Origin of the sequence: Leptospira alstonii serovar Sichuan str. 79601 (genome assembly GCF_000347175.1) — a bacterium.
In the GTDB taxonomy this organism is placed as follows: Bacteria; Spirochaetota; Leptospiria; order Leptospirales; family Leptospiraceae; genus Leptospira; species Leptospira alstonii.
In genome coordinates this window covers 1-95597 of sequence record NZ_ANIK01000045.1, presented here as the reverse complement: position 1 = coordinate 95597, position 95597 = coordinate 1, and the positions used below count along the sequence as shown (strand labels likewise).

101 protein-coding genes and 1 pseudogene are annotated in these 95597 nt (G+C 41.7%); 41 read left to right on the top strand and 61 right to left on the bottom strand.

What is annotated here, in order from left to right; all coding sequences use genetic code 11:
• Positions 1 to 385 (top strand): transposase (locus LEP1GSC194_RS10490; RefSeq protein ID WP_036040695.1); only part of this gene is annotated, 385 nt, incomplete at its 5' end.
• Between the two features lie 685 nt (positions 386 to 1070).
• Here the strand turns inward: LEP1GSC194_RS10490 and LEP1GSC194_RS10480 are convergent.
• Complete coding sequence (locus LEP1GSC194_RS10480; protein WP_036042216.1) at positions 1071 to 2744, bottom strand: P83/100 family protein; 1674 nt, start codon at positions 2742 to 2744, stop codon at positions 1071 to 1073.
• A 160-nt stretch (positions 2745 to 2904) separates the two neighbouring features.
• Here LEP1GSC194_RS10480 and serC point away from each other — a divergent pair, with 160 nt between their 5' ends.
• The 4 genes and pseudogenes from serC (at position 2905) to LEP1GSC194_RS10460 (ending at position 6969) form a co-directional block, all read left to right on the top strand.
• A complete protein-coding gene (gene serC / locus LEP1GSC194_RS10475; protein WP_020773516.1) occupies positions 2905 to 3996 on the top strand; it encodes a 3-phosphoserine/phosphohydroxythreonine transaminase in 1092 nt (363 codons plus the stop codon).
• Positions 3996 to 4595, top strand: a complete 600-nt coding sequence (locus LEP1GSC194_RS10470; protein WP_020773554.1) for a hypothetical protein — start codon at positions 3996 to 3998, stop codon at positions 4593 to 4595. Before serC ends, LEP1GSC194_RS10470 begins: the two co-directional genes overlap by 1 nt.
• Positions 4596 to 4733: 138 nt before the next feature.
• Positions 4734 to 5171, top strand: a complete 438-nt coding sequence (gene rpiB / locus LEP1GSC194_RS10465) for a ribose 5-phosphate isomerase B (RefSeq protein WP_003006736.1) — start codon at positions 4734 to 4736, stop codon at positions 5169 to 5171.
• A gap of 11 nt (positions 5172 to 5182) precedes the next feature.
• Positions 5183 to 6969: pseudogene (locus tag LEP1GSC194_RS10460) on the top strand (glucanase).
• On the opposite strand, the gene LEP1GSC194_RS10455 reads toward LEP1GSC194_RS10460, so the two are convergent.
• From LEP1GSC194_RS10455 to LEP1GSC194_RS10435, 5 genes are read right to left on the bottom strand one after another with little or no spacing between them, the layout of a single operon-like run.
• Positions 6931 to 7347, bottom strand: coding sequence for a hypothetical protein (locus tag LEP1GSC194_RS10455; protein WP_017807767.1), 417 nt, complete (start codon positions 7345 to 7347; stop codon positions 6931 to 6933). The pseudogene LEP1GSC194_RS10460 and the gene LEP1GSC194_RS10455 sit on opposite strands and share 39 nt — an antisense overlap.
• Positions 7344 to 7538 carry a CopG family transcriptional regulator gene (locus tag LEP1GSC194_RS10450; RefSeq protein WP_036042207.1) on the bottom strand — a complete coding sequence of 65 codons (195 nt, stop codon included), beginning with the start codon at positions 7536 to 7538 and terminating at the stop codon, positions 7344 to 7346. The genes LEP1GSC194_RS10455 and LEP1GSC194_RS10450 overlap by 4 nt, the downstream gene beginning before the upstream one ends.
• Entirely contained in the window at positions 7538 to 8140 is a 603-nt protein-coding gene (locus LEP1GSC194_RS10445) for a hypothetical protein (protein ID WP_020773489.1), read from the bottom strand. Before LEP1GSC194_RS10445 ends, LEP1GSC194_RS10450 begins: the two co-directional genes overlap by 1 nt.
• A gap of 19 nt (positions 8141 to 8159) precedes the next feature.
• Positions 8160 to 10265: a hypothetical protein gene (locus LEP1GSC194_RS10440; RefSeq protein WP_020773517.1), complete on the bottom strand. Its 2106-nt coding sequence runs from the start codon at positions 10263 to 10265 to the stop codon at positions 8160 to 8162.
• Positions 10262 to 11194, bottom strand: coding sequence for a hypothetical protein (locus LEP1GSC194_RS10435; protein ID WP_020773504.1), 933 nt, complete (start codon positions 11192 to 11194; stop codon positions 10262 to 10264). The genes LEP1GSC194_RS10440 and LEP1GSC194_RS10435 overlap by 4 nt, the downstream gene beginning before the upstream one ends.
• Positions 11195 to 11243: 49 nt before the next feature.
• On the opposite strand from LEP1GSC194_RS10435, the gene LEP1GSC194_RS10430 reads away from it, so the two are divergent.
• Positions 11244 to 12212 (top strand): metalloenzyme domain protein, encoded by a 969-nt coding sequence (locus tag LEP1GSC194_RS10430; protein WP_020773566.1) that lies wholly within the window; start codon positions 11244 to 11246, stop codon positions 12210 to 12212.
• A gap of 15 nt (positions 12213 to 12227) precedes the next feature.
• Here the strand turns inward: LEP1GSC194_RS10430 and LEP1GSC194_RS10425 are convergent, their stop codons facing one another.
• Together LEP1GSC194_RS10425 and LEP1GSC194_RS10420 are read right to left on the bottom strand one after the other, a co-directional pair.
• Positions 12228 to 13364: a tetratricopeptide repeat protein gene (locus LEP1GSC194_RS10425; RefSeq protein ID WP_020773571.1), complete on the bottom strand. Its 1137-nt coding sequence runs from the start codon at positions 13362 to 13364 to the stop codon at positions 12228 to 12230.
• A complete protein-coding gene (locus LEP1GSC194_RS10420; RefSeq protein ID WP_036042205.1) occupies positions 13361 to 14908 on the bottom strand; it encodes a tol-pal system YbgF family protein in 1548 nt (515 codons plus the stop codon). Before LEP1GSC194_RS10420 ends, LEP1GSC194_RS10425 begins: the two co-directional genes overlap by 4 nt.
• Before the next feature lie 161 nt (positions 14909 to 15069).
• Here LEP1GSC194_RS10420 and LEP1GSC194_RS10415 point away from each other — a divergent pair, with 161 nt between their 5' ends.
• Positions 15070 to 15732 (top strand): class I SAM-dependent methyltransferase, encoded by a 663-nt coding sequence (locus LEP1GSC194_RS10415; protein ID WP_017810041.1) that lies wholly within the window; start codon positions 15070 to 15072, stop codon positions 15730 to 15732.
• 7 nt (positions 15733 to 15739) lie between these two features.
• Here the strand turns inward: LEP1GSC194_RS10415 and LEP1GSC194_RS10410 are convergent, their stop codons facing one another.
• Both LEP1GSC194_RS10410 and LEP1GSC194_RS10400 read right to left on the bottom strand, forming a co-directional pair.
• Complete coding sequence (locus LEP1GSC194_RS10410) at positions 15740 to 16522, bottom strand: prohibitin family protein (RefSeq protein WP_036042214.1); 783 nt, start codon at positions 16520 to 16522, stop codon at positions 15740 to 15742.
• A gap of 621 nt (positions 16523 to 17143) precedes the next feature.
• Positions 17144 to 18496 (bottom strand): sugar transferase, encoded by a 1353-nt coding sequence (locus LEP1GSC194_RS10400; RefSeq protein ID WP_036042201.1) that lies wholly within the window; start codon positions 18494 to 18496, stop codon positions 17144 to 17146.
• Between the two features lie 135 nt (positions 18497 to 18631).
• Between LEP1GSC194_RS10400 and LEP1GSC194_RS10395 the strand changes: the two genes are divergently transcribed.
• The 3 genes from LEP1GSC194_RS10395 (at position 18632) to LEP1GSC194_RS22255 (ending at position 22110) form a co-directional block, all read left to right on the top strand.
• Positions 18632 to 19393, top strand: coding sequence for a response regulator transcription factor (locus LEP1GSC194_RS10395; RefSeq protein WP_020773513.1), 762 nt, complete (start codon positions 18632 to 18634; stop codon positions 19391 to 19393).
• On the top strand, positions 19383 to 21473 hold the full coding sequence (locus LEP1GSC194_RS10390) for a sensor histidine kinase (protein ID WP_020773544.1): 2091 nt from the start codon (positions 19383 to 19385) through the stop codon (positions 21471 to 21473). The genes LEP1GSC194_RS10395 and LEP1GSC194_RS10390 overlap by 11 nt, the downstream gene beginning before the upstream one ends.
• A gap of 388 nt (positions 21474 to 21861) precedes the next feature.
• On the top strand, positions 21862 to 22110 hold the full coding sequence (locus tag LEP1GSC194_RS22255) for a hypothetical protein (protein ID WP_155826333.1): 249 nt from the start codon (positions 21862 to 21864) through the stop codon (positions 22108 to 22110).
• A 943-nt stretch (positions 22111 to 23053) separates the two neighbouring features.
• Here LEP1GSC194_RS22255 and mtaB read toward each other — a convergent pair.
• From mtaB to LEP1GSC194_RS10345, 7 genes are all read right to left on the bottom strand, one after another.
• Positions 23054 to 24367 (bottom strand): tRNA (N(6)-L-threonylcarbamoyladenosine(37)-C(2))-methylthiotransferase MtaB, encoded by a 1314-nt coding sequence (mtaB, locus tag LEP1GSC194_RS10375; RefSeq protein ID WP_020773538.1) that lies wholly within the window; start codon positions 24365 to 24367, stop codon positions 23054 to 23056.
• On the bottom strand, positions 24348 to 25226 hold the full coding sequence (locus LEP1GSC194_RS10370) for a tetratricopeptide repeat protein (protein ID WP_081605081.1): 879 nt from the start codon (positions 25224 to 25226) through the stop codon (positions 24348 to 24350). Before LEP1GSC194_RS10370 ends, mtaB begins: the two co-directional genes overlap by 20 nt.
• A gap of 20 nt (positions 25227 to 25246) precedes the next feature.
• Positions 25247 to 25672, bottom strand: coding sequence for a hypothetical protein (locus LEP1GSC194_RS10365; protein WP_036042197.1), 426 nt, complete (start codon positions 25670 to 25672; stop codon positions 25247 to 25249).
• 2 nt (positions 25673 to 25674) lie between these two features.
• Entirely contained in the window at positions 25675 to 28224 is a 2550-nt protein-coding gene (locus tag LEP1GSC194_RS10360) for an ATP-dependent Clp protease ATP-binding subunit (RefSeq protein WP_020773539.1), read from the bottom strand.
• Positions 28225 to 28363: 139 nt separating this feature from the next.
• Positions 28364 to 29155, bottom strand: coding sequence for an ATP--guanido phosphotransferase (locus LEP1GSC194_RS10355; RefSeq protein WP_020773549.1), 792 nt, complete (start codon positions 29153 to 29155; stop codon positions 28364 to 28366).
• Between the two features lie 205 nt (positions 29156 to 29360).
• Entirely contained in the window at positions 29361 to 30038 is a 678-nt protein-coding gene (locus tag LEP1GSC194_RS10350) for an ABC transporter ATP-binding protein (protein ID WP_020773562.1), read from the bottom strand.
• A 1-nt stretch (position 30039) separates the two neighbouring features.
• Positions 30040 to 31413 (bottom strand): ABC transporter permease, encoded by a 1374-nt coding sequence (locus LEP1GSC194_RS10345; RefSeq protein WP_036042195.1) that lies wholly within the window; start codon positions 31411 to 31413, stop codon positions 30040 to 30042.
• A gap of 123 nt (positions 31414 to 31536) precedes the next feature.
• Between LEP1GSC194_RS10345 and LEP1GSC194_RS10340 the strand changes: the two genes are divergently transcribed.
• From LEP1GSC194_RS10340 to LEP1GSC194_RS10325, 3 genes are all read left to right on the top strand, one after another.
• Positions 31537 to 32553, top strand: coding sequence for a hypothetical protein (locus LEP1GSC194_RS10340; protein WP_017808913.1), 1017 nt, complete (start codon positions 31537 to 31539; stop codon positions 32551 to 32553).
• A gap of 14 nt (positions 32554 to 32567) precedes the next feature.
• A complete protein-coding gene (locus LEP1GSC194_RS10335; RefSeq protein ID WP_020773522.1) occupies positions 32568 to 33572 on the top strand; it encodes an LIC_10230 family protein in 1005 nt (334 codons plus the stop codon).
• Between the two features lie 488 nt (positions 33573 to 34060).
• Positions 34061 to 34381: a phasin-related domain-containing protein gene (locus LEP1GSC194_RS10325; RefSeq protein WP_017807990.1), complete on the top strand. Its 321-nt coding sequence runs from the start codon at positions 34061 to 34063 to the stop codon at positions 34379 to 34381.
• 275 nt (positions 34382 to 34656) lie between these two features.
• Here the strand turns inward: LEP1GSC194_RS10325 and LEP1GSC194_RS10320 are convergent, their stop codons facing one another.
• From LEP1GSC194_RS10320 to LEP1GSC194_RS10305, 4 genes are all read right to left on the bottom strand, one after another.
• Positions 34657 to 35343: a YkgJ family cysteine cluster protein gene (locus LEP1GSC194_RS10320; protein WP_021064297.1), complete on the bottom strand. Its 687-nt coding sequence runs from the start codon at positions 35341 to 35343 to the stop codon at positions 34657 to 34659.
• Between the two features lie 4 nt (positions 35344 to 35347).
• Positions 35348 to 37177 carry a CHAT domain-containing protein gene (locus LEP1GSC194_RS10315; RefSeq protein ID WP_020773521.1) on the bottom strand — a complete coding sequence of 610 codons (1830 nt, stop codon included), beginning with the start codon at positions 37175 to 37177 and terminating at the stop codon, positions 35348 to 35350.
• Between the two features lie 146 nt (positions 37178 to 37323).
• Positions 37324 to 38052 (bottom strand): hypothetical protein, encoded by a 729-nt coding sequence (locus tag LEP1GSC194_RS10310; protein ID WP_020773507.1) that lies wholly within the window; start codon positions 38050 to 38052, stop codon positions 37324 to 37326.
• A gap of 35 nt (positions 38053 to 38087) precedes the next feature.
• A complete protein-coding gene (locus LEP1GSC194_RS10305; RefSeq protein WP_036042191.1) occupies positions 38088 to 38993 on the bottom strand; it encodes an RNA polymerase sigma factor in 906 nt (301 codons plus the stop codon).
• A 37-nt stretch (positions 38994 to 39030) separates the two neighbouring features.
• On the opposite strand from LEP1GSC194_RS10305, the gene LEP1GSC194_RS10300 reads away from it, so the two are divergent.
• The gene (locus LEP1GSC194_RS10300) at positions 39031 to 39930 is read left to right on the top strand and encodes a M23 family metallopeptidase (protein ID WP_017808189.1); all 900 of its coding nucleotides are present in this window, start codon (positions 39031 to 39033) and stop codon (positions 39928 to 39930) included.
• On the opposite strand, the gene dnaE is transcribed toward LEP1GSC194_RS10300, so the two are convergent.
• Complete coding sequence (dnaE, locus tag LEP1GSC194_RS10295; RefSeq protein ID WP_081605080.1) at positions 39931 to 43449, bottom strand: DNA polymerase III subunit alpha; 3519 nt, start codon at positions 43447 to 43449, stop codon at positions 39931 to 39933.
• A gap of 415 nt (positions 43450 to 43864) precedes the next feature.
• Positions 43865 to 45325, bottom strand: a complete 1461-nt coding sequence (gatB, locus tag LEP1GSC194_RS10290; protein ID WP_020773560.1) for an Asp-tRNA(Asn)/Glu-tRNA(Gln) amidotransferase subunit GatB — start codon at positions 45323 to 45325, stop codon at positions 43865 to 43867.
• A gap of 120 nt (positions 45326 to 45445) precedes the next feature.
• On the opposite strand from gatB, the gene LEP1GSC194_RS10285 reads away from it, so the two are divergent.
• Genes LEP1GSC194_RS10285 through LEP1GSC194_RS10270 form a run of 4 tightly spaced genes read left to right on the top strand, consistent with a single transcriptional unit; the run spans position 45446 to position 48107 of the window.
• The gene (locus LEP1GSC194_RS10285; RefSeq protein ID WP_020773480.1) at positions 45446 to 46222 is read left to right on the top strand and encodes a ParA family protein; all 777 of its coding nucleotides are present in this window, start codon (positions 45446 to 45448) and stop codon (positions 46220 to 46222) included.
• Positions 46215 to 47093 carry a hypothetical protein gene (locus LEP1GSC194_RS10280; RefSeq protein WP_020773485.1) on the top strand — a complete coding sequence of 293 codons (879 nt, stop codon included), beginning with the start codon at positions 46215 to 46217 and terminating at the stop codon, positions 47091 to 47093. The genes LEP1GSC194_RS10285 and LEP1GSC194_RS10280 overlap by 8 nt, the downstream gene beginning before the upstream one ends.
• Positions 47094 to 47128: 35 nt before the next feature.
• Positions 47129 to 47875, top strand: a complete 747-nt coding sequence (locus tag LEP1GSC194_RS10275) for a toxin-antitoxin system YwqK family antitoxin (protein ID WP_021064288.1) — start codon at positions 47129 to 47131, stop codon at positions 47873 to 47875.
• A gap of 4 nt (positions 47876 to 47879) precedes the next feature.
• Positions 47880 to 48107 carry a hypothetical protein gene (locus LEP1GSC194_RS10270; RefSeq protein WP_020773546.1) on the top strand — a complete coding sequence of 76 codons (228 nt, stop codon included), beginning with the start codon at positions 47880 to 47882 and terminating at the stop codon, positions 48105 to 48107.
• Positions 48108 to 48170: 63 nt separating this feature from the next.
• Here LEP1GSC194_RS10270 and pckA read toward each other — a convergent pair whose 3' ends face one another.
• The 10 genes from pckA to LEP1GSC194_RS21980 form a co-directional block, all read right to left on the bottom strand.
• Positions 48171 to 49763 (bottom strand): phosphoenolpyruvate carboxykinase (ATP), encoded by a 1593-nt coding sequence (pckA, locus tag LEP1GSC194_RS10265; RefSeq protein WP_020773568.1) that lies wholly within the window; start codon positions 49761 to 49763, stop codon positions 48171 to 48173.
• Positions 49764 to 49824: 61 nt separating this feature from the next.
• On the bottom strand, positions 49825 to 50859 hold the full coding sequence (locus LEP1GSC194_RS10260) for a PIN/TRAM domain-containing protein (RefSeq protein ID WP_020773535.1): 1035 nt from the start codon (positions 50857 to 50859) through the stop codon (positions 49825 to 49827).
• A 39-nt stretch (positions 50860 to 50898) separates the two neighbouring features.
• Entirely contained in the window at positions 50899 to 51444 is a 546-nt protein-coding gene (locus tag LEP1GSC194_RS10255; protein ID WP_000729197.1) for a CarD family transcriptional regulator, read from the bottom strand.
• A gap of 85 nt (positions 51445 to 51529) precedes the next feature.
• Positions 51530 to 52201, bottom strand: coding sequence for a hypothetical protein (locus tag LEP1GSC194_RS10250; RefSeq protein ID WP_020773502.1), 672 nt, complete (start codon positions 52199 to 52201; stop codon positions 51530 to 51532).
• Positions 52202 to 52546: 345 nt separating this feature from the next.
• The gene (locus LEP1GSC194_RS10245) at positions 52547 to 52846 is read right to left on the bottom strand and encodes a hypothetical protein (protein ID WP_017808872.1); all 300 of its coding nucleotides are present in this window, start codon (positions 52844 to 52846) and stop codon (positions 52547 to 52549) included.
• Between the two features lie 853 nt (positions 52847 to 53699).
• Positions 53700 to 54350: a cytochrome c oxidase subunit 3 family protein gene (locus LEP1GSC194_RS10240; protein WP_081605079.1), complete on the bottom strand. Its 651-nt coding sequence runs from the start codon at positions 54348 to 54350 to the stop codon at positions 53700 to 53702.
• Positions 54337 to 55941: a cytochrome c oxidase subunit I gene (gene ctaD / locus LEP1GSC194_RS10235; RefSeq protein ID WP_036042188.1), complete on the bottom strand. Its 1605-nt coding sequence runs from the start codon at positions 55939 to 55941 to the stop codon at positions 54337 to 54339. The genes LEP1GSC194_RS10240 and ctaD overlap by 14 nt, the downstream gene beginning before the upstream one ends.
• A gap of 9 nt (positions 55942 to 55950) precedes the next feature.
• Positions 55951 to 56952 (bottom strand): cytochrome c oxidase subunit II, encoded by a 1002-nt coding sequence (coxB, locus tag LEP1GSC194_RS10230; RefSeq protein ID WP_196809720.1) that lies wholly within the window; start codon positions 56950 to 56952, stop codon positions 55951 to 55953.
• Between the two features lie 10 nt (positions 56953 to 56962).
• A complete protein-coding gene (locus LEP1GSC194_RS10225; protein ID WP_020773542.1) occupies positions 56963 to 57802 on the bottom strand; it encodes an SCO family protein in 840 nt (279 codons plus the stop codon).
• Between the two features lie 27 nt (positions 57803 to 57829).
• Positions 57830 to 57982 (bottom strand): hypothetical protein, encoded by a 153-nt coding sequence (locus tag LEP1GSC194_RS21980; RefSeq protein WP_020773488.1) that lies wholly within the window; start codon positions 57980 to 57982, stop codon positions 57830 to 57832.
• Positions 57983 to 58235: 253 nt separating this feature from the next.
• On the opposite strand from LEP1GSC194_RS21980, the gene LEP1GSC194_RS10220 reads away from it, so the two are divergent.
• Positions 58236 to 59183: a COX15/CtaA family protein gene (locus LEP1GSC194_RS10220; protein WP_036042187.1), complete on the top strand. Its 948-nt coding sequence runs from the start codon at positions 58236 to 58238 to the stop codon at positions 59181 to 59183.
• Positions 59184 to 59197: 14 nt separating this feature from the next.
• On the top strand, positions 59198 to 60067 hold the full coding sequence (gene cyoE, locus LEP1GSC194_RS10215; RefSeq protein ID WP_020773514.1) for a heme o synthase: 870 nt from the start codon (positions 59198 to 59200) through the stop codon (positions 60065 to 60067).
• 337 nt (positions 60068 to 60404) lie between these two features.
• Here the strand turns inward: cyoE and LEP1GSC194_RS10205 are convergent, their stop codons facing one another.
• The 26 genes from LEP1GSC194_RS10205 to LEP1GSC194_RS23430 all read right to left on the bottom strand — a co-directional run bounded on the left by LEP1GSC194_RS10205 (position 60405) and on the right by LEP1GSC194_RS23430 (position 79652).
• Complete coding sequence (locus tag LEP1GSC194_RS10205) at positions 60405 to 61328, bottom strand: hypothetical protein (RefSeq protein ID WP_020773492.1); 924 nt, start codon at positions 61326 to 61328, stop codon at positions 60405 to 60407.
• Positions 61318 to 61821, bottom strand: a complete 504-nt coding sequence (locus tag LEP1GSC194_RS10200; protein ID WP_020773523.1) for a hypothetical protein — start codon at positions 61819 to 61821, stop codon at positions 61318 to 61320. The genes LEP1GSC194_RS10205 and LEP1GSC194_RS10200 overlap by 11 nt, the downstream gene beginning before the upstream one ends.
• Before the next feature lie 247 nt (positions 61822 to 62068).
• Positions 62069 to 62791, bottom strand: coding sequence for a DUF4376 domain-containing protein (locus LEP1GSC194_RS10195; RefSeq protein ID WP_020773540.1), 723 nt, complete (start codon positions 62789 to 62791; stop codon positions 62069 to 62071).
• A complete protein-coding gene (locus LEP1GSC194_RS10190) occupies positions 62791 to 64179 on the bottom strand; it encodes a hypothetical protein (RefSeq protein ID WP_020773486.1) in 1389 nt (462 codons plus the stop codon). Before LEP1GSC194_RS10190 ends, LEP1GSC194_RS10195 begins: the two co-directional genes overlap by 1 nt.
• Before the next feature lie 9 nt (positions 64180 to 64188).
• Positions 64189 to 64887, bottom strand: coding sequence for a hypothetical protein (locus LEP1GSC194_RS10185; protein ID WP_020773558.1), 699 nt, complete (start codon positions 64885 to 64887; stop codon positions 64189 to 64191).
• Positions 64884 to 66008: a baseplate J/gp47 family protein gene (locus LEP1GSC194_RS10180; RefSeq protein WP_020773543.1), complete on the bottom strand. Its 1125-nt coding sequence runs from the start codon at positions 66006 to 66008 to the stop codon at positions 64884 to 64886. The genes LEP1GSC194_RS10185 and LEP1GSC194_RS10180 overlap by 4 nt, the downstream gene beginning before the upstream one ends.
• Entirely contained in the window at positions 66005 to 66364 is a 360-nt protein-coding gene (locus LEP1GSC194_RS10175; RefSeq protein WP_020773528.1) for an LIC10183 family protein, read from the bottom strand. The genes LEP1GSC194_RS10180 and LEP1GSC194_RS10175 overlap by 4 nt, the downstream gene beginning before the upstream one ends.
• 311 nt (positions 66365 to 66675) lie before the next feature.
• On the bottom strand, positions 66676 to 67362 hold the full coding sequence (locus tag LEP1GSC194_RS10165) for a hypothetical protein (RefSeq protein ID WP_020773512.1): 687 nt from the start codon (positions 67360 to 67362) through the stop codon (positions 66676 to 66678).
• Positions 67359 to 68318 carry a hypothetical protein gene (locus tag LEP1GSC194_RS10160; RefSeq protein ID WP_020773530.1) on the bottom strand — a complete coding sequence of 320 codons (960 nt, stop codon included), beginning with the start codon at positions 68316 to 68318 and terminating at the stop codon, positions 67359 to 67361. The genes LEP1GSC194_RS10165 and LEP1GSC194_RS10160 overlap by 4 nt, the downstream gene beginning before the upstream one ends.
• Positions 68309 to 68710, bottom strand: coding sequence for a hypothetical protein (locus tag LEP1GSC194_RS10155; RefSeq protein ID WP_036042185.1), 402 nt, complete (start codon positions 68708 to 68710; stop codon positions 68309 to 68311). The genes LEP1GSC194_RS10160 and LEP1GSC194_RS10155 overlap by 10 nt, the downstream gene beginning before the upstream one ends.
• Entirely contained in the window at positions 68707 to 69159 is a 453-nt protein-coding gene (locus LEP1GSC194_RS10150) for a DUF6046 domain-containing protein (protein WP_020773573.1), read from the bottom strand. The genes LEP1GSC194_RS10155 and LEP1GSC194_RS10150 overlap by 4 nt, the downstream gene beginning before the upstream one ends.
• A complete protein-coding gene (locus LEP1GSC194_RS10145) occupies positions 69159 to 71462 on the bottom strand; it encodes a phage tail tape measure protein (protein ID WP_020773498.1) in 2304 nt (767 codons plus the stop codon). Before LEP1GSC194_RS10145 ends, LEP1GSC194_RS10150 begins: the two co-directional genes overlap by 1 nt.
• A gap of 7 nt (positions 71463 to 71469) precedes the next feature.
• The gene (locus LEP1GSC194_RS10140; RefSeq protein WP_020773499.1) at positions 71470 to 71694 is read right to left on the bottom strand and encodes a hypothetical protein; all 225 of its coding nucleotides are present in this window, start codon (positions 71692 to 71694) and stop codon (positions 71470 to 71472) included.
• Positions 71695 to 71739: 45 nt separating this feature from the next.
• Positions 71740 to 71901: a hypothetical protein gene (locus tag LEP1GSC194_RS22630; protein ID WP_155826355.1), complete on the bottom strand. Its 162-nt coding sequence runs from the start codon at positions 71899 to 71901 to the stop codon at positions 71740 to 71742.
• Between the two features lie 47 nt (positions 71902 to 71948).
• Positions 71949 to 72362, bottom strand: a complete 414-nt coding sequence (locus tag LEP1GSC194_RS10135) for an LIC_10177 family protein (protein ID WP_020773494.1) — start codon at positions 72360 to 72362, stop codon at positions 71949 to 71951.
• A 24-nt stretch (positions 72363 to 72386) separates the two neighbouring features.
• Positions 72387 to 72821: a hypothetical protein gene (locus LEP1GSC194_RS10130; RefSeq protein ID WP_036042184.1), complete on the bottom strand. Its 435-nt coding sequence runs from the start codon at positions 72819 to 72821 to the stop codon at positions 72387 to 72389.
• A 16-nt stretch (positions 72822 to 72837) separates the two neighbouring features.
• A complete protein-coding gene (locus LEP1GSC194_RS10125) occupies positions 72838 to 74331 on the bottom strand; it encodes a DUF2586 family protein (RefSeq protein ID WP_020773550.1) in 1494 nt (497 codons plus the stop codon).
• 2 nt (positions 74332 to 74333) lie between these two features.
• Positions 74334 to 74750, bottom strand: a complete 417-nt coding sequence (locus LEP1GSC194_RS10120) for a hypothetical protein (protein ID WP_020773561.1) — start codon at positions 74748 to 74750, stop codon at positions 74334 to 74336.
• 1 nt (position 74751) lies between these two features.
• Complete coding sequence (locus tag LEP1GSC194_RS10115; protein WP_020773553.1) at positions 74752 to 75321, bottom strand: LIC10173 family protein; 570 nt, start codon at positions 75319 to 75321, stop codon at positions 74752 to 74754.
• Positions 75318 to 75764: a phage virion morphogenesis protein gene (locus tag LEP1GSC194_RS10110; RefSeq protein ID WP_020773564.1), complete on the bottom strand. Its 447-nt coding sequence runs from the start codon at positions 75762 to 75764 to the stop codon at positions 75318 to 75320. The genes LEP1GSC194_RS10115 and LEP1GSC194_RS10110 overlap by 4 nt, the downstream gene beginning before the upstream one ends.
• Complete coding sequence (locus LEP1GSC194_RS10105; protein ID WP_020773572.1) at positions 75761 to 76153, bottom strand: hypothetical protein; 393 nt, start codon at positions 76151 to 76153, stop codon at positions 75761 to 75763. Before LEP1GSC194_RS10105 ends, LEP1GSC194_RS10110 begins: the two co-directional genes overlap by 4 nt.
• Positions 76150 to 76569 carry a hypothetical protein gene (locus LEP1GSC194_RS10100; protein WP_020773505.1) on the bottom strand — a complete coding sequence of 140 codons (420 nt, stop codon included), beginning with the start codon at positions 76567 to 76569 and terminating at the stop codon, positions 76150 to 76152. The genes LEP1GSC194_RS10105 and LEP1GSC194_RS10100 overlap by 4 nt, the downstream gene beginning before the upstream one ends.
• A gap of 16 nt (positions 76570 to 76585) precedes the next feature.
• Entirely contained in the window at positions 76586 to 77674 is a 1089-nt protein-coding gene (locus LEP1GSC194_RS10095; RefSeq protein ID WP_020773501.1) for a hypothetical protein, read from the bottom strand.
• A gap of 12 nt (positions 77675 to 77686) precedes the next feature.
• Positions 77687 to 78061 carry a hypothetical protein gene (locus LEP1GSC194_RS10090; RefSeq protein WP_020773524.1) on the bottom strand — a complete coding sequence of 125 codons (375 nt, stop codon included), beginning with the start codon at positions 78059 to 78061 and terminating at the stop codon, positions 77687 to 77689.
• Positions 78062 to 78074: 13 nt separating this feature from the next.
• Positions 78075 to 79343: a hypothetical protein gene (locus LEP1GSC194_RS10085; protein WP_020773482.1), complete on the bottom strand. Its 1269-nt coding sequence runs from the start codon at positions 79341 to 79343 to the stop codon at positions 78075 to 78077.
• Between the two features lie 75 nt (positions 79344 to 79418).
• Positions 79419 to 79652: a helix-turn-helix transcriptional regulator gene (locus LEP1GSC194_RS23430; RefSeq protein ID WP_020773491.1), complete on the bottom strand. Its 234-nt coding sequence runs from the start codon at positions 79650 to 79652 to the stop codon at positions 79419 to 79421.
• Positions 79653 to 79732: 80 nt separating this feature from the next.
• Here LEP1GSC194_RS23430 and LEP1GSC194_RS10075 point away from each other — a divergent pair, with 80 nt between their 5' ends.
• Complete coding sequence (locus LEP1GSC194_RS10075) at positions 79733 to 80158, top strand: hypothetical protein (RefSeq protein WP_036042183.1); 426 nt, start codon at positions 79733 to 79735, stop codon at positions 80156 to 80158.
• A 1-nt stretch (position 80159) separates the two neighbouring features.
• Here LEP1GSC194_RS10075 and LEP1GSC194_RS10070 read toward each other — a convergent pair whose 3' ends face one another.
• Both LEP1GSC194_RS10070 and LEP1GSC194_RS10065 read right to left on the bottom strand, forming a co-directional pair.
• Positions 80160 to 81050: a hypothetical protein gene (locus LEP1GSC194_RS10070; RefSeq protein WP_020773508.1), complete on the bottom strand. Its 891-nt coding sequence runs from the start codon at positions 81048 to 81050 to the stop codon at positions 80160 to 80162.
• 577 nt (positions 81051 to 81627) lie between these two features.
• On the bottom strand, positions 81628 to 82026 hold the full coding sequence (locus LEP1GSC194_RS10065; protein ID WP_020773483.1) for a helix-turn-helix domain-containing protein: 399 nt from the start codon (positions 82024 to 82026) through the stop codon (positions 81628 to 81630).
• Between the two features lie 133 nt (positions 82027 to 82159).
• On the opposite strand from LEP1GSC194_RS10065, the gene LEP1GSC194_RS10060 reads away from it, so the two are divergent.
• The 20 genes from LEP1GSC194_RS10060 to LEP1GSC194_RS09965 form a co-directional block, all read left to right on the top strand.
• Positions 82160 to 82465 carry a helix-turn-helix domain-containing protein gene (locus tag LEP1GSC194_RS10060; RefSeq protein ID WP_020773536.1) on the top strand — a complete coding sequence of 102 codons (306 nt, stop codon included), beginning with the start codon at positions 82160 to 82162 and terminating at the stop codon, positions 82463 to 82465.
• Positions 82455 to 82862, top strand: a complete 408-nt coding sequence (locus LEP1GSC194_RS10055; RefSeq protein ID WP_036042182.1) for a hypothetical protein — start codon at positions 82455 to 82457, stop codon at positions 82860 to 82862. Before LEP1GSC194_RS10060 ends, LEP1GSC194_RS10055 begins: the two co-directional genes overlap by 11 nt.
• Positions 82859 to 83068 carry a hypothetical protein gene (locus tag LEP1GSC194_RS10050; RefSeq protein WP_020773495.1) on the top strand — a complete coding sequence of 70 codons (210 nt, stop codon included), beginning with the start codon at positions 82859 to 82861 and terminating at the stop codon, positions 83066 to 83068. The genes LEP1GSC194_RS10055 and LEP1GSC194_RS10050 overlap by 4 nt, the downstream gene beginning before the upstream one ends.
• Positions 83069 to 83070: 2 nt before the next feature.
• Positions 83071 to 83274, top strand: a complete 204-nt coding sequence (locus LEP1GSC194_RS10045) for a hypothetical protein (protein WP_020773503.1) — start codon at positions 83071 to 83073, stop codon at positions 83272 to 83274.
• Between the two features lie 112 nt (positions 83275 to 83386).
• On the top strand, positions 83387 to 83641 hold the full coding sequence (locus LEP1GSC194_RS10040) for a hypothetical protein (protein WP_036042211.1): 255 nt from the start codon (positions 83387 to 83389) through the stop codon (positions 83639 to 83641).
• Positions 83638 to 83883 (top strand): hypothetical protein, encoded by a 246-nt coding sequence (locus tag LEP1GSC194_RS10035; protein ID WP_020773534.1) that lies wholly within the window; start codon positions 83638 to 83640, stop codon positions 83881 to 83883. The genes LEP1GSC194_RS10040 and LEP1GSC194_RS10035 overlap by 4 nt, the downstream gene beginning before the upstream one ends.
• 1 nt (position 83884) lies before the next feature.
• Positions 83885 to 84136, top strand: a complete 252-nt coding sequence (locus LEP1GSC194_RS10030) for a hypothetical protein (RefSeq protein WP_020773552.1) — start codon at positions 83885 to 83887, stop codon at positions 84134 to 84136.
• Between the two features lie 93 nt (positions 84137 to 84229).
• Entirely contained in the window at positions 84230 to 84472 is a 243-nt protein-coding gene (locus LEP1GSC194_RS10025; protein ID WP_021064492.1) for a hypothetical protein, read from the top strand.
• Positions 84456 to 85454, top strand: coding sequence for a hypothetical protein (locus LEP1GSC194_RS10020; protein WP_020773506.1), 999 nt, complete (start codon positions 84456 to 84458; stop codon positions 85452 to 85454). Before LEP1GSC194_RS10025 ends, LEP1GSC194_RS10020 begins: the two co-directional genes overlap by 17 nt.
• Complete coding sequence (locus LEP1GSC194_RS10015) at positions 85451 to 87253, top strand: hypothetical protein (protein WP_020773510.1); 1803 nt, start codon at positions 85451 to 85453, stop codon at positions 87251 to 87253. The genes LEP1GSC194_RS10020 and LEP1GSC194_RS10015 overlap by 4 nt, the downstream gene beginning before the upstream one ends.
• Entirely contained in the window at positions 87250 to 88269 is a 1020-nt protein-coding gene (locus LEP1GSC194_RS10010; protein ID WP_020773484.1) for an ATP-binding protein, read from the top strand. Before LEP1GSC194_RS10015 ends, LEP1GSC194_RS10010 begins: the two co-directional genes overlap by 4 nt.
• Positions 88270 to 88288: 19 nt before the next feature.
• On the top strand, positions 88289 to 88471 hold the full coding sequence (locus LEP1GSC194_RS10005; RefSeq protein WP_020773525.1) for a hypothetical protein: 183 nt from the start codon (positions 88289 to 88291) through the stop codon (positions 88469 to 88471).
• Positions 88458 to 89060 carry a host-nuclease inhibitor Gam family protein gene (locus tag LEP1GSC194_RS10000; RefSeq protein WP_020773545.1) on the top strand — a complete coding sequence of 201 codons (603 nt, stop codon included), beginning with the start codon at positions 88458 to 88460 and terminating at the stop codon, positions 89058 to 89060. The genes LEP1GSC194_RS10005 and LEP1GSC194_RS10000 overlap by 14 nt, the downstream gene beginning before the upstream one ends.
• A 75-nt stretch (positions 89061 to 89135) precedes the next feature.
• Entirely contained in the window at positions 89136 to 89726 is a 591-nt protein-coding gene (locus LEP1GSC194_RS09995) for a hypothetical protein (RefSeq protein WP_020773531.1), read from the top strand.
• Positions 89713 to 91386 carry a phage terminase large subunit family protein gene (locus tag LEP1GSC194_RS09990; RefSeq protein ID WP_020773500.1) on the top strand — a complete coding sequence of 558 codons (1674 nt, stop codon included), beginning with the start codon at positions 89713 to 89715 and terminating at the stop codon, positions 91384 to 91386. The genes LEP1GSC194_RS09995 and LEP1GSC194_RS09990 overlap by 14 nt, the downstream gene beginning before the upstream one ends.
• Positions 91386 to 93722: a hypothetical protein gene (locus LEP1GSC194_RS09985; RefSeq protein WP_036042181.1), complete on the top strand. Its 2337-nt coding sequence runs from the start codon at positions 91386 to 91388 to the stop codon at positions 93720 to 93722. The genes LEP1GSC194_RS09990 and LEP1GSC194_RS09985 overlap by 1 nt, the downstream gene beginning before the upstream one ends.
• Positions 93719 to 94315, top strand: a complete 597-nt coding sequence (locus LEP1GSC194_RS09980; RefSeq protein WP_020773487.1) for a hypothetical protein — start codon at positions 93719 to 93721, stop codon at positions 94313 to 94315. Before LEP1GSC194_RS09985 ends, LEP1GSC194_RS09980 begins: the two co-directional genes overlap by 4 nt.
• Position 94316: 1 nt before the next feature.
• A complete protein-coding gene (locus LEP1GSC194_RS09975; protein ID WP_036042180.1) occupies positions 94317 to 94685 on the top strand; it encodes a hypothetical protein in 369 nt (122 codons plus the stop codon).
• A 10-nt stretch (positions 94686 to 94695) separates the two neighbouring features.
• A complete protein-coding gene (locus LEP1GSC194_RS09970) occupies positions 94696 to 94953 on the top strand; it encodes a MazG-like family protein (RefSeq protein ID WP_020773527.1) in 258 nt (85 codons plus the stop codon).
• Positions 94954 to 95203: 250 nt separating this feature from the next.
• On the top strand, positions 95204 to 95597 hold a 394-nt coding region (locus tag LEP1GSC194_RS09965), incomplete at its 3' end, for a transposase family protein (RefSeq protein ID WP_036041868.1).

Below are 95597 nucleotides of genomic sequence, written 5' to 3'. Positions count from 1 at the left end.
TTTACTTTGTGAGGTATGTGACTTTAAGAGATTTAAAACAGCCGGTTCTTTCATGAGCTTTCTTGGGCTGGTTCCTGGAGAATATTCCAGCGGTTCCAAAAGAAAACAAACGGGGATTACAAAAACGGGAAGTCCCAGACTTAGAAGGATTTTGACGGAAGCTGCTTGGCAGCATCGCTTTCCCGGAACAGGTAGTAAGATCGTAACTGCAAGGAGGGTCGGACAACCTGCGTTAGTCGTTGCTTTAGCAGAAAAAGCTTCCTTAAGATTACACAAGAAGTTTCGTAATATGCAGCAAAGAGGAAAAACACCTCAAGTAATGATAACGGCAGTCTCACGAGAGCTATCCGGTTTTCTTTGGGCAGCGATGAATCTAGTAGCTTAGAGTTAGAATAATGTTTCATCAAATGGTTTTATTCGTTAGAGAAGATGTACGATAAAGGAGGAATACTTGTTGACTCAGTGTTGAAGCAAATTTGAATTTCAAATTTGACCTTCGTTTTTAGACTAAGAACAGCTCCCGATGTATAGATTATCCTGCGGTATCCAACCCGCGAATATCAGTCTGATCAATCGTCGCGAATGCTTTTCTCTAACGAGTTAAACTATTTGATGATAAAAATGCGAAAAAATATTTACGGCTCGGTTGGGTGCGCCATATCAGAGTTTATCCCAAAACTTAAGAAACGTAAATTCGTGGAGAAAGTTTGCAGGAGTTCCCACAGAAACCGTCGCCTTGTGTCGTGAGGACTGTTCTTTCGAATCGATCCATTTGAATGTTTCTAGAGAGATGGAACGGCTCGGAAAGTTATTCTCTATCAGAAAATCATACTTTTTGCAAGTAAAAAGCTCCATTCTTGTCGGAACACTTACGTTTTATTGTATATATGTAAAGTCCTTGTAAAGTCCTAAAACCTAACCGCTCGCTACTTGAAACGTGCGTTTTTGATCCTTCTTCTTCCAAAATCCTTCTCAACTTTTGGGGTTGGTTATGGTGGAAAGCCCACCGCCGAGATTTCAATTCGGCGGCAAATCTCATTTTAAAACCGACGGTTTGGCCGGAACGATAACTACGGTTTGATTTTCTTGATCAGTTTCAGATCCGCCTTGTTAAAGACCGTAATCTGAACGCTACCCGAACTTTCTTCCTTACCGGTAACATAGATTTTTTCACCGTAAAAAGTGACGTTCGAATTCGGGCTGATTTCCTCGGAAGACTTGGCTTGTTTTTTAAGATCTTTACCGAAACGGGAAAGATAATATTTTTCCTCAACTTCCTCAAAGGCATAAATCTCGTCGCCTTTAACGATCATAGGAGATCTCCAGAAAATATTATCTTCGGCGGAAATCGTCGGCTTCAAAGTTTCCTGATCGATCAAAATCAACTTATGATTGGAAGAGTGACCGTCTTCAAAACCGATCACGAGAGCTTTTCCGTCCACGATCTCGAAAGTTCTACCGCAGATCTTGTTGAAGTCTCCTCTAACAATCGTGTCGTCTTTGGTAGGATCCAAAACCTGAAGTTCGTTGTTATAATGTCCCTTATCCAGGTATTTCAGGGTTTTTAAGAAAAGAATTTTTCCACCGACCACGTTCTTATCGAATTCTTCTTTTTTCTTTTCTTCCTCTTTTTTGGTTTCCAATTCTTTCTTCGTGTCTGCGAGTTCTTTTTTCAACTCCGCTTCCGATTTTTTGTCGTCCGAAGAGGATTTGCTATCGCTCCCGGACTTATTACCGTCGCTCTTAGAATCGGATTTAGAGGAATTTGAGGAGCCGGAAGAACCCGAAGAACCGGTTTTATTATTTTTTCTTTCTTCGTCTTTTTTAACGACTTCCTTTTCTTTTTCCTTTAACTTCTGCTCTTCTTTCTTGGCGGTTTCCTTTTCTTTTTGGATCTGCTCTTTTTCTTTTTTCTTTTCCGCTATCTGAGTTTTATTTTTTACGGGGTCTTTGTTCAGATCTTGAAGTTCTTTATCGGTTTTCGTTTCCTTATCGGAAATTTCTTTTTGTTTGTTTTGATTCTCTTCTTTTCTGCGTTTAACTTCTTCCAATTCTTTCTTGTTCTTTTCGTTCTGAAGGTCGCTGAACTTATCCTTTTCACCTTCCCCTTCTTTTTTCTTATCCAGCTCCTTATTCACCTCGTCTTCCAATTCGTCCGTATGAACGTCCTTACCGAGAACGTCTTCTACGAGAGGAATCAGAATCTGGGTTTTTCCGGGCCATTCGGAATAACGTTTGGAAATTCCGATGGAATTGTGGCTTACGAACTTAATTACGGAATTGGAATATTTCTTTCCGACATAACCCTTATCCTTTCTATGAATGGCATTGTAATACAAGATATAAGTGGCGAGAATGTCCGAATTCTTATCGTCATAACCGAAGTTGGATTTTACAAAACCCGACAGAATTCTCTGAATCGAATTGATATGTCCGTAATCGGAATCTTCCAAAATCGAAAAGACGTCCGCTCCGAATTTTTTTTCTTCGGGAGCGATTCTAGTTACGCTGATTGCGCCTTGAGTATGAGTTTTATCGGGTTCCTTTTTCAGAATGTCCGCAAGACTCAAACCGACTTTCTCGTTGGTTCCTCGAACTTCCTCCCCGGCTCTCTCGGAAGATCGATTGATAAAGCGAACTTTCTGAGAAGACCTAACTTCTTTTTCTCCGAGTTTGGAATTATCCTGAGAAAATAACGATAAAGAAAAACCGAAACATACGAACGCGATCCAGATTCTGAACATTCTAAAATTCTCCTTTTTATTCTCCCGAAGAGAAAGAGTCGTTTGACCCGGGAATAGGTTATCCTTAAGCATTCTATTGAGACAAGGATTTTTCCCGATCCCGAGTTTTCTTTGTCGGAAGAAAGTTGATCCCCAGCCTCCCTTCTGCAACCCTATCCTTATGTATTTGTTCCAGGAAAGAATTTATAATTTCGGCGCCGGGCCTGCTATGCTCCCTAACGAAGTGATGGAAATCGCAGCGGCTGAATTTTTGAACTATAAGGGTTCCGGAATGTCCATTATGGAGGTCAGTCATAGAGAACCCCTTTTTGAAGACGTAATCAAGGAAGCGGAAATCCTTTTACGCAAACTTCTCAATCTCGGAGACGATTACTCGATCGCATTCTTTTCGGGAGGAGCCACGTTACACTTCTCCGCACTTCCTCTCAATCTTCTCAAAGAAGGGGAAAGTTTCGACATCGCACACACTGGAATCTGGACGAAAAAAGCTTGGGAAGAAGGTCTTAAGTTCAACGAAGTCAACGTTATCCACGATGCGACGGACAATCATTTCACGGATACTCCCGTTCTAACCGACTCGAATCTTTCCGGAAGAGGAAAGTATCTTCATATCACTTCCAACAACACGATTTACGGAACTCAGTATCCCGAGATTCCCAAAATCAAACGCGTCCCTCTCGTAGCCGATATGACGAGCGAACTTTTGTCCCGTAAGATCGACGTGAAGGATTTCGGAGTCATCTTTGCGGGCGCGCAGAAAAACATCGGACCTTCCGGGCTCAGCCTTGCGATCATCCGAAACGATCTGCTCGGAATTTCAGGAAGAAAAATTCCGGTTCTATTGGACTATTCCGTGATGGTAAAAAACCAATCCCTTTACAACACTCCTTCCACGTATTCCATTTATATCGCCAAACTCGTGTTCGAGTGGCTTTTAAAGTTAGGCGGAATCGAAACGATCGAAAAGATCAACGAACAAAAAGCGAAGTTGATCTACGACTTTATCGATTCTTCTTCCTTATATACCTGCCCGGTTCAAAAAAGAGCCCGTTCCAAGATGAACGCGGTATTTTTACTCAAGGATAAAAATTTGGATTCTAAGTTTTTGGACGAGGCGGAAAAGAACGGCTTACACGGTTTAGGCGGACATAGGCTGGTGGGAGGGTTCAGAGCTTCGATCTACAATTCCATGCCTCTGGCGGGAGTTCAAAAGCTCGTTTCCTTTATGAAGGATTTTGAATCCAAAGTTTGATGAAACCTTCGTCCTTTAAAAAGATTTTTCAAATTTTGATCCCGGCGGTTACGTTAGTCGTCCTTGCATCGGGAGGTCCTTTTGCCTCCGGATTGAATTTTAATACACAAACTCCGGTTCGGGATTGTTTTACAAACGAGGTCGCTTCTTCCGAACTCTCGAACTTATTCAAGTCCGCTCTTCCTTTGGAGGAGAAAAAAAGAATCGCGGAAACGATCGCATACAAGGAAGGAAAATCCAGATCTCAATCGATCGTTTGTATCCAAAGTAAGAATTTATCGGAAGAAGATTATACAAAACTTCTTCTGGATTGGAACCGCTACCTTTTCATATACGCGGAACTGAATTCTTATTATGAAAATTACATTCTTTCGGATGAAAAGACAAGATCCTTAAACTCGATCGAATGGGAACTCCTTACGACACACCTCAAACAAAAGAAGGAGCTTTTGACCCGACTCAACGACGCAACCGGCTTTGCACTCAAAGGAGAAAAGATCTCCGAAGAAAATTTTTCAATGGTCTATCTTTCGTTATTCCTGCTTCAAGTCGAATTTTGGGACGCAATGCCTAAAACGTTTCGAGATTCCATTCTTTAAATCGACTTGGATCTTTGTTAGTGTGAAGAGCCGTCGCTTGCGCTATATCCATCTCGCTTCTAGATTAGGTAGAATTAAACATGGAAAGAATTATTTGCTTGAAACCTAAATCGGTCGAAACATAACCAATATTAGGTCATGAAAAAAATCGGAATCGCCTCGGATCACGGAGGCTTTGAACTCAAGGAATTTCTTCGCAATTCTCTCTCCGGAGAATTGGAAATCGTGGATTACGGAACCAAGGACGAAACCTCCGTGGATTATCCGATCATCATCTCGCAAGCTTGTAAAAAAGTTCTTTCCAAAGAAGTGGAAGGATTGATCGCCCTTTGTGGAACCGGAATCGGAGCTTCCATCGCCGCAAATCGTATGAGCGGAATCCGCGCCGCGCTTTGCCACGATCAATTTACCGCGGAAATGTCCAAACGCCATAATAACGCAAACGTTCTCGTTTTGGGCGGAAGAATCATCGGTAAGGAATTGGCTCTCAACATCGTTCGCACTTGGGTAAATACCTCTTTCGAAGGCGGACGTCACGAAAGAAGAGTCAACCAACTCGAAACCTTAAATTCTTAACAAAAAATCGGATGGGATCGATTTCAAATTCTAAAATCAAAATCGCCTTCCTTCCGATCGTTTTATTTTTTTTCATTTTACCCATTCCTTTTTTTCGGAAACCAAAGTTCTTCCGTTAGGCGACTTACAAAAAAACGGACTCGAACTCTCTGGTAAGAACGGAGATAACAAAACCCTTAAACTGCAAACTCGAAATCGAAGTCTCGGCGCCGATCTTTATTTGAATTTCGAATCTGGGAATCCCTCCGACCTAAAGGATTCATCAGGAAATTATAAAGTTCTTATGTCTTCGTATTTACCCGATTCCGAAAACGTGTTTCATTCTAGCAGGAGCGCGCGTTTTTCCGGAAAACGCACCGGAATCAAAATCGCACATTCCAACTCGGGTCTTTTGACTTCCAAAGATCTAACGAAAGAATTTTACATCGGCTTCAGTTTTCTTCCGGGAACGGTCGAAAAAGACGCGACTCTCATTTCCAAACGCTATGAAACTTACGGAAACAGTTACGGCTGGGATTTAAAAATCGCCAACGATCGACTCAAGGCGGGATTTTATTCCTTTTTTGAAACGGAGGAAAAACGTTTTCTTTCTTTGTTTCTGACTTCGAACACGACCCTGAAAAAAAATCAGTGGAACCGAGTTCTTCTTCATTTCAATCCATCCGAAAGAGAAATCGTACTTTATCTCAACGGAAAGGAATCCGCAAGGGGCGCAATTCCGGCCAATCAAAATTTGACTCGTATCGGATTTCATCCCGACGATACGACTTCGTTTCGTATCGCAAGTTCGTATTACGGCTGGATGGAAAATTTTTCGGTCTTTCAAGGAAAACCGAACCCGAGTTCGGAAGATACGTCCTTTCCCGGCCAAAACTTTGATCCGAAAACGCACACTTCGGAATCCAAGTTCGGAACAGGATTTTCGCCCGTTTATAAGAGCAAGTATTCGAGTTCTTTTCTGGATGAAGTTCAACTCAAAGCCGTACTTCCGACCTCTTCGGCGATGGAGCTGTACTTCAGAGCGTCCCCGACCCCGTTTACACCCGGCTCCGAAACGCCGACATGGATCGGCGTAGACTTAAGAAAATTAGAAAATTATAAAGTAGATTCTCTCGAACCGGATACGTATAGAATTCCCTTGAAAAGTTCCTTAAAGAAATTTTTGGGGATTTCGGAAAACAAAGAAGACCTTCTCCCGTTTCGATACTATCAATGGAGAATCAAACTTAAATCCGATCCGAGCGGAAATCGAACCCCCGAATTAAAAAATATATCCCTGACGTTCCGAGAAACCGATCCTCCCGTACGTCCTCTCGGTTTAAAAGTAACGGAAAATTCAGTGGACGATAACGGACCGAGCGTCTGTTTGAACTGGAAGTCCAATCCGGAAAGGGATGTCATCAACGGGGGAGGTTATTTCATTCATTACGGAATTCATCCCGATAGAATGGTGGGAATCGTTCGTGGAACTTTCGCCGAGTCGGAAGGAATGCCGAATAAAAAGAATCGTCCGAAACATCCGGCTTCGGATTATCTCGATCCGATCACGGGACTTCCTCCGGGAAAGAACACAAGCCATATTCAAGAATATTATAATAAACTTTCGACTTGCATCGATAATAGGATCATTTCCCTGAATTCGGAAAATCTTTTGGAAAAGAATCAGTTGTTCTTAAAAAAAGGAACGACTTACTTTTTCAGAATCAGCGCTTACAATAAATTCTATCATTTTCAAACCGGAAAAGATCAAGTATCCGCCTTAAGCGATCCCGTCGAAGTTTATTTCCTGAGCGAGTAAGATTTTGATCATCTTTTGATCCGGAAGATTTTTATCCACGGTGATAAAACCGTCCAAATCCTTTTCGATCGCGATCGAAATTTCGTTCCAAACCCATTCAACGGCTCCGAATTCTTTGGAAAACTTTTGCGCCAAGGAAAGGTTTTCGGATTTAAAATCAAGGACATCCAAACAAAGCCGTTTTGTCTGATTCCAAAGGATCTCTCGTTTGATAGGATCCTTTTCTTTTTCCAACAAAGGAAGAACGGAGATCGTGCCGGTATAAAACAGATGTTGTTCTTTGATCAATCTTTCGATCGAACCCGAAACGATCGTTTTTAAATCGGAAGGGCCTTGAACAAGAGTTTCCAATAAGGATTGGGAGAGATAGTATTTCATTCTTCTTTTAAGTTTACGAGAACTCGGAGCGCTTCCAATCTTTCGTAAGAATCGGATCGATACACTTCGTTTCTGAAAGACAATCGTAACATTTCACCCGCCGATAGATTTCTTTTTTCGGCTTCGTTTTTGAGAAGTTCGAGTTCTTCCTCCGTCATAAGGAGCTGGAATCGTTTATCGACTCTTGCCATCAGTTTTCTTCTCTCATTTCCTTATCGTTCTTAAGATATATTCTAAAATAAATATCCGCGTCCTTCAATTGACCCAGGGTTTGATAGATACAGGCGATATTGTAGTTCGCTTCGTTCAGTCTAAAATCGTATTTAAAGGATTTCTTAAAAATCTGAATCGCCCTGTCTTCTCTTCCGGCGTACCATTCGGACATCGCCCATATAAAATGCCATTTACCGAGATCGGGATCTCTCGGAGTCGCTTGAGAAAGATATTCTAAAACTTCCTCGAACGTTTTTGCCGCAAGAAGATAATTCTCCTTGATTTTTTTGAGTTTTTCCATTCTGGAAAAAACGTCTTCCGAGTATCCGGGAATTTCCAAATCCTTACGATAGAACAAGGCTCGGGCATACCAGAGTTTAACCGTAAGGTCCGCGGGATTTTTTTCCACGAACTTTTGAAGGTAAGGAATCGACTCGGTCTCCTCCTTGGCTTCGTTCATCTTGAGAATTTTTTCTTTAACCGCGCGGTTCCATTCCTTTCGGTTTTCTTCGTTTGCAAAAATCGAAAAACAGAAAAACGTTAAGAACAAAAACAGAATTGATAAACGAATTGGAACCATGACCGGATCGGAAAGAAACTTACAGATATGTGAAAAGATTCTTTCCGTTTTCCGGAAAAACGTCCACTATAAAATCGTACGCGTTTCCGGTTTGATCCGTCAAAGAACGGACTTGCTCTTCCAAATCCTTTTTCGTGTACAAACCGAACGCTCCGACGCCGATTACGAAACATATATCCTCGGGACCGATGATTTCGGAAATTTGCGACATTACTTTTTTACGAAGCGACTCAAGTTTATTGAATTCCTTTCCGTGAAATTCGATTCGAAAAGACTTCGTAAGTCCTCTTTCGCCGTCGGTCGCGATTCTCATCAAGTGAATTCGGGAAGAAACGACGTCCCGTTTATCTCGGAACAATTCGCCTAAAATCTTTCGATCGTATTCCTCGAAAGCGGGAACCACGGGTTCCAAAGAATGAAAGATTATGTTTTCGATTTCCTGAGCGTGTTCTTCCGTAGGCGGATCTTTGAAAAACAAGAAGAATCGAAACGGAATTCCGAAGTTGGACAAAGGAATGGTAAGAATGGAAATGCAGGATTCCAAATCAATCGGATCGAACTTCTTTCGAAAAAAACGATCCGACTTTCTTTCGTCCGTGATTTCAATGAGAGAATATTTTCCCGACTCTTTTCCGATGTATTGATCGTCGTAGAGAAAAATCATATTTGCCGTAGTGCGGTCTTTGAGTCCGTACGTCACAAAAGGATTATAACTACCGTTTCTTCTGTCGTAGTAGTGAATCGAAAAACCGAAAAGTTTGAGACCGGAAAATACGGATATGTAGTATTTTAGAATAAACGAATATTCGGATTCCAACCCGTAACCGAGTTCGTCCAAAACTTCCAGAATTTTTCTTCTGTCCCGAATTTGAAGGGTGTTCAGCCATTTCATATAACCCGGACCCAACTCCGAACGATGGGAAGAACGAATCGGTTCCGGTTCGGAATGCGGTTTGTCCGCAGGCGTATCGGGTTTTTCGCGAGTAGGTTCGTTCACCTTGGAAATCAAACTCTCCAATTCGGAAGTAAAAATTTCGGAACGTTTTTTTTCGATCTCGGGCGGAATCGGCGTTTGGGCTTTGAACTTTTGCGGATCCCTTAAAAACGCGGGGGAAACATAACCTTCTTTTTTCAGTTCGAAAGGAAGGACGAAGATGGAAGGACCGTCTTCCCGTTTTACTTCCTTCATACTGATCGGAGAGCTTTTTAAATCGAAGTCCACTTCTTCGGAGGTTAAGGTTTGTATTTCTTCTACTTTGACCTTTTGCGCCGACTCCATTGCATTTTGTTTGGCGGTTTGGAGCGCGGCGATTCCCTTCGAGATCCTTCCTACGATCTCCTGAATTTCTTTTCCTTCCCGATTCGTAAAAAAATTCCGTTTGATTCTTAAGATTCGAATCATCAGATCGATCAAGAATAATATAGCGAGAAACCCCGAAAGGAATAAGAAAAAAAGTCCGTCGTTTCCGGGTTTTAAAACGAGAATTCCCTTTAAGAAACCGTAAGAATTTTCGGGTGTCGCATAATAATATCCGATAAACGAAACGGAACCGATTTGAACCCGATTGACCGGGCTTCTGGATCGGTTCACTTCGTCGACTAACAGAGAAGAAATCCGACCCCTGTTCAAACCGTAAGATTGTTTTCCCGGTTCCACATAACCTCCGAATTTCAAATCGGGGATCAATATGGATTCGGTTCCGGAAAAAGAGACACGAAACAAATCCTCTCTGAGTTCCGCGAGAATCAATTTCTTTTCCTTAGGATCGGGAAGGCAAAATACCAAAGAAGGTTTTAAGGAAAATAAACGACTTGTTCCTTCTTTCAACGTTTCCTCAAGAAGTTTTCCTTCCGCGTCTTTGCGAGAAACGAGATCCGATTCCGTAACGAACTTCAAACCGGAGACGATCGGAAATTCCAACTGTAAATTTTCCAATTCCGACGGCGAGTGTATCCGGCCTAATCCGATTTCAAGACGACGAAATTCCTCGTTCAAATTCGTAAACACGGAATTCATTCGATATTTATAATATACTCCGTCCGGAAAATACGGCGCTAAAATATAATAAAAAAAGGAAAGAGCCGATAAAATTAAAATCGCGATTCTTAATTTGAGTCCGGTCATGACAAATCCCTTTTTAAAAGAAGTATTAACCTCAGGAAAACGTCCCTCAATCTGAGAACCTTCTCCTTATGATCGAATTCCTTCTCTACGACGATCGAATGAACCAAAGTGGAGGAGATGATTCCCAACCCGCAGGCTCCGAGCAAAAAGGACAGAAACACGAAAATCCGAAACGACTGTTCCAATCTGGATCCCTTATCGTAGGAAAGAAAAATGGTATGATTCCCGATTTTATTTTTTTCCCAAAGAGGACGATCCTTCCAACCGATCGTAGGTTTATTAAATTCCGCTAATATTTCTTCCAAATTGTCCGGATAGTCGAGCGATCTAAGATCGTTCGAACCGATTAAGGAATCGTTCCCGATTTTTCCGGATTCAAAAATCCAATAAACCTGTTTGTCCCTGATATTAAACGGAAGCGACATGTGTTTTCCCAATTCAAAACCGTTCATCCATAGGAACCATTCGCCGTCCTTACTTCGGTAGATAGGAATTCCGGAGTTGTCAAAGTTGATTCCGGAAGGTAAAACTTTCAAGTCGCCTAAGCGGAGATCTCCGTTAAAAATCTCCTTCGTCTCTTCGCTGGAATACACGAGACGGTACGACGAATCGTATATCTTGATCGATCTCAGTTCCAAATTCTTCAGCAAACTTTCGCCGAGTTCCTTCGCTTGTTTGGGAAGAAAAAAATTTCGAATCGTATATTCTATCTTGGAACCCGTTTCGAAAAGAGGAGCCTTTCTGGCTTCGGACCAAACCTTTAAAAAAACATCCCGCCTTAAAAATCCTTCGTTACCGGCGGGGTTTAACGGAAACTTCATACAAGACTCTTTCCATTCCTCCTTAAAAAAAGGGATGGAAACGGGAATCAGCCCTAATAGAATCAGCGTTAGGACAAAGGTGATTTTACTGTAAAAGTTGGACGTCACTGTTTTTAGTATCGGTCCTTTTGGTCTAACCTGAGAGAAGAAAACCGCTATGATTTTTTATATGTTTATCGACGGAATCGGATTCGGACCCGATGATCCGGAAACGAATCCGTTTTCCAGATACGCGAAGTCGTTCTTTCTTCCTCTCGCAGGAAAACCGATTCCGGAAAACGCTCCGCCTTCTCTCAAGGACGCCGTCTTTCTAAAAACGGACGCGAGTATGGGAATCAAAGGTCTTCCTCAAAGCGCTACCGGTCAGACTTCTCTTTGGACGGGAATCAACGCTTGTAAGGTACTGCAAAGACATCTAAGCGGATTTCCCACCTTTACTCTCAAAAAAATCATCAGTAAATATTCCATCCTTCGAGTTTTGGAAGAACACGGTTTTAAAGCGGATCTTTTAAATTGTTATACTCCGGCCTTTGCGGAACACGTAAAAAAAAATCCGCGCCACGTTTCGGCGTCCACTTTAATTCAAATGGCGAGCGATAAACCCCTCAAAGGAATGGACGATCTTCGTCAGGGTAAAGGTCTTTATATGGACATCACCCATGAATATCTGAAAGAATTTTCCAGGGGTTATTTGGACGAATCCGACGAATTGTTTCAAATCCGAGATCCGTACGAAACCGGAAAGTCCATCATCCGCAATTGCAAAAAAGACGATTACGCTCTTTGTATTTATGAGTTTTTTCTAACGGACAAGATCGGTCATAAGATGAACTGGGAAGCGGCCGAAAAATATATCGGAGAACTGGAGGCATTTCTGACGGGAATATTAGAAGAATTGAATCCGGAAGAGGATCAATTGATCGTAACTTCCGATCACGGAAACCTGGAAAACTTGAGTGTGGACGTTCATACACTCAATCAGGTTCCCACGGTTCTTTACGGAAAATATACGCAGACGATGAAAAAAAAGATCCGCTCGATCGTGGACATTCCGATCGCGATCTACGAAGTCCTCGGAATTCAAATCGAACTCAAAGACGAAGAGTTTATAAAAACGGAATCTTAGAATTTCAGAATATTCTCAATCGACTTTTTCGGATTCCAGATCTTCCTTACTTTTTTCCTTATCGGAATTTTTATAGTGAAGATTATCCTCCACTTGATCCAAGGATTCTTTTTTCCAAGCGCTCGCTTTTCTTCCTACGGAAGAATCCGGATATTTATCCGTAGCTTCTTGGAATAAGGCGGCCGCCTTTTCGTATTTTCCGCTTTTGAAATAGATCGTTCCTTTTCGGAAAAGGGCCGTTTGATCCAAAGAACCGTCTTGGTTTTCCAAAACTCGATTTAAATATTGAAGGGAAGAATCTGATTTGCCGATCGCTTCGTAACTTTCGGCAATATAAAACAAAGCCTGTTCTTCCGCTTTAGGACCGATTCCCATATCAAGAGCTTTTTTGAAAGTATCGATCGCTCCGTGATATTGTTTACGAACGTAGAGTTGTCTCGCCTTCTCTAGGATTCCGTTTCTAAATTCGGAACCCACCTTTTCTTTTTCAGGATCAAAGTAAAATCCGGCCTGAGCGTAGTCGTCGTAGACGTCGTAGGAGGACCAGTCTTTACCCATTCTTCGTAAGGATTTTCCCCAGCGTACTCGTGCCTTCACGTTTTCGGGATCTTCCTGAAGCGCAAGAACGTAGTTTTTGCGGGAAAGATCGTAATTCCCTTTCTTCATATAATAGTCCGCGATTGCGGATAACGCGTTCGATCGAAGTTTTGGGTCCGCTGAAATTCTAAGGACTTCTTCCAGATGACCTTTTCCTTCCTCGTCCCGATTGAGTTGTAAAAGAAGATTCCCCATCGAGTACGCGACCTTTGCACGTTCGTCTCTGGAAAGACCTTCTTTCTGATTCAACTCGCGATAAATTCCAAGCGCCAACAAGCTGTCTTGGTTTCTTTCCAAGGCTCTGCCCATATCGTATTTCACTCGGAAAGAATATTCTTCGGGAATTTCTTTCGCGGAAAGTTCGGAGAAGATGTCGACCGCTTTTTCGGAGGCGCTGGCGTTCGTCTGTTTTAAGTATTCCTCGCCTTCCTTGATTCTTTCCAAAGCCGTCGTCCGTTTGGAATCCTCGTCTTTAATCGTAGTCTGGTAAACTCCGATTAAAAGACCGGCACAGATAAATAAAAAACCAGTGATTAAGATGATGGAGCGATTCATGGATTTCCTCCGGAGATCCGAGACAGACAACGCCTCGACCAAAACTCCGAGCGTTCTGCATTGTAAAATTTACTATCTCTATTGATGAAATACTTAAGGGCTTCTTTATAATTCCTTTTCTTGTAGTAGGAGAGTCCAGTGAAAAATTTCGCCTTACCCCTTATGTAAACGGAATTTCCGTTTTTAACGTACGGTTTCAAATCATGGATCGCGTCCGAAAATTCCTTTTTCCAATAAGTTTGCATCAAGATTTTATCAAGTTCGTCGCCGGTACCGGAAAACTCTTCCTGTTGTTTGTCTTTGGAATGTTCTTCCTCATTGATCGAATGTTCTTCCTGCTCATCCTTTTCCTTCGGTGCAGTTTCTTCCGAACCTTCAACTTTGGAATCCTTATCCGCATTGACGGCGACAAAGGATTCGTTTTCAACAAGATTAAATCCTTCCTTATCCCGATGTTTTACCGTAACTCCGAAATAAATTTTCGAATCCAAGGATTTCATGCGAATCTGCGCCGCCGTATCCGGATGATTGACCTCGCCCAATTTGCGGACATTACCTCCGAGAAAGGTGGCGGTCCCGCCGCTCAAGGGTTTGAGAGCTTGGTAGATCGTGTAAACCGTATTTTCATCCGCTCTTTCGGGAGCCTTCCATTCGAGTTTTACGTTAAGATCCTCGACGGCCGCCGTAAGATCCTTTACGCGCATTTCATCTTCCGAATATTCCGGAGTTGTAATGTTTCCGGAACCGCCTTTACCCGGCCCGCCTATGTAAAAAAATCGGGTGAAGGATTGACCGTTTATCAAGGGTAAGATTTCTTTCACACCGGATCGAACGCTGATTCCGTAATAGACCGTCTGAGACTTGTTCAGATCCTGATCCAAGAATGTGGATTCGGGATGACTCAATTCGGTCAGTTTTTCCGCTTTTCTCATCAAAGATAAGGAAGACATGGGTTCCGGAGAACGATAAACGGTGTAAACGGTCGCGTTCTGAATCGCCTTTTCATACGGCGTCCAATTCAATCGAAGATGTTTACCTTCTTTTTTAACGGTGAGATCGGTCACTCTTGCATCGTCCGGAATTTCCGGAACTTTGTTTTCGGAGTTAGACGCCGGAGTAAGCGCGTGTTCGATAACAACCGGAATCATCGTAAAGTTTTTTCCCGGAATCAGTTTGATCGTCTGCTTTTTAACGTGATGCGCCAAAATGACCGCGTAATAATAAGTTCCCGGTTTGAGATTATAATCGAAGATCTGAGTCACTCCACCCGCGATTCCGCTCGGGTATTTCCCCAACGAATCGGCGATCATACATTTTTCAGGAGTATCGATCATAGAGGAAGAACGAGCGATAATGATTTCACCGGTTTCTTTCGGAGCATCCCAGAAGATCCGAATCGAATTCTCATCCTTCTTTAAAATCTCCGCATGAATGGAATTAGCCACACTGTAGTTTTCCACCTGATTTTGATTGAACGTGTTATCCTGAGCCCCCGGAAAGGAAACTAACGTTATGAACAAGACTAATAGCGTGCGAATTTTCATAAAAGGAATGTCTTTGGTACTTATTATCGACAGTCCAAACCTTGTTATTTAATTAACGCGAGTTCGTGGAGAACTCAACATCCGTAAGACAAACGATAAGACCGCGATTTCGGGTTTGACATTTCCGAAACGATGGATTAGACATAATTCAGGTAAGAATTATGAGCGACCTGGATTATTACGAAAACCCGGAATATCAGAGCTTTCTGATTTCCAGCAGACGTCGCGAACTTACTCCGCCGGAAGTCGTATTCAAACATTTCAGCCTTAAAGAAGTAATGAATTTGGTCGATTTCGGAATGGGACTCGGTTATTTTACCTTAGAATTAAAAAAACAACTTCCGAAAGACGCTTGGATCTGGGGAGCGGAATACCAACAGGATTTAATCGACGAAGTACTTCATTGGAAAAATCGAGACGAGATTTCGAATTTCACACCGTTCTTCATCGAAAAGTCGGACCATCCCCTTTTACCGGAATGGATTCCGGCTCCGGACGCGGTTTTTGCATCCTTAGTTCTATCGACATTTCCGGATCCGGGACTTGCCATGGACGGTCTCATACGCTCCGTAAAAAAAGGGGGCAAGTTGATCGTTCTAGATTGGATGAAAAATGAATATTCGATCGGGCCTAAGATCAGCGACAAAATCTCTTTGGATAAAATGAAATTCTTAGCGGAGATGTATCATCTCGACGTGGTAAAGAATGTTAGAATATCCGAATATGTTTACGGCTTGGAAGTTGTCGCAGGAAAAAATTTCGAGTACAGTTTTTACGATCTTAAAGAAGAAGAGGACACGACGGAAGAATTCATAAGATCTTAGAATATACTTACTTGATTTGAAAAAGAGTATTCGCTCCTCCGCCTAGATAAGTGTCCGGATATTTTCCGTCCCATTTTTTGATTCTTTCCATTTCCACCATCATCGGAGTGATTTGTTGCGATTTCAGTCTTAAAGTTTCCGCTTCTGCGCGGGCATTTACGATCTGTTGTTCCGCTTCGATTTTAACTTTTTCGAGTTCGTTTTTAGCTCTCAGGGCGTCTTGCTCCGCTTTCTGCTTAAGTTCGATGGATTCGGAAAACGTTTTGGAAAATTCAAAATCCTTCATGGAAACTTCGTCGACAAGGATATAAAACTTTCCAAGTTTATTTTTAAGAAGATCATGAATTTCTAATGAAACCGTTTCTCTTTTGACTACGAGATCCGACGCGGTAAATTGAGCGGTTACGTGTTTCATTGTTTCCAGAATCGCGGGAATGATAATCGTTTCTTCATAGTCCATTCCGATTTCTTGATAGAGTTTATTGACTTGATTTGGTGAAAGGTGATAGGTCAAAGTGATATTGGTATGAATTTCCTGTAAATCGCTGGAAGGCGCGGCGGAATTCGCTTCTACTTTTTGAATCTTGACATTGATACTTTTTACCGATTGAACGATCGGAGTCACGAAATTAATTCCTTCTCCGAGAATTCGATCCGATACGGATCCTAAATTTGTCACAACTCCCCGATGCCCCGGACCGATACAAACAATCGGATTAAAAATCAGAACGCCGATCAATACAACGCCTTTTAACCAATGTTTTTTAGCAAACTCTAATAATTTTTCCATATTTCCGCTCCTGTTGGATCCATCCTGAATTTTCAAAGAGGCGAAAACATCCTTCTTCCCTCGCATTGTAGCCGCTCCCTTGTTTTGAAAATTTTAACCATCCTGTTATTTTTCGCATTATTTTCAATTAGCTTTTAGATTTATACATGAGATGAAATTTATAATTCTTATCTTATGTACAAATGATGATCCAATCAGTCGGAAAATAATTAGGGAATATACCAATAACTGTTTTCCACAGGATCGTAACCGTAGAGAGATCCATATTGATCAGATACTTTGATAACTTGAACGTGACCGCGCGCATTTTTGGTCCAGCTTACTCTTTAGATTTTTCCCAGAGCGTTTTTGCGACGCGAAAGGCAAGGTAGACAATAAGGATAAAGTTAATTACGATCAGAAAAAAATTGATCCATTGGACATTTTTTTTCCAAGATGGAACGAAGTCCAAAAAACCAACCATTATGAGAAAGTGAAAGAATATTACAAAAGCGACGACTATCTTAATTTTAAAATCTTTCATAATCACTTCAGTGCAAAAAATTCACCACTCTCCATTTTTTAGAGTCAAGTTTTCTCGAACAACCAATGAGGCCGATGGAAAAGACCGTCTTGGAACTTTCAAATTTCATAATGAAACGTCGTAGTCTGCAAAGAAATCCGGCGATCCAACTTATAACTCAAACCTTCTATGATAAAATCCTCCGTAGACCTCGCAATTTCCCGAAATTTCCGAAATGTTTTCCAATTAGAGATTCCTAATATTCGAAACGTTTTTCTGTGATCTAAAATCACCGTAATGCAGGCTGCAAAGGCGATCAATCTCCATAACATTCTAAAAAAGATTTTGGTAAAAAAGTTCCGGATCCGAATCCTAAAAAAATCACTGTGAAATTTCAGATGTTTCTCCTCGTCCTTGACGATATCAAACAAAGCGGATTTCACAGATCCGTTCGGAATTTTTTCTGCGATCTTTCTATAAAAACAAATACCGATCACTTCCGCAGCCAGAAGAACCATCAACTTCAAACGAACGCCGATCAATCTTCTTCCAAAATAAAACAATCTTTCGGTCCAGTTGGATTCAATGAGTTCTCCTTTTAAGGCACGGACGCATTCTCCTAAAATTCTAGCGTGTCTTCCTTCCTCCCTAACGAAAAGTTTCAAAGCTTCTCTATAAAAGTCGTCGATCCCGAAAAGAATGGTCTTATCGATCTCCTTCGCGATTCTACCTTCCCCTGACTCGCCTAACTGAAATACGGCGAGAGAATACGCGATTGATTGCATCTCATTCGGACGAAGTTCCAAAGTTTCAAAATCGATTTTAGGTAATGGGCGGTTTTCATTCCCGCGAAAGTGTTCTTTCCAATGCTTCCAACGGATTCCTATCTTTCTATCTTTCAAATCCGACTTCAGTTTTTCTCGAATTCTTTTTTTGCCGAACATATTCATTGCAAACGTAAGGAGAACAATACGAACATCGAGGCTAAAACTTTTCGACTTAAAGTAAGAACGATCGAAACAAAAGGAAACGCGGGCGCCCATTCCGGAATACAATTGAGAAAGGCCGGTGATTCCGGGAAAAATCGACCAACGAACGTCGTAAAATTTTTCATTCCATCCTAAACGATTCACGTCGTACTGCGTTAGAGGTCTAGGGCCGACGATACTCATATCTCCGATCAGAATATTCCAAATCTGCGGAAGTTCGTCGATACCGGTTTTTCTAAGCCAATAACCGAGACTGGTAATTTCCCCGTCTTTCATCGTCCTGAATTTCAGAATTTGAAACGGCTTTTTAAAAAGACCGAGTCGTTCCTGACAAAAGAAAATCGGACGACCGTCTACGAAGAAAACTAACAATCCTACTCCGATCAAGACGGGAGAAAATAACGCCAAAGCGATTGCAGACAAAGTTGATTCTATAACTCGTTTCATGTCTGTGAATATACGGAAATTTCCGAGCGAATTCATCCTCTTGAGTGTGAATTCATAAGCACGCAAGTGCTTGACAGTGACGCTTCCAAAAACTTAAAATCGGGTCATTCGTTTACAGAGCGTTCCAAAACGAATTCTACTTTATCAGAAAAATCAAGCTGCAAGGTTCTTATGAAAGATAAAGTCCTAAATCTAATGATCGTCGAAGACAACGAAAAGTTGAGAAGGTCACTCATAGCGGGTCTGAAAGAATTCGGTAAATTTGCGATCTGCTACGATTGCGGAAGCGGAGAAGAAGCGATCGAATTTTCCTTAAAGAACGAGTTCGACGTTTTGTTAATCGACGTAAGATTAGCGGGAACGTTAAACGGAATTGAAACGATCATCGCAATTCGAAAAGAATTCCCGAGGAAGCCAGCCGTCATCTATTCCATACAAGACAGCGACGAATACTTTCGCACGTTTCGAAAAGCCGGAATCTTAAGTCATTATGCGTACGTTCGAAAATCGAATTATCTTTTACCAAGGATGATCGTTCCGTTAATCGAACTCGCGTACGAAGGTAAAAGTTTTATCGACCCTGAAATAGAATCCAGGATCGTCGAGGTAAAAGACCGGGATGAAAATTCCCCCATGGCGATCTTGGAACCGAATGAAAAAATCGTAGCGAAGATGTTGGCCGAAGGACAGAGCAACGAACAAATCGCCGCACGTTTGGGTTTTAAAGATAAAAGAACGATCAGCAGAATCAACGGACAAATCTACGCCGCCTGGGATTTGAACGAATCCGCCTCCGATGAAAAAGTAGCGAGAACCAGAGCGGCATTGATCGTAAGAGAAAATCGTTTTCTCCAATGGGAAGAAGACGGAAGCGCGTATTACAGAAACGGCTCCGGAGAATGGATTCGATGGGAATCGAACATTGAATCTTAAACCGGAAATTTTCATCTGTTCCGTTTTCCTTTTTTTATCCTCCGTTCTTTTTTGGCTCGCGTCCATTACGATCGTAAACCTGGAAAGAAGAGACAGATCGGCTACCTTTACGATCTTAATTCTTATAATCGCGTCTTTCTTATTCGGCTTTTTTTCTCTCGTAGGAGAATCCGGATTACTCGAGATTTCCAATTATCCGGTTTACTATTTTCTTCCGGGAATTTTCTGTTTGATCCTAGTCCCGTTCGGTTGGTTTTTTATCGTAGTCTGGTTCGTAGGTTTTTTAAGAGAAAAAATAATTTATAGAACCATTTTTGGAATTTTACTTTTTTCGCAAGTATTTTCATTTCTATTCCTTATAAACTGGAGCCGTAAATTTTTCATAAACGTATCATTATTCCATTTTTGGAATATAGTTCCGTTCTCTTTTCGTTTGTCTTATTTGATTTACATTCTAATTTGCATCGTAGTTCCGATTATATCGTTATCCTCTTTTAAAATCTCGAAAAGTATTTTGCCGGAAATCGCAAGAAAAAAAGCCGTCCCGTATTTAAAAACCGTTTCTTTCTTGCTCCTCGGAGTTTTCATTTTAGTATTTTTACTATTCTTGGGAGGAGGTTTGGGATTTTTTGAGGATCCGATCTTACAATCGGTGAGAGACGGACAACCCTCTTTTTTTTACGGAATTTTGATCGGAATTCAGACGTTAATAGTCTTGTCCGTCTTAGTAATAGGAAAAGCCCTCGTATCCTACGAGGTTTTTACGGGAAGAATTTTACCTAAAATCAGTTTACGTAAAGAATGGAGGAACGCAATCCTCGGATTTTCTATTATAAGCGCGATCTATATTTTATTGGCGGCTATCGGATTTTTTAAAATAGAATTATTTTTGACAGCATCGTATGTTTCTATTCTTTCGAGAACTTTTATACTGAAAAAAAACAAGGATCTAAGAATAAAGGAAAATTCCATTCTTAGATCGATCGTAACTTCCGAGGAAATATCCGAAAATCCGTCTTCCGATATTCAAGAGATTAGGGATAAATTTCAGAAATCCTTTGAAACTCTTTGTTCATCCATATTAGAAACTTCAAAATCGTTGTTTATCAATGAAAGTAGAATCCCGTTCATAGCCGATTTATATTTGGAGTATCCAAAAAAAGAGAATTATTCCAAACAAAACACATTCAAAAATAAGAATCTATTTTTTGAAAAGGACAATATCGCTTATTTGGACGATGAAAATTTTTCCGGCTTCGTCCTTTGTCTAAAAGTGGAAAGTGACCATTCGGGAGAAGGGTTTTTATTTCTGGGTCAGAAGGTGGACGGAGGATTGTACGCCGAAGAAGAGATCGAAACCGCCAAATCCGTTATCGTTTGGATTCTCAATTCTTTGTCTATCGAAAGCAACTCTCAAACTTTGAGTTTTTTACAAAGAAAACATATGGAAGAACAAAGAATTTCAGATTATAAAACCAGGAGAATCCTTCACGACGAAATTCTTCCGGAAATCCATTCTTCCATACTCTCTCTTTCTGGGAACAAAAGCGAAGAAACAATACCGGAACAAATCAAATTGTTAACCGACTTGCATAAAAAGGTTTCCGGATTTTTACGAGAATTACCGGATACGAGTCTGGAAATCGCCAGACTCGGATTGATCGACGCTTTAATTCGGCTCACGACTTCCGAATTTGACGCTTCTTGGTTTCTATGGAATTACGATCCGGAATTAAAGGATAAATTCCCGATCACAAAGCTCGAAATTTTAGAAATCCTATTTTATGCTTGTAGGGAATCCATTCGAAACGCTGTGAAATATTCGGGAGAAACAAATCCAAAAAAGATTTTTGTTTCGTTTTTAGAAAAAAGCGAAACAAGAAAAGGAATTCTGATTCAGATCAGGAATTCGATCGAAAAAAAGGAAAATAGCTCCGTCGAATCCGCGGGTCAAGGGCTCAGAATCCATAGCGCCTTATTGAAAATTTTCGGCGGATATGTCACTTTAGATTTTTTGAATACACAAGAGGCGTTGGTCGAGATTTATTTGCCTGAAGATAAAATCGATTTAAAAGGATAAGAAAATAATGAACCCGTTTACGGAAAAATTTTTAAAACAATTGGGTACGCTTCGAAATCATAAAGAATTTCCCGAAATCGAGCCGATCGTGACCAGACTGTTAGCGATGAATTCTATGGAAATAACCCGATCCATGACGGAAGATATATCGGTGGATTTCAAAAAGATTGAGGACAAGTATTTATCCCAAGGAAAAACAATTCGTGCGATCCGTTTTTATTGGGCCGGAAAAGAGATTTTTCCTTATATACCAACGACTTCTTGGATCGATTGTTATACAAATTACGAGCGGCTGGCAGGCGATTCTCCCCGGTATAACGGCTATGTAGAGGACAAATACAGACTCAAGGGCAAATATACAAACGAAAACGATAGAAAAGAAATCAGACTGCATGCATTCCAAGAAGTTCTTCAAGAAGTATTGGAAACCGAAGAGGATGCGGATGAAACGATTGCAGATCTAGATATTTATGACGATCTGGAAATACTTTTCATTCTAAGAACGTTGGAATGGATTTACGATTCGACAAGAGCGGCCTTAGAAAATACCGCAATTTTGAAAACTCAAGCGATCGCTTTTTTTGTCACACCGGGACACGACGAACATTCGATTTTGGTGATGGATTTCAACGAATGATAAACGAATCTGTTAAATTATACCGTCTTTTTATTCGCATGAAACAAAAGCGGGTTTTATCGCCGCTTATTACAAACGCAATAACGTACTGCGATTAGTTTTTAATAATCCCATAGTCGTTTTCTTTCAGCAATAAAAACATACAATTTAATTTCCATTGAGTCGATTCTATTGTATTTTATCGTAGACTTTATCACGTTCTATCTTATGCACCGTTTCTAAAATATTGGTATAATGATCTAAAGATATTTTTTTCGTAATATACTTTTCATTTTTGGAATTCAAATACTTACGGATAGAATCATACAATGCGATATCGCTCTCCAAATTCAACAATTCTTCGTTTAATACAATGTTCGGAAATGCGACCCATCCTTTTCGCTTTCCTTTTTGAATCGAATCCGGATGAGTCGGATCAAATTTCAGAAACGGCTCCGACTTGTGGTCTTCGTTGATAGTAGGCGATCCATCTTTATCGATAGATAGATATTTTTTCCTATAATAATGTCCTTCGGCAGTTCTTGTGGAATTACATTGTTTATATTCTGAATATCGACTTCCACTCTAAGGATTTGAATTTTCGTCAATTTTTTCAAAGCGTTAAGAGATTCTGCATTTTCAGTTATTTCGAAATAACCGTCTTGAGATTTATAGGTAACGTTATGACCATCTAAATAATTTTTCAAGAAATCATTCTGATACGAATCGGTAATTATGACTATATTAGATTTATTGCAGTTTGCGAAAAAAACACAGAAAACTATTGACAAAAGACAAATATGTTTCATTAAAAATGCCTCGAATCATCTTATTTTTCAAAACAATACTTCTATGCTTTCTTGTAAGAATCTCGGGCATAGGGATAACTTTCTGGAATATTTTTAGAATTCAAAATTCGATTGGATTCTTTCATAAATCTATACAGAGTGAGGCTAAAGTCCCGCTACCTAAAAACCTTTCCCAAAAACATTCCTTCCTTATTCAATTCGATCTCGTATTGCAAAAGTTCCACGTTCAAAAACTGACCCGTTTTGAGATTTTTCAACTCCGCGTCCGGAACTCTTACCTTGAGATAATTATCCGTAACGGCAATTCCGCCTTGTTCCAGAATCGCTTCTCGAACGTTTCCCGTTTCCGTCAGCGCGTATTTTTGATGTAATTCCCTAGACAACGCATTCAGAACATGAACTCTTTCCTTCTTGGTTTCCTTACTGATGGAATCCGGAAAGGTTTCGGCTAACGTGTTTCTTCTTACGGAAAAAGGAAAAGCGTGAATTTTTGCGAAACCCAGTTCGCGAACCATCTCTATGCTGTTTTGAAACATTTCTTCGGTTTCTCCGGGAAAACCTACGATCACGTCGGTTCCCAAAAATAGGCCGGGGATCTTTTTTTTGGCGATTTCCACGCGTCTGCGGAAAGTTTCCGGAGTATAAGTGCGTTTCATTCTTTTTAAAATATCGGCGCTTCCGCTCTGAAGGGGAATATGAAGAAACGGAGTAAATCGAGGATGAGCCATAAGTTCCGCGAGCTCGTTTCCTACATCGGGAGGTTCGATGGAAGAAATTCGAATTCTTGAATATTCTAAAATATTTAATATATCTTGGAGAATTTTATTGAACGCCTTTTTATTTTCGGAATCTCGATACCAACCAAGATTGACTCCGGTTAGGACGATCTCGCCGACTCCATTGTCCTGCAAAAATCGAACCTGATCGACAACGTCCTGATAATTTCTGCTGACGCCAAACCCGCGAGCTTGTGGAATTTTGCAATAAGAACACTTACGATTGCATCCGTCCTGAATTTTTAGATAAGCGCGTGTATGACCGTTCGGCAAAACATCCGAATACGAAAAACGATCAAAGGTTTGGCCGTTGATCGTCGTTTCGTCAATCAGTCCTTTCTTTTTCAAAATCAAGGAAGGGAGTTTTGACTTTTCCGTATTCCCGACCACACCGGCCACGCCCGGAATCGCTTCGATCGACTCACGATCCGTTTCGGCGTAACAGCCCGTAACCCAAATTTGAGAACCCGGAAATTTTTTGATCGCATTTCGAATCGTATTTCGATTTTTAGAATCCGCCTTGTTCGTCACCGTACAAGTATTGATGATAACCACTTCGGGATGTTCCTCCGCTTCTGCGGAACGATATCCGTGTTTTGTGAGGGAGGCAAACAAACCGTCGGACTCGAAAAAATTAAGTCTGCATCCGAGTGTGTTAAAAAGAACCGTTTGTTCAGCTATTGGAGAGGGCATTGAGTTTGAATTCGATTCTTCTAAGATTATCTTTAAAGTGAGAATTTTCAGGCTCGAGTTTCAAAGCCGATTCGATCTGTTCTTTTGCGGAATTTAAAAAAGTTTTCGCATTCCCATACTTGCCTTTTTTGTTTTCCTGATTGGAAGCCTTCTCGTAAACTAGCGCGAGATTATTTAACACGCTCGCGTTGTTCGGAACGATGGAATTTGCCCATTTCAAACTGACTTCCGCCTTTTCAATATTACCCAGATAATAATAAATCTGCCCTTCCAACACCAAAGGACGGTAGTCGTTGGAATCCTCGGACTTTAACTTTTCGGTGATGTTAAGCGCGTCTCTTACTTTTCCGTTATAAAGAAGCGCAGTTCCGAAAAGAAGGCGAACGTCTTTATTGCGCGGATTGAGTTCATACGCGCGAGCGATCACTTGTAATCCGTCGTCTTCTCTTCCGTTGTTTAAAAGATATTTTGTATAGTCCAAACTGACCGCCGCGTCTCCGGGTTTGATCGAAAGAGCCTCCGACCAATGAGAACCGGCGGACTTGGTCCTTCCTAAGGCAAAATGAGAATGTCCCGCAAGATAATGAGTTTCATACGAACGTCCGCCTTTTTCATGTAAGGCGCGAATGATTTCTAAAGATTTCTCGTAATTCTTCGCTTCAAATTCTTTGAGAGCAAGGGAATATTCCTCGTTTGTTTGCGCCAAAAGAAAGAAAGAAGGAGTTGAAATCGCTAAACACAATACGAAGAATAAGAACCTGCCTTGGAACCGAGGCAGAACCTCGCGGCTTGATATTTTTGATAAAATGAAATTAAATTTTGCGAAGCGCTGTAAAGATTGGAACTTACGAATTGGCATTTCTGATACTCTCTATATTTTTAGGCGGTCATACTCATGGACTTCGCATTAATGCAGTCGATGAGAGAATGAAAGGGCTCTACCGGATCGATATACACGATGATACTCGGATATCTCTGCATGAGAAAATGTTCAATTTGTTCTTCCGAAAGGACGATCTGATCTTCCATTTCAAGAACGGGAAGTCCGTCCGCATTTCGATAGATTGAATATTCTTCCTGATTGAGAAAATCGGTCAAAAGCATATATCCGGAGCCGTAATAAACTCCGCCTTGAAAGTAATACTTGTAAAAGACCCGTACTTCGGGAAGAAATAAATCGGGGTGAAAAACGCAGAGAGAAATTTTCTCAATCCCTGCAATGGTTCTGATTTTTCTTAAATGAAACCAAATCTTCCGAATCAGAAGATAGGAAATCAGAATCAATACAGGGATGAGTATCGGCATCCTCAGACTAAGGCAATCTCTTCCGACCTTTCGGGATTACCGGAAGAATTGTCGCCCCCTCCAGCCTTTGCATCGGCCGGTTTATAGTCCGTCCACGGAGTTTCTACAAAGTCGAGTTTACCTTCTTTGAAATCGATTTCGATCTTAGTAGGTTCTTTGTAAGCTCCTTTGAGCGTTTGAACCGCCATGTGATCTTCGAGTTCTCTTTGGAAAACTCTCCGAAGCGGCCTTGCGCCGAATTTCTCGTCGTAACCGATATCCATGATATGATCCTTTGCCGCTTGAGTGATGGAAACTTGAATCGTTTTTTCACGAAGTCTTTTGTTCGTATCGATCACCATAATATCGATGATGGACATGATATTTTCTTTGGTAAGAGATCCGAAATAGATAACCTCGTCCACGCGGTTCAAGAACTCGGGATTGAAATATTTCTTCAACTGATCGCGGGTTTGATCGGATTTGTATTTCAACGCTTCGTCCTTACGATCTTCGAATCCGAGTCTTCCGCCGGATTGAATTTCTTTCGCTCCGATATTGGAAGTCATGATGATGATCGTATCTCTGAAGTTTACTTTCCGTCCTTTCGTATCGGTCAAGTTCCCTTCTTCCATGATCTGAAGGAGAATGTTGAAAATGTCGTGGTGCGCTTTTTCGATCTCGTCCAAAAGAATGATGGAGTAAGGTTTTTTTCTGACGAATTCGGTCAATTGACCTCCGTCGTCATAACCCACGTAACCCGGAGGGGCTCCGATCAAACGGCTGACCGCGTGCGGTTCCATGTATTCCGACATGTCCACACGAAGCATAGCGTCGTCGTTTCCGAAAAGGAAGTTCGCGAGCGCTTTTGCAAGTTCGGTCTTACCGACTCCCGTAGGCCCCAAGAATATGAAAGACCCGGTAGGACGTCTTTCGCTCTTAAATCCGGTTCTGGCGCGACGTACCGCTTTTGCGATTTTTTCGATCGCTTCTCCCTGACCGACGATTCGTTTTTTGAGTTCGTCTTCGAGTCTGAGAAGTTTATCGGATTCGGACTCTTCCATTTTTTCCAATGGAATTCCGGTCCACAGCGAGATCACGGAAAGGATATCGTCTTCTTCGATGTTGACCGCAAAGTCTTCCATCTTCTCCTGCCAAGAACGGATCTTTTCTTCCATCGCCTGTTTTTTCCGATTCACTTCGTCGCGAACACCGGCGGCTTTTTCGTATTCTTGGGCGCGGACCAATTCTTCTTTTTTAGAAGCGAGAGATTTGATCTCTTCTTCCAGATCCTTGATCGTTTGAGGGCGAGCGCAGTTCGCCAAACGAGCTTTGGCTCCCGCCTCGTCTATGATATCGATGGCTTTGTCAGGTAGATATCGATCGTTGATATATCTGTGCGAAAGTTTTACGGACTGTTCCAACGCTTTATCCGAGTATCTCACTTTGTGGTGGGCTTCGTACGCTTTTTTGAGTCCTTGGAGAATCTGAATCGCATCGTCAACGGAAGGTTCCGCCACTTTCACAACTTGGAATCTTCTTTCCAATGCGGAATCCTTTTCGATATACTTGCGATATTCCGCACTCGTGGTCGCACCGATACACTGAAGCTCCCCTCTCGCTAAAGCGGGTTTGAGAATGTTGGCCGCGTCAACCGCGCCTTCCGCAGCGCCGGCTCCGATCAGAGTGTGAAGCTCGTCGATAAAGATGATGATGTTCGTGGAAGTGGTGATCTCCTTCATGATCTTTTTTAAACGTTCTTCAAATTCTCCTCTGTATTTGGTTCCTGCGATTAAAGACGCAAGATCCAAAGAAAGAACTCTCTTTTCGAATAAGAGATCGGGAACGCTCTTCTCAACGATCGCAAGCGCAAGGCCTTCTACGATGGCGGTTTTACCGACTCCGGATTCTCCCACGAGAACCGGATTGTTTTTCGTTTTTCTGGAAAGGATCTGGATCACTCTTTGAATTTCGGTCGCTCTTCCTACGACCGGATCCAATTTCTTATCTCTCGCAAGCTGAGTCAGGTCGCGTGCAAACTCGTCCAAAATCGGAGTTTTGGTTTTTTCCTGACGAGGTTGAGTTCCCTGCGGACCGGATTGAGCCGCGGAACTTACGCCTACCGAACTCGTAGGAGGAGCTCCGAGTAAGCGCAAAATTTCGCTCTTTATAACATTATAATTTACGCTAAATGAATAAAGCGCGCCTCCCGCTATGTTGTTGTTATCTCTTAACAACGCGAGCAGGATATGTTCCGTTCCGACATAGTTATGTTTGAGACGTTTGGCCTCTTCTTTGGAGAGTTCGATAATTTTTTGATAACGATCCTGACCTCCGGCTACGTCCATAAGCAAAGCTCCCGACGCTTCGCGTGTTCTTCTTTCCACCTCTTTACGCAATTCGTTGAGGTTAATATTAAGATTGTTCAGGATTTTGATAGCGACCGAGTCTTCTTCTTTCAGAAGACCTAGCAGGATGTGCTCCGGCCCGATATAATCGCTACCAAGACGCTTCGCCTCATCCTGAGCAATCTCGTTGATGACTCTTTTAGCTCTTTTAGTAAATTCCAGCATAACAGCGCCTTGTATTTTATTTGTAATGATTAGACTGAATTCGCTTCGAAATTCCCACCCAGGGGAAAGATCAATTGGCTTTAATTTAAGTATCGGAACGTTTTCAAAAATGAAGCGGAAGTTAGCGTAAATTCCGGACTTACAATGCCGGTTCCACCTGTAAGGCTAAATAATAAACTAAATTTAAAAAGGAATTTTTTTGAGAAAAAGCAAAATTTTTCAGATAAAACACGGCATATTCGGATGAATTCTCAAGGTAGAATTCCAAAAAGCCGGGTATTTTAAAAGAGGCATTCAGCCGATTTTTCCAAGATTTCATGGAAAGTTTTAAACTTACTTTGGCTCCCGAACCGGCGTTCGTAGGGCATGAAGTGACATAACCGAATTCAGGATCGTAGTCAAAAAGATTTTGATCTTCTAACTTTTCCAAAGGAGAATTTTCAATTTGTCGGAACAATTCGGAGATCGTAGGCGCTAATACCTCCCAACGAAGATGGTCTTCGTCTCCGGAAAATAAATTTCCTTCCCCCCAAGGAATCCGAGTCGGTAGTTCTTTGGTTCCAAGGAAAGTCCGATCGACGTTTAAAGTATATATTAGGAATTCTCTGAGGATTTGGGTCGGAACTTCGGCGGCTGTCGGATAAATTCGGCCGGAAAGATTACGTCCGATCCTCAGGCGATATGTGAACGGAGACGCCATACGCTCCAATTCGAGGATTTTTCGGGACTCCGAAAGAGATTCGAATCTCAAAAAATTCTCGAATTCCTTACCTTGCAAAAACCGGGAAGAAAGTTCGAAGTCCTTTTGTCTCAGGTGTGCCTGATATTCTTTTCGAAACAATTTGAGACAATGAATACAACCGATCTTTCCTTTTTCATTCCAAACGACTCGATCCGTCCCGCAGTATAAACACTTCTCGGAATTTATCATTTTTTCGGTTCCGATTCTTAACGGTATTTTACCATAACCAACCCCGCAAGTTTAGAAGGATTTTAGAAGAAGAAGGATCAAAAACGCACATTTTTCAAGTGTTCCGACAAGAGTAAGGCTTTTTACTTGCAAAAAGTATGATTTTCTGATAAAGAAAATTTTTTCCGCAGCGAGCGATTTTTAAAGAGCAACGTTAACCGTCACGTCAAGAAATCGGCTGCAGCTTACCACCCGCCATCTGATTTCTTTTATGAGCCAAAGAAGCGAGTTCCATATCATGTGTGACGATAACCATCGAAAAACGAAATTCCCTTTGCAGCTCTAAAATCAAAGCCATCAGATTGCGGGAGTTTTCACGATCTAAGTTACCGGTCGGTTCATCCGCAAGAACGAGTTTCTTTCCGGCAACGAGCGCTCTTGCAACTCCGACTCTCGCACTTTCTCCACCCGAAAGCTGAGAAGGAAAATTATCGTGACGATCCTTGAGTCCGACTCGATCCAACATTTCAATCGAAAGTTGCCTCGCCTTTCCCGGTTGAACTCCGTTGATCAAAAGAGGAATACTTACGTTTTCAAGCGCGGTAAAATCCGGAAGCAGAAGATGGTGCTGAAAGATAAAGGAAACTTTTTCGGCTCTGAATTTTTCTTTTCCGGTTTCGGAAATTTGATCCAGTAAAACTCCGCAAACGTTGACCTCGCCCGTATCGGAGGAATCCATGGAGCCCAAAATGTTCAGAAGAGTAGACTTTCCGATCCCGGATTTTCCCTCCACGGAAACGATCTCACCCTCTTCGACATCCAGATCCAAATGATCCAGAATCTTAAATTCCTTATCGAGAATATGATAATTCTTTACCAAATTTCTTACTTTGATCAGACTCACGTTAGTCGTTCCTTATAGTGTCGACGGGATTGAGACCGGCGGCCCATCTCGCGGGGAAATAACCGGCGATTCCCGATAAAATCGTGGCGGCCGTCGTAACCATAAATATAAATGAAATGTCTATATCCACGGGAATATGATCGAAGTAATAAACGTCTTTCGGAACCAGCTCCACGTTCGTCCACTCGGAATGATAAAAATAAAACCCGACCATATTGATGAGTTCGGAAAGTCCGTTTACGATCGTCTCCAAATTGCTCGCTATAAAAATCCCGGAAACTCCTCCGACAAGAGAAGCGAGAACTCCGACAACCATCGCGTTTAAAGTAAAGATCAATAAAATGCCGGAAGAAGGTAGTCCGAGGGCCTTTAATACTCCGATCGATTTTCTTTTCGCTCTCACTAAACTGTAAACGCTCGCGACCATTCCCAATGCGGCTAAAATGATAAATAAGAAAACTATAATAGAGATGATCGTCTTTTCCAGCTTCAAAGCCGTGAAAAAATTCTCCTGTTCTTCCGCGATCGTTCTTACGCTGAAAGAGGCGGAATAACCGATCTCGTTTTCAAATTCGGGATCTCTGAATTCTTTTAAAATTTCCCTTTTGCAATTTTGCAAATCGTCCAGGGACTTGACTTTGATCGCGATCTGATTTACTGAATCCTTTAAATTAAAAAATCTTTGTGCAACCGGAAGCGAAAGAAAAACGTAATGTGTATCGTAGTTATAATAACCGGTTTTAAAAAAACCGACCGTATGAAAATTTTTAATGGAAACGTCCACACCCTTTCCAAGCGAGAATCTTCCACCCGGAACGGCCATGGTCAAATTGGCTCCGAGATCAAAATCGTAAATACCGGCCATTTCTTTTCCGATCAAAACCTGATTGTCGATGTTGTATCTAGCGATCTCTTCCCGATTATGATGTACGATTCTAGGAAAGTTGGTCAGACGGTTTGCGATGAGATCGTGGATGTTTTCAACGGGAAGCGCGCGCACCATAATGGGGATAAACGAATTTGTGTTTTGAATCAAACCGTGGCTTGTGATACTTCCGCCAATGGAAACGATTCTATCCTTGAGATAAGGATTCTTACGAATCCAGGCGATTATTTTTTCGTAATGTTGAATATCACCGGAATCGAATTTATTTTCAACCGTGATGTGAGGCCCGCCTTGCCAAAGAGATTCTTTTACCTGTCTTTGAAAACCGTTGAAGATGGATAAGACGACGATCAGAAGAGAAACTCCGACGGTCATAACTATAAACGATAATCTAGATTTTAACGAGAGCAAACCTGCTACACGCGATCCCCGAATATAACGGGAAGTGACCAGAAATATCAAAGAACCTCGGAACAAATTTACCTTCATCAAAAAACTCTTAAAATTAGAAGGTTAAATCCTTCCTTAGTTTGACAATTCTCTGAATCCGAACCAGAATGTCAAAAATAAAGAAGAAAGTTTCCAATCATAGCTTCCTTTAATTAAAAATACATGAGTTCCGATCAGGTTTATACGTTTCAATTCATCTCGAAAGATACGTCCTCATCCATCCATATTTTATTTACGAGTATCATCGATATCCAACAAGCTAAGATGGAAAAACTCGAAGTTGTCGCGGTCGGGCAAGCGGGAAACATCGAATCCGTTCAACTTTCCGTTTCGACTCATAAAGACATCGTGAAAGTTTGCCAAAAGTTGAAATACGAAGGTAAACAACTTAAAAATCTTACGAATAAGTTAACCGAACTGTTTCAGACGAACGGTAAATCGGATGATTTCATGGAACAATTGATCCATTACTTTAACGGTAAGGAAGACGATAAGATCAAAAATATTCTCCATCAAGTAATCAATCAAGCCGCCGGAAACTCGAAACCCGACATTCAATTTTTTTATATCACCGTGGATCGGGCGAAACTCAACGAAGAAAGTCAAAAAAGTGTTTTCGAAGATTCTTCGGAAGAAACAAACGAGGATCTTCCTTCTTTAGAACCGGCCTCTTTTGAAATGAAAAAGACCCCGGAAATAACCTTGGAACAATTCATCCCTTCCGGTTCCAGGATAATTCCGATGAAGTATGTTCTTTCTCCGGTTTCCGGAATTCAGATCAGCACCCTGAAACCCGGAGACAAAATCATGATTCAGTTATTAAAATCGGATTCTTCCTCTCAAAGTATTATCGAAGCGATGAAGTTGCAGACTCCCGAAGGACAAATTCGTCCGTTACCCGGAACCGTAGTCGCTTCCAAAAACAGCGGAGTAGAAAACGAAACTGTCGTTCAAATCGGTTCGGACGTATTCGGAAAAATTTATGAAGAAGAGAATTCGATTAAGGTTCGCCCTTACTCCGGAGAGAAACCGATCCTGACCGGAGAGAAACCTCCCGCTTCCAAAAGTTCTACAAAAAGTTCCGGAACTTCGGAAGATTCCGGATTATTGATCACAATCCTAATCGCACTTGGAGTTTTGGGAATCGCAATGACCGCAATTTTCCAATTTCTTTTTTAAATAAAAACCAAACTATGAAAACAAAATTCGCTCAGATTATTCCATTTATCATTTTGTCCTTTTGTCTGATTAACATTTCTTTCGAACCGATCTTTTACGATCCTAAAGACATGGATTCGATGGAAGCTTTGCTGGAAGGATCCGGAAGGGAGCTCGCTCCTCAATGGGGAATCGAAAGGGGATTGATTTCAAAAATCCGCCTTACTTCCAAAGTTATGGAAGAATTAAACGAAAAAACGATTCCGGCCGACGCACAACTCGAAGCAACCGTAGATAGGATGAATCGAATTCTTCTCGGACAGAAAATCATGTTGTTTATTTACGGATTTCTAATATTACTTTCGATTACTTCCTTTTTGGCAATTTACTACAAAGCGTGGTTTTATACGTATTTAAACAGAAGTTTGTATTTGATTTCCATTCTTCCGGTTTTAATGTCTCTTCAACACCCTCTGAGAAGTATTCAACAAACTCCCGTAATCGGTGCGATCTCTTCCCTATTCTTTTTCGTATTAACGATTTTATTAATCTACATGCTTTTTACGATTTCGAAAGTTTACGAAAATAAAGCCGATCGTTTCGGCGTTTTTCAAACCGCACAAAACGGAGAAGAGGGAGAATTTCAGTCCGCGTCTTCTTCTAAAATTTCATGGATTCCTATGTTCTTTCATTTTGCAGGGATTATGTTGACGGGAATCCTTTTGGGAAATTTGATTTATATTCCGATCTTTCTTCTGCAAAAACATTATTCGTTCGAATTCGGAATTCTTCTGATCGTTCTTGTTTTTCTTATGATGATTTTTTACATCCGCAATTATTTCAGAATGGGTAAAAACGACGAATTGACTTCGACCGGAAATATTACGTTATCCGTAAGTTATCTTCAATTTAGAGTGATTCGAAATACGATTTTCATCGTGTTTGCGGTTTTTGGAATCACTCTTTTCGTGGTTCTTCTTTTTACGATCCTATCCATGAACACTTGGGTTCTCGACTTTGCCTCAAGCAAAGGGTTATAGTAAAAACTCATAATATAAGGTAATCATAATAATTCGCGCTTGGACGCATTATAAAAACAAAGTTCAAACATAATGAAATCAACCGATCCGCGACTATCATCAAATAAAAAATTCATTTTATAGAGGTTCCCATGAATAAATCGGTGATGCACACGCCAAACATCCCTTAAGTTATAGGAAACCTCTAAAAACCCGCATTTTTTGAAAATCTATATTATAGAATACTTTATAACAGCGTTTTGTATCCATCCAAATATCAAAACGGAGGTTTCTAGAGATTCCTTTATAATAACCGTAAAAATGAAGTTTTCTTTCCGTTTTTACGCCAAATTCCACCTGCTTTCGCGCCATATTCCTTATATATACTTTATAAGTTCTCAAATTATAGTTTCGTAATTCTTTGTATTTGTTCAAATTTTCATTTGACACGCTTTTGTGCGCTGCATAAAATTGGTCTATTCTCAGTGCAGAAAACAGAGGAAAAACTTATGGAAAAAGAAATCAAGGAAGCGCTTAACTTTGCGATTGGAGCTGCAAAATCACTCCGCGAACAAGCCGATAGCATTCTCCTAAAAGTTGAAAAAGAATTTAAGGAACTTGCATCTAAAGGAGCGCAAGATCAGTCCGAGGTCGCAAAAAACCTTAGAAAGTACATCGAAGAAACTCTCCACTCGGTCGAAGGGGTTGCTGGACAAGTCAACTCTAAGGTAGAGGAAGTTAAATCAAAAGTTGGCCAAAGTGTCTCGTCCACAAAGATCCCTTTGAACGGATCTTCAAAACCGAAAGTAGAAACCGCCGCTAAACATTAATCGTTTTCCTTCCTGTATTTTACTTGCAGGAAGGATTTTGTGCTCATTTTTTTTATTCTCTTCTGAAACTTTCACGAACCCGACATAAAAAACGAACATTAAAATCGTTGGAGTTCCCACAATTTACAAATCCGAAATAGAAGTTTGAAAAAAGGAATCATCCGGGAACTTCTAAAAACTTAAAACAAATCCTTTCGCAGTTGTTTTGAGCAAGTTTCGGTTCGAATTCGAAACCAACAAAGGAACTGTAAAGAATCGAATCCGTACGGCGAAATTCATCGATCGATTTCGTTTAACAATTCAGGCGCGGAAGTAAGATTCAAAAGTCGAATTAACACTTCCTTTGCGGGGTCTTTTTCCTCAACCATCGGGATTTCAAAAGAGGTATTCATCATCGCAATGTTTCGATCGATTTTTTGTTGAATCAATCGTTTTAAAAGGTCCTTTTTGGATCGAAACAATTCCTCGATGGAAATTCCCATTTGCAAAAAGGTTTTTTCGATCAAATCGAGAGTTTTGTAATCGGAAGCGATCGCTGAATAAGTGAAAGAATCCAATTCCATTTCACCGAAAAGATTTTCCCAAAGTTTGGAACTTTTACGTTCCATGTTTCTGCATTCGTAACCTTGGCAGATCGAAGAACCGTAAAAGGAATAATTTTGACTCAGAGGATCTCCGCTAAAAATCGGATGAATCATACATCCTATCTTTTTTCCGAAAGCCCCCAAAAAAGGACAGTTATAAGTAAGTTCGTCCTTCCTTGGAATGGATTCTTCTCTTTTTTCCCGGACCTTTCGATATTCGGCCATCGTCCAAGGTTTTTTAAAATCCACGGAAGTTTTGAATTCTTCCGTTCTTTCTGAAATCAATTTGCGGATTTCATCCGGACTTAAATCCAAATTGAAAATTCCACAACAAGAACCGCATGAAAAATTACCCTTATCGGGTTGGCAAAGACTCAAAATATTAAAGATTCTGAATAGAGTTTTTTTCCGATTTAAAGCCGGGAAAACTGAGTTCTAGGCCCTTGGTTTCCGCGTTTTCTATCACGCTGCAAAGCATCGGGATGATGGTCATTCTATTTTCGTTGAATACGATCACCTTACCTCGGAACTTTTCTATCTGCTCTCCGATATAATCCTGTTTGACCACAGGAGCAACTACTAAAGAAGTTTCCGGTTTTATTCCGCGAAAGAAAAGATGGTTGTTGGAATTCGTCGAAACGAGAAATATACTCGTCTTTTCCAATTCATCCAATTCCATCAAAAGATTTTCATAGTAGTACTGAAAAGATATCAGATAACCGTCGGCCGAATCGCGTAAAATCTGCCCGCGCCGATAGAGATCGATCCACTGAATCATTTTTTGGACGGTATCTTTGTTGACTTGCAGAACTTCCTGAATGTTGCCGATAAGCGGACTGATTTCGAGTTTTCTAAAATCCGTAAGACATTGATAAATCAGTTCCCACCATTTTTTGATTTCCACCGAATCGTCAGGGTTGTTCGGAATGTATTTTCCCAAAGAATGATGCTGATGGTCGCTGAAGATAATTCCACCGACAATTTTGGAAAATTCTTCAAAAGAAAAAATCAAAGACCGGATCAGTTCAAAGGAAGATTCGGCTTCTTCCTTTTGTTTTTGAATGAAGTTATAGTACGAAGCCGCAATGTTTGAAGGGTAAAAATTCGAAATAAGAGAAGGATTGATGATCTTTTGAATCGGTTTCCCCTTGGTCGGATCCACCATCACTTGTTGATTCGGAATTCCGTGAAGTGAATAGTTTGTCCACGTAAGATCGTTCGTATCGAAAATTCTTCTCGCGTATTCTTTCGCTAAAAAAAGCGATTCTCCGATACTTTTATCGCTGAACAGATACGTATAAAACTGAATTGTAAAATCGATCGTATTTTGATTATCGATGATTTCCCAGTTGGTTCCGATAAAACTTTTAATCCCGGACATCAAAAAAGCTCCGGCAAAGTTGTTCATCAAATCGGAATTGAGAGTTCTGGACGCGTTTGAATTGGACTGACAAGAATTGGAAAAAACCAAGTCGGTATTGAATCCCGAATTTTTAATCTCCCTCGCTTTTAGGATTTTGCCTTCGGAGATTTGCCATCCGTTTTCCAAAGGATCGTCCGAAAAATAAAGATGCCCGGAATAGTGAATGATGTTCTTACCTTTGATCAAAGAAAGCAATTTCAATTTTGTTACTTGTCTTCCTCCGATAAATTCGATTTCCAATCGGGAAGGAGAAACTTTTGCGCTTAGGACCTTAAAAAGCTGCTCCCCTTCTTTCTGAGCCCATTCCAAATCTTCCGTCGGATCCGCTACGATGAGCATTCTTAATTTTTCTTTTTCTTTAAAAGCGTTTTGGCTCGATTCTCCTCGAACCGTTTTGCCGATGAAAAATTTATCCGATAAGAAACAGGTCCCGTCGTGCAGAAGTTCCCACGGAATCACTCCTAGTTTAGGATCCATATTCAAATGAAGGTATTTTTCCGTAGTGAGCCTCAGTTTTTCTTGAATCGGCGCGGGGAAAAACTGATCGTAGAAAGTTTCTCCGAGGATTTTCAACTCGTGAAGAATTTCGGTTTCCAAAGTTTTGTGACTCATTCCTTTGGAATTTACCGCATTGGATACACGAACTAAATTTTCAATTTCTTTAATATACTCTAAGATAAGGTCTTCGTCGATCGTGGATTGTATATGGGATTCGGACCCGCTTCCCGACGTATCTAAAATGTTGAATACGTTTATACTTCCGACTCTATCTATAATTAGTTTCAGCATAGCTAAAAATCCAGGATCAAATTATAACACGGGAACGTTTTTTCCAGAAAACTTTTTGTTTGGAAAAATAAAAAGGAAATTCCTTTCTAGGAACTTCGGTATCACACAGCGTTGGAAATTTTTTTCCGGAAAGCCGTTTTCCGGTATTAGGCTTCCAAAAGAATGAAAAGATCCAAGGATTTGGAGTTTTCTTTCCCTTGAAATTCTACCGTATATTTTCCTTCTCTTAGACCCGAGAAGTTAGCGATCCCTTCGTTATTGAATTGGTTGGAAAGAATAAATCTTGTGTCCTTATAAAGATTCACTCTTTGAAACGAATCCGCATCCGGAGATTCGATCTTAACGCTTAAAAACGCGGTTTCAGGAGTTTCTTGAACCAATTGATACGTAAATTTCGAGTTATCGAGAATTTTTTCTTCAAAGACAACGAATTCGGAAGGATCCTTGGTTAAAGCCGAACGCATGGAAGGCGCGTAGTCAACTCTTGTGTTGATTTGAAGAGATTCTACGAGACTTTCAAAGATCCGGGCCCCGGACTTTCCCAGCTTTACCACGATGGACTCCTTTGCGGGGGACTTCCTCGCAAGTTCCAATGAAACATAACGTTTCAGATATTCCGGAATGTCTTTCGTTAAATAACCGGTTAAATCCGCCTTTTGCAAATCGATCGCTTCCTGAAGTTCGGAAAATTTTCCCTTTTTAGAAGCTTGGTCTAGATACGATAAGGTAGAAGCGCTGATACCGGCCTGGATCGATTCTTCTATTTGAATCAGTTGATTCTGCAGTTTTATATCTGTATCTGCATCGGCTCCCTCTCCGTTTAAAAGCGAGAGCATAAGCTCGTTTATTTGGTTCATATCAGATCCCGAATCCATTTTAGTTCTCCAATAGCATAAAAAGACGGAATTTTTTAAAATTCCAAATCACTAAAATCCAGCTTTTTCTGAATTTTTTCAATTAAACGGAGTAAAGTGACACTTACGTTCCCTTCCGAAATACCGATTAATTCCGCGACTTCACGGTAAGGGGTTCTCGCCAAAAAATGTCCCTTCTTTTTCTTTTCCAAAAGTCTCTTACGTTGTTCGTATTTTTTTTTCAAAGCGTGAGAGGTTTTGTCCACTTCCATAGGAAGAATAGGCGCGATCTTTGCCGTATTTTGCTGCTTTTCCTTTAGTTCGAGAATATTCAGATAAAGAGAAGTAATTTTGTCTTCCATCCTAATATTCTCTTCTTCCCGATTGGAAAGTTCCGACCGGAGTTGAAGAATTTTTTCTTTAAGCGTGTTCGGGGATAATCCCGTTTTTTCCAGAAGATACTGAACTTCGTCTTCGTTTAGGTTTAAATAATAAATGTAGGAAAGTTTGAAAATGACCCGTTTATCGACTCCGATTTCTTCCAAGGCCTGATTGAATCGATCGGAAAATTCGCTCGCTTCTTCCTGCATTGTCGGACGCGTATCCGGTTCGTCCTCAATAGTCGCGTATTCTTTTCCTTCTTTGCTGATTTTTCCGAGATTGGTAACTTTAAGTTCTCGTTTGGTCCTTTGCCAATCGATCAACATATTCCTAAGAACCGAATAGAACCAGGTTCTAAAGCTGGATTTTCCCTTAAAACTTCCGAAACGAGATCCGGTTTTTAATCTTTCAAACGCATAGATAAAAAAATCCCCGGCATCGTCTTCGCTCAGATGAAAGATCTTCATCGGGAAATTGTAGATATCTTCCGAATAGATTTCGAAGAATTGTCTGAGCGCTTCTTCTTCTCCATCTCCACATCGAGAAACGAGATCTAGGGTTTTATCTTTTGACAAATTCATTTTGTATAAGTTACTTGCACTTAGGTTTGGGTCCTGAATGAAAAGATTTCTCCTTATCGCCGTCTGGACCGCGTTCCATCTCAGCATGGAAGCGGAAAATAATAAAGTAATAAATTATCTCGTCCCCGTCAAAACCGATCAGCTGGAAAACAAAATCACCTCGACTTTTGGAGAATCCAGGGGGGATCACTTTCACAACGGATTGGATATCTCTTCCGTAAACGAACCCGTCGTTGCAATGGCGGACGGAAAAGTTTTGTACAGTCGTTATACGGAAGATCATCCTTTCGAGGACGAACTGGGAACGGGGAATTCGGTTTGGTTGGACCATGGGTCCGGAAATTTTACGGCCTATTACCACTTGAAAGATGGCAGGATTTCTAAATTATTAAAACCTGATGGAGTCAAAGCCGGTGATAAAATCGGAGTCACGGGCAATTCCGGTCACTCAAGCGGAGCCCACCTCCACTTTGTTGTACTTCGAAAATACGGGCTCGAAATTCTGGATCCTTTGAAATTTCTTTCTCCGATTCCGGACAGCGCCGCTCCCGAAATTTCAAGTCTGCTCGTTCATGTAAATGGAAAATTTACAAACATCAACGACGGGGATAATATCAATCTTTCGAGGGAATTTCCATTTACGGTTTCAATCGTGGATGCGGGAGAAAAAAAATCCCAAAGAAGGGGAATCACCATGGTTCAGTATTTTCTGAACGGGGAAACGCTTCGATCCGCCGATTTCGGGGCTTTACAATATTCCGCTTCCGAATGGAAGAATCCGGACGGATTTTCCTTTACGAATCTTTATCATAAGGATCAGTATTTGATCGGAAATCTGAATTTGAAGTCCGGCGAAAATACGATCAAGGTAATCGCTCGGGATTTCAGAGGGAACGTCAACGAAAGAAGTTTTACTTTCTACGTTAGTCGTCTTTGATTATCCGACGTTACCAGTAATCTGATTCTTATTGATCGGTTTGATTTGTTCGCCGACGGAATAAAAGACGGTGCGATCTCCCAAAAGATCCGCCAACCGGAAAAAGAGCTCGTTGATCGGTTGGATGGAATACGCGTCGTGAGCTCGGATCACTTGTTTTTCTTCCTGGTTTTCGACGATGTGAAAGTAAACGGAAGATTCTCCCTTATAACAGGCAAGTAACGCGTACAGTTTCGGAATCAGTTCCGGATCTTCGGTATGTCTTTCTTCGAGACGAAGGTGAAGCGATTTTTCAAGTTTATCTTCGATCGTAGCGTCGTCTAAAATTTCGATGCTGTTGACTTTAACCTGTCCGCGGAGTTCCGTGTCCCCCACTTCAATTTTGTCCAAGTCTCCCTTGATAAAGATCGCTTGGTCTTCCTTTATAAATTCCTTATATTTCTGATACGTTTTTGCGAACGCGACACATTCGATCTCTCCGGTTCTGTCTTCGAGTTTGAAGTTCGCGAATTCTTCGTTTCGTTTACTAAGTTTGACGTTTTTGGAAGAAATCACTCCCGCGACTTCCACCTTGGTTCCGGATTTCAGGTCATCGAATTTTTCGATCGGAATCGTCCTTAAACTTTTGAGCTGTTTCTCGTATTTATCGAGCGGGTGACCGGAAAGATAAATACCGGCTATCGCTTTTTCGCGTCTTAACTTTTCGTCGATTTCCCATTCGAGCGCGTCCTTCGGAAGATTGAGTGTGAAAGAACTTTCCTCTCCTCCAAAAAGGGAGAACTGTCCTTCTTTTGTTCTCTCCTGTTCCTTTTGAGCAAAAGTAAGAATGGAGTCCACGGATTCAAAAAGACATTTACGAGTATAGCCGAAAGAATCCAAAGCACCCGCTTGAATCAAAGCTTCGAAAACTTTTTTATTGATCAATCTCGTATCTATGTTGAGAGCAAAACCTTGAAGTGTTTTAAAACTTTCAGCCTTCGTTCTTGCTTCGATGATACTGTTTGCCGCGGTCTCGCCCACACCTTTCATCGCGGAAAGTCCGAAACGAATCGTGGTATCGTCGATGACGCTAAAAGAAGCTTGTGATTCGGAAACGTCGGGATTGAGAATTCGAATTCCCATCTCTCTCGCATTGTTGATATACTTCACTATATCGGTTGTTTTACCGTGATCGGACGCAAGAAGCGCGGTGAGATATTCGATCGTATAATTCGCTTTTAAATAAGCGGTTTGATAAGTGATGATCGCGTAGGCTACGGAGTGGGATTTGTTGAATCCGTAACCGCCGAATCTTTCCAATTGTTCGAAGATATCCTTGGCGACTTTTTCTTGAGTCCCTTGTTTCACCGCTCCTTCTACGAACTGGCCTTTTAGCTTTTCCATAAGGTCGGCTTTTTTCTTCGCCATTGCCTTACGCAACATGTCCGAATCTCCGACCGAAAATCCTCCGACAACGCGGGAAATACTCATCACCTGTTCTTGATAAACGGGAACTCCGAAAGTTTCTTTCAAGATCGACTCGCAGGAAGGATGCGGATACGTGACTTGTTTTCTTCCGGATTTACGATCCAAGTATTCGTCCAACATCCCTTCACCCATAGGACCCGGACGATACAACGCGATCAAGGCCACGATCTCGTCGAAGTTGCTTACCTGGCTTTTCGCAACAAGATCGGTGATTCCGGTGGATTCCAACTGAAAGATACCGAGTGTGTTCGCTTTTCTTAAAAGTGCGTATGTGTTCGCATCATCGTAAGAGATTTCGTCGAGATTGATTCGAATCCCTCTTCTTTGTTCGATGAGTTTGATCGCGTAGTCGAGGGTCGTTAAGTTTTTCAGACCCAAGATATCCATCTTGATCAGACCGATGCTTTCCAAGTTGTTCTTATCGTACTGAGTTACGATGGATCGAAAACCCGGCCTTTCTTTTTCTGCGACCGTAGAAAGCGGAACGACTTCTTCCAATGGATAAGGAGAAATTACGACACCGGCCGCGTGTCTTCCGGGCTGACGATAGTTTCCCTCAAGCCTTTGAGCGATCGCAAAGATCTTATGATTGATATCGTCTTTTTCGGAAAAGTTTTTCAGCTCGGAAGAAGTTGTAAGCGCTTCCGCGATGGACATCCCGAGTTTATTCGGGAAAGCTTTCGTCATTTCGTTCGCTTCCCCGAAAGGAAGATTCAAGACGCGCGCAACGTCCTTGAGAGCCGCTTTTGCAGCGAGAGAATTGAACGTGATGATCTGACCGACTCGTTCTTCCCCGTATCTTCTACGGATATAATTGATGACTTCCTCCCGTCTTTCCACGCAAAAGTCCGTATCGATATCGGGCATGTCCTTACGATCCGGATTCAAAAATCTTTCAAAGAGGAGATTGTGTTGGAGCGGCTCTACGTTCGTGATCCCGAGCGCGTAGGCTACGATGGAACCGGCCGCGGAACCCCTTCCCGGACCGACGGGGATTCCGCTTCTTTTTGCGTAATTGATATAATCCTGAACGATCAAGAAATAACCGGCAAACTTCATATTCTTGATCGTATTGAGTTCGAAAACGACCCGGTCTTTGATTTCCGGAGAAAGATTCGGATACTTTCTTGCGATTCCTTCCCAGATCAGTTTTTCAAGATAAGAATCCGCGTCGTATCCGTCCGGAACCTCGAATTCCGGAAGAAGATAATTTCCGAATTGAAGTTTCAAATTTACTTTATTACTGATTTCTAATGTATTATGGAACGCCTCCGGAATTTCCGGAAAAATCCTCGCCATTTCGTCCGGACTTTTAACGTAGAATTCTCCGTTAAAGCCGAATTCCATCGGATCCGTAATACGTTTTTGCATTCCGATTCTGAGAAGAATATCCTGTGCTTCTTGGTCGTTCTTTTTTAAAAAGTGAGAATCGTTCGTAACGACGAGAGGAATCCCGCTTCTTTTTCCGAAGTCGTGAATTTGTTTTGCCACGGTCATCTGTTCTGGAATTCCATGATTTTGAATTTCCATGTAGAAATCTTCTTTGCGGAAAATCTCGTTTAATTTTCCGGCCAACTGAAAGGACTCGTCTATCTTTCCCTCCAAAATCTTTCGATTGACTTCTCCCGCGAGGCAAGCCGTTAAACAGACAAGACCGTTGCTGTGTTTGTCGAGAAGATCGTAATCGATTCTCGCTTTTTTATAAAAACCTTCCGTGTAGGATTTGCTGGAAAGACGTATTAGATTTTTGTAACCTTCTTCGTTTTTCGCGAGAAGGATGAGATGGTATGCGCTTCCGTCCGCGATCTTAACGACTTCTGTTTCTTGTTTGCGGTTGGGAGAAACGTAAAACTCGCTGCCGATGATCGGCTTAACACCCTGTTTAATCGCCTCGTTGTAAAATTCAACGGCGCCGAACATGTTTCCGTGGTCGGTCATCGCAACCGATGACATACCTTGCTCTTTGACGTGCTGCATCAATTCTTTGATACGAATGGCCCCGTCGAGCATGGAATAAGTCGTGTGCAGATGTAAGTGAGCGAAATCCTGCATTATAAGGGACATAATAGAATTTTGGTGAACCCGACGTCAAGAGTCTAATCGACGGAAATCTATTGGTTAGACAGAATTCTTAAACTTTTATAAGAAGAGAAATTTCCATTCGAACATGGAAAATGGAAGCGCGGATTTGGATCAAAAAACAAGCGGTCTGACTGAAGATCTTATAAATGTTTTTTCTTTGGTGCGACTTTTGAAAGCGTTTTATCGTTCTTGCTACAAAGAGAAATTTTAGCAAAAGGGTTCAAATTCACGGCACGGGATCCAATTTTTCAAACAAACTTCGGAAAGCTTTCCCGGAAAGAAAATTCTAACTTTGATCGCAAAGTCAAAGATACTATCAATTGAAAATCCGGAACGATAAATCCTGATTCTGACATCAAGACCTATCCTATGAAAACGAAACCGTTTATCCTTTCGGAGGCAACGGTCCTAACTTTTCTAAAAGCATTTGATTGACCAACTCCGGATCGGCCTTCCCTTTAGAAACCTTCATCACATAGCCTACGATGGCGCCTAACGCGCGATCTTTTCCGCTTTTGTATTTGGAAACCGCGTCTTCGTTGTTCGCAATCGCTTCGTCCACGATCCTTTCGATTTCCTTATCGTCCCGGACCACGATCAGATTTTTTTCGGTTACAATCGTCTCCGCTTCTTTGTCCGATGTGAGGAGTTCTTCAAAAACCGTCTTTGCGATCTTGCCTGAAATTTTACCGTCCGCGATCAGCTTTACGAGTCCGCCGATTCTTTCCGCAGAAACAGAAAATTCTGATATTGTAATACTTTCTTTGTTTACGATTCCGAGGACTTCATCCTTAACCCAGTTGGAGGTTTTTTTGGCGTCTCCGGAAACTTTCAGAGCGTCCTCAAAGTAATCGGCGATTTCCCTTTCGGCGGTCAAAACTTCCGCGTCGTATTTCGGAAGACCTAACTTCTCCACAAAACGATTTTTTCTTTCGTTCGGAAGTTCGGGAAGTTTAGCACGAACCGATTCCACAGTTTCTTTTTGAAGAATGATTACGGGCAGATCCGGATCCGGAAAGTAACGATAATCGTGACTCATCTCTTTCGTTCTCATCGTTACGGTTTTGTTGGCGACGGAATCCCAGAGTTTGGTCTGTTGTTGGAAAGTTTTTCCTTCCAAGGCCATTTCGGTTTGCCATTCCACTTCGTAGTCGATCGCGGCTTTGACCGCTTTGAAAGAATTGAGATTTTTAATTTCGACTCTGGTTCCGAATTTATCCGAACCTTTCGGACGGATCGAAACGTTTGCGTCGCAACGAAGGGAGCCCTCTTCCATATTACAATCCGAAACTCGAATGTATTTTAAAACCGCTTTTAAAGAATTGAGATAATAATAAGCTTCGTCCGAGGAACGCATGTCCGGTTCCGAAACGATTTCAATCAGAGGAGTTCCCGCTCTGTTTAAGTCCACATAAGATTGAGGAACGTTCGGGTCCGCCGAATGAATCAGTTTCCCGGCATCCTCTTCCATATGAATCCGGGTCAAACGCACATAACGTGTAGATTCTTCCCCTTTGATCGTAAACGTAACTCCTCCTCCGGTGCAGATCGGTTTATCAAACTGAGAGATTTGATAACCTTTCGGAAGATCGGGATAAAAATAATTCTTACGATCGAATTTAGTAAAAAGAGTGATGTCGCATCCGAATGCAAGCCCGGCCATGATCGCTTTTTCCAAAACGGCTTCGTTGAGAACGGGAAGGGCGCCCGGCAATCCCAAACAAACGGGATTGGTCTGAGAGTTCGGAGGAGAACCGAACTTCGTCGCACTTGTAGAGAATATTTTCGATTCCGTGTTGAGCTGTGCGTGAACTTCCAGCCCGATGATGGTTTCAAATTCTGCCAACTGTATCTCCTTTTCCGGATTGTCATCCAAAACCGATTGAGGATTCTTATCCCTAATCCTTGGAGAACGATCTCTAAATGTAGTCTCGAGAAATCGGAATCTACGGGCAACGGATTTTTTATGAAACAGATCCTCTGTATTGCAAACCAGAAAGGCGGAGTCGGTAAAACGACAACGGCGGTGCATCTTGCTTTTGGATTGGCTCTCAACGGAGAACGAGTCGTCCTATTGGATTTGGACGCTCAAGGAAATGCTACCTCCGTTTTTATCGACGAGAATTCTCTTTCTTTGAACAAGGATGAGGGAAGAGAAAAAAGTCTTTATAGAATTTTTAGGGACGGGGGCGATGTCCGAGAAGTTTTGATTCCGACTCGAATTCAAGGTTTAAAGATCGCGCCGTCTCATTCGTCCCTTGCGGAAGTGGACGTGATGCTTTCGGGAAAGATCGACGGTTTTTTTCATCTCCGAGATTCATTAGAAACGATCAAGAATGAGTTCGACTATGTGATCATCGATTGTCCACCGAGTCTTTCCATGATCACTCTCAATGCGTTCGTCGCATCGACGGGCTTGCTCGTTCCTTTACAGGTTTCTAAATTTTCCCTGGATGGAATCGAATCTATTTTGGAAGCTCATAAGAATACCGTAAAACGATTCAATCCGTCTCTGAAAGTTTTAGGCGCGGTGCTTACGATGTTCAATCCGAGAACGACTCTTTCTCAAACTCTCGAACCCATGATCGAACCTTACTTGAAATTATTTTCTTCCAGAATCCCTCCCGCAGTCAGCGTGGAAGAGGCTCACATGATGAAACAAACTCTCTTTGAATACCAGCCGAAAGGGAAAGCGACAAAATCCTATCAAGGCCTTGTAGAAGAGGTTTTGGCACTTGGCTAAAAAGGATCTTTTAAAACAAGCCGCCGGAGCGCACGTTCGAAAAACTTTAGGCGGAGAAACTCCCCAGAGTGAATCTGTGCTTTCTCCTTCTTCATCCGAGTCAAAAAATCTTTCCCTTAAAGAATCCGCGAAAGATGATTTGCTTCGCTCCGAAGAATCAAAATCCGTATCTTCGAAAGAATTTGTCTCATCGGAAAAAACAAATCCTCAAGAGGAATACGATTCATTCGTTTCTGTGCGAGAAGATTTTTCTTCCCAAATTCACTCGGATAAAAACGAACCGTCCTCACAAACCGAAAGTAATTCTTCATTGAAAACCGATAAACCTGAGAATTCTCCGATTCGGAATTCATCCTCTTCCGAGGCAAGAGAGGAAAAACATTTGCCCAAAAAGAACCACCTTCACAGGATAAGCAGTGTCATGAGATTGGAAGACTATACAAAACCGGAATCCCCCGAACGAGAAGGCTCCTCGCGTTTTTTGAAAATTGCCGGAGTGATTCTTTTGGCGATTGCCATTTGGTTTTTCTGGCCCGCAAAACACGAAATCTATATGGACATCGATAAGATGACTCCCGAAAAAGTTTCCGGAATGAGTTCTCAAAAAGAATACCATTTCTCTCATGGACAAGACTTCTTCGTCTATTACAAAAAGGGTTGGTCCACTCCTAAGAAGGTTCGGCTTACCATTTATCGAACGGACGGCGGGAAGGAAGAATTTTCGGTTCAAGAAAAAGACTTTCGTAAGAATTTCGAGAAGTTTCAAACTTACTACGACGATACTTTTTTCGATCAACCAGGTACTTACGAAGTGGAAATCCGCGACGAAGACGAAGAATTGCTCGTAAATAAAAAGTTTACCATTGATTGAGCTCCGCAAACGATCGGGTACATAATAAAAACCGAATGAACTCTAAGTCTATTTTTTTCCTCGGAAGGATTTCCGTTCTTTCATCCAAAAGCGCCGTTGTATTTTTTACGTTCGCTTTTTTCTTTTCTTGTCTAAAGGAGTCGCTTCCCGTAGGAATTCCGGCCGGTGCAAAGTTTCAAAAAGAATTCAACACATACGTACTTTCCGAATCCGGCAGAAGAAGGGTTTATTACGACAACGGAAAAATTTATCAAGACTGTTCCATAAACGAACTTGGGCTGGAGAACGGTCTTTGCAGATTCTATTCCAAATACGAGGACCGTATATTAGCAAAAGGGTTCTTTGAAAACGGAATACGTAGGGGGGAATGGATCTGGAACTTCGACAACGGTAATCTATATATCCGCCAGAATTTCGGAAGCGGCCCCCGTAAACCCGAAGTGATGATGAGCGGAGACGAAGGAAACGAAGAAGGCCTTTACGAAAGATTCTACGAAAACGGCCGAGTCGAACTCAAGGGAAAATATACGGAAGGTTACAGAAACGATCTCTGGCAGAAATATTTTCCGGACGGAGAACTGGAATACACCGGCTATTACAAAAACGGACAGAAAGTGAGAACTTGGTTTTATTATTATCCCACGCATAAAACGGAAGCAATCGAGGTTTTCGACGAGAACGGAAATTTTCTTTCCAGAACCACGTATCTTCCGGACGGAACGATCAATTGTAAAACCAACAAGGGTTCCGAGTCCGTGTGTCAGACTTCTTCCAAACAATAAAATCGTGAGGACAATCTTCGGAATTTTTTTTCTTCTCGTAGTCTATCTCAGCGTTTATTTTTCACTGACCGTTTTTAATCTTTGGATTCTGCTTTCCACATTTTCAGCGGTTCATATAGGACTCTTTCAGACGTTTCGAGAATATCTGAACGTAAAGTTTTATCTATTCCTTGCAATTCTTCATTTGTTTATCGTTGTTTGTCTGAATCTTTATTTCAGACAAGTAGGTTGAAAAGATTATGAAAGAGAAATATACGGGAGATTTTCAGAATCTCCCGTATATAAAATTGGATTCTTAGATTTTCGGGCCAAAAGCGGTAAAGTCGAAGTCTTTCGATCCTTCCGCGTACTGCTTAAAGTTTTTAATGAACATTTCCCCTAATTTCTTAGCGGTTTCATCGTAAGCGGCTTTGTCACTCCAAGCCTCTCTCGGATCCAAAATCGAAGTATCGACTCCGGCGATCGCTTTCGGATACGCTACTTGAAAAACCGGGTGGGTCACGAACTCGGACTTCTCGATGTTTCCGTTTAAGATTTCATCGATGATTTTACGAGTGGAAGGAAGGTTCATACGCTTTCCAACACCGTAAGATCCTCCGACAAGACCGGTGTTCATCAGATACGCTCTCACATTGTGTTTTTTCATTTTTTCACCGAGCAACTTGGCGTACTTGGTAGGGTGCAGAGTCATAAACGCCGCTCCGAAACACGCGGAAAAAGTCGCGGTAGGCTCTTTAATTCCTCTTTCGGTTCCCGCAACCTTCGCGGTATAACCCGAAAGGAAGTGATACATCGCTTGTTCGATACTCAACTTGGAAACGGGGGGAAGAACTCCAAACGCATCATAAGTTAAGAATATAATGGTTTTGGGATGTCCTCCTTTGGAAGGAACTTGAATATTATTGATGTGAAAAATCGGATAAGAAACTCGGGTATTTTCCGTTTTTGCAGCGGAGGAATAATCCACCGTTTTTGTTTGAGGATCGTAAACCACGTTTTCCAGAAGAGCGTCTTTACGAATCGCCTCATAAATGTCCGGCTCGGTTTGGCGATCTAAATTGATAACCTTTGCGTAACAACCGCCTTCTATATTGAAGATTCCGTTGTCGTCCCAACCGTGTTCGTCGTCTCCGATCAGTTTACGATTCGGGTCCGTAGAAAGAGTTGTTTTACCGGTTCCGGAAAGTCCGAAGAAAAGAGCGGTGTCTCCGTCCTTACCTACGTTTGCGGAACAGTGCATACTGAGAATTCCCTGTAAAGGAAGTTTGTAATTCATAACGGAGAAGATACCTTTCTTCATTTCTCCGCCGTATTCGGTTCCACCGATGATACAAATCTTCTTCGCAAGATGAAAGATCACAAACACTTCGGAGTTCATTCCGTGTTGTTTGAAGTTTTCATTCTTAATACCGCAAGCGTTGATGATCGTAAATTCGGGGTCCAGTGCCACCAATTCTTCTTTTGTAGGACGAAGGAACATGTTGGTGCAAAAGTGATGTTGCCAAGCCTTTTCGGAAACGACTCGCAGACTTACTCTGGTTTCAGGATTGGCGCCCGCGTAGCCGTCAAAAACGTAAAGTTTTTTGTGACTCAGATAGTTTACACATTTCTTATAGAGTTCGTCAAAGATCGCTTCGGAAACTTTAAAATTGATATGACTCCACCAAATGTTTCCGTTCGAGGAAGGCTCATCAACGAAATACTTGTCTTTAGGGGATCTACCTGTAAAAATCCCGGTATCTACCATCATGGTTCCGTTGCTGGAAACTACAGTTTCTCCGTTTTTTTTCTCATGCTCATAAATTTCATCATAGGAAAGGTTATGGAAAATTTCAGAAGGTTCGAGTCCGAGTTCCTTCAAGCCTTTTACCTGAGTCTGGGCCTGCATTTGATTGCTCCTTGGGAATTCTATTTCAATTTTTTTACGCTAAAGCTGAAAGTCAACCGATTCAAGACGGATGAGGCTGGCGATTTCCCTTCTCGGAAGATCCGTTCGGGTTCGCTTTAGTGAAAATCATTTTCCCGGCAGCCGTTTGAATGATGGAAGTCACTGTCACTTTGACCTCTTTTCCAACGAGATGACCACCGTTCTCAATGACAACCATAGTACCGTCTTCGAGGTAACCGATTCCTTGATTTTCATCCTTTCCTTCTTTGATCACTTGGATTCCCAGCTCTTCTCCGGGAAGAACGACCGGTTTCAACGCGTTCGCGAGAGTATTTAAATTTAAAACCTTAACACCTTGCAATTCGGCAACCTTGTTCAAATTAAAATCGTTAGTTACGATTTTTCCGCCGGTATCTCTTGCTAACTTAATCAGTTTGGCATCCACTTCTCGCGTATCCGAATAATCTTTATAAGTGATTTTTACTTCGATCGATCCTTTGCGTTGAAGTTTGTTCAACATCTCAAGACCTCTTCTTCCTCGCGCTCTTTTGATCGGATCGGAAGAATCACTGATGAGCTGAATTTCTCTCAAAACAAAGTTCGGGAGAATCAACGGTCCATCCAAGAAATGCGTATCGGCTATATCTAAAATTCTTCCGTCGATCACTACGGAAGTATCGAGAATTTTATCTCTGACTTCTTCCTTTTCGATACCGACTCCGAATCCGCTTCCTGAACCTCCGCCTCCGCCGAAAATTCCGAGACCGGGTTCTTTCGCGAACGCGATTCCGGAGAGAATTCCAAAGAGACCGAATAAAAAGTAAAGGGCTACGTTTAATTCTTCAAAATGAACGACTGCTCCCACAAACCAAGCGATCGCAAGTCCGAGAAGCGCGCCCAGCCCGGCGCAAAAAAGGACGTCCGCTTTGAGTTTTGGAAAAAGATTGGATTCTCCATAAAGAAGAATTATGGAAACTAACAGAACGACTCCGGCGATAGGCCCGGCTAAATAGATATCTCCTGCTTGCTTATGGGTTACTGCGAATGTAATTCCGGAGAGGAATAGAGACGTGAGTACTTTGTAGAAATGAATCATAACTCAAATCCTTAATTGTATTTGAGTTTTTGCGGAACTTTACTCTTCTTCTGCCTTTTTTTCACTAGGAGAGAGGGTGCTCGCCAATACGTCGGAAACGAGATTCCCCGCTTCTTCCTGCGTAACACCTTTACTCAATGCAACTTCCATTTTCACAAGATTATAGGCACTTTCGTAAAGCTTTCTCTCCATGATGGAAAGTTCTTTTCCACTTGCTCTACGAAATAGATTTCTGCAAACTTCTCCGACCTCATAAATGGATCCGGATTTGATCTTGTTGAGGTTATTTTGGTAGCGGATCTTCCAGTCTTCTTCCGTATCAACTTCGTCCTTCTTAAGGAGCGCGATGACTTTCTTGATCTCTTTTTTATCGATGATAGGACGAATTCGAACCTGCTCTGCTTTATCAACAGGTATCATAACCTTCATCTTACTACCTTGGATCTCGAGAACGTAGCAATCCTTCTTTTTACCAAGGATATTCTTTTTGGAGATTTCAAGAATTTCTCCAACCCCATGGATGGGATAGACTACGTAGTCGCCTACCTTGTGTTCGATTTCGGAATTTTTCTTTTTGGCAGCCAAGTAAGTATGATAACTTCCGTTAAAACTCTGCCTAAGAAAGTAGCATAAATTTGACGAAAGTCAACAAAATTATCCTAAAAGGTTATTAAAGTTTAAGTGAACGAATCTTTGCCGAATGAAACGCCGGGTCGTTGAGTGGTTGAATTCTTTCCAAAGCTTCTCTTGCTTCTTCTTCGGAATAAAAATAACCCAGGTAAAGTTCGCCCTTGGAGGAACGAAAAATTCTGCCTTTAAACTCGTTTCTTGCCATCAGAAGCCTTTTTCCGAGTTCAACCGCTTGTAGAGAATCGGAAGTCGGAATTACGACCAGATAATTCGTTTCGCCGATTTGAGGCGGATATAGAATTTTAGAATCCGTTGAGCCGGACTCTTTAGGATTTAATTTAGAAAGACTTTCCTGATTCTTGAAGGATTCTACGGAATCGTTTTCTTTTGTAGAAAATAAGGATCTCAGCCCACCACTCTCATTTTTTCTTTCTTGAGAAGAAACGTTTCTGAAAGTCTGAAATTCGTTTTGTGCAAAAGTTTCTTCTTTGTGATCCAGCTTGAGACCTACAACAAGGCCTGCCGTAAAAAGGGAAATCGAACCCAATAATAAAACAAAGGCGGAACGAGTAGATGAGAAAATCTGAATCGGTGATCCGGATTTTTTATTGTGTTGAACCGTTTGAATCGTTCGATTGAAATCGGCGGTTTCGCGGACCGGAGTTCGGACCGAAGATTGTTTGAGTCTTCTCGAATAATCGATATTCTGCATTCAGGAATCCTGGTTCTATTTTTAAAATCGGCCTAAATGCATAATTTCTGTTGAAAAAAACTATCCTTTTCTACCGGATTCGCAATGTAAGATCGATGATTCCAAAACGATAAGCGTATGTACGACGGAGATTAATAGTAAAAAAATTATTTAGGAGGGAATGAAATTCATTCTGAATGAATTTCACCTCGGCCAGGTATGATTTTTATAGACTACATTTTGGATTATGATTTGATTTCGACCTATTGGAATGAAATCGGAAACAACTAAAAAATCACGACTTAAAACTCGACCAATGTGATCCGTAGCTTTCCGGAAAACATCGTCGAGTTTTCAGGAAAAAATTTATTCCATGGATTTTTTTAAAGGAACGATCAAAGCGTCGTAATTAGAAGATATACCTTGGCAAGCCTGAGCGTTCCGTTCCATAAGGCCGACGCTTTCCAAAATCACTCCGACCAATTTTCTCCTTCCGGAACGATACTGATCTTGATCCTCGGCGGGTATTCCGGGTTTGCCATTACTTTTCCATTTTTCACACTTTGAACCCAAATCCGCACAAATTTTTGCTTCTAAGTCCGAACACGGTTTACAACCGATCATTGCAGCCGAAAGGATCATTCCTAAAATCAACGTTTTTTTCATACATTTTGCTCCTTTGAATCATCTATTGAAATTTCGATTTCGCTTTATTCGATCGAGAAGGGAATTTACTTTTATCGATGTCTTAAATTTAGAAGACGTCTTTTCGTTTTTCGAAGCAAATTAGATTCATCGGAAAGAGTAGGCAATTCTTTTATTTTTCCCTAATGGATAATAAAATCGGTTACGCGAAAATTTTTTGGCTCCGATCAACGTTAATCTATCTGCCATTAGACAAAATCAAAATCGCTCACTGAAATCCTTAAAAAAGGATCCGTAGAATTGCACCATCGCGTCCCATTTTGAATTGATAGGTTAAGCCGACATTTTACAGTTATGCCGATATTGTAAACGAATGCATCGATCTTTCTTGCAAATCCGTTTTCTTTCGCATTTGTAAAACCAAAAACTTTCGTTTCGATATTTGGATAGGCGTAAAACACACTTCTAAAGCATTCTATAATAGAGTTGTTAAAAAATTCAATTACCGCATTAACAAAACTGCTTCAATCGCCCATTTCAATGAAACAGAAACAAATGGAGAATTAATTTTTCGACAACTCTAATATAAATGCGGGTTTTTAGAGGTTCCCTATAAAGGTCTTAAGGGTTTCCGAGTAAGTAGACACATTCACTTTTTGTAAAGTTCCTTTTATATATTTCGAAAGCGCATCGATTCGTGAATTTATGACTGCGCTTTCTTTTAAAGTAAAAAGGAATTCAAGGTTCATTCTTTGTAAGATTTAACCGGCCCAAACGATCGAAGGATAAAGGTAAAAATAAAAAACCCCGGCTTTTTACTGCCGAGGTTTTACGTTTTCGGAAAATCCGGATCGAAATTTTAAACTGAAAAACGTCAACCCACCAAATAAAGAAGCGGGAAGAGATATATCCAGATCAAGTCGACTACGTGCCAGAAAAGACCCACACCTTCTAACGGAGTGTAATAAGAAGAATTCAATTCTCCTTTGATTACCTTGATCATCACCCAGATGATAAGTCCGGCTCCTATCAAAACGTGAGATCCGTGAATTCCGGTCATTACAAAGTAAAAACCGAAGAACATAGCGGCATTCTTAATATCTGCCATTTCTGCGTTATGAAAGAATTTTCCAGGAAGAAGCCCGTGATGGATCTTCGCGGTATATTCAAAATACTTCACGACCATAAATGTCATGGCACAAAGAACCGTAACAGCAAGCGCGATCACAGCCGCTTTCTTCTTATCAACCTGAACAAAATGGATTCCAAGCGCCATCGTAAAGGAACTGAAAAGCAGAACGACCGTGTTGAAAGCTCCCATCGGAACGGACAAGTGATGACTTCCCGCGTGGAAAACATCAGGATACAAAGAATGATAAATGGTATAACCCACAAAAAGGGCGCCAAACATTAGAATTTCCGTAACAAGGAATAACCAGATTCCTTGTTTAGAAGCGTCGTATTGATGCTCTGCACTGTCAAAGTGATGAGCATGGTGAAATTCCGCGTGCTTAGCGGTACTCATAAGGTCCTCCTGTGACTACTGGAGTTTTTTCAAAATTTTCATGCGTCGGCGGAGAAGGAATCGTCCACTCGAGAGTTTTTCCTCCCCAAGGATTGTTTCCAGCTTCTTTTCCCGCGATTAATCCGTGAATTACCGCAATCAAACCGACTAAAAATCCGGTTCCAATGAGCCAAGAACCCACTGTGGAAATTTGGTTCAGACTTGTAAATTCAGGTAAGTAGTCGTAGTATCTTCTCGGCATTCCCATCGACCCAAGAATGAACTGCGGGAAGAAGGTTACATTAAATCCGGTGAAAATGAACACCCAGGAAATTCTTCCTAAAAGATCGGAAGTCATTTTACCGGTAACTTTTGGAAACCAGTAGATGATCGCTCCCATCACCGCCATCAAAGTTCCACCCACCATCACGTAATGGAAGTGAGCCACTACGAAATATGTATCGTGAAAGTGAACGTCCATCCCGGTAGAAGCCAAAAATACCCCGGTTAAACCGCCGATCGTAAAAAGAAACATAAATCCGATTGCAAAGAGCATCGGCGCATCCAAACGAACGGATCCTTTATACATCGTCGAAATCCAGTTGAAGAGTTTGATCGCCGTGGGAACTCCCACGAGCATCGTGATGAAGGAGAATAAAACCCCCGCAAACTCGGACTGACCGGATACGAACATGTGATGTCCCCAAACTAAGAAGGAAACCGCAGCAATCGCAAGAGAAGAATACGCAATCGCGGTATATCCGAAGATGATCTTTCTAGAGAAAGTAGCCACCAGTTCGGAGATTATGCCCATCGCAGGGAGAATCATGATGTAAACCGCAGGGTGAGAATAGAACCAGAAGAAGTGTTGGAACAGAACCGGATCTCCACCGAGAGTCGGATCAAAAATTCCCACGCCCAAGGTTCTTTCCGCAACGAGAAGAAGAAGAGTGATTGCAAGAACCGGAGTCGCCAAAACCTGAATGATGGAAGTCGCGTAAAGCGCCCAAACCATCAAAGGAATTCGGTTCATCGTCATTCCGGGAGCTCTGAGTTTATGAGTAGTAACGATGAAATTCAACCCGGTCAAAATGGAAGAAAATCCCATTACGAAAGCGCCCATTACCAACATAATCACCCCATTGGAAACGGAGTTAGAAATGGAATACGGCGTATAAAAAGTCCAACCGGTATCCACTTTTTGCGTAAACAGAGAAAATGCCGCGATCGCCGCGCCTGACATAAAGATATACCAGCTCGCTAAGTTCAATCTCGGAAATGCAACGTCCTTCGCACCCAATTGAATCGGAAGAACGAAGTTTCCAAAAATCGCAGGAATTCCGGGAACGATTACCATAAAAACCATGATGGCGCCGTGATAGGTCATCATTCGGTTGTAGATATCCGGAGTCACAAATCCGAGAGTTTGCCCCGGAGTAAAAAGTTCGATACGAACCAGAAGAGCGAAAACCCCTCCCAAAAGGAAGAATGACATAATCGCAAAGAAATACATGATCCCGATCCGCTTGTGATCGATTGTCGTGAACCAGGACCAGATTCCCTTTTCGTGGTTGAGGTAGTTGTCAGTATGACTTGCAGTTGCTGTAGACATGTTCCTCTCCTATTTAAGGGTTTTAATATATTCGATCAGAGCGTTGATTTCGTCATCGGAAAGTTGTCCCTGATAAGAAGGCATCGCAGGCGGATAACCTTTTACGACTTGAGCGATCGGTTGCAGAATCGATTTACGAATGTAGTTTTCATCCGCGTTGACTCCAGGCCCCGCCTCAAACTCTCTCGCGCTTCCGAAAAGACCCTTGTAAGAAGGTCCAACCAGACGAGAACCGTCGAGTGAGTGACATCCCGCACAAGCTTTTTCCGCGTAGAGTTTTTTACCGAGTTCAGCGGGAGGAATTTTAGAAAGATCTACATTACCCGCGGCGGCATACCATTTATCGTAAGTTTCGGAATCCACAACACGAATCGCCGAAAGCATATTCGAGTGAGAAGTTCCGCAGAACTCAGTACAATAAACGACGAAGTCACCTTTTTCAGTCGGAGTAAAAACAAGCGTAGTATAACGTCCAGGGATCACATCCATTTTATTCCGGAAGGCAGGAACGAAAAAGGAGTGAAGAACATCCTGGGATGTCATAACAAGACGAATTGTTTTTCCAACGGGAACGTAAATTCCATTCGGCTGAAACAGAGTGTCTAACTTTTCGGTCGCGTTAGGAGAAACAACGGTAACTCCGTTCGCATACTTGAAAGTCCACTGCCATTGTCTTGCAGTTACGTGAATTTCAATATCACCTTTATCATGAACTTTTCTGAGGTCTGCGAAAATCACCCAACCCCACCAGAAAATCACAATCATAATAACCAAGGGGATAAAGGACCAAAGAAATTCTGCCAAAGTATTGTGTGTGATATAGGCAGTTTTATCCGCGTCCGTCTTTCTCCGGTATTTAAAAATAAACCAAGTCATTCCCCCGATGAGAATGACAAAGAAGATCAGACTGGATACGAGTAGAAAGAGATAGAGATTGTCTACGTTCTTTGCTACTTCGGAAGCCTGAACCGGCATGAAACTTGTTGCCGTAATGAGGTTCAACCAGGTCATTTTTTTGAAGTTACTCCTTCCTAATGAGTTCGGAATTTCTGTTATGCCTGATCCAGAATGGGATCAAGAACGCCGCCATAATGAGAAGAGTGAAGAATCCACCCAATTTCATAATATTATAAGCGTACAAAGTATATGTATTTTTGCCTGGGTCAAATTGAAAGCAAAAAAGGGCAAATTGATCGGTGAAATCCCCTATTTTACCGTCGGACGCTTCTAATAATGAAAGTTTCAACGTTCTTTCATCGAAAGTAATTCCGTGAAGATAACGAGAAATCTTTCCCGAAGGTGTGATGACATAAGCGACGGAAGAATGAATCCATTGTTCGTTTTCAGGATTCCATTTATAGGAAAATCCGACGGAATCGGCAAGGGCGGTGATCTCTTTTTGATCTCCCGTAAGAAAATGCCAACCTTGTCCGTTACCGCGAGAATATTCTTTGAGATAAGAGTTCTTCTTGGCGAGAGCGAGATCGGAAGTTTCTTTGGGATCAAAAGAAACGGCGACGTATTCGAATTCGTTTCCGACTTCCCAACTTAATTTTTTGAGTACGTCCGTAATTCCATTCAGATGAAAGTTACACAACGTCGGACACTTATAATAAACAAGGGAGAGAAGAACCGGTTTATCTTTTTTAAAGAAAGAGCTTAAAAGAACCGGCTTTCCGGTTTCATCGCGAAAAGAAAGGGAAAGGTCAAGCTGGTTTCCCAACTTCTCCCGAACTCCTACTCCTTCCAATTCTTTCGGCTTTTCATTTTTATCAAACCGAGCAGCCGGATCATAAGAGTAAAGAGAAGCGGTGAATATAAAAAAAACAATCCCTGAAATCAGGGAATTTTTAAGTGTCAAGATTTAAGCTCCGGGATTTCCCAGATATTATTTCGCCTGAACGTTTGCAGGAAGATTGAGAGAATGTTCTTTTACTCCAGGATGGAAAAAAGACAGATAAGTAAAGAATGCTAAGTTCCCAAAAAGAACTACGATAAAAGTCCAAAATCCGGGTTTATTGTATTCACTTTGTTGCGCCATGGAAGAAGGCTCCTGTAATTGATTCTCATTCTCTCAAAAGAAGAGAATCCAAAAGATTCAAGGACAGGATTGGATGAATCTCTTTTTTTGGAAGTAATATTTTAATACATACGAGAAGCCTCGAAGATCCACCGTAAAAATTACAATTTCTAAAAGCTGATGCCGTAATTTTTACAACAACTTTCATTGCCCTTGAGGATCGATTTACGATTATGGTATTTTAGAGCCTCTTGCGAAAGGCTTTCCTGACAGAATGAACTCCCACATTTCTTCAAAATTTCGTTTGTTTTATAAAATCTCTTTATTCTTGAGCATACTTATCTTTTTTAATTTGCTCTATGGACCTTTAGTGAGGGCTACAGGATCCGGACTTGCCTGTCCGGATTGGCCGTTTTGTTTCGGAAAAATTTTCCCAACCTTCGATTTTCAGATTTTTATGGAAGTCTCGCACCGCTATTATTCCGGTTTTTTAGGACTGATTCTTTTGGGCCTTACAATCTGGACGTTTGCGGACAAGATTCTTAGAAAAGAATTCGGAATTTATTTAGGACTTGCGATTCTTCTTTTGATTTCACAAATCAACTTAGGAAGATTGACCGTAACCTTAAAACTCGATCCGACTTCGGTAAATCTTCACTTGTTGAATGCGATCGTTTTCTTTTTAGTCATCCTTACCGTTTCCATCGATTCCAGAGAAAAGGCATTGTATCAAAAAGAATTTTTCATCAAGGCGGATTCTTTATTCAGAAAAGATAATGTTTTTTATTTTCTTCTTTTGATCGGAATCGTTATCCAGATCGTTTTAGGAGGACGCGTCAGTTCTCATTATGCGGGACTCGCTTGTCCGGACTTTCCGACTTGTTGGGGTCAATGGATTCCGGATAACCCATTAGAAATCGTTAAAATTCAAGTCTTTCACAGATTCGGCGCATACGCGGTTGTATTGCTGCTTACGATCACGTTGGGTTTTGCCATTTGGAAGGATTTTCCGGCAACTGCAAAAAGATTTCTTCAGATCTCCATGTATCTTGTCGTGGCTCAAATCATTTTAGGGATTTTGAATGTATTTTTCGGACTTCCGAAACTTGTAACCGCGCTTCACACCGGCTTTGCGGTTCTTTTACTTACTTCGGCTTACCTTTCCCTGATTTCCAGAGCGGTTATACTGACTTCGGAAAACGAATGGAGGCCCGAAAAATAATTCGGGATACTATGATGGCAAGTTCCACTTTTTTTTCCGATTGGAATCAAATGATCAAACCGAGAGTAACTTCTTTGGTTTTAGCCACCATCATTCCAGGTTTGTATCTCGCAAGTGAACAATCCCCTTCCGGATTTTTGATCGCGGTCACTTTGTTCGGAACTTTTTTGATGTCTTCCGCTTCGTTTATCTTCAATCAGGTGATCGAAAAAGATCGAGACGCGAAAATGAAACGAACTTCCAATCGTCCGGTTCCTTCGGGGAGAATCAGCATTCCGCAAGCTACGTTAGTCGGGCTTTCTATGATGGGATTGTCCTTTTATATACTTGCAGTTTACGTAAATCTTTTAACCGCGTTATGTGCGCTTGCGGCTTTGATTTCCTACGTTTTCCTTTATACGATTCTTTTAAAACCGAGAACCACCCAAAATATCGTAATCGGCGGAGTCGCGGGATGTGTGGGACCTTTGATCGGTTATGCGGCAATCGGAAATTCGCTTCCGATTCAAGCCTGGATTTTGTTTACAATGATTTTCTTATGGACTCCGGCCCATTTCTGGGCCTTGGCGATTTTTCTTAAGGAAGAATACTCCGACGCGGATTTTCCCATGTTACCCGTTGTTAAAGGAATCAATCAAACGACAAAGTCCATATTTTTTTATACGATCCTCTATTCTCTTTCCTGTGTTAGCTTTTATTTTTTAGAACCTTCGATGGGCTTTCTGTATCTCACTTCCGTGGTGCTTGTTTGTATCCGGATGGGAATTCTCTCCTATCGACTGATCCAAAATCCCGAACGTCAAGCGGCTAAAAAATTCTTTTTATTTTCAATCCTTCATCTTTTTATCGTAAACATCATAATCGTAGTCGATCATGTTATTTGAATTTTAGAAAAGATTAAAATTTCGCCGATTCTCTATCCATAATGGCACGAAACTTAATTCGTTTAAAAACGTAAGCGGAGTTTCCCGCAAATTTCGGGCGGTTCCTGCGATGCCAACCGGAAGAGACGCGATCGTACTGAGTAAGCGCAGGACCGGGCTCGCAGCTTCGGTCGATCCATTGGGGTCGTTTTAGATAAGAAAATTTCCGGATTTGCAATGGATCGACCCCGCTTTGATCCCTACCGCGGGGAAACGAAACTCCACCGTCGTGTTCCCGAGCATTACCAGAGGCGAGAATGTGCAGTAAAAGCTTAACTGAATGGAAGGAGATCGACTATTAAAAGATTTTTACTACTTTGTATCTACTCCTACCACTTTCCTTTTCGAATTGAATGGTTGCTTTTTTAGGAAATGATTTTAGAATTTTGTCTTCAAATTCACCAGAATCATAATGAATCTTAATTAAAGAACCAGATTCGTCATCTGAATCTTGTTCTTCATACATGATAAAACTCTTTGTGACATGATTGATTTCTCGTACAAAGCCTTTTACTATAAAATTATCCCAATCAACCCTATTATCCTTTTTTTTGTGGGTAGGAGCAATATAATTAATTACTTCACGAATTTCCGAATGAACTTCTATCGATTCAGAATCATTAAATTCAGGGTGAATTCGAATAATAGTTTCTGATCCTGGTATAGGAGTAAGTCCTTTAAATGCTTTTATCGTACTATCGCGTTTTTTATCGTCATTCCTAAATATCTTATTAAGATTACTTTCTACCTTTTCTTTGGGTTCATTCAGAGTTAGAAATAATTCTGTAAACTGTTTACTAATTTCTTCGCGATTAAATTTTTTATCTGAGTAATTATCGCTAGAATAATCGAAACAAAGAATTGTACTACCTCGTAAAACATTAACAAGATTCAATTTTGCATCTTTATTAAAAGCTTTTATAGTTTTTTGGAATGAAGATAAAATAGTGCTCGCGTTTCCAACTGGAAGAAAAATTTCATCTAATGAGCCTTTTACAGCCACTGAGTAGGAATACTGTAAAGAGCGAATTTGATTAAAATCAAGGGCATCCTCAACATCTTTAATTAAAGAATAGAGCCTATCAATCGGATATGAAGCCTCAGCAAAATAAAGAATATTATCTTCTGCTCCTTTTCTAATTTGAGCCAAAGACTTTACTTTCGCTCGAATTTCATCAGCATATTGATCTATATTTTCTAAGATAACTTCCTTACTCCTCATTAGGAACCACCTCATCAAAAGACAATTTGACCAATCCTACTTTTGCAAAACTATTATCTAAACTATGATCTTTATGAAGATCATCAATCAAACTTCCTTGCAAAGAATTTACATCCATAGGATCAGCTATAGTCATACGACCTATTGGTTCAATTTTCCCTTTATATTTTTGGAAAGCCTCTCCATTTCTAGAAAAGTATTTTGAATTAGATTTGTGATCTACTTTCATCTTTGGTTTAAAAACCGCGATAATCTTAATAATTGCATCCTTAGAATCCTCATTCCTTAAAAAACTTCCGCCAATAATTAAACATTCAGGAGTTATTTTGTTTTTCTTTAAATTCTTACAATAATCAATTAAGAGGCTTAATTGAATTTTCTTTTTAGCAAAGGTTTCATAAAACTTTTTAAAATCCGTATATCCCGTTTCAATAAATGGGGGTGGAGGTTCTTTCAAATATCTTGTGTTTATATCAAATGAATCAGACCTCATATGTTGGCATTTCTCTCTTCTTTATTTTTAACTATCGTCACAATGCGTCAAAATCAAAAGAAAATTAAATAAAATCTTCATAATTATGCTACATATTTCTAATTCGCACACTCCCGACACGTTAGATAATCATCTTACCTTTCGATTCTATTCACACTTGTACACCAGCCAACTTCCGGGTCATGCTCCCGTTTCAAAACTTCTTTTGCGATAACTTCGTTTGTAATATCTTTTTCAGTAACCACGATTAATCCCATCCCGAAGTTATATTAACTTTATCTAATTCATCAACAGTTTCTATAGACTGAAGCGAAGCTTTTAAACTTGCAGCTTTTTGCAAAAGCAATGTCTTGCGAACGGCTCCGTCGTTTAAGACTTGTTTAATCTGGTTCGCCGTATGATTGCGATATTCCTTAACACTATTTTGATCTGTGCATTTATAACTAACTGAAGAGTTCAGAGAGACTAAGCCAACTAAGTTTAGTTGATCGTCTCGGTCCGAAGTATAAAAATAAGGTGCGCCTAACGCATTGGAAACAAAGCCGGCAATAATCTTTGATTCACATATAGAATTTACAAGTTTAATCAAAGAATCTTTCTTTTGAATGAGATCGACAATCCAGCCTTCCGTTTCTGCATAAATTTGGTGAGGTAATAATGAACCCGAACTATCTCTTAGTGGTTTGTCTTCTGTTTCTGTCTCCAGATTAATTTGATCCTCCCAGCTTTGTAAAATTCTTTCTTCTTTTGAGATTTTGTTATAAACCTTTCTCGGTTCGAAATCTTGCGCGATTCCATTTTTGATTTCTGCGAGAAACGATTCTCCAACCTTTGGGTTATAATGAAGCGAATACGCGATTTCGTGTTGATCTGGTTTGAAATTTGCCCATGCTTCCACACCTGTGAGTTGGTTTGAATCCGCATTGATCCAAATGACTTGTTTATTCGATTTTTCTAATATGTAATTCATTATGCTACCCTCACTTTGTATTTTACTGCGATGTATGCGGGAGTCGTTTCTTTTCCGTAACGAACTTGGGTGGCCCCATCAGCTATGGGCTCTAAAATTGTCAGATTCACATTACCCGCATTGGTTCCGCCTCCGTTCAGCCAATATCCACCAGTACCGCCAATCATGCCGTAGACGTTATTATAGGAATAGTTATGGCGGTGCCCTTGGAACATGTCATCCCCTCCAAAACCGATAGATCCTCCATCATAATTGGTATTAGCGCCGGTTTTCCTGCTCCCATGCATCCCGGCTCCTCTGGCAAAAATACCACGACGATCCGGAACGTTAAACGTTGTTGATCCGTCCCCGAATCCATATTCAATATTTACAATCATCTCCCCGGTTTGGGAAGACGTTAAATCTAAAATAGAACCTGTTGGTGTTGTAGATATTTGGAAATCATTTGTTGTCGGGTTACGAACATAATAGCTTGTTAACGCTGCTATTCCACCTCCCGTAAAAGCAAATTTCACCAACTGACCTTCCGTGCAACCGTGTGCGGTTGCATTGATTCGATCCGTTGCCGGAGTGATTCCTGTCACGTTACGGCGAACTAAATTCCAGAGTGCGGAAAACGTGGTTCTTGAAATGGATTGGGCGTTTGCGTCTTTGAATAAGGAAGGAGAAGCAATGTTCAAATTGTCTTCTATGATACTTCCCAAAGGAATGAGTAGATTTGTTAAGCCTAATATATCACTCTGCCTTGTGGCTTCCTCCGCACTGATCCAACTTTCAATCGCATTGAGTGCGCTTGTTATACTCGAACGCATCGAGCTATTGAAACGACTGACTAACGCAATCAAGGAGCCAACTTTGACATCTGCATCCAATTTTGAATTCGTAATCGAGCTGTCACGGATATTGCCCGACTTGATACGACACAAAGACCGAAGATCATTTAAGATAGAAATTGCACCGTTTAAACTACGAATTTTAAAAAGAACTACGTCCTCGGAATCAGTAGTTTCCTTAAACAAAATTTCGAACGAGTTTTGACGGTATGTATTTGCGTACCCGGTAGAATCGAGATAAGGAGAAGTATCGGTTTGAAACTTGTGACGAAGAGCAACAAACGAGTCTAAGTTTTGTCTGGTTACGAGAAGGTTATTTTGTGCGGCTACATGAATCCGTCTACCTTTTGAATCATATGTAACAATATCTGTAAGATTTATCGTATTTGGAAGAGATCCGGGCGTAAGGTCTCCACCGGACAAAACTTCACCTGTAACGAGATCAGAGAATCGTTCTATGATTTCGTCTTCCATGCGATTGTGTTCGGTTTCAAAATCGCCTTGAAAAACCGGTTTACCGTTTGCTGGAAAATTTAAACCTCTTAAATTACTCATTATAAACTCCTAATATACTAACCAATGTGATTCGGCGCTTAATAACGTTTCGGACAATCGAGCTCCTTTCCAAACTGCGCCGTCTTCCGGAGTTGATGGAGGATCGGAAGGATTTAGTTCCTCCCAGATTTCCCAGACGTTTCCGCCGATGTTGATTGCATCCAAAATACGGATTAGATTTTGACGGGATTTTTTACTGATCGAAGGGATATAGATCCGGAAAGCATAAAAACAGTAATCACGAGATCCGAGGATCGATCCGATCGGATCTCCCATTTTGTATTTATAATCAAAAACTTGTTCGACTGAAATTTGATCCGCAGAAAGTCCAGTGATCCTTGAAATCAGATTCTTTTTAGTAAAAAGGGTCGGTGGAAGACGTCGATATTCCGCTAAGAATAAGATTCTGAGATAATACGAACTATCTGATTCACCCGGTTCACGAGACAAGCCATAACGAGCTCCCCACCAATCGAGGCCTTTACCGTCTGCGGTATCTACCCAGATTTGTTTGTATAACCAGTTAGATCGTTTGAGTCGTTCCTGAATTACGATCAAAAACGCGAATAGAACTCGATACCAAAGACTATTGGAAAGTCCACCGGTCCCGTTCTCATTCATTGAGATTGGTAAGGGAGAAGTTTGGCGAATAGACCTTCTTAAATTTGCCCAAACCAGAGAGTTGAAATCGAAACGAAAACGACTCATGAATACACCGTTGCCGTGATATCAAAACCCGATCCTTTGATCGCAAGGCTACCAGCGGGAACAGAAATGTTGTCCCCGTTGTTGACGTCACATTGAACCGCGTCCGGAAGATTTAAAAGGTTGGAACGAAGCGAGTTGGTAACGAAATCGTCACCGTCCCGAAGAGAGAAGAAAAACGTATCTACAATGTTTTCAAGTGTGATTGAATCTGGAATCGATTCAGCCGAAGCGAAGTATATAATAAAAACCTTATTAATTTCGATCGCGTTGATATTTTCGCAGACAACTTTTGCAACTCCTCCCGGATTTTTGTCTTCGCTATCAAAATGCGTTTCTACGATTTGCAACTGCGCGGATGAGATTGCTCCACTGGCTCCTTTGAGTAGAAGTTTTACAACTCCCGGAATTCCAATTGCTTTGCTGCTTTTAAATATGGCTCTCTCTACAAAAGAAAATCCTAATGCTTCGCTGACGTACCACTCCGGAGTCCAAAGGGAAGAAGATTTGATTTCAGCCTCTTGCAAACGAGACCTTACGCTTGCAATTGTCTCCCTATCCCGCGCGACGAACTCAGGAATCGTATTCGGATTATATACAACGTCACAGTCTTCGATATAATCTATGATTTCAGAAATTGCATTTTGGGTAACGTTGCCCTTTGTACCTGGCAAGATAGCTTCGCAAATTACTTCCACTGTATGAAAGCCTCTTGAATCTACAGGCGTTGTATGAAGAATCTTTGATTCTTGCGTAATTTGAAACTGAATCTTATGATCCGCGGTTCCTACGATTTTGCCGACGGGAATCAGGATTTCGTAAGGAGTGGCCATTTTAGAACCGATTCGGATTCGGTGTTTTGCGTTAGTCGCTTCTTTCCATTCCAAACCGTAGCGCTTTAGCCACTCGTGCAAGTCTTCTTCTTCCGCCGTGTGATAGTGGATTGCCTTTTGGAGCGCTACGAGATTTTGATCGATGAAAAGATAGATTGCGTTTGCAAGAGATCTTAGAACCGTGCTTGCTTTCGAAATTTGAGTAAAGTCGTGACTTTCAAAAACCTTAGAATTAGAAACGTTACGTTCGATCTCTCTTTGCACGTTTGATTTTGTAGTGTATAAAATCACGAAATCCCTCCAAGATTTAGTGAAAGTTCTTCTCCGGTTTTTAATCGAAAATAAATGGAAAGTCCTTCTTTCAGGATAGAAACTTTGATTGTATTTGAATCAATTTGAGAAAACTGCTCTAAGATTCGGAAAGCGTCATTCATCCTTTCTTGAGGACCACTGTCATCGTCCTCAAGTAAGTGTCTTCTTTGACGGCTATAGATTTCAGGAAAATCGATATCATCCGCCGGACTCATATCGAACGCCTCGATCACCATTGCGCGAACAACGTCCACCTCGGATTCGGTCTCTGCAAAATCAAAAGTTTTGGAATCAAGCAGAAGATCGGAAGTGAGAGTGTCGGTGAGAAAGTCCACGGGAATACATTATCGAAGAACGAAAGCTGTGCAAGCGAATCGACAAATAGAACCGCTTTCGTGTCCGTTATGTCCGCAGTTTTTTAATTGGAATTTTTCAGAGTGATATGATTTTTTATCCCTTCAATATAGGAACAAATTCGAGTGTCGATATCCCACATTTCGGATTGCGTTTCAATAAAATTTTGATCGATAAAATTCATCTTGTGTTTTGATCGTAGGTTATTGATTTTTTCAGCAATTTTAAAATGAACTTGTTTCATAAATTAAAAGTATTTTTTGGATCAAATTTTGTCAAACCCGATGAACTCTCAAGATTTTCCGTATTTGAGATTTGAAACTTTCAGATCGGGAGGAACCGAAGGAATAGGAAGAGAAGCAATTGCCGCGGAAATCGCTAACTTGTATGTGGCTCCTCCATCCATAGGAGTTACCGGCGATGCTTGGATCGCCGTATAGAGAGCTTGTAAGGAGGTAGTAATTTGATTCATCCAGATTTCTAAAGCGTTCGTATCTACTCCTGGAATGGAAGAATCTCCAACTTCTACTGCCCCCTTGACGTTGACTTTGCTTTGAAGTGCGTCTAACGTAACTTCTAAGACAGGGCCATTTTTCAAAGTTAGTTTTCCTTCAGTAAGTTTTCCGATGACGGATAGCAATTCGGAATGATTGATTTTAAATCCTTCTTGATCCACTTCAATTTCACAAAGTTCAGCTACTTTGGATTTGATTTTTGCGGTCTTCGTAAATCCGATTGCTACGGCTCTACTTACGTTGTTATCTCCGAAGAGAACGATGCAACGACTTCCGGGCGCTGGTTTGATAGGCCAAAACCACCGAACATCTTCCTTATTTGCACCATTGATTGTCGCAGTTAGAAGTCCCGGTTTCCCGGAGTCGCTTGGCTCTTCCTGGACACGGACAACGGTCGCCATCGTTGCCCAGTTGATCGTAAACTCGGAAAAGAAGAGGGAAACAAGGTCACTCGCAACGCTCATATTGCATCCTTGAATTTGACCACAGCCGGATATATGACTTGTCTAAAAGTCGCATTCTTTGCGGACCAAGTTTTAATAACCTTGTCCACAAAGATGTCTTTCGATCTCGCCTCGTCATCCGGATCTACGAACTTTATAATTTCCGAATGTTGAACAGAAGGCGCACCGAATGTTTCAAAGTCTCCTACAAGACCGGTTCCGGCAATTTCGTGATAGATTTCTTCCGCTCTTTTTTTGAGTTCGGAATAGGAAATCCCATCCAAATCAAAAACCAACTCTTCACCGCCGTGTTCTGTGAAAGTCGCTTCCTGCATTCTCCCGGTATCTATATTATAACTTCTTAATTTTACTGTGACTGGCCTACTTTCTCGCGTGGACAGATTGTCTTTGATTACGTTGTGACCTAACTGAAAGATTTTTTTCCTTGCAGGGGCTGATATTCTTGTCGGATTTTGAAGGATTAAAACCCCTCGACGAAAAAATGAATCAATCCCCTGTTTTGTCAAACGACGTAAAACAAACGATACTCGTCTACCAGCAGTCAGGTCATCGCCTACTAATTCGTTTGCAATTGCAGGATCAATCTTGTAAATTGCTTCTCCACGAATACATCGACTTACGAGAGAAGCGACGGTCATTCTGTTTATGTGGAAATTTACAGTTTTGAGTTGAAGATCATACATCGAATCCCTACAAACAATTTCAAGAGGCATTTTCGGAGATATGCTGACCACCTTGCCTTCAAATTCTAATGTTTCGGGATATCCTTCATACCAGGCCCACCATTGAACTAAATCACCTTTTCTGAATGCTTTGTTGTCGTACCCTTTCATCTTAGGGAGTCGGATTGTTAGTTGAGCGTGCGGTTCTTTGCGTCCGCTGATGATTTCGGCTTCTGAGATTTTGTAAAGAATTTTGCCACCGATCAAAAGGCGTTGTCGCATAATCAAAGCCATGTTTTTAACCTCGCTTTGGCGGTTTGAAACGCTCTTCGATCTACAAGCGCAGGAATCGGAATCCTAGTTCCGATCAGATAACGAAGGATCTTTCGTTCATTTTGGTTACGAATTCTTTCGCTAAAATGTTCTGTAAAGTAATACAGAAGACTCAAGGATTCATAGGAATCCGTTTCTGTTATCGTGTGTTCGATATCTGAAGAAAGAAGATCCATCCGAACTTTTAAAGGAATCCCTTCTTCCAATTTCTCAGGCCAATCAAAACCGATTGTCTGAATGAGGTGTGAATTTGAATCTTGAAGAAGCGGCCACAACGTCCAATCTCCCCAATAGAATGCCGCGATTCTTTGGAGTGTATCGTTTTCTCTAACAAAGTGGACGCGTTCATTCATGTAGATGGGGTCTCCAGATTGAACAGTGGGTCATCGCTGATCGCTTCGATTCGTACAGGAAGCTCATATCCGCGATCTTCATCCGGGAATTCAATTCGGGTAAGCAATACCCAAATAATCCCAAGTGCATTGATCTTAGGATGAATGATTGAAAGCGAATCCATTTCTCTCCATTTCGATTTAATATCGCGTAATTCGGAAATAGCTCCCATTTGCATTCCGGTATTGCTTACGAATTCGAATTCGATCGTTAAAAGCCAGTCATTGAAACTCACGACCTCTTTAATCGTACCTTCACGTCCAGGAACAGTGGTTTTGGTATAGTTTTTTTCCTGAGTGATTGTAACCTTCGTTCCTCGAGGACAGACGTAAGTGCCGATCTTCACTGGATCCAAATCGGATCCAGTGACCGCTAAAAACGTTCCACCTGGAATTGGATCTAAAATCATTACAATCCTCCTAATCCAATGCCGTACGGAGTCGCTGGATTTCCGCGCTCTGTCGCTTTCTTCATTTCGGTTTCGAATAGATTTCCGATAAACAGACCGGCTTCTTTGTATCCAGATGAGTTATTTTGAAACGTAACTTTGTCTACGAGACTCTTGATCGTAACTTGGATCGCATGGTTTCCGCCACCTCCTGGAAAACCTTTCAATGGACTATTTGCAAGACCGCTTACGTCATCAAATTTAGGAAGTTCTAATGCTTTTGAATATTGAGCTTGATTGCTTAAATCGAGCTTTGATCCTCCGGTTTGCGTAAGCATCTTATCAACGCTTCCCATACCCATAGAATCAAAGACTGATTTTGTAGCGGATGGATTTGTTTGTTCCGAGCTTGCAACCTTTATTGTGTCCTGAGTGGTGCCGATTGCTACTTGATCGCCTCCCATTCCAAAAAAACTTTTTACGGCAACCACGGCTTTGTCGATCCATCCAGTAATTGCGGCCCAATTCTCTTTAATTACGATCAAAGAAGCGATAACTGCTCCGATCGGTCCGGTTAAAAGTAGTAACGCTGAGACAAGGAATTTGTGTTCTTTCCACGCATTAGCCACTGTCGTTGTCCATTCGTCCCAATAGTAGACTGCGGCGGCCACAACCCCAACGGCGAGTAGAATTCCCGCAACGATCCATGTAATTGGATTTGCCCAGAGGGATACATTGAGTGCATTAGACGCCCATGTAAGTCCGGTTGTAACCGCAGTTTGAATTGTCTGCCAAGCGGCGAGGGCTTTCGTCCGGCTGGTCATGATACCGTACAAAAAAGTCAATGCTTGCCAGGAATAAACCGCAGCTCCAACGATTCCGATTAACGCGTATTCTGCGACCGCTAAAGCAATCGTAGCGGTTCTATTTGCAACTTTTGCCGCCCAGTTTTTAATTGTAGCAATAGTATCGAAAATCTTCGCCGCCGCCGCTGAATTTGTGACCGCCGTATACATTCCGATAACTCCAACGAGCGTAAGAAAGGCGCCACCTAAAAATAACGCAACGGATCCACCGATTACAAGATAGGAAATAAATTTCCTGAGTCCTGGGCTTTGGTCTAAGAATTTAGTCATACCGGAAAGCATATCAGCAAAACCTCTTGTGATCCCAAGAATAGGACCCGAAGAAACATCTTGACCAAGGCTTGTTTTTAAGCTCTTCCAAACTTCCGATGTACGATCCAATTGAGAGGATAGATTATCTTGATTGATTCCCGCCATTTTGTTTAAGGCATCCGCCGTTCCGCTCAAATTCGCATCTTTGATTTCAGAAATTGAGGTTCTCAAATCTCCGATTTTGGGAAGAAGGTTTTCTACTGCGGCTACGGCTTCTTCCGACCCGAGAGCCTTTTTGATCTCGTTCCGAGCATCGAGTTTTAAGACTTTGTTTCCGGTCGCCTGATCGATATTAAAGGCATTCGAATATTTTTTCGAAAGTTCTTCGAGAAGTTCCGGCATCGATTTGATCTGCCCTTGCGCGTTTTTCGCATCGAGTCCGAGTTTTTGAAATCCTTCTCCCGCTGTACTTAAAAGGGCGCGGTAACTGGTTCCGGCGACTCCGGGATTCATCGTATTTTGAAGCATTCCCAAAACGGCCATTTGTTCTTCCAGTTTAACTCCCATTCCTGCGGCGGTTGCGCCGAGACCCTGCATAGCGGCTTGCATCTTAGCGCCATCCGTTTTAAATTTTTGAACGGAAAGGGAAAGAGTATTTGCAAATCGTAATGCAAAAGCCGCATCCGATTCGTTGTACATTTTTTTAAACTGTGCGTGTGTTGTTCCAAACAAATCGGCAAGTCCAGCAAAATCCCCCTTAGTCGCAATGGCGGCTTTACCCAACGCACCTGCAACACTTGAAAGTTCCGCTGGATTCAGAGTTGATATGGCGGATTTGATATCATAGATTCCGGAAAGAAACGTTTCTTGAGCGATTCCCAAGTCACCGGTCATCCCGCGCACTTCTGCCGAGATTTTTGTAACTTCGTCTTTAGAAACGCCTAAAGACTCTATGTTTTTTTCCAGTTTACCTGCTTCCAGTCCTGCTTCTACAAGAGATTTGGATATGTACAATCCGGCAGACCCGAACTCTAACATTTGCTGTCCTGCTTTAGCCATTCCCATAGAACGATCAAAAAGCTTTGCGGACGCAGATGTATCGTCCATACTCTTTCGAACACTTTTCCAGCGTGTCTCGATTTCGCCGAGACGTCCGGATACGTAATCCTTGAGACTTAAAACAACACCGAGTTCGAATGTATCCATTTGTTACCTACTTGTAAAGCAGATAGACCGTGGACATACAAAGGTTAATAGTTAAAGGAGAGTATTTTAGGAATTTGTTTTTATTAAACGGAATGACGATTAATGCCGGGAGGATCCCCAGCAAAGGAAAAAAAGACCAAAAAAATAAAAATCCATAGATCACTCCGGCAAACGGAATTAAATCGCCCGCTGTCGGATTTTTTGGATCAAAACCTTTCCAATCTTTCGCCATTTCTATATTCCTATATCCTAAATTAAAAATTCTTTGTAAAGAAGATTATCCTTTACCGAATGCTTTCGCAATCCCTTTAGCAACTCCAACCGCGATCACATCCGTAAGTCTATCTTCTATCCAGTTTAGGTCTTTACTGCGTTTTCCGATTTCTTCCGCGTCAAACGGATCCGGAATCGGCGTCTCGGGCATATAGAGGCGCATCAAATTTTCAAGCCACGCTCCACCCGAAACGATCTCTGCTCCGCGATCCGCTAAAGCTTTTTTGCGACTGCTTCCCGGTTCAGCTTGGCAAGGTCGAAAATTTTACGAGCCATAGAAGAGGCAAGACCAGGAGCGCCTTTGTCAATCCAACCGCGAAAAGTATCTGCGGAAGGATAAAGCAAACAACGTGTCACGAAATCGATGTCGGATTCGATCGGATCCAATTTTTTAGAACGTTCGGAAACTTTCGACAGCATGTCTTTGGAAGGAACCCGGCAAAGGATCGAATACTCGTCTACACTGATCAGATGGAGACCGCCTTTGTTTTCCAGAAATTCTTTGATCGCCGCGATCTCTACTTCGTGACGATTTAGGAAATCCTCTTCGATTGGAACGTATTCTTTTGGTAGGCTGGCGATTGCCTGTTGATAGTCGCTATGTTGTTGAGAACCTTGTAATTCCATTTTCTTTTCTTCTCCTTTGGTGTATTAGGTATATGTAATGATCGGATAGCTTGTTACGGCGAGATCAAGATCTGTTTCCGAAGCATCCGAACCAACTTCGACTGGAAGTCCGAACTTTACGATCTTAACAGCGGGAACAGTCAAAAGAAGCGTTCCTCCTTCGACTTCACATCGTGCGGTTAGTGGAGCCGGTGGAAGTTTTAACAGATCTCCACCGAATGGGATCGCAAGTTGAATCATATACTTCAACTCGTCGAGTTCGATCGTTGCTTTGGCAGAACGTTTGTAAGACTTGATGGACCAAGATACAGGCTCTCCGCCTTTTCCGAGTTTGAAAGCGATATCCGATTCATAGTCTAAATTAAACTTTGAAAACTTGACGATTTCTCTACCGAACATGTTAAGAGTAAAGTTTTCGAAACTTATACTCTGTGGTAAAACGTCTCCTGGATTTGGCATTTGTTTCCTCCTTTACTTACGCCAACGCGAATTCGGTGGACCACTGGATCGCATCGATTCGGTTTTTAATGAACATCTTTAAGGTTGCGGGTAGAATCTTTCGTCCGTTCACCGTTTTGATCGGTTGAAATTTGATTTCATGCCCCGATAGTTCCGCTTCTCCGGCTCGTTCCATTTCGGAAGAAACCTTTGCATCAACCGTCGCTTTGAGAAGATCGAGTCCGCCGGATCCCGAATTGGTTTCCGTATCCGATTTCAAAAACGGAAGAGATTCGCGGTAAACGATCCGGTGCATTTTATTCGCTCGACGAAGTTCCGGGATGTACTGGAAGTCGGAGGTAGGACCGGCCATGAGGTTGTCACTTGCGATAAAGACACCTTGATAGTCGGGATAGATTTGGAGAATGGTAAGCCCCAAATCATCGAAAGCAGTCTGGTATCCTTTGTATCCTTCGTTCCAATACCGGATCCCGATAAAGGTTCTGGATTTATTTTTCGCAACCCAGGCGGCGCTTACGTTGACACGATGTGCGGCGAGTCTCGCACAGAGAAAAGTAGAAGCGTTTCTCCATTCTCCGATCGTTCCTGCAAGTTCGAGAGACGCGTTCCATCCGCCTTGAGATTCGATTCCTCCCGGAATGTAACGACCTTCCGCTCCGACGACACATACTCTTTCGTTTTCGAAGGAGTCCCACTCGTCTTGGATCCGAAGAAAATACGATTCGATCGATTCCGTATCGGTCTTTCTATCTGTCTCTAAAACTGCAAAGATCCTGAAAAGATTCTGAGTTCTCATCTCTTCCAAAAGAACCGCTACGGAAATAGCAAAAGAGCGACTAACGCCGCCAAGGTGGTGGAACCAATAGAAAGGAGTATTGCCTTGGTCTACGGTTTTCAATGCTTGGATAGCAAGAAGTCTACTTTGCTCAGAAGGACCGGGTCCTTTGATGTTAAAGCGAAACGTGTCTCCGACGTGGAACGTTTCCGCCGGTGTTGCGCCGTTTTGAAACGTTGTAGTAATTCCGGCGGAAAGTGCGATCACTCCGGATCCGGGAGTAACGATCGGAGGACCGAAGGTTTCTCCGCCGTTTTCACTTTTACGATACTCGGCAGCGCCAAGCGCTCCAACCTTGGAAACTCGAATAACAACGGACCGGTTTCCGGTTGGTGTTCCCGCAACAGTAGGAGCGGGAGCGGTACCGGTATTTCCAGTTCCGAGAATCACCGGATCCACCGATCCAACCTGATCGTTTGCTGGTCGAACACATAGAACCGGAACGGGGACTTCTCCCAAAGTTTCGTCAAATTCTTCGAAGTGTTGCTTCAAAGCATCGACTAACTCACCTTGTATGAAAACGTCTTTCCCTTGTTGGTAGGAAGAAATCAGGATCGGAATGTTTGGGTCGTATCCTTCCGCTCCTCCAATTTTCGCGTGGACTTTATCTTCATAAGGGAAACTGTTTCCGAGTCCACCGGAAACGTGTGTGGTTGAAACTGAACTTACGGCCATTTTTACTCTCCTTTTGCGCCTACAAAAACTTTGATTTTCATCCGAAGTCCGTTCGGATCCGGACAACGAACTTCGATTCCGGTCAAGTCTTGAATCCCGCAAAGTTTGAGTTCTTTCGCTCCGATCCAAAGACCGGATCCGTTGAATTCAAACTCGAAGGTTGCAGGATCACCTTCTTTCACTGCGAACGTGGAATTCGTTTCATCCCAAACACCTTCCAAGTGAATGAGATTAACATCGGTTAATTCCTCCATCGGAACACTTTTCGGGCCGGAAGATTGCGACAGTTTGATCGAGTAGTTCTCGAGAACCTCTCCGCAGTCGTATATCTTGTTCGTTGACACAATTTCTTTTTTCAAAATCGCGTTATCCGGAATCCGAACCTTGTTTATCGTAGTTACCGATTGGTATCTATCCATCTTACACTCCTTCTATGATTGGCTCTGCGGCCTCGAGTTCTACTCCGGAAAGAGTCTCTTCCTCTTCGATCGTATAAAGACCGTCATTGAAGATAACTTCCAGATAGAGTTTATAATTGCCTGATTCTTTTGCGGGATCGTCCACAACGTTCGATTTTCCGAGACGAACACGAATCGGAATCTGTTCTTCCGTTTTAAACCATTTTCTTTGGCTCACGTATAAAACACATTGATCGAGAATTCCACGATTTAAGATTGTGCTACCGACATCCGCTTCCGGATTGTTCATCCAAAAGTCGATCGTGTATTTGAAATCTTGTTTTGCCTGTCTTACCGCGTACTTAATAAAAGTTGAATTTCCGCGAACGATCTTTTCTAACCGAAGTTTTATTTTCTTTCCCAGAATGTTAGTCCGCTCCGAGAAGCGAATGATCGAACAAGGGATTTTTTCTTCGATCTGATCCAACGGAGGTTGGTATTCGAAGAATTTTTCCGGTGGAAATACAACCGTTTCTTCGATTTGAATGCTCGTTACCATCTCGCGGAGGAAGTCGATGTGAGATTTTCTCATTTTTTGAAAATCTCCTTCATCGCTTCTTTGAAATTCTCGATGATCTCTTTTTTTGAATCTTCGTATGCCGGTCCGACGTGAGGTCTTGCCGGAATTCCTTTTGCTTCGAATCCGCGCTCCATTGCACGAGCCTGTTTCGAGTTGGTTCCGATCGTGCGGGAATCTCCTTCCTTCATGATTTCAAACGAAGCTGAATATTCTCCGTCTTCGATGAGAGTCAAAGGTGACTTTCCTTTTTTCTGTTTTCTTTCTTTCGTCGCTTCGGAAAGTTCTGGCCAACTTGATTTGTATTTTTGGGAACGAATTCCTTTGATGATATTCGCCTGCACAACCGCCGCATTCTTGTCTTGTACGTTCGTCAATTTATTTTGCCCTTTGGCAATCGCACCTTGAAGCATCGGACCAAAAGAATCGGTTACAGAAAGAAAGCTCGACTTGCTCATACTTTATTTCCTCCGGCTTTTGGTTTTCGAACTTCGATACGGATTAAAGAAAATCCATCCAGTTCTTGAGCTGGATGAATCGTATCTATGAGCCATTCCCCGTCGGAATCTTTCTTCTCGATCCTGCAATCAGAAGAGAGAACATCCTCACCCAAAACCTCGGGACGGATTTGGCAAACAGCACGGTATTCTTGCCTTTCCCCGACTTCGTTATCGTTAGTCGCATCTTTCCAAATCCAAACGCATGAAAGACTTTTTCCTGGTTTGTATGTCGTCTTCTTAGATGAGTTCATTCCGGAAGGACCGGGAAGAGAGACGGGAGAAAGAATCTTGATACTTGTCTGAGATCCTTTCTTGAACGCCCGGCTTAACAAAGCCTTCGCACTCATACAACCCCCGGTGATTCGGAAGGCTGTTTTCCGAAAAGAAGAAAGTAGGCTTTGTTACGAAAGCCCTCTACGATTTCTCCGCGATCTTCCACACTCATCCGAGAACGTTTGGCTTTTGTTCCTTCGCCGCCTCCGGTCGAAAATTCTTCCAGATCAGTTCCATCGTTGAATCCGAATTCTTCAACGATCTCAGCTTTGATAAGAAGAATCTCTGCCATCAGAAGCCCTGCTGAATACGGACTTGCGTCTGGTATCGTAACTCCCCAATAAAACATTCTCACGCGTGCAAGCATCGCCGCAGACTCAAGATAATCCTCATACGGTGACGGGGAATCTCCGTCTCTTTCATCAGAAAGATCCAGGCTTTCTGCCTGGATTCTGAGTTGTTTTTTGAGGTCTGCGACTTTGTTTAACATACGTTGAAAGATCCGATTACGAAGTTCTTTTCGTTTTGTAGTGACAGCTTGCAGAGAAGAGTTTTGCGAATGCGAAATCGTAACTAATTACGCTTCCTTCAATCTGTTCACGGATAAAGCGCCCGCTTTCTACAAGTTGTCCGGCGGAATCCTCATACAATTCAAGCGTAACATCCTTGTTCCAAGCTATGATCGCATCTTCCTCCATATCTGGATGTATTCTCCAATTCACACCGAAGAAGTTAGAAACCTGTCCCGTTTTCATGTACCCTTCGAGAAGGTTCATCGACTGGAATTGTTTGAAATTTGTTTCATCCGTGAGCATCCTTTCCAAAAAGTTTCGGGAAGTGACAGCATGAGTGAACTCGATTGCTCTATCGGCAGGAAGAAGAAGACTGACTACGTCTTCATACTTCCATACGTTTACAGCGGTGGTTTTGGAGTCGGGAGCTTTCGTTCCTTCATTTCCATCACCACTTTTGATTATATTAAGAGCTTGTTTCGTAATCTGTTGGGTAAGATTCCAACCGAAAACTTGAAAGATATGTTGTACTTTCAAGATCTGCATTTTTTTCAATGCGCCGTAACTGAAATCAATCTCCAATCCGACAGGACTGGTTTCGATTGCCTTGTCAGTGGTTTTGATCTTTGCCACAGGAAACTTACTACCGCTGTCCTTAGATTTTTTCTTTGCAGAAAGATCCGAACCTTCGATATCTAACGCAGTAGACCTTACAGCACCTGTGTTGATTTTCGTTTTTATTGAATAAGTATCTTCCAGTTTCACCTGGAGTTGTCCCATATTCATTCCGATATATATGTTCTGGTTTACGAACTCAGGAAAGAGATACTTTGATTGGTTGGATGATGAGATAAAGTCATCCACAGAAAAGGATGCTTCCGCAATTGGCAGATTGTTTGCCATTAGTTGACGCTCGAACGCAGAAAGTCCTTTTCCAGTTGGAGTTTCTGGGTCGTATCCTGCGTTCGATTCCTCTCTTGCCATGAACTCGGTCATGGTCATACCTTCGCGTTTGGCGTCGGAATATGCTTCAGCTTGTAGGTCGAGACGAACAAGTCCGTTATCTAATTTTACGTGTGGCACTTTCTTTTCTCCTTAAATAATGCAGGCCATTTTTTTTGTTCCGGTATCGACAGAGATAACGAGAACGCGTGTTCCGCTAGAAGCGGATTTGATTTTTCCAGCCCCGTCTCCCTGGATGTTCAGGTAACCGGGAGTTGCGTCGGTTCCGGAATATTCGTATTCGAAAACTCCGAAGACCTTTAACCCGAGTGTTTTTTCCTTTTCATCCACAGACGCGATTTGTCCTGCCGGAGAGTCACCATCGGCACAAAGGGAAACTTCCATGTTTGCGGAAAACTTAGCTGGCTTTCCGATTGCGTCTTTGGTGAGATTTTGATGCTTTACGGTTATCGTCACAGGATCGATGATCCCACGAAAACCGACTTCGAATGCGTTATCTAAAGACATGTTCGTTTCTCCTTTACTTTTTACTCAGCTTGTAGCTGTCGGGATTTTTCTTTTGGGAAGATGTCGCTCCGCCTTGTGGTTCGCTCAGACTTCCTGATGCACGGGAAACTTTTTTCGAACCGCAATCTTCACATTTGAGCGGATGCGAATTTTCCAAAGAAGCACCGTATTGTTTAAAAAACGCCTTAGCCTGCTCGAGATTTGCACCTTGGATTAAACCTTCGATAACAGGGTCGGTGTTGTTTTTCGAGAAGGCGCGGAATGCAGTGATCGCCTTTTCTCTTTCGGTGTTAAGAATCTTCGTGGGTTCTTTCAAAAGGCTTTGAAGTTCGGCAACCTTGGACGCGAGATCGATTCCTTCTGGGAATGCTTCGCTTCCGAAGAGTTTGGCGAACTGATTTAAGTTGCTTTGCAAGACAGCGCTTTGACGCGCTTGTTCCTGCAATTTTGAAATGGTTTTCCCCGCTTCTTCCAGCACGGATTCCATTTTTTCCGACGGTAATTCCACGGATTCGCCCTCCCCAGAGGACAGACCGAATTTTTGGGAATCAACCCCCAGAAGTGACAAAATAGTACGTTTGATTTTCATCTTATCCTCCTGATTGTTTAAGTTTGTAAGATTGCTTTGAGGGAAATCGAACCCAGAAAATTTCCTTGCAGTATTATCAGCAGGAACGGCGACGAGACTTGTTTCGGGAACGGATAGGATTTTGATCGGAATGAGTCGAACGTATTGGCCATCGATAACCTCACCAAGACGTCCATAGAAATTATCCAACTGAGGATGAGACTTTTCGTAAGTGAAAGAGATACCAACAGAGTTCGCGTCTATCAATGCCGGTTTCGTTTTTAACCGCGCGATAACATCAGAGGCAAATTCTTTATAAATCCGAAAAACAGCATCTATACCAGGGATATCATTACGGTTTGTGAATATAGGATTTCGCGTAATTCCGATCGCGTTGCGAACGGTTCTTTGATGATCAGTGTAAATTTTAGTTGTAAAATGTTCTACAGCGACTTCTAAAATCGCAGGGTTTCTAAAATCACACCACCATCCTTCGATCAAAACTGCGGATAGCATGCGAAAGTTAAATTCTGCGAATTCCTCATTCTCTACAAGTGAGGTTGCATCTCCCGCATTTACTGAAGCACCGCTTTGAAAAAAATCGGCGTGGAGAGAACGGAATTCTCCCCGCGCAACGCCAGAGTTATGGAGAAGGAGTCCGGACTCTAACCTAAGATGTCCGTTCGAATCGAATTTTAAATTTGCTTTTGGCACATGGCAATAATAGCCTATGTGTTTTGAATAGAAAGAGGTTTAGTATAACGCAAGTCTTGAATGTCCGCTATGTCTTTACTTTTTACTTGCTCGTGAATTTACCCACTTCTCAACATCAGATATAAGCCAGCCTGAACTTCGCTCTCCAAAATCATATCTTGGAAAAGGAAAATCCCCTCGCTCGTCCCAGCGTATTATCGTCTTTTCGCTCTTTCCTAAGATTCTACCGAATTCTTTCGGAGAGTAAAATAACTTTCTGATATGAGACGAGAGTTTGATTCGGGGTGTTTTTGTAGTGAGCGCGTTCATAGATAAGCGTTTCCTAATATAAAAAAATATTCTTGTCAATCACAAAAAAGAGACTTAAGATACTTTAAGAGACTTGCAAGATGATAGCGGAACCAAAAATTAATTCGGACCAGATGAAAAGGCTTTGGGCGACTGCAAGAGAAGCGGGCTTGTCAAAAGTAAAAGTTTATGAAATTGTTTTGAATGAGACCGGGTCTGAATCGATTTCCGCGTTAAACACTTTGCAGGCTCATTCAGTAATCAACATTCTGAATGCAGAACGTCAAAGGGCTTTGAATCAAAAGCCAAAAGATCCGATTTTAGTCTTAAAGAAGAATCTTCAAAAGCGTTCTTACGAACAAAAACAACTGGCTAAACAAATCTGCGAAAAGATTAACAATCAAGGAATCTACAATATCGATTTAGATGTGTTTTCCAAACGGCAATACAAAAAGCCGTTTGATTTGCTTACTCGTAAACAAGCGGCTGGATTGATTCAGGGGTTAAAGGCAATTTTAGGGAGATAGGTTACTTTTTCTTTTTAAACTTATCACTAAAAAAACTGTCATTTGCCTTTTCATAACATTCCGCTTCCGACCTTAGATTACTTTTATCAGCATGTCGAATACATCCCTCTACACTTTCGATTTCAAGATACGGAATAACATCAAAATGCGGAGGAACTCTTTCACCACAGACCATAGCAAAATTTACATAATGGTAAAATAGCCCTTCGTCATCTGAAATTTTAAATGCTTCTGTAGGCTGATCGTTCCTAACCGCCAAAAACTTTCCATTTGCAGTACGGACCCATATCTTTCCAGAATCACTATTGAGTTTGAATTTATTCAAATCTTCTTTTTTTAGAGAGAGGATACCAAAGTCCGGACATTTCGAATCTAAAGGTTCGGGAAGTGTTAATGGATTATTCAGAATCGCATTACGAGTATCATAACAAATCGATGTCGAAAGTTGCTCGGCCTTTGATCTCCAGAACTCGCTTTTTAAAATCGATGACTTTTTAAATCTCTTTGATTCTCCTACGCATTTTTGAGCTTCCAACTCCACGACAAAAGGAATCGAATAATAAAATGGAGGTTTTGTCTCTTTCCCACAAATTGATTCGTATGTTTTCATAAAATTATGGAAGCCTTTTTCATCTGAAATTTTAATTGCGTCATAGGCATCAGTAGCTAATACTTCAATGTAATCTCCCCGAACAGTTTTTACGAGAATCTTTGAAGGATCGTTTTTTAGTTTTGCTTTTTTGATTTCTTCCAACGTAGGATAATTTCCAAATTCCTTACAAGGCGCATTCAATGCGTTAGGAGAATTCTGAGTTTGGATAGGGGCGGAATATAAGAATACAAAGAATATTAAAATTACCTGAATTAGAATTGATCTACTTTTTTCAAACACTTGCTTTCTCCAGGTAACATTTATCGAATATATGTTGCTTAATATTTTTTAGCTAATAATAATCGGCTAACATTCAATAAAAATGTTAGCCTTTTTCGATCTTACTTTGACATAGGCGAACATTATCAGGTAATGTTCACTTGTCTTTACTGAGGCCATCGAATCTGATCAGTCACAATTTTTGTGGTCACATTCAAATGGTAAATGTAGCCTCAATTGCAAGCCCCTTTGAATAAACTTTCACGTTCTTTATGCCTTCGTATCGATCCTCTTTCAGGTCAACATTTCTCATGAATGTTGACCTGAAAGATAGGTCCCAATGCCACATAACTCCCAAGAAATGCAATATTTTTTACAAAATTTGGATTTGATTTTGTCGGGGGATCTATCCATACTACACAGACGATAAGGAAAGAGAAATCATGTTGGATAGTCTGGATGAAACTGTTTTACTATTTAGAATTGAGGAACGGATGAACGAGTTCGTCCACGATCTTTCTTACAGTGATGAGACCTCTACACGAGTCTTAATTCAAGGATACTCAAATGATCTGAAAGAAATATTCATTTCTTTCTGTCAGTCATCACCTAATAACACTCGAACCATCTCTTGAATTTTCTTCCATTCTGAATCCGTAGTTTTTATGATCGTCTGGACAAATTTAAACATTCCATCACGCTCTCTCAATTTCCTTATAACGAAACGAATTTCATCTGTTTGCTTATCTGCCTCGTCCGGTGGAGGAAGAAACATAGAGCCGGTTCCCGTTAAAAACCAATTTATATTTACATGAAATTTAAAAGCAAGTTTAACAATCGTTTCTTGTGAGAAAGACTTTCCTCGCTTGAGAACATCGTTTATAAAAGCGGGCGAAACTCCTAGTTTTTCTGCAAATTCTTTTTGAGTTATCCCTAACGCCGCAATCAAAGCATATAAACGTTCCGAAATTCCATCCGTTTTTGGGTCACCATTCATAAGAAATGGTGACCTTTAAAAAAAATACGCCCATAGATAATTTTTTCTCTTGCAAATACGCCAATAGCGTAGTAATATGCTAATAGCTTATTAGATAGTATATCGGCCAGAGAGCAGGTCAACCAGGAACAAAATGGAATCGATAGCGCAGAAAAAAAAATACGGTCCCGCAAGCTCAGTTGAGACGGAAATCGGTAAGGATGCTTCTGGAATTCATAGAAGTTCAAAACATCTTTCCAGAACGATTCGAGAGAAAATCAAAACTGAGTTGCGATATCGATATGGAAGCGTTGCCGCTTGGGTGCGTAACAATGATTTGAATTATGGTTACGTCACCCAGGTTCTAAACGGCATTGCTCCCGGTTATACCTTACGCCCTCTTTTTGAAAAGGAAGGATTGATTGATACTGAGATTGAGGGTCAGGCAGATGCTCAATAAAAAACGAGGTCGTAAAATTCCTCTTCAGTTACAGTTGCTTGCTAAATCCGGCAAAACCGTATGTGCCATTGCTAAGAAAAGTGATTTAGACAGGTCATTGTTTTCTCACTGCATTCACGGACGCAAAACCTCTTCCCGCGTAAACGAAATCCTCCTCAACGAATGGGAGATTTCCGTAGCGGACGCCCGCGAAGCCTACCGCGAACATAAAGAAAGAGAAATATTAGGAAACCCTGTTACGTTTGAAGAGGCGTTCGAATGGATGGTTCGCAAGCGTTTCGAATACCGCACAACTCACAAAGGACTCGTAACGACCTGGGAAGAGTTCCGCAAATCTCAATACGATCTCGTATATCCAATCTATAAATCTGCATTCGCTCCGAGGATTGCCGCATGAAAACGATCAGTTTACCCGTATGGAAGAATCCGAAAATCTGCGCCTGTGGAAACGCGGCGGAATTGCAGGAACATTTCGGATACAGAACCAGAGTTTTGAACTACTACGTTGCGTGTGATGAATGTGAGAAAATTACGATATTCTATCGAACCGCAGTAGAGGCCGTGGACGCATGGAATCGTGACGAGCTGGACACGGAGGAATAGGAATGAGGCTTCGACTTGTGTATGAAATCGATGACAGTGGGAAGCGTAACGTTTTCGTTGAAACCAAAGATGGAAAATTAGACATACTCGCGTATGACTTTAAGTTTCTAACCGAACAAGGTGAGCAAATTCGAATGAATTCCTGGGGAACTCCAAAACAACGCAAAGAACTTCTGAGGAAGGCCAAACATGAAACCAATCGTTAAGGAAATGATCAAACGCAAAGGCGAAATTGTTAAGCGCAAACAATCGGAACTTGAATACGAACTACTTTGCGAACGTGCAAATTTTATAAACTTAATGTACGGAGGTCAAACCGTGAACGATAGAATCCTAAAAAAAGCGGAAGCCCTTTCTCTGAAATACGAAACTCAGAAAGACCAGATCGCCTTTCTTACCGGTTTTGTGGAGGGATTTAAACATCTCAAAGGGATCGATTCCGGAGAGGCGTATGAAAACGGACGGACGTATGGATTGAGAGAATTTCAAGGCGAGACCGATCGCCGAGAAGAACGGTTCTTTCGGGAAAGTTCTACGTCACCTGCCACTCCACATCTTAGGAGAGTAAAATGAAAACCGTCGAGCGAATCGCATTTCTCCGCCAAGCTATATACAAAAAATATTCCGCCGAAGTTTTGCGTGAACTCGGAAACGAATCGGATTCGACAGACAGATGGAAGCGACTTGCGGACAAAGCAATCAGTCGATCAGCGGTCTTTCAAACGTACATCGAGTGTCGAGATAACGTCGCGGATTTTGCTGAATGGCAAAACGAAGAACTTACGGAAGAACGAATTCAACAGGAAAGGCAATAAGTTGAAAACGTATCCGCTTAAATTCCGAAAAGCATTGATTCATTCCGGCCTGTCGGAAGTGGAATTTAAAGCCTATTGGAATCGGCTTCACGAAGTGCAAAAAGAAAAGCACACTTCAAAAGAACTCGCACTCTTAATTTCAATCGAAGCGAAAATGAGACCGGCGTATTTGAATTTGGATTCGGCGGAAGAATATAAGAAAAATGGAATGCTTACGAAAATTCATAAACAATTTCTGGAGATGCTCGCATGAAAAGCTACGTGTATTTACAGCCAGCCTTGCTTCACTATAAAAGGAAAACGTTATGGGATCGAATTTGCGATCTGTTTCTTGTGGAGAAAGACGATGAATAAACCCATCTCATTCCTATCCGCGGGAGTGTTAATCGCACGGCACTCGATTTTAACTTCGCTCCTTACCATGGGATTTACAAACAAAACGCAAATGCTCAAGGCTTCCATCGAATCGGATGCACATAAGCTGGCATTTCTCGAAAGACGAGGATTACTTCCTGATTACGAGGAATACCTAAACGAACTTAAAATAGAATCGAAAATTTTGGAGGAGAACGATGTCCAAGAAAAGTAAAAAGGACACAAAGCCCGTTAAACAAAAAACCACAAAGACTACGGCTTCGAATGTAAAAAAGCCGACGTCCGTAGCGGAAGTTTGGCCGGAAGAAGAAAGTTCGGTGGCAGTCTCGAAATCGATGGAAATGGCACTTCCCGAATCGACCGCACCCGTTCCATTGGTCACACCGGAACAGAGAAGGACAAGACTCAACTACCTGATGAGTCAGATTGGCGCCGGGACGGAGATGATCCGAGTCGGACAGGAAACGGTTCTTATGGCTCTTGCCGAAGTGAACCGGGAACAACTCTTTCTGGAAGTCCCCGGATGCACAGGAATGGAGCAATTCGTAAACGACAACACTGTCTTTGAGTGGTGGAAAATCGAAAGAGCGCTCCCCGCGGTCGACAAGCTCTTCTCTTCCGAAATCAATCGGAAATCTTTGAACGGAAAAAGCGATAAGGCTCTGCTTAGAATCATCGAAGGGTTACGGGAAGAGAACGCTCTTTTTGAAGACGGAGAGGTTCGATTTCCAGATGGAAGAGCTATGAGTCTTTCCGATTACGAAAAGAGCTTCGCTTCGAAAAATCAAAAAGAATTCTCTAAGATTCTCGCGGACAATGCCAAACGAATCGGTGAATTGGAAAACCAAGTTACGAACACGAGAAACGAAGCCGCAAGCTACAAATCCTCGATGGACGAACTTAGTAAAATCGTGGATGATCAGACAAAAGACACCGGGATTTCTCCAGAAGTAAGAAGAGCGTTTCGTGAAAGACAAGAACTTTCAGGAATTCTAATGGAATCCCTGAACTCGATTCAATCACAAGCGGATGTTTTACTCGCCGCACACGATTCGGATTTTTCTAAACTCGATCATAGTTTAGAAAATGGTAAAGTGGTTTCTATCTTCCTAACTTCGCTTTCCGGGATTTACAAATCGCTCCATGATAAATGGTCCGACTGCTTACCGATTCCGATGTCTGAGGATCTTGGATGAAAATCCTCGACTTAGGTATGGTGATCCCCCTCTACCGCGAATGGAATTACGCTAAAACGGTAGTAAAAAATTCGCGGATACGAGGGGAAATCGTTCAAAAAGCGATTCGGATTCTGGGACTTTCGAAGCCGCGAGTATATGCCGCTTTCAAACGATTGGAAGAAGGAGAATCGATTGTTTCGGTTTCGAAAGTGGAAAGAAAGAAAACCGGATCCAGGCTTGGAAGTTTAGAAAAAGAACTTCGAGATAAAGAGGGTTTCATTCTTTCCGAACTCATGTATGCCGGGGAAGTTCTTCACGAACAGAAAAAGAAAACCGGTACCGAAAATAGCGCGAAGACCGTGGGTTATGCGCTCAATCGGAAATACGGAAAGTCGATGGAGTTCGTTATCGAACAAGGGGAGAAACTCGGTATGATTCGTCCCGGAGTTTGGGACCGATTCAAACTTGGACGGTGGTTGAACGATAAGGGTCTTGCACGGAAACAAGTAAAAAGCCCCCTGGCTTCTATAACGTGGTCAGAGCCTTACGCGAATCGTGCCTGGATGATCGACGCCTCTCCGCTCAATGCGGTGTATTTGCATCCTTCCAAAAAATACCTTGCGGTTCGTCCGGATTTAGAGATGGGAATCACACGGATCTATGAAGGATCGGAAGACTCCCAATTAAGAAAGATTATAATCTGTGTCGCGGTGGAAGTCTATTCGAAAGCATTCTATGTGTATGCGTATGCACCGAGTGCAATCGGAGGGGACTCGACTCATGGAGGTGAGAATTCAACTGACTGGGCAGACTTTTATACAAGATTAGTACTCCCTAAAGAAGACGATTATATTCCCTTACAAGGACTTCAGGAAACACTATATACCGATGGTCATTCCGCTTTCAAAACATTGGATCCATTCTTTCACCGTCTCGGTGTAAAACGGATTCCACACTTTCCAGGTCACTCTAAAGCAAAAGGTCCGGTGGAATCTCGGATCTCAGCTATCAAACGAAGCTGTGAAGTTCGAATCGTTAAGGGAATGATTTCGAATCTGGATGAGTTGAATGAACTCCTTTATCGTTACCAGATTCACCGAAACGATAAGATAGGAAGTTATGCGAAATGGCTCGCATCCGTTCAGAAACATCCGATACGCGCGGTTACGAAACAAAACTTGAAAGACGCGATGGTTTCTGAACTTATCCGAGACGTAGACGCGTATGGTTGTGTTTCGATCGAAGCCCGAATGTATCTTCTTCGTTACTCTCCGGAAGAAGTCGCAATCGATCGTTGCGGTGAAAAAGTCTCGATCTACAAACGATACGACGGCTCCTACGTTGCAACCACAAGCGACGGAAGACACCTCCTTCTGGATGATCAAGGTCCAATTGAGCGAACTTCTGGATCTTTCGAAAACCTCGGTGGACGAAAAGGGTTTCGTGAAACCGAACGGATGAAGAATAGAAAAAAAGCCCTGAAAGGCGCCAAGTCTGTGGAAAAATCCCTCGTTCTTTCCGATGTTCTTCCGGACTTACCAGAAACTCCATACGGAAAGTTGAATATTCCAAAACTGGATATGAAGACGCATACTCCCGCTCCTCCGACAGAATTTTCTACGGTCGACGATGCGTATGATTGGCTTCTTGAAGAACTCGAATTCAGTGAAGAAATTCCGGACGAAGAAATAGACAAAATCGTTCTCTACAATCTGAAATCCTGCAAACGAAAGGTCGGATCGATTCCTGCACAAGAGGTTCTCGATCTCGTTGAGATGATCCGCGAATACTTCATAAGTAAGGAGTTAGGAAATTGAACGCACTTTTAACCAAACGACCGGATTTCGTAAACACTCGGAATACGGACAAGATCACAAAATTAGCCTATCACGCTGTGAAAAACAATTCCTGGCTTGCTGTTACAGGAGAAGTCGGCATGGGGAAGACGTATCTGTATAATAGCCTCCTTGATTTTTTCTCCAACCAACCACAGAAATACATCCTCGTTCATGTAGGTCCAGCATGGGAAAGTGCGTTAGGTGGACTTTCGATTCCATTCGTAATAAAACACATGATCCGAACGATTCGTCCGGGAGAACACGTTCCTGGAAATCTAAACGAAAAATATTTCAAACTACGAGAGCTTTTGATCTGGGCGAGAAGCATCGGAAGAAAGGTTGTTTTGATCGTTGATGAAGCACAGGCGCTTCGTATCGGGGGACTTCGTGATCTTAAAAAAGTTTGGGAAATCTCTCACGATAAGGAAGATCACCTTTTTTCGATCTTGATGTTTATGAAACCGGAGACTCGGATTTCGAGTATTCTTTCAAGTCCAGAGATTGGATACCGAACAATCCATGCACCCATGAATCAACTCAGCCATGCTGAACTGATACAAATTGCAGAAGAAGGTTTTAAGATTAAGTTCGAACGCGGGAAAGCGGGAGAGAAAACGAAAGAGCTTCTCATTCGCGGGTGTAGGTTTAGAACTCCTTTAGCAGTTCGTAATGCTCTTCTTGGAATTGCATTTACCTATCCGGAAGTTTTATCCGATTTAACCATCCGAGAAAACCACGTTCGAAACTTTCTCTCCGACGGTTATCTTCGGATCATGGATCGCCTAAAGATTTCTGTAAAACAGCTTAGATCAGGAATCAAAGAGCGCTACAAAAAAGATTTGGATAAAACGACAATCGAAAACGCGCTCAGCGGAGAAGGCGACGTTTCTCCAGAGATAGAAGCAATCGTAAAAAACGAACTTGTAAATCGTATTCGGAATAGAACTCACAAATACGATGATACGATTTTCACAGAAACACATGATGATTTTTGAATAAAGGAGGAAAACAATCATGGTAGCAAAAAAGAAAACGAAGAAGACGCCCGTAAAGAAGGCAAAGAAGAAAGCGACTCCGAAAAAGGTCGCACGAAAAAGTCGAATCCCGAAGGCGGATACTGTAAAATCTTCCTCTACAGGTGTGGCGGTTGATGTATCTCCGAAACCGGAAGGAGATGCTACGAATGGCAAAAACTAAAAAAAACGAAGAGAAGCGTCCGCTTGTCGATCTTCCGAACAACGCTTACAAAAACAAATCCGAACTGGAAGCCGGAATGGAATACATGGGCGAACAAATGCTCGAAAAGGAACGACTTGTAAACGAAGCGAATCAGAAAATTTCTCAGATACGCTCGGAATTGGAAGAAACCATCTATCCGATTCAAGCGAAAATCGATCACGTTACGAGCGGGATTGCATACTTCGTACAAAAGAATCGGGAAGAATTATTCCCGGATCCGAATCTGAAAACCTGCAAACTCATTTCGGGAACGTTGAATTTTCGAAAGACCCCTGCTTCGGTAAGAACGAAAGCCTCTGTAAAACTCTTCGAGAAGATCCTTGCAGAGAACGGTCTTCTACAGTTATACAACGACTGGATTGCAAGGCTTTCTAAGGTGTTTATTCGTGCCAAGTTGGAGTTGAACAAAGACTCAATCATCGCAGATCCGTTGGCGGCTCATCAGAAAATCGGAGTCGAGTTGAACGAAGAAAAGGAACGTTTGTATATCAAGCCTTCCAGACTCGAAGACGAGATCTCTGCTGATCCAGACATAGAGGCCGCGTGAAAAGGAAAGACATAGGGGACAGAGCTTTAGATTTCTGTTTGGAAGCAATCGACGAAAAGGAATACGGTTCCCCCTGTGTCTTATTCTAAAGCGGCAGAACGTAGGGCGTATAATCTTTGTGTAATCTCCGGATACAATCCGGAACAGATTGCCGCCGCCCTAAAACCTGATTATCCCAAAATCACTGCGAACACGATTCGCAACTGGCTTTCCAAAATTGATGAAACAACTGGAACAACGGCTTTACAAGATCGTGAAAAAGCTCTCTTAAACGCAAGAAACGAAGCATTAAAAGACGCGGAAATCAGTCTTACTACGCTACGCGTGAATACGGTTCGCACATTCAAAGCTCTCAAAAATCAAATTTTCGATAAGGAAGGAAATTTAACGATTGAGTTCAAGTCTGGTGAAGGCGCGTTAAATACCTTTCGCGGATTGATGAATGATATCGAAAGGATGCTTGAAAAAGAAAAGGAACGAGTAGAACCAGTTGAAGTTGCTCGCGGTGTTCACCGAGCAATCAAAGGCACCCCTGAGTTACATGCATTTCTTAAACTGAATCCAATCGTATTTTCTCAATACATCGCAAATATCAAACGAGAAGTTTCGATGATGAAGGACATCGATATTGCATTCTTACCGGAGTTAACCGATGGCGAAGACTAAAACAAAAAACGCTCAGGAAGAATTCTTTCAAGAACTCGATAATCTTATAGGAAAGCCATCTACCGAACGTGACGGTACGATGGAAGAATTCCTGACTCAAAACGTTTTTGTAAAAGGCGACGATGACCTTATCCCTTACAGTTTTGACGGTTACTCATTTTGGAGAGATATTTGTAGGGAATCTCAGAATCATCCTTATGTAGTTTTTCTTAAAGCGGCGCAAATCGGTTATTCTGTTTGGGCGTTATCAAGACTCGTTTGGAAAATCTTTAGATCCAGTTACAAAGCTGGAATCTACTTTCCAGACGATACTTCAATGAAAGATTTTGTTCAAGATCGGGTAGAGCCATTCCTCAATCAATGCCCTATCTTAAAGCCTTTTCTAAATGATTCTAACGTAGACAATACGAGAACTAAAAAAATCGACAAAGCGACTCTCGTGATGCGCGGTACGTGGACAAAGCGCGGAACGAAAACTGTCGACTTGGATATCGTGATGTTAGATGAAGTCGACGAACACGACGAGGAAAATATCGAATTCGTTGGGGATCGACTTTTGGCTTCAAAATTGAATTGGATGATGCTCGGTTCTCAACCGTCGCTTCCGAATATCGGGATCCATGCAGAATTTCTCCGTTCCGATCAAAGATTTCGTCTTCTAAAATGTCCTTCCTGCGGTCATTGGACAAATTTAGTAGAACGTTGGTTAAAGGATCCGATCAGTATATTCGGTTTCGATGATAAAGAGGCGCTAAGAAATCCGAGTGCATCGAATGTGTTTTACGCATGTGAGAAGTGCGGTCGAAAACTTGACAATCAAAAAGGAGCATACGTTGCGAAGATAAATTCAGATCGTCGCGGATACCAATGCTCTCAACTCTTTACACCGAGAAACCCGTTTTTCATCTATAGCAAGCTTCTTGGTGCAGTTACAAGCGCAAAACGTAAAAACCTTACAATCTCTATAATCGGCTGGCCTTCCAGTTCCGAAGAAGAACAGCCTTTACAAATCGATGAAATACAAAAATGGGAAGGAGACCAAGGACTCAAAGATCATTCCCCTTACTTTACTTATCATGGTGCGGACCAAGGAGACACAGTTCATGGAGTTTTCGGTGAACCGACATTGGATGGAAGAATCCGAATCATCGGACTTTACAAAGCAAGTGTCTTAGACGAAGGACGTTACGCGGAACAGATAACTCGATTTAGCGTATTAAATGGAAATATTGATGCTTTGCCGAATCGTAACTGGTCTTTACGCATGGCGCTTCGTTTTCCGGAAAATTTAAAGATTCAGTACTTCACGAAAAAATATCGGGAGAATTCTGAGGTTGTTCCTGGAGCGGATGAGGTCGGCGTCATAAACGTAAACCGAGACGACTCTCTTCAAGATACTGTCGACGCAATCAAAGCCGGACTCTTTATATTTCCGAATCCACTTTTACTTTCCGAGTCGGACCTCAAAGCATACGAAGAATTCAAATTTCATCTTACGATGCTCGTCCGAGAGAAAGGTGAAGATGAAAATGGAAAGTCTTTATGGTCGTTCAAAAAGAAAGTTCCTAACCATTATGGCATGGCTCTCAATTCATTAAGAATTGCTTATGAAACTTCGGGAACGGGATCTGGTGGATCCGGATATGGAGGTTTTGCATAATGAACTTTTTTGAAAGATGGGCAAATTATTTTTTTGGAACGTCTACAGCAATGGAGTTTGCCGCAAATTCCAAGAACCTGAAAGATTTTCGGCAAGAAACCGAACTTTTTGTTCAGGATGTGAATCCATCATTTCCTTTGGAGTCTATCCCTTTAATCAAAAAACTCGTGATCGCTTTTCCCGACCTTTCCCAAGCAGTTAAAAGATCGCTTACTCTCGGAAATTCTGGAATCGAATGGAAGATCGATGCTGACGAAAACGGTAAAAAGAAGATTCAAGCTGACATCGACACTTTCTTTAAAAAGCATCCTGGAATCACGAATCACCTTCTGAGACAAGTTTTAACAACAGGAGCTTTATCCGCTGAGATTGTGCCGTCCTTAAATCTTGACTCAGTGGCTGAAATTCGTTTGATCCCTGTTGAAAAAGTCATATTCAAAAAAGAAATAGATGCGGATAACATCGTTCGTTTTGTTCCGTATGAAAAAGGAAAATTCGGTTATAGTCGGCTTAACGAAGAACAATATATTTATGAAGCGATTGAGCGAGAAGAAGATTCACCGTACGCGATTCCTCCATTTCTTTCCGCCATTCGATGGATCAATTCTCAATTCAAAACTCAAGAGAATATCGATAAAACCTTAAACAAGTGGGGACTTTTGGGGTTTATCATAGCAAAATTCAAAAGACCTCGTCTTCTACCAGGAACGGATGCAAAAATGTATGAAAACCAACAAAAGGAATTCTTACAGGGCGCAAAAGCCTCGTTCGAAAAGAATTCTCAATCCGGTTTTCTTGCAACGTACGACGATACAACTGTCGATCACCATACATTAACGGATGCATCCAAGACCGGTGGCTTTGAAGCGATTTCTCGTTACATTGAGGAGCAGATTTCTTCGGGAGCCGATATCGATTTAGCGCTCCTTGGAAGATCTTATTCAGTGACTGAAACGTATATAAAAGTCGCAGGGAAATTTTTTCTACTAAAACTTGGGAACTATGCGTATCCAGTTATTCAACTTCTGATCAGAGCAATTATACTGGATCAGTTACTTAAAGGAAATCGCTTTCAATCGATTGATGCAAGTCGTAAGAAATCAATCTCTTTAGATCCTCTTTCTGATGCACAGGCTAAGTTGGCCGAAAAGCAGGTTGAGAACGCAGATTTTCAACTCGTTCTTGCTATGGTAAAATCGGGCGCAATCAGCCCCGACGATGGTGCTAAACTCTTAGGGCGAGACAAGTGGTTTGATTCAGATAAATTAGAAACGCAAACCGACGCTGGATTTACTTTCTCAGAAAACACAGACTTAGGGAGTAAAAAAAAAGTCCTGATGAGTAAGCAGTTCGGACAAACCTCAAATGTTTGCGGTGACCTTGACACTCTTGTAGAGCTTGGTGCTTGGACAAAAAAAGAGAAAGAAGTCTATGCTTCCATCGAGGAAGCATTCGTCTCTCATTTCTTTTCTTCATACGAGGACCGCGTTAAAGAAGCGTTGAATCAAATTTCCAAAAAAGGAATTAATAAGACCGATGCGGTCAATACGATTTGGGACGTCTTAGAGAAAGAACTTGGAAGCAAATTCCCGGAAGAAACTGCGAAAGCATGGAAGGAAACAATTTCGAAAGCCTGGGATGCAGGCCAGGATATAAATAATCCGAATTCAAAAACGAATCCTCCGAGGATGCAAGCAAATAAAGACATATTAGGATTCTTTGATAAAGGATATAAGTTTGATATCGGCAAACAATTCAATCGAAAAGATGACGTAAACAAAATAGAAAATGCAATTCGGGAAGCTGTGGAAACTGGATCCACGAATGAAATCATCCGTAAACTTCAAGACGAACTCTTGGGTCCGGCTCCGAAAGACAAACCCGGAAAGAAAAAAGAAGGACATGTTCCTCCGATCGATCCTGACGCGAAACTTAGAATCAAGCTGAATGACATCGTTCGTGGGCAAATTCTTAGATCCAGAAATTTTTCCCGTACAGAAAGATTCGAACAAATCGGGATCGAACGATTAGAAATCGTTGCGGTGATGGATAACCATACTTCCTACATCTGCAAACTCATGAACGGTAAGACGATTGAAGTTAGAACTTGCGTGGAATACGTGCGTGAATTTTTGGCGGATGATCCGACCAGGGAATATTTCTGGAAAGATCGACGAAATCCAACGGAAGCACAAATCAGAAAATTGGATATTGCCTCTAAGTCGGGTGATGAAATTACCGCGCACTTGCGGAACAAAATGCCTCCGTATCATACCGGCGGCTGTAGGACGACAGTTGTAGCTAGTTTCAAATCAGAAACAAAGAAGGCTTCATGATTCCTGAAACAGCAACTCTCAATATTCAAGATCGGGCAAAACTTTATAGCGAGTCCTTTCCGAATTACGCGCCGCTTCACGTTTTCAAAGGAAGGCTATACGGAGAGTGGGAACTTGGGCAAAACTATAAAAACACTTCCGACTACCACGGAGCCTATCCGGAACAATATTTAAAACGACTCTTACCGATGTTTCCGGATAAAATCAAGGTTCTTCATTTATTTAGCGGAAAAACACCACCCGGTTCGTATCTTCGTATGGATAAAAATCCAGATTTGAATCCTGAAATCGTCGGTGATGCCGAACTTCTTTCCTCGTATGTCCGTGCGATTATAGGTCACTCGTTTGATTTGATTTTGGCGGATCCGCCTTATACCAAAGAGGATGCTGAACATTACGGTTTCATAATGGTCAATCGCGGAAAAGTTCTTATGGAAGCCTGGAAGAGTTTAATTTCCGGCGGGCATTTGGTTTGGTTGGATCAGGTAGTTCCTCAATATTCCGGAGAAAAGTGGTTTCTTGAGGGAAAAATCTATCTTTCGATTTCAACGAACCATAGAGTCAGAGTAATTTGTATATTTAGGAAAGTTTAATATGAGTAATTTTGAAATTTTCGAATTGGTAGCGGAATACACGATAGCTGGCACTCTTGCGGTCTGGGCGGTTTTAGGAATTTTTGCTTTAATCATCGCGTCTTTCATTTGGAAATCCCGGTTTAGCCTATTCACCACAGGCTTTGTCCAAGTCTTCTTGGTTGCGGTGAATACTTATCTCATAAGCAAAGAGAAATATTTGGCAGTCTTTTTTGTGGGAGGACTGATCTCATTTGTATGGACTTGGAACGTCCAAAAGATCGCATTCGGAACCTTGAGAGATCGAATAACTTACGCCTCTGGTGCGGGTTTCGGATCTTTGATAGGCTTACTCTTAACCGCATTCATTCTAAAAACATTCAGTCTATAAGGAGTTTGATATGAAAGAATTGATCATTCAAGAAATACTTGGAGAAAGAGAAAAGCAAGATCAGAAGTGGGGAGAACAAAATCACAAGCCTATGGAATGGGTCGCAATTCTCGGAGAAGAAGTCGGAGAGGTAAACAAAGCGGCTCTCGAAGCGTATTTTAGATATAAGGGCAAAGAGGATTATTCTGAATATCGAAAAGAACTTGTTCAGGTTGCCGCTGTTGCGTTGGCGATGATTGAATGTTTCGATCGGAATAACGAATCGTAAGGAAAATCTCGGAATCATCAAGATAGAGAATTAGAAAACAATAATGAAAGGTTTTTATCGACTTAACAGACTTATTGGACTTCTCCAAAGGTTTTGGATTTTGTCAAAAAGAGCTACACTTTTGTGGCCCTTCGGAGAATTTCGTGGGAAGAAACTACTTCATAAATGACGGTGAGAAGAGGTTGCAGATGAGTTTCGAGCAAATTTCGTCATTGCAAAATCATAACATAACCAATGAATAATATTCCTAATGAACGCAAACGAAAACTTAGAAAAACATTACTCTCTCCTTTTAGGAATCTCATCACCTTGGTCGGTTGAAACCGTAGAATTAAATATCGCAGCAAAGAAAGTAGATATCGAAGTCTCATACGATGAGCGGGAAGCTGTAGAGTGTCCGGATTGTGGTAAAAAATGTCCTCGGAAAGATCATACAGAAAAAAGAACCTGGCGCCATTTGGATACGATGCAATTCCAGACATTGATTCATGCTCGAATCCCACGCGCTCAATGTGAAGCTCACGGCGTAAGAAACGTAAAGTTGCCTTGGAGCGAACCGTATTCCCGGTTTACGTTGTTGTTTGTAAAATTCGCAATCGATGTAATCAAAGCCTGCGGGAATGTATCGGACGCGGCAGCGCTTT

Bases quoted from the DNA above. Each gene is read 5' to 3' on its own strand.
- LEP1GSC194_RS10480 (WP_036042216.1), bottom strand. From the start codon at position 2,744: ATGTTCAGAATCTGGATCGCGTTCGTATGTTTCGGTTTTTCTTTATCG.
- serC (WP_020773516.1), top strand. From the start codon at position 2,905: ATGTATTTGTTCCAGGAAAGAATTTATAATTTCGGCGCCGGGCCTGCT.
- LEP1GSC194_RS10470 (WP_020773554.1), top strand. From the start codon at position 3,996: ATGAAACCTTCGTCCTTTAAAAAGATTTTTCAAATTTTGATCCCGGCG.
- rpiB (WP_003006736.1), top strand. From the start codon at position 4,734: ATGAAAAAAATCGGAATCGCCTCGGATCACGGAGGCTTTGAACTCAAG.
- LEP1GSC194_RS10455 (WP_017807767.1), bottom strand. From the start codon at position 7,347: ATGAAATACTATCTCTCCCAATCCTTATTGGAAACTCTTGTTCAAGGC.
- LEP1GSC194_RS10450 (WP_036042207.1), bottom strand. From the start codon at position 7,538: ATGGCAAGAGTCGATAAACGATTCCAGCTCCTTATGACGGAGGAAGAA.
- LEP1GSC194_RS10445 (WP_020773489.1), bottom strand. From the start codon at position 8,140: ATGGTTCCAATTCGTTTATCAATTCTGTTTTTGTTCTTAACGTTTTTC.
- LEP1GSC194_RS10440 (WP_020773517.1), bottom strand. From the start codon at position 10,265: ATGACCGGACTCAAATTAAGAATCGCGATTTTAATTTTATCGGCTCTT.
- LEP1GSC194_RS10430 (WP_020773566.1), top strand. From the start codon at position 11,244: ATGATTTTTTATATGTTTATCGACGGAATCGGATTCGGACCCGATGAT.
- LEP1GSC194_RS10425 (WP_020773571.1), bottom strand. From the start codon at position 13,364: ATGAATCGCTCCATCATCTTAATCACTGGTTTTTTATTTATCTGTGCC.
- LEP1GSC194_RS10420 (WP_036042205.1), bottom strand. From the start codon at position 14,908: ATGAAAATTCGCACGCTATTAGTCTTGTTCATAACGTTAGTTTCCTTT.
- LEP1GSC194_RS10415 (WP_017810041.1), top strand. From the start codon at position 15,070: ATGAGCGACCTGGATTATTACGAAAACCCGGAATATCAGAGCTTTCTG.
- LEP1GSC194_RS10410 (WP_036042214.1), bottom strand. From the start codon at position 16,522: ATGGAAAAATTATTAGAGTTTGCTAAAAAACATTGGTTAAAAGGCGTT.
- LEP1GSC194_RS10400 (WP_036042201.1), bottom strand. From the start codon at position 18,496: ATGAATTCGCTCGGAAATTTCCGTATATTCACAGACATGAAACGAGTT.
- LEP1GSC194_RS10395 (WP_020773513.1), top strand. From the start codon at position 18,632: ATGAAAGATAAAGTCCTAAATCTAATGATCGTCGAAGACAACGAAAAG.
- mtaB (WP_020773538.1), bottom strand. From the start codon at position 24,367: ATGCCCTCTCCAATAGCTGAACAAACGGTTCTTTTTAACACACTCGGA.
- LEP1GSC194_RS10370 (WP_081605081.1), bottom strand. From the start codon at position 25,226: ATGCCAATTCGTAAGTTCCAATCTTTACAGCGCTTCGCAAAATTTAAT.
- LEP1GSC194_RS10365 (WP_036042197.1), bottom strand. From the start codon at position 25,672: ATGCCGATACTCATCCCTGTATTGATTCTGATTTCCTATCTTCTGATT.
- LEP1GSC194_RS10360 (WP_020773539.1), bottom strand. From the start codon at position 28,224: ATGCTGGAATTTACTAAAAGAGCTAAAAGAGTCATCAACGAGATTGCT.
- LEP1GSC194_RS10355 (WP_020773549.1), bottom strand. From the start codon at position 29,155: ATGATAAATTCCGAGAAGTGTTTATACTGCGGGACGGATCGAGTCGTT.
- LEP1GSC194_RS10345 (WP_036042195.1), bottom strand. From the start codon at position 31,413: ATGAAGGTAAATTTGTTCCGAGGTTCTTTGATATTTCTGGTCACTTCC.
- LEP1GSC194_RS10340 (WP_017808913.1), top strand. From the start codon at position 31,537: ATGAGTTCCGATCAGGTTTATACGTTTCAATTCATCTCGAAAGATACG.
- LEP1GSC194_RS10335 (WP_020773522.1), top strand. From the start codon at position 32,568: ATGAAAACAAAATTCGCTCAGATTATTCCATTTATCATTTTGTCCTTT.
- LEP1GSC194_RS10325 (WP_017807990.1), top strand. From the start codon at position 34,061: ATGGAAAAAGAAATCAAGGAAGCGCTTAACTTTGCGATTGGAGCTGCA.
- LEP1GSC194_RS10315 (WP_020773521.1), bottom strand. From the start codon at position 37,177: ATGCTGAAACTAATTATAGATAGAGTCGGAAGTATAAACGTATTCAAC.
- LEP1GSC194_RS10310 (WP_020773507.1), bottom strand. From the start codon at position 38,052: ATGGATTCGGGATCTGATATGAACCAAATAAACGAGCTTATGCTCTCG.
- LEP1GSC194_RS10305 (WP_036042191.1), bottom strand. From the start codon at position 38,993: ATGAATTTGTCAAAAGATAAAACCCTAGATCTCGTTTCTCGATGTGGA.
- LEP1GSC194_RS10300 (WP_017808189.1), top strand. From the start codon at position 39,031: ATGAAAAGATTTCTCCTTATCGCCGTCTGGACCGCGTTCCATCTCAGC.
- dnaE (WP_081605080.1), bottom strand. From the start codon at position 43,449: ATGCAGGATTTCGCTCACTTACATCTGCACACGACTTATTCCATGCTC.
- LEP1GSC194_RS10285 (WP_020773480.1), top strand. From the start codon at position 45,446: ATGAAACAGATCCTCTGTATTGCAAACCAGAAAGGCGGAGTCGGTAAA.
- LEP1GSC194_RS10275 (WP_021064288.1), top strand. From the start codon at position 47,129: ATGAACTCTAAGTCTATTTTTTTCCTCGGAAGGATTTCCGTTCTTTCA.
- pckA (WP_020773568.1), bottom strand. From the start codon at position 49,763: ATGCAGGCCCAGACTCAGGTAAAAGGCTTGAAGGAACTCGGACTCGAA.
- LEP1GSC194_RS10260 (WP_020773535.1), bottom strand. From the start codon at position 50,859: ATGATTCATTTCTACAAAGTACTCACGTCTCTATTCCTCTCCGGAATT.
- LEP1GSC194_RS10250 (WP_020773502.1), bottom strand. From the start codon at position 52,201: ATGCAGAATATCGATTATTCGAGAAGACTCAAACAATCTTCGGTCCGA.
- LEP1GSC194_RS10245 (WP_017808872.1), bottom strand. From the start codon at position 52,846: ATGAAAAAAACGTTGATTTTAGGAATGATCCTTTCGGCTGCAATGATC.
- LEP1GSC194_RS10240 (WP_081605079.1), bottom strand. From the start codon at position 54,350: ATGAGTACCGCTAAGCACGCGGAATTTCACCATGCTCATCACTTTGAC.
- ctaD (WP_036042188.1), bottom strand. From the start codon at position 55,941: ATGTCTACAGCAACTGCAAGTCATACTGACAACTACCTCAACCACGAA.
- coxB (WP_196809720.1), bottom strand. From the start codon at position 56,952: ATGACCTGGTTGAACCTCATTACGGCAACAAGTTTCATGCCGGTTCAG.
- LEP1GSC194_RS21980 (WP_020773488.1), bottom strand. From the start codon at position 57,982: ATGGCGCAACAAAGTGAATACAATAAACCCGGATTTTGGACTTTTATC.
- LEP1GSC194_RS10220 (WP_036042187.1), top strand. From the start codon at position 58,236: ATGAACTCCCACATTTCTTCAAAATTTCGTTTGTTTTATAAAATCTCT.
- cyoE (WP_020773514.1), top strand. From the start codon at position 59,198: ATGGCAAGTTCCACTTTTTTTTCCGATTGGAATCAAATGATCAAACCG.
- LEP1GSC194_RS10205 (WP_020773492.1), bottom strand. From the start codon at position 61,328: ATGAGGAGTAAGGAAGTTATCTTAGAAAATATAGATCAATATGCTGAT.
- LEP1GSC194_RS10200 (WP_020773523.1), bottom strand. From the start codon at position 61,821: ATGAGGTCTGATTCATTTGATATAAACACAAGATATTTGAAAGAACCT.
- LEP1GSC194_RS10195 (WP_020773540.1), bottom strand. From the start codon at position 62,791: ATGAATTACATATTAGAAAAATCGAATAAACAAGTCATTTGGATCAAT.
- LEP1GSC194_RS10190 (WP_020773486.1), bottom strand. From the start codon at position 64,179: ATGAGTAATTTAAGAGGTTTAAATTTTCCAGCAAACGGTAAACCGGTT.
- LEP1GSC194_RS10185 (WP_020773558.1), bottom strand. From the start codon at position 64,887: ATGAGTCGTTTTCGTTTCGATTTCAACTCTCTGGTTTGGGCAAATTTA.
- LEP1GSC194_RS10165 (WP_020773512.1), bottom strand. From the start codon at position 67,362: ATGAGCGTTGCGAGTGACCTTGTTTCCCTCTTCTTTTCCGAGTTTACG.
- LEP1GSC194_RS10160 (WP_020773530.1), bottom strand. From the start codon at position 68,318: ATGGCTTTGATTATGCGACAACGCCTTTTGATCGGTGGCAAAATTCTT.
- LEP1GSC194_RS10155 (WP_036042185.1), bottom strand. From the start codon at position 68,710: ATGAATGAACGCGTCCACTTTGTTAGAGAAAACGATACACTCCAAAGA.
- LEP1GSC194_RS10150 (WP_020773573.1), bottom strand. From the start codon at position 69,159: ATGATTTTAGATCCAATTCCAGGTGGAACGTTTTTAGCGGTCACTGGA.
- LEP1GSC194_RS10145 (WP_020773498.1), bottom strand. From the start codon at position 71,462: ATGGATACATTCGAACTCGGTGTTGTTTTAAGTCTCAAGGATTACGTA.
- LEP1GSC194_RS10140 (WP_020773499.1), bottom strand. From the start codon at position 71,694: ATGGCGAAAGATTGGAAAGGTTTTGATCCAAAAAATCCGACAGCGGGC.
- LEP1GSC194_RS10135 (WP_020773494.1), bottom strand. From the start codon at position 72,362: ATGGAATTACAAGGTTCTCAACAACATAGCGACTATCAACAGGCAATC.
- LEP1GSC194_RS10130 (WP_036042184.1), bottom strand. From the start codon at position 72,821: ATGCCAAATCCAGGAGACGTTTTACCACAGAGTATAAGTTTCGAAAAC.
- LEP1GSC194_RS10125 (WP_020773550.1), bottom strand. From the start codon at position 74,331: ATGGCCGTAAGTTCAGTTTCAACCACACACGTTTCCGGTGGACTCGGA.
- LEP1GSC194_RS10120 (WP_020773561.1), bottom strand. From the start codon at position 74,750: ATGGATAGATACCAATCGGTAACTACGATAAACAAGGTTCGGATTCCG.
- LEP1GSC194_RS10115 (WP_020773553.1), bottom strand. From the start codon at position 75,321: ATGAGAAAATCTCACATCGACTTCCTCCGCGAGATGGTAACGAGCATT.
- LEP1GSC194_RS10110 (WP_020773564.1), bottom strand. From the start codon at position 75,764: ATGAGCAAGTCGAGCTTTCTTTCTGTAACCGATTCTTTTGGTCCGATG.
- LEP1GSC194_RS10105 (WP_020773572.1), bottom strand. From the start codon at position 76,153: ATGAGTGCGAAGGCTTTGTTAAGCCGGGCGTTCAAGAAAGGATCTCAG.
- LEP1GSC194_RS10100 (WP_020773505.1), bottom strand. From the start codon at position 76,569: ATGTTAAACAAAGTCGCAGACCTCAAAAAACAACTCAGAATCCAGGCA.
- LEP1GSC194_RS10090 (WP_020773524.1), bottom strand. From the start codon at position 78,061: ATGTCTTTAGATAACGCATTCGAAGTCGGTTTTCGTGGGATCATCGAT.
- LEP1GSC194_RS23430 (WP_020773491.1), bottom strand. From the start codon at position 79,652: ATGAACGCGCTCACTACAAAAACACCCCGAATCAAACTCTCGTCTCAT.
- LEP1GSC194_RS10075 (WP_036042183.1), top strand. From the start codon at position 79,733: ATGATAGCGGAACCAAAAATTAATTCGGACCAGATGAAAAGGCTTTGG.
- LEP1GSC194_RS10065 (WP_020773483.1), bottom strand. From the start codon at position 82,026: ATGAATGGTGACCCAAAAACGGATGGAATTTCGGAACGTTTATATGCT.
- LEP1GSC194_RS10060 (WP_020773536.1), top strand. From the start codon at position 82,160: ATGGAATCGATAGCGCAGAAAAAAAAATACGGTCCCGCAAGCTCAGTT.
- LEP1GSC194_RS10055 (WP_036042182.1), top strand. From the start codon at position 82,455: ATGCTCAATAAAAAACGAGGTCGTAAAATTCCTCTTCAGTTACAGTTG.
- LEP1GSC194_RS10050 (WP_020773495.1), top strand. From the start codon at position 82,859: ATGAAAACGATCAGTTTACCCGTATGGAAGAATCCGAAAATCTGCGCC.
- LEP1GSC194_RS10045 (WP_020773503.1), top strand. From the start codon at position 83,071: ATGAGGCTTCGACTTGTGTATGAAATCGATGACAGTGGGAAGCGTAAC.
- LEP1GSC194_RS10035 (WP_020773534.1), top strand. From the start codon at position 83,638: ATGAAAACCGTCGAGCGAATCGCATTTCTCCGCCAAGCTATATACAAA.
- LEP1GSC194_RS10025 (WP_021064492.1), top strand. From the start codon at position 84,230: ATGAATAAACCCATCTCATTCCTATCCGCGGGAGTGTTAATCGCACGG.
- LEP1GSC194_RS10020 (WP_020773506.1), top strand. From the start codon at position 84,456: ATGTCCAAGAAAAGTAAAAAGGACACAAAGCCCGTTAAACAAAAAACC.
- LEP1GSC194_RS10015 (WP_020773510.1), top strand. From the start codon at position 85,451: ATGAAAATCCTCGACTTAGGTATGGTGATCCCCCTCTACCGCGAATGG.
- LEP1GSC194_RS10005 (WP_020773525.1), top strand. From the start codon at position 88,289: ATGGTAGCAAAAAAGAAAACGAAGAAGACGCCCGTAAAGAAGGCAAAG.
- LEP1GSC194_RS10000 (WP_020773545.1), top strand. From the start codon at position 88,458: ATGGCAAAAACTAAAAAAAACGAAGAGAAGCGTCCGCTTGTCGATCTT.
- LEP1GSC194_RS09990 (WP_020773500.1), top strand. From the start codon at position 89,713: ATGGCGAAGACTAAAACAAAAAACGCTCAGGAAGAATTCTTTCAAGAA.
- LEP1GSC194_RS09985 (WP_036042181.1), top strand. From the start codon at position 91,386: ATGAACTTTTTTGAAAGATGGGCAAATTATTTTTTTGGAACGTCTACA.
- LEP1GSC194_RS09980 (WP_020773487.1), top strand. From the start codon at position 93,719: ATGATTCCTGAAACAGCAACTCTCAATATTCAAGATCGGGCAAAACTT.
- LEP1GSC194_RS09975 (WP_036042180.1), top strand. From the start codon at position 94,317: ATGAGTAATTTTGAAATTTTCGAATTGGTAGCGGAATACACGATAGCT.
- LEP1GSC194_RS09970 (WP_020773527.1), top strand. From the start codon at position 94,696: ATGAAAGAATTGATCATTCAAGAAATACTTGGAGAAAGAGAAAAGCAA.